This window comes from Bacillus sp. FSL R9-9492 (assembly GCF_038007365.1).
GTDB classification, from domain to species: Bacteria; Bacillota; Bacilli; order Bacillales; family Bacillaceae_G; genus Bacillus_A; species Bacillus_A mycoides.
The window spans coordinates 4,855,798-4,971,140 of record NZ_JBBOXC010000001.1 but is presented as its reverse complement, the minus strand read 5'-3'; the positions used below and the strand labels follow the sequence as shown (position 1 = coordinate 4,971,140).

General features: G+C 37.1%; 108 protein-coding genes, 22 tRNA genes, 3 rRNA genes, 4 pseudogenes and 1 riboswitch (1 of these 138 running past the window's edge). Of the genes and pseudogenes, 98 read left to right on the top strand and 39 right to left on the bottom strand.

Going from position 1 to position 115,343, the window contains the following annotated elements; all coding sequences use genetic code 11:
- The first annotated feature begins 196 nt into the window (after positions 1–196).
- The 7 genes and pseudogenes from MKY70_RS25670 (at position 197) to MKY70_RS25640 (ending at position 4,081) form a co-directional block, all read left to right on the top strand.
- A complete protein-coding gene (locus MKY70_RS25670; RefSeq protein WP_002015892.1) occupies positions 197–436 on the top strand; it encodes a YuzB family protein in 240 nt (79 codons plus the stop codon).
- A 327-nt stretch (positions 437–763) separates the two neighbouring features.
- On the top strand, positions 764–1,630 hold the full coding sequence (gene dapF, locus MKY70_RS25665; protein ID WP_002015893.1) for a diaminopimelate epimerase: 867 nt from the start codon (positions 764–766) through the stop codon (positions 1,628–1,630).
- Between the two features lie 41 nt (positions 1,631–1,671).
- On the top strand, positions 1,672–2,025 hold the full coding sequence (locus MKY70_RS25660) for a HesB/IscA family protein (protein ID WP_002034566.1): 354 nt from the start codon (positions 1,672–1,674) through the stop codon (positions 2,023–2,025).
- A 268-nt stretch (positions 2,026–2,293) separates the two neighbouring features.
- Positions 2,294–3,052 (top strand): hypothetical protein, encoded by a 759-nt coding sequence (locus tag MKY70_RS25655; RefSeq protein WP_341026016.1) that lies wholly within the window; start codon positions 2,294–2,296, stop codon positions 3,050–3,052.
- Positions 3,053–3,139: 87 nt separating this feature from the next.
- Positions 3,140–3,328: pseudogene (locus MKY70_RS25650) on the top strand (hypothetical protein); the annotation flags it as partial.
- 35 nt (positions 3,329–3,363) lie between these two features.
- On the top strand, positions 3,364–3,549 hold the full coding sequence (locus MKY70_RS25645) for a hypothetical protein (protein ID WP_080118317.1): 186 nt from the start codon (positions 3,364–3,366) through the stop codon (positions 3,547–3,549).
- A gap of 169 nt (positions 3,550–3,718) precedes the next feature.
- The gene (locus tag MKY70_RS25640; RefSeq protein WP_341026015.1) at positions 3,719–4,081 is read left to right on the top strand and encodes a YxeA family protein; all 363 of its coding nucleotides are present in this window, start codon (positions 3,719–3,721) and stop codon (positions 4,079–4,081) included.
- A 30-nt stretch (positions 4,082–4,111) separates the two neighbouring features.
- On the opposite strand, the gene MKY70_RS25635 is transcribed toward MKY70_RS25640, so the two are convergent.
- Complete coding sequence (locus MKY70_RS25635; RefSeq protein WP_341026013.1) at positions 4,112–4,573, bottom strand: DUF523 domain-containing protein; 462 nt, start codon at positions 4,571–4,573, stop codon at positions 4,112–4,114.
- 232 nt (positions 4,574–4,805) lie between these two features.
- Here MKY70_RS25635 and MKY70_RS25630 point away from each other — a divergent pair, with 232 nt between their 5' ends.
- A complete protein-coding gene (locus MKY70_RS25630; RefSeq protein WP_088033135.1) occupies positions 4,806–5,687 on the top strand; it encodes a helix-turn-helix domain-containing protein in 882 nt (293 codons plus the stop codon).
- A 17-nt stretch (positions 5,688–5,704) separates the two neighbouring features.
- On the opposite strand, the gene MKY70_RS25625 is transcribed toward MKY70_RS25630, so the two are convergent.
- The 3 genes from MKY70_RS25625 to MKY70_RS25615 form a co-directional block, all read right to left on the bottom strand.
- Complete coding sequence (locus MKY70_RS25625) at positions 5,705–6,952, bottom strand: MFS transporter (protein ID WP_002034542.1); 1,248 nt, start codon at positions 6,950–6,952, stop codon at positions 5,705–5,707.
- A gap of 175 nt (positions 6,953–7,127) precedes the next feature.
- Positions 7,128–7,604: a GyrI-like domain-containing protein gene (locus MKY70_RS25620; protein ID WP_002191058.1), complete on the bottom strand. Its 477-nt coding sequence runs from the start codon at positions 7,602–7,604 to the stop codon at positions 7,128–7,130.
- A 178-nt stretch (positions 7,605–7,782) separates the two neighbouring features.
- On the bottom strand, positions 7,783–8,772 hold the full coding sequence (locus MKY70_RS25615; protein ID WP_341026012.1) for an NAD(P)/FAD-dependent oxidoreductase: 990 nt from the start codon (positions 8,770–8,772) through the stop codon (positions 7,783–7,785).
- A gap of 461 nt (positions 8,773–9,233) precedes the next feature.
- Here MKY70_RS25615 and MKY70_RS25610 point away from each other — a divergent pair, with 461 nt between their 5' ends.
- From MKY70_RS25610 to pepA, 9 genes are all read left to right on the top strand, one after another.
- On the top strand, positions 9,234–10,442 hold the full coding sequence (locus MKY70_RS25610) for an NAD(P)/FAD-dependent oxidoreductase (protein ID WP_341026010.1): 1,209 nt from the start codon (positions 9,234–9,236) through the stop codon (positions 10,440–10,442).
- A 120-nt stretch (positions 10,443–10,562) separates the two neighbouring features.
- Positions 10,563–11,069, top strand: coding sequence for an NUDIX hydrolase (locus tag MKY70_RS25605; RefSeq protein WP_002015875.1), 507 nt, complete (start codon positions 10,563–10,565; stop codon positions 11,067–11,069).
- Positions 11,066–11,383 (top strand): YuiB family protein, encoded by a 318-nt coding sequence (locus MKY70_RS25600; protein ID WP_002089308.1) that lies wholly within the window; start codon positions 11,066–11,068, stop codon positions 11,381–11,383. The genes MKY70_RS25605 and MKY70_RS25600 overlap by 4 nt, the downstream gene beginning before the upstream one ends.
- An 86-nt stretch (positions 11,384–11,469) precedes the next feature.
- On the top strand, positions 11,470–12,090 hold the full coding sequence (locus MKY70_RS25595; RefSeq protein ID WP_078185144.1) for a 3D domain-containing protein: 621 nt from the start codon (positions 11,470–11,472) through the stop codon (positions 12,088–12,090).
- Positions 12,091–12,286: 196 nt separating this feature from the next.
- Complete coding sequence (locus tag MKY70_RS25590; protein ID WP_341026008.1) at positions 12,287–13,174, top strand: decaprenyl-phosphate phosphoribosyltransferase; 888 nt, start codon at positions 12,287–12,289, stop codon at positions 13,172–13,174.
- An 86-nt stretch (positions 13,175–13,260) separates the two neighbouring features.
- On the top strand, positions 13,261–13,605 hold the full coding sequence (locus tag MKY70_RS25585) for an EamA family transporter (RefSeq protein WP_088033125.1): 345 nt from the start codon (positions 13,261–13,263) through the stop codon (positions 13,603–13,605).
- Positions 13,606–13,616: 11 nt separating this feature from the next.
- A complete protein-coding gene (locus MKY70_RS25580; protein WP_033714045.1) occupies positions 13,617–14,039 on the top strand; it encodes a divergent PAP2 family protein in 423 nt (140 codons plus the stop codon).
- A 15-nt stretch (positions 14,040–14,054) separates the two neighbouring features.
- Positions 14,055–15,308 (top strand): DUF6080 domain-containing protein, encoded by a 1,254-nt coding sequence (locus MKY70_RS25575; RefSeq protein WP_341026007.1) that lies wholly within the window; start codon positions 14,055–14,057, stop codon positions 15,306–15,308.
- A 171-nt stretch (positions 15,309–15,479) separates the two neighbouring features.
- Positions 15,480–16,964, top strand: coding sequence for a cytosol aminopeptidase (pepA, locus tag MKY70_RS25570; RefSeq protein ID WP_341026005.1), 1,485 nt, complete (start codon positions 15,480–15,482; stop codon positions 16,962–16,964).
- A gap of 209 nt (positions 16,965–17,173) precedes the next feature.
- Here the strand turns inward: pepA and cdaS are convergent, their stop codons facing one another.
- Positions 17,174–17,779 carry a sporulation-specific diadenylate cyclase CdaS gene (gene cdaS / locus MKY70_RS25565; RefSeq protein ID WP_341026003.1) on the bottom strand — a complete coding sequence of 202 codons (606 nt, stop codon included), beginning with the start codon at positions 17,777–17,779 and terminating at the stop codon, positions 17,174–17,176.
- Positions 17,780–17,922: 143 nt separating this feature from the next.
- Here cdaS and MKY70_RS25560 point away from each other — a divergent pair, with 143 nt between their 5' ends.
- Both MKY70_RS25560 and galU read left to right on the top strand, forming a co-directional pair.
- Positions 17,923–19,647: a phospho-sugar mutase gene (locus MKY70_RS25560; protein ID WP_341074619.1), complete on the top strand. Its 1,725-nt coding sequence runs from the start codon at positions 17,923–17,925 to the stop codon at positions 19,645–19,647.
- 152 nt (positions 19,648–19,799) lie between these two features.
- Positions 19,800–20,687: a UTP--glucose-1-phosphate uridylyltransferase GalU gene (gene galU / locus MKY70_RS25555; RefSeq protein ID WP_002015869.1), complete on the top strand. Its 888-nt coding sequence runs from the start codon at positions 19,800–19,802 to the stop codon at positions 20,685–20,687.
- A 105-nt stretch (positions 20,688–20,792) separates the two neighbouring features.
- On the opposite strand, the gene MKY70_RS25550 is transcribed toward galU, so the two are convergent.
- From MKY70_RS25550 to MKY70_RS25540, 3 genes are all read right to left on the bottom strand, one after another.
- Positions 20,793–21,641 carry a hypothetical protein gene (locus tag MKY70_RS25550; protein ID WP_002166534.1) on the bottom strand — a complete coding sequence of 283 codons (849 nt, stop codon included), beginning with the start codon at positions 21,639–21,641 and terminating at the stop codon, positions 20,793–20,795.
- A 149-nt stretch (positions 21,642–21,790) separates the two neighbouring features.
- Positions 21,791–22,384, bottom strand: coding sequence for a biotin transporter BioY (locus tag MKY70_RS25545; protein ID WP_078185138.1), 594 nt, complete (start codon positions 22,382–22,384; stop codon positions 21,791–21,793).
- Positions 22,385–22,434: 50 nt separating this feature from the next.
- Positions 22,435–23,178, bottom strand: a complete 744-nt coding sequence (locus MKY70_RS25540) for a DUF3298 and DUF4163 domain-containing protein (protein ID WP_002129698.1) — start codon at positions 23,176–23,178, stop codon at positions 22,435–22,437.
- A gap of 96 nt (positions 23,179–23,274) precedes the next feature.
- On the opposite strand from MKY70_RS25540, the gene MKY70_RS25535 reads away from it, so the two are divergent.
- The gene (locus MKY70_RS25535) at positions 23,275–23,658 is read left to right on the top strand and encodes a hotdog fold thioesterase (RefSeq protein ID WP_002034550.1); all 384 of its coding nucleotides are present in this window, start codon (positions 23,275–23,277) and stop codon (positions 23,656–23,658) included.
- Between the two features lie 190 nt (positions 23,659–23,848).
- Here the strand turns inward: MKY70_RS25535 and MKY70_RS25530 are convergent, their stop codons facing one another.
- Together MKY70_RS25530 and MKY70_RS25525 are read right to left on the bottom strand one after the other, a co-directional pair.
- On the bottom strand, positions 23,849–25,225 hold the full coding sequence (locus tag MKY70_RS25530; protein ID WP_002034552.1) for a glycine--tRNA ligase: 1,377 nt from the start codon (positions 25,223–25,225) through the stop codon (positions 23,849–23,851).
- 345 nt (positions 25,226–25,570) lie between these two features.
- Positions 25,571–26,284: a DNA alkylation repair protein gene (locus tag MKY70_RS25525; RefSeq protein WP_341025998.1), complete on the bottom strand. Its 714-nt coding sequence runs from the start codon at positions 26,282–26,284 to the stop codon at positions 25,571–25,573.
- A gap of 118 nt (positions 26,285–26,402) precedes the next feature.
- Here MKY70_RS25525 and MKY70_RS25520 point away from each other — a divergent pair, with 118 nt between their 5' ends.
- Entirely contained in the window at positions 26,403–26,870 is a 468-nt protein-coding gene (locus MKY70_RS25520; protein ID WP_002034556.1) for a hypothetical protein, read from the top strand.
- 103 nt (positions 26,871–26,973) lie between these two features.
- Here the strand turns inward: MKY70_RS25520 and MKY70_RS25515 are convergent, their stop codons facing one another.
- Entirely contained in the window at positions 26,974–28,299 is a 1,326-nt protein-coding gene (locus MKY70_RS25515) for an ArsB/NhaD family transporter (RefSeq protein WP_002139350.1), read from the bottom strand.
- Between the two features lie 290 nt (positions 28,300–28,589).
- Between MKY70_RS25515 and kapD the strand changes: the two genes are divergently transcribed.
- Positions 28,590–29,213 carry a 3'-5' exonuclease KapD gene (kapD, locus tag MKY70_RS25510; RefSeq protein ID WP_341025997.1) on the top strand — a complete coding sequence of 208 codons (624 nt, stop codon included), beginning with the start codon at positions 28,590–28,592 and terminating at the stop codon, positions 29,211–29,213.
- A gap of 41 nt (positions 29,214–29,254) precedes the next feature.
- On the opposite strand, the gene MKY70_RS25505 is transcribed toward kapD, so the two are convergent.
- Positions 29,255–29,638 (bottom strand): kinase-associated lipoprotein B, encoded by a 384-nt coding sequence (locus MKY70_RS25505; protein ID WP_088033106.1) that lies wholly within the window; start codon positions 29,636–29,638, stop codon positions 29,255–29,257.
- 173 nt (positions 29,639–29,811) lie between these two features.
- On the opposite strand from MKY70_RS25505, the gene MKY70_RS25500 reads away from it, so the two are divergent.
- Positions 29,812–29,988: a hypothetical protein gene (locus MKY70_RS25500; protein ID WP_000982763.1), complete on the top strand. Its 177-nt coding sequence runs from the start codon at positions 29,812–29,814 to the stop codon at positions 29,986–29,988.
- 68 nt (positions 29,989–30,056) lie between these two features.
- Positions 30,057–30,596 (top strand): superoxide dismutase family protein, encoded by a 540-nt coding sequence (locus MKY70_RS25495; protein WP_341025995.1) that lies wholly within the window; start codon positions 30,057–30,059, stop codon positions 30,594–30,596.
- Positions 30,597–30,714: 118 nt separating this feature from the next.
- Here the strand turns inward: MKY70_RS25495 and MKY70_RS25490 are convergent, their stop codons facing one another.
- Entirely contained in the window at positions 30,715–31,866 is a 1,152-nt protein-coding gene (locus MKY70_RS25490; RefSeq protein ID WP_341025994.1) for a MalY/PatB family protein, read from the bottom strand.
- 117 nt (positions 31,867–31,983) lie between these two features.
- On the opposite strand from MKY70_RS25490, the gene MKY70_RS25485 reads away from it, so the two are divergent.
- A complete protein-coding gene (locus MKY70_RS25485) occupies positions 31,984–32,235 on the top strand; it encodes a YugE family protein (RefSeq protein ID WP_002015854.1) in 252 nt (83 codons plus the stop codon).
- Between the two features lie 178 nt (positions 32,236–32,413).
- Here MKY70_RS25485 and MKY70_RS25480 read toward each other — a convergent pair whose 3' ends face one another.
- Together MKY70_RS25480 and MKY70_RS25475 are read right to left on the bottom strand one after the other, a co-directional pair.
- Entirely contained in the window at positions 32,414–33,253 is an 840-nt protein-coding gene (locus MKY70_RS25480) for an alpha/beta fold hydrolase (protein WP_002034539.1), read from the bottom strand.
- A 263-nt stretch (positions 33,254–33,516) separates the two neighbouring features.
- Positions 33,517–34,497, bottom strand: coding sequence for a 2-hydroxyacid dehydrogenase (locus tag MKY70_RS25475; RefSeq protein WP_341025993.1), 981 nt, complete (start codon positions 34,495–34,497; stop codon positions 33,517–33,519).
- A gap of 277 nt (positions 34,498–34,774) precedes the next feature.
- Here MKY70_RS25475 and MKY70_RS25470 point away from each other — a divergent pair, with 277 nt between their 5' ends.
- The 3 genes from MKY70_RS25470 (at position 34,775) to yugI (ending at position 37,056) form a co-directional block, all read left to right on the top strand.
- Complete coding sequence (locus MKY70_RS25470; RefSeq protein WP_002067952.1) at positions 34,775–35,272, top strand: Lrp/AsnC family transcriptional regulator; 498 nt, start codon at positions 34,775–34,777, stop codon at positions 35,270–35,272.
- On the top strand, positions 35,269–36,459 hold the full coding sequence (locus MKY70_RS25465; protein ID WP_002129685.1) for an aminotransferase: 1,191 nt from the start codon (positions 35,269–35,271) through the stop codon (positions 36,457–36,459). The genes MKY70_RS25470 and MKY70_RS25465 overlap by 4 nt, the downstream gene beginning before the upstream one ends.
- Before the next feature lie 252 nt (positions 36,460–36,711).
- The gene (yugI, locus tag MKY70_RS25460; protein ID WP_002015848.1) at positions 36,712–37,056 is read left to right on the top strand and encodes a S1 domain-containing post-transcriptional regulator GSP13; all 345 of its coding nucleotides are present in this window, start codon (positions 36,712–36,714) and stop codon (positions 37,054–37,056) included.
- Positions 37,057–37,168: 112 nt separating this feature from the next.
- Here the strand turns inward: yugI and MKY70_RS25455 are convergent, their stop codons facing one another.
- Positions 37,169–37,402 (bottom strand): DUF378 domain-containing protein, encoded by a 234-nt coding sequence (locus MKY70_RS25455; RefSeq protein ID WP_002034535.1) that lies wholly within the window; start codon positions 37,400–37,402, stop codon positions 37,169–37,171.
- A gap of 282 nt (positions 37,403–37,684) precedes the next feature.
- Here MKY70_RS25455 and MKY70_RS25450 point away from each other — a divergent pair, with 282 nt between their 5' ends.
- Positions 37,685–39,037, top strand: a complete 1,353-nt coding sequence (locus MKY70_RS25450; protein WP_002015845.1) for a glucose-6-phosphate isomerase — start codon at positions 37,685–37,687, stop codon at positions 39,035–39,037.
- 108 nt (positions 39,038–39,145) lie between these two features.
- On the top strand, positions 39,146–39,559 hold the full coding sequence (locus tag MKY70_RS25445; RefSeq protein WP_002131278.1) for a YugN-like family protein: 414 nt from the start codon (positions 39,146–39,148) through the stop codon (positions 39,557–39,559).
- Here MKY70_RS25445 and MKY70_RS25440 read toward each other — a convergent pair.
- Together MKY70_RS25440 and MKY70_RS25435 are read right to left on the bottom strand one after the other, a co-directional pair.
- Positions 39,546–40,541: a potassium channel family protein gene (locus MKY70_RS25440; RefSeq protein ID WP_002191049.1), complete on the bottom strand. Its 996-nt coding sequence runs from the start codon at positions 40,539–40,541 to the stop codon at positions 39,546–39,548. The genes MKY70_RS25445 and MKY70_RS25440 overlap by 14 nt on opposite strands.
- Positions 40,542–40,636: 95 nt before the next feature.
- Complete coding sequence (locus tag MKY70_RS25435; protein WP_002143579.1) at positions 40,637–41,320, bottom strand: MgtC/SapB family protein; 684 nt, start codon at positions 41,318–41,320, stop codon at positions 40,637–40,639.
- Positions 41,321–41,872: 552 nt separating this feature from the next.
- Between MKY70_RS25435 and MKY70_RS25430 the strand changes: the two genes are divergently transcribed.
- The 28 genes from MKY70_RS25430 to MKY70_RS25295 all read left to right on the top strand — a co-directional run bounded on the left by MKY70_RS25430 (position 41,873) and on the right by MKY70_RS25295 (position 51,680).
- A 16S ribosomal RNA gene (locus MKY70_RS25430) occupies positions 41,873–43,424 on the top strand.
- A gap of 146 nt (positions 43,425–43,570) precedes the next feature.
- Positions 43,571–46,492, top strand: a 23S ribosomal RNA gene (locus MKY70_RS25425).
- 101 nt (positions 46,493–46,593) lie between these two features.
- A 5S ribosomal RNA gene (rrf, locus tag MKY70_RS25420) occupies positions 46,594–46,709 on the top strand.
- The 16S, 23S and 5S rRNA genes sit together here with 22 tRNA genes alongside, the layout of an rRNA operon.
- Positions 46,710–46,714: 5 nt before the next feature.
- A tRNA-Val gene (locus tag MKY70_RS25415) sits at positions 46,715–46,790 on the top strand.
- A gap of 4 nt (positions 46,791–46,794) precedes the next feature.
- Positions 46,795–46,870: transfer RNA gene (locus MKY70_RS25410), tRNA-Thr, on the top strand.
- Between the two features lie 10 nt (positions 46,871–46,880).
- Positions 46,881–46,956 (top strand) — tRNA-His (locus MKY70_RS25405).
- 24 nt (positions 46,957–46,980) lie between these two features.
- Positions 46,981–47,061: transfer RNA gene (locus MKY70_RS25400), tRNA-Leu, on the top strand.
- Between the two features lie 29 nt (positions 47,062–47,090).
- Positions 47,091–47,165, top strand: a tRNA-Gly gene (locus tag MKY70_RS25395).
- 16 nt (positions 47,166–47,181) lie between these two features.
- Positions 47,182–47,270: transfer RNA gene (locus tag MKY70_RS25390), tRNA-Leu, on the top strand.
- Between the two features lie 3 nt (positions 47,271–47,273).
- Positions 47,274–47,347: transfer RNA gene (locus MKY70_RS25385), tRNA-Arg, on the top strand.
- 11 nt (positions 47,348–47,358) lie between these two features.
- A tRNA-Pro gene (locus tag MKY70_RS25380) sits at positions 47,359–47,432 on the top strand.
- 14 nt (positions 47,433–47,446) lie between these two features.
- Positions 47,447–47,519: transfer RNA gene (locus MKY70_RS25375), tRNA-Ala, on the top strand.
- Between the two features lie 20 nt (positions 47,520–47,539).
- Positions 47,540–47,616, top strand: a tRNA-Met gene (locus tag MKY70_RS25370).
- A gap of 4 nt (positions 47,617–47,620) precedes the next feature.
- Positions 47,621–47,697, top strand: a tRNA-Ile gene (locus MKY70_RS25365).
- 17 nt (positions 47,698–47,714) lie between these two features.
- Positions 47,715–47,807: transfer RNA gene (locus tag MKY70_RS25360), tRNA-Ser, on the top strand.
- A 27-nt stretch (positions 47,808–47,834) separates the two neighbouring features.
- A tRNA-Met gene (locus tag MKY70_RS25355) sits at positions 47,835–47,911 on the top strand.
- Between the two features lie 3 nt (positions 47,912–47,914).
- Positions 47,915–47,990: transfer RNA gene (locus MKY70_RS25350), tRNA-Asp, on the top strand.
- A 14-nt stretch (positions 47,991–48,004) separates the two neighbouring features.
- Positions 48,005–48,080 (top strand) — tRNA-Phe (locus MKY70_RS25345).
- A gap of 14 nt (positions 48,081–48,094) precedes the next feature.
- Positions 48,095–48,170 (top strand) — tRNA-Thr (locus tag MKY70_RS25340).
- Positions 48,171–48,180: 10 nt separating this feature from the next.
- Positions 48,181–48,256: transfer RNA gene (locus MKY70_RS25335), tRNA-Lys, on the top strand.
- A 13-nt stretch (positions 48,257–48,269) separates the two neighbouring features.
- A tRNA-Gly gene (locus MKY70_RS25330) sits at positions 48,270–48,340 on the top strand.
- Between the two features lie 6 nt (positions 48,341–48,346).
- Positions 48,347–48,423 (top strand) — tRNA-Ile (locus tag MKY70_RS25325).
- 7 nt (positions 48,424–48,430) lie between these two features.
- Positions 48,431–48,505: transfer RNA gene (locus MKY70_RS25320), tRNA-Asn, on the top strand.
- 6 nt (positions 48,506–48,511) lie between these two features.
- Positions 48,512–48,602 (top strand) — tRNA-Ser (locus MKY70_RS25315).
- 6 nt (positions 48,603–48,608) lie between these two features.
- Positions 48,609–48,680, top strand: a tRNA-Glu gene (locus tag MKY70_RS25310).
- 135 nt (positions 48,681–48,815) lie between these two features.
- On the top strand, positions 48,816–49,310 hold the full coding sequence (locus MKY70_RS25305) for an RNA polymerase sigma factor (RefSeq protein ID WP_341025991.1): 495 nt from the start codon (positions 48,816–48,818) through the stop codon (positions 49,308–49,310).
- Positions 49,297–50,277, top strand: coding sequence for an anti-sigma factor (locus tag MKY70_RS25300; RefSeq protein ID WP_341025989.1), 981 nt, complete (start codon positions 49,297–49,299; stop codon positions 50,275–50,277). Before MKY70_RS25305 ends, MKY70_RS25300 begins: the two co-directional genes overlap by 14 nt.
- A gap of 458 nt (positions 50,278–50,735) precedes the next feature.
- Positions 50,736–51,680 carry an L-lactate dehydrogenase gene (locus MKY70_RS25295; RefSeq protein WP_002089250.1) on the top strand — a complete coding sequence of 315 codons (945 nt, stop codon included), beginning with the start codon at positions 50,736–50,738 and terminating at the stop codon, positions 51,678–51,680.
- A 173-nt stretch (positions 51,681–51,853) separates the two neighbouring features.
- Here the strand turns inward: MKY70_RS25295 and MKY70_RS25290 are convergent.
- Together MKY70_RS25290 and MKY70_RS25285 are read right to left on the bottom strand one after the other, a co-directional pair.
- Positions 51,854–52,206 (bottom strand): annotated as a pseudogene (locus MKY70_RS25290) (dockerin type I domain-containing protein); the annotation flags it as partial.
- A pseudogene (locus MKY70_RS25285) lies at positions 52,197–52,319 on the bottom strand (TasA family protein); the annotation flags it as partial. The pseudogenes MKY70_RS25290 and MKY70_RS25285, both read right to left, overlap by 10 nt.
- Before the next feature lie 470 nt (positions 52,320–52,789).
- Here MKY70_RS25285 and glgB point away from each other — a divergent pair.
- The 5 genes from glgB to glgP all read left to right on the top strand — a co-directional run bounded on the left by glgB (position 52,790) and on the right by glgP (position 60,854).
- Complete coding sequence (gene glgB, locus MKY70_RS25280) at positions 52,790–54,727, top strand: 1,4-alpha-glucan branching protein GlgB (protein ID WP_088031432.1); 1,938 nt, start codon at positions 52,790–52,792, stop codon at positions 54,725–54,727.
- Positions 54,675–55,805, top strand: coding sequence for a glucose-1-phosphate adenylyltransferase (glgC, locus tag MKY70_RS25275; RefSeq protein WP_002089246.1), 1,131 nt, complete (start codon positions 54,675–54,677; stop codon positions 55,803–55,805). The genes glgB and glgC overlap by 53 nt, the downstream gene beginning before the upstream one ends.
- Before the next feature lie 18 nt (positions 55,806–55,823).
- Positions 55,824–56,858 (top strand): glucose-1-phosphate adenylyltransferase subunit GlgD, encoded by a 1,035-nt coding sequence (gene glgD, locus MKY70_RS25270; RefSeq protein WP_002067855.1) that lies wholly within the window; start codon positions 55,824–55,826, stop codon positions 56,856–56,858.
- Between the two features lie 138 nt (positions 56,859–56,996).
- Entirely contained in the window at positions 56,997–58,427 is a 1,431-nt protein-coding gene (gene glgA / locus MKY70_RS25265) for a glycogen synthase GlgA (protein ID WP_341025988.1), read from the top strand.
- Between the two features lie 18 nt (positions 58,428–58,445).
- Complete coding sequence (gene glgP / locus MKY70_RS25260) at positions 58,446–60,854, top strand: glycogen phosphorylase (RefSeq protein ID WP_341025987.1); 2,409 nt, start codon at positions 58,446–58,448, stop codon at positions 60,852–60,854.
- Positions 60,855–61,177: 323 nt separating this feature from the next.
- Here glgP and MKY70_RS25255 read toward each other — a convergent pair whose 3' ends face one another.
- Positions 61,178–61,900, bottom strand: coding sequence for a lipase family protein (locus tag MKY70_RS25255; protein ID WP_002089241.1), 723 nt, complete (start codon positions 61,898–61,900; stop codon positions 61,178–61,180).
- Between the two features lie 141 nt (positions 61,901–62,041).
- Here MKY70_RS25255 and MKY70_RS25250 point away from each other — a divergent pair, with 141 nt between their 5' ends.
- On the top strand, positions 62,042–62,827 hold the full coding sequence (locus tag MKY70_RS25250) for a MerR family transcriptional regulator (protein ID WP_131247985.1): 786 nt from the start codon (positions 62,042–62,044) through the stop codon (positions 62,825–62,827).
- 22 nt (positions 62,828–62,849) lie between these two features.
- Here MKY70_RS25250 and MKY70_RS25245 read toward each other — a convergent pair whose 3' ends face one another.
- On the bottom strand, positions 62,850–63,632 hold the full coding sequence (locus MKY70_RS25245) for a TIGR00266 family protein (protein WP_088031436.1): 783 nt from the start codon (positions 63,630–63,632) through the stop codon (positions 62,850–62,852).
- Between the two features lie 325 nt (positions 63,633–63,957).
- On the opposite strand from MKY70_RS25245, the gene cspD reads away from it, so the two are divergent.
- Entirely contained in the window at positions 63,958–64,158 is a 201-nt protein-coding gene (gene cspD, locus MKY70_RS25240; protein ID WP_001193051.1) for a cold-shock protein CspD, read from the top strand.
- Between the two features lie 43 nt (positions 64,159–64,201).
- Here cspD and MKY70_RS25235 read toward each other — a convergent pair whose 3' ends face one another.
- Both MKY70_RS25235 and MKY70_RS25230 read right to left on the bottom strand, forming a co-directional pair.
- Positions 64,202–64,933 (bottom strand): yteA family sporulation protein, encoded by a 732-nt coding sequence (locus MKY70_RS25235; protein ID WP_341025983.1) that lies wholly within the window; start codon positions 64,931–64,933, stop codon positions 64,202–64,204.
- Positions 64,934–65,057: 124 nt separating this feature from the next.
- On the bottom strand, positions 65,058–66,011 hold the full coding sequence (locus MKY70_RS25230) for a 1,4-dihydroxy-2-naphthoate polyprenyltransferase (RefSeq protein ID WP_341025981.1): 954 nt from the start codon (positions 66,009–66,011) through the stop codon (positions 65,058–65,060).
- A gap of 193 nt (positions 66,012–66,204) precedes the next feature.
- Between MKY70_RS25230 and MKY70_RS25225 the strand changes: the two genes are divergently transcribed.
- The 9 genes from MKY70_RS25225 to MKY70_RS25185 all read left to right on the top strand — a co-directional run bounded on the left by MKY70_RS25225 (position 66,205) and on the right by MKY70_RS25185 (position 76,956).
- Positions 66,205–67,599, top strand: a complete 1,395-nt coding sequence (locus MKY70_RS25225; RefSeq protein ID WP_341025980.1) for an isochorismate synthase — start codon at positions 66,205–66,207, stop codon at positions 67,597–67,599.
- Positions 67,596–69,350: a 2-succinyl-5-enolpyruvyl-6-hydroxy-3-cyclohexene-1-carboxylic-acid synthase gene (menD, locus tag MKY70_RS25220; RefSeq protein ID WP_341074618.1), complete on the top strand. Its 1,755-nt coding sequence runs from the start codon at positions 67,596–67,598 to the stop codon at positions 69,348–69,350. The genes MKY70_RS25225 and menD overlap by 4 nt, the downstream gene beginning before the upstream one ends.
- Positions 69,347–70,159: a 2-succinyl-6-hydroxy-2,4-cyclohexadiene-1-carboxylate synthase gene (gene menH / locus MKY70_RS25215; RefSeq protein WP_088031440.1), complete on the top strand. Its 813-nt coding sequence runs from the start codon at positions 69,347–69,349 to the stop codon at positions 70,157–70,159. Before menD ends, menH begins: the two co-directional genes overlap by 4 nt.
- A 68-nt stretch (positions 70,160–70,227) precedes the next feature.
- Entirely contained in the window at positions 70,228–71,046 is an 819-nt protein-coding gene (menB, locus tag MKY70_RS25210) for a 1,4-dihydroxy-2-naphthoyl-CoA synthase (protein WP_016102878.1), read from the top strand.
- Between the two features lie 370 nt (positions 71,047–71,416).
- Positions 71,417–72,862 (top strand): o-succinylbenzoate--CoA ligase, encoded by a 1,446-nt coding sequence (locus MKY70_RS25205; RefSeq protein WP_088031441.1) that lies wholly within the window; start codon positions 71,417–71,419, stop codon positions 72,860–72,862.
- Positions 72,863–73,969 carry an o-succinylbenzoate synthase gene (gene menC / locus MKY70_RS25200; RefSeq protein ID WP_341025978.1) on the top strand — a complete coding sequence of 369 codons (1,107 nt, stop codon included), beginning with the start codon at positions 72,863–72,865 and terminating at the stop codon, positions 73,967–73,969.
- Positions 73,970–74,215: 246 nt separating this feature from the next.
- Positions 74,216–74,914: a response regulator transcription factor gene (locus MKY70_RS25195; RefSeq protein ID WP_044443814.1), complete on the top strand. Its 699-nt coding sequence runs from the start codon at positions 74,216–74,218 to the stop codon at positions 74,912–74,914.
- Positions 74,907–76,013, top strand: a complete 1,107-nt coding sequence (locus MKY70_RS25190; RefSeq protein ID WP_088031443.1) for a HAMP domain-containing sensor histidine kinase — start codon at positions 74,907–74,909, stop codon at positions 76,011–76,013. Before MKY70_RS25195 ends, MKY70_RS25190 begins: the two co-directional genes overlap by 8 nt.
- A gap of 82 nt (positions 76,014–76,095) precedes the next feature.
- On the top strand, positions 76,096–76,956 hold the full coding sequence (locus MKY70_RS25185) for a M15 family metallopeptidase (protein ID WP_088031444.1): 861 nt from the start codon (positions 76,096–76,098) through the stop codon (positions 76,954–76,956).
- Positions 76,957–77,105: 149 nt separating this feature from the next.
- On the opposite strand, the gene MKY70_RS25180 is transcribed toward MKY70_RS25185, so the two are convergent.
- On the bottom strand, positions 77,106–78,335 hold the full coding sequence (locus tag MKY70_RS25180) for a translocation protein TolB (protein WP_341025976.1): 1,230 nt from the start codon (positions 78,333–78,335) through the stop codon (positions 77,106–77,108).
- A 333-nt stretch (positions 78,336–78,668) separates the two neighbouring features.
- On the opposite strand from MKY70_RS25180, the gene MKY70_RS25175 reads away from it, so the two are divergent.
- The 7 genes from MKY70_RS25175 (at position 78,669) to MKY70_RS25145 (ending at position 85,103) form a co-directional block, all read left to right on the top strand.
- Positions 78,669–79,769: an amidohydrolase/deacetylase family metallohydrolase gene (locus tag MKY70_RS25175; RefSeq protein ID WP_341025975.1), complete on the top strand. Its 1,101-nt coding sequence runs from the start codon at positions 78,669–78,671 to the stop codon at positions 79,767–79,769.
- Positions 79,747–80,850: a DgaE family pyridoxal phosphate-dependent ammonia lyase gene (locus MKY70_RS25170; RefSeq protein WP_002089223.1), complete on the top strand. Its 1,104-nt coding sequence runs from the start codon at positions 79,747–79,749 to the stop codon at positions 80,848–80,850. Before MKY70_RS25175 ends, MKY70_RS25170 begins: the two co-directional genes overlap by 23 nt.
- 1 nt (position 80,851) lies before the next feature.
- Positions 80,852–81,607 (top strand): 2-dehydro-3-deoxy-phosphogluconate aldolase, encoded by a 756-nt coding sequence (gene dagF / locus MKY70_RS25165; RefSeq protein WP_088031447.1) that lies wholly within the window; start codon positions 80,852–80,854, stop codon positions 81,605–81,607.
- A complete protein-coding gene (locus MKY70_RS25160; protein ID WP_088031448.1) occupies positions 81,600–82,616 on the top strand; it encodes a sugar kinase in 1,017 nt (338 codons plus the stop codon). The genes dagF and MKY70_RS25160 overlap by 8 nt, the downstream gene beginning before the upstream one ends.
- Complete coding sequence (locus MKY70_RS25155) at positions 82,616–83,341, top strand: GntR family transcriptional regulator (RefSeq protein WP_002015828.1); 726 nt, start codon at positions 82,616–82,618, stop codon at positions 83,339–83,341. The genes MKY70_RS25160 and MKY70_RS25155 overlap by 1 nt, the downstream gene beginning before the upstream one ends.
- 65 nt (positions 83,342–83,406) lie before the next feature.
- Complete coding sequence (gene gntP / locus MKY70_RS25150; RefSeq protein ID WP_341025974.1) at positions 83,407–84,732, top strand: gluconate permease GntP; 1,326 nt, start codon at positions 83,407–83,409, stop codon at positions 84,730–84,732.
- A 179-nt stretch (positions 84,733–84,911) separates the two neighbouring features.
- Complete coding sequence (locus MKY70_RS25145) at positions 84,912–85,103, top strand: YjcZ family sporulation protein (RefSeq protein WP_002069940.1); 192 nt, start codon at positions 84,912–84,914, stop codon at positions 85,101–85,103.
- Positions 85,104–85,160: 57 nt separating this feature from the next.
- On the opposite strand, the gene MKY70_RS25140 is transcribed toward MKY70_RS25145, so the two are convergent.
- The 6 genes from MKY70_RS25140 to MKY70_RS25115 form a co-directional block, all read right to left on the bottom strand.
- Positions 85,161–87,140 carry an ABC transporter permease gene (locus MKY70_RS25140; protein WP_341025972.1) on the bottom strand — a complete coding sequence of 660 codons (1,980 nt, stop codon included), beginning with the start codon at positions 87,138–87,140 and terminating at the stop codon, positions 85,161–85,163.
- On the bottom strand, positions 87,137–87,889 hold the full coding sequence (locus MKY70_RS25135) for an ABC transporter ATP-binding protein (RefSeq protein ID WP_000393251.1): 753 nt from the start codon (positions 87,887–87,889) through the stop codon (positions 87,137–87,139). Before MKY70_RS25135 ends, MKY70_RS25140 begins: the two co-directional genes overlap by 4 nt.
- A gap of 19 nt (positions 87,890–87,908) precedes the next feature.
- Positions 87,909–89,867 carry an FtsX-like permease family protein gene (locus MKY70_RS25130; RefSeq protein WP_341025971.1) on the bottom strand — a complete coding sequence of 653 codons (1,959 nt, stop codon included), beginning with the start codon at positions 89,865–89,867 and terminating at the stop codon, positions 87,909–87,911.
- 85 nt (positions 89,868–89,952) lie between these two features.
- Positions 89,953–91,923 (bottom strand): FtsX-like permease family protein, encoded by a 1,971-nt coding sequence (locus tag MKY70_RS25125; RefSeq protein ID WP_061688375.1) that lies wholly within the window; start codon positions 91,921–91,923, stop codon positions 89,953–89,955.
- Between the two features lie 94 nt (positions 91,924–92,017).
- Entirely contained in the window at positions 92,018–93,040 is a 1,023-nt protein-coding gene (locus MKY70_RS25120) for a sensor histidine kinase (RefSeq protein WP_002015836.1), read from the bottom strand.
- Between the two features lie 2 nt (positions 93,041–93,042).
- A complete protein-coding gene (locus MKY70_RS25115) occupies positions 93,043–93,738 on the bottom strand; it encodes a response regulator transcription factor (RefSeq protein WP_000276730.1) in 696 nt (231 codons plus the stop codon).
- A gap of 207 nt (positions 93,739–93,945) precedes the next feature.
- On the opposite strand from MKY70_RS25115, the gene MKY70_RS25110 reads away from it, so the two are divergent.
- The 4 genes from MKY70_RS25110 (at position 93,946) to MKY70_RS25095 (ending at position 97,290) form a co-directional block, all read left to right on the top strand.
- Positions 93,946–94,218, top strand: coding sequence for an autorepressor SdpR family transcription factor (locus tag MKY70_RS25110; protein WP_002089211.1), 273 nt, complete (start codon positions 93,946–93,948; stop codon positions 94,216–94,218).
- Entirely contained in the window at positions 94,215–94,850 is a 636-nt protein-coding gene (locus MKY70_RS25105; protein ID WP_341025970.1) for an SdpI family protein, read from the top strand. Before MKY70_RS25110 ends, MKY70_RS25105 begins: the two co-directional genes overlap by 4 nt.
- Positions 94,851–95,009: 159 nt before the next feature.
- Complete coding sequence (locus MKY70_RS25100) at positions 95,010–95,726, top strand: ABC transporter ATP-binding protein (RefSeq protein WP_341025969.1); 717 nt, start codon at positions 95,010–95,012, stop codon at positions 95,724–95,726.
- Positions 95,716–97,290 (top strand): putative ABC transporter permease subunit, encoded by a 1,575-nt coding sequence (locus MKY70_RS25095; protein WP_341025968.1) that lies wholly within the window; start codon positions 95,716–95,718, stop codon positions 97,288–97,290. Before MKY70_RS25100 ends, MKY70_RS25095 begins: the two co-directional genes overlap by 11 nt.
- Positions 97,291–97,497: 207 nt before the next feature.
- Here the strand turns inward: MKY70_RS25095 and MKY70_RS25090 are convergent, their stop codons facing one another.
- Positions 97,498–98,370 (bottom strand): AraC family transcriptional regulator, encoded by an 873-nt coding sequence (locus MKY70_RS25090; protein ID WP_341025966.1) that lies wholly within the window; start codon positions 98,368–98,370, stop codon positions 97,498–97,500.
- A 305-nt stretch (positions 98,371–98,675) separates the two neighbouring features.
- Here MKY70_RS25090 and MKY70_RS25085 point away from each other — a divergent pair, with 305 nt between their 5' ends.
- Both MKY70_RS25085 and MKY70_RS25080 read left to right on the top strand, forming a co-directional pair.
- Positions 98,676–99,446, top strand: coding sequence for an ABC transporter ATP-binding protein (locus MKY70_RS25085; protein WP_000859659.1), 771 nt, complete (start codon positions 98,676–98,678; stop codon positions 99,444–99,446).
- Positions 99,433–101,382, top strand: coding sequence for an ABC transporter permease (locus tag MKY70_RS25080; protein WP_341025964.1), 1,950 nt, complete (start codon positions 99,433–99,435; stop codon positions 101,380–101,382). Before MKY70_RS25085 ends, MKY70_RS25080 begins: the two co-directional genes overlap by 14 nt.
- Positions 101,383–102,012: 630 nt before the next feature.
- Here the strand turns inward: MKY70_RS25080 and MKY70_RS25075 are convergent.
- From MKY70_RS25075 to MKY70_RS25065, 3 genes are read right to left on the bottom strand one after another with little or no spacing between them, the layout of a single operon-like run.
- Positions 102,013–102,396: a hypothetical protein gene (locus MKY70_RS25075; protein ID WP_341025963.1), complete on the bottom strand. Its 384-nt coding sequence runs from the start codon at positions 102,394–102,396 to the stop codon at positions 102,013–102,015.
- Positions 102,397–102,445: 49 nt separating this feature from the next.
- Positions 102,446–102,916: a hypothetical protein gene (locus tag MKY70_RS25070; RefSeq protein WP_341025962.1), complete on the bottom strand. Its 471-nt coding sequence runs from the start codon at positions 102,914–102,916 to the stop codon at positions 102,446–102,448.
- A 52-nt stretch (positions 102,917–102,968) separates the two neighbouring features.
- Positions 102,969–103,427 (bottom strand): helix-turn-helix transcriptional regulator, encoded by a 459-nt coding sequence (locus tag MKY70_RS25065; protein WP_060750113.1) that lies wholly within the window; start codon positions 103,425–103,427, stop codon positions 102,969–102,971.
- A gap of 295 nt (positions 103,428–103,722) precedes the next feature.
- On the opposite strand from MKY70_RS25065, the gene MKY70_RS25060 reads away from it, so the two are divergent.
- Complete coding sequence (locus tag MKY70_RS25060) at positions 103,723–103,977, top strand: hypothetical protein (RefSeq protein ID WP_060750120.1); 255 nt, start codon at positions 103,723–103,725, stop codon at positions 103,975–103,977.
- A gap of 90 nt (positions 103,978–104,067) precedes the next feature.
- Complete coding sequence (locus MKY70_RS25055; RefSeq protein ID WP_060750112.1) at positions 104,068–104,832, top strand: hypothetical protein; 765 nt, start codon at positions 104,068–104,070, stop codon at positions 104,830–104,832.
- Positions 104,833–104,871: 39 nt separating this feature from the next.
- On the opposite strand, the pseudogene MKY70_RS25050 reads toward MKY70_RS25055, so the two are convergent.
- Positions 104,872–105,831, bottom strand: a pseudogene (locus MKY70_RS25050) (Rpn family recombination-promoting nuclease/putative transposase).
- Between the two features lie 202 nt (positions 105,832–106,033).
- Here MKY70_RS25050 and MKY70_RS25045 point away from each other — a divergent pair.
- Positions 106,034–106,543, top strand: a complete 510-nt coding sequence (locus MKY70_RS25045; RefSeq protein ID WP_341025959.1) for a DUF2199 domain-containing protein — start codon at positions 106,034–106,036, stop codon at positions 106,541–106,543.
- 40 nt (positions 106,544–106,583) lie between these two features.
- Here MKY70_RS25045 and MKY70_RS25040 read toward each other — a convergent pair whose 3' ends face one another.
- Positions 106,584–107,486, bottom strand: a complete 903-nt coding sequence (locus MKY70_RS25040) for a diacylglycerol/lipid kinase family protein (protein WP_002089189.1) — start codon at positions 107,484–107,486, stop codon at positions 106,584–106,586.
- A 150-nt stretch (positions 107,487–107,636) separates the two neighbouring features.
- The gene (gene hpt, locus MKY70_RS25035) at positions 107,637–108,164 is read right to left on the bottom strand and encodes a hypoxanthine phosphoribosyltransferase (protein ID WP_341025957.1); all 528 of its coding nucleotides are present in this window, start codon (positions 108,162–108,164) and stop codon (positions 107,637–107,639) included.
- 161 nt (positions 108,165–108,325) lie between these two features.
- On the opposite strand from hpt, the gene MKY70_RS25030 reads away from it, so the two are divergent.
- From MKY70_RS25030 to MKY70_RS25005, 6 genes are all read left to right on the top strand, one after another.
- Positions 108,326–108,541, top strand: a complete 216-nt coding sequence (locus MKY70_RS25030; RefSeq protein ID WP_000976189.1) for a hypothetical protein — start codon at positions 108,326–108,328, stop codon at positions 108,539–108,541.
- Between the two features lie 185 nt (positions 108,542–108,726).
- Complete coding sequence (locus MKY70_RS25025) at positions 108,727–109,059, top strand: hypothetical protein (protein WP_088031457.1); 333 nt, start codon at positions 108,727–108,729, stop codon at positions 109,057–109,059.
- Positions 109,060–109,236: 177 nt separating this feature from the next.
- A complete protein-coding gene (locus MKY70_RS25020; protein WP_088031458.1) occupies positions 109,237–109,731 on the top strand; it encodes an LPXTG cell wall anchor domain-containing protein in 495 nt (164 codons plus the stop codon).
- 95 nt (positions 109,732–109,826) lie between these two features.
- The gene (locus tag MKY70_RS25015; protein ID WP_341025956.1) at positions 109,827–110,447 is read left to right on the top strand and encodes a class D sortase; all 621 of its coding nucleotides are present in this window, start codon (positions 109,827–109,829) and stop codon (positions 110,445–110,447) included.
- Positions 110,448–110,640: 193 nt separating this feature from the next.
- Positions 110,641–111,330, top strand: coding sequence for a response regulator transcription factor (locus tag MKY70_RS25010; protein ID WP_088031460.1), 690 nt, complete (start codon positions 110,641–110,643; stop codon positions 111,328–111,330).
- On the top strand, positions 111,327–113,201 hold the full coding sequence (locus MKY70_RS25005; RefSeq protein ID WP_341025955.1) for a sensor histidine kinase: 1,875 nt from the start codon (positions 111,327–111,329) through the stop codon (positions 113,199–113,201). Before MKY70_RS25010 ends, MKY70_RS25005 begins: the two co-directional genes overlap by 4 nt.
- Positions 113,202–113,407: 206 nt before the next feature.
- Here the strand turns inward: MKY70_RS25005 and thiT are convergent, their stop codons facing one another.
- On the bottom strand, positions 113,408–114,067 hold the full coding sequence (gene thiT / locus MKY70_RS25000; protein ID WP_131246916.1) for an energy-coupled thiamine transporter ThiT: 660 nt from the start codon (positions 114,065–114,067) through the stop codon (positions 113,408–113,410).
- A gap of 86 nt (positions 114,068–114,153) precedes the next feature.
- Positions 114,154–114,255: riboswitch (TPP riboswitch) on the bottom strand.
- 194 nt (positions 114,256–114,449) lie between these two features.
- Here thiT and MKY70_RS24995 point away from each other — a divergent pair.
- Entirely contained in the window at positions 114,450–114,677 is a 228-nt protein-coding gene (locus MKY70_RS24995) for a FeoA family protein (protein WP_000060510.1), read from the top strand.
- Positions 114,674–115,343, top strand: the 5' portion of a protein-coding gene (gene feoB, locus MKY70_RS24990; RefSeq protein WP_341025953.1) for a ferrous iron transport protein B. The gene runs 1,319 nt beyond the window's last position; only the first 670 of its 1,989 coding nucleotides appear in the window; it begins with the start codon at positions 114,674–114,676; its stop codon lies beyond the right edge, outside the window. The genes MKY70_RS24995 and feoB overlap by 4 nt, the downstream gene beginning before the upstream one ends.

Sequence of the window (115,343 nt, the reverse complement as noted above, 5' to 3'; positions counted from 1 at the left end):
TGAAGTGAAATAGTGAAGTAACCAAATAGTTTAGAATATATAACGAAAACAACAAGAAACAGCTTAGTTTCCTTCTTATAAATAAAGTGGAATGGTAACAAGTAGAGAGGGTTACTTATCCGTTTCGCAAATTAGGTATGCACATACCATATAAAGTAAATGGTAATTTGTTTAGAGATACAGGGGGGAGAGAGTTTTGATTAAACCATTAATCGAATTTTGTGTAGGTAACCTTGCAAGCGGTTCGCAAGCAGCTTTAGAAAAATTAGAAAAAGATCCTAATTTAGACGTAATGGAATATGGTTGTTTAGGATATTGTGGCATCTGTTTTGAAGGTCCATTTGCACTTGTAAATGGTGAAGTGGTACAAGGTGCAACAGTAGAAGAACTTGTAAATAATGTATATGATTATATGGATGAAAATCCAATGTTTTAAAGCGTTGCAAACAGGCAACGTTTTTCTTTTTTCATTTATCCCGCTATTTGCGGGCAGTAAGACTCCCACCTCAAAATTCAGCTGAAGCAAAGAAGTTAGGTTGAAGCCCTGTTGCCCGTCCCCCACTGATTAAAGTTTCACTTTATTAGGAGTGTTTATTTCGAAAAAAAAAGCCCTTTTAGAAGGGCTTTTTTCTTACACGATTTGTGTAAGAACGGCTTATTGCCAAAACACTGTCAAATATGAGAAACGGGGGACATTCATATTGTGTTCTAAAAGCATGCATTTTATACTTGAAATAATAAATTATTTTTGGAGTGAATAAAAATGAGCCAATTTTCTTTTACAAAAATGCATGGTCTTGGAAATAGTTATATATATGTAAATATGTTTGAGGAACAAATTAGAGAAGAAGATTTAGCAATTGTAGCGGAAAAGGTTTCAAATATTAATACTGGTATTGGTGCAGATGGAATGATTTTAATTTGTCCTTCTGACGTGGCACCAGTAAAAATGCGCATGTTTAATAACGATGGCTCAGAAGGAAAGAGCTGTGGAAATGGTTTACGCTGCGTAGCGAAATATGCGTATGAGCATAAACTAGTAGAAGGTAAAGTTTTCACAATTGAAACGTTAGCTGGTATTGTTACGGCAGAAGTAACGGTAGAAGATGACAAAGTTACATTAGCGAAAATCGACATGGGAGCACCTCGTTTAACACGTGAAGAGATACCGATGCTTGGTGAAGGAGAAACACCATTTATTCGTGAAAACTTCTTATACAATAATCACCGTTATGCATTTACAGCTGTTTCAATGGGGAATCCACATGCGGTTATTTTTGTTGATGATGTAGAAAAAGCGCCTCTTACAACGTTAGGACCGGTTCTTGAGACGCATGAAATGTTCCCAGAGCGAGTGAATGTTGAATTCATCGAGATTTTGAATGATGAGGAGATGAATTTCCGCGTTTGGGAACGAGGATCTGGTGTAACACAAGCTTGCGGGACAGGAGCATGCGCAGCTGTCGTTGCGGCAATTTTAAATGGGAAAATGGAACACGGTAAAGAAATTACGGTTCACTTAGCTGGCGGTGACTTAATGATCGCATGGACAGAAGAAGGAAATGTATTAATGAAAGGACCTGCGGAAATAATTTGCCGCGGAGTGTATGAGTACAAGATAGAAGCGTAAAGATGTATAATAGAATGAGAACAGAAAGGATGGTGTATTTCATGATTGAAGTAACAGAACAAGCAGCTTTTCAAATTAAAGATATGTTAAAAGATGCTGAAGATGGAGAGAAGTACGTGCGCCTTGCTGTACATGGCGGCGGATGTAGTGGTCTTTCTTACGGCTTAGGATTTGAAGTAGAACCAAAAGAAGACGACACAGTTCTTGAGTTTTTCGGTGTTGAATTTGTTATCGATAAAGAAAGTGCTCCGATTGTAAAGGGAGTGAAAGTTGACTATAAGCAATCTATGCTTGGCGGCGGATTCACAATCGACAATCCAAACGCGATCGCATCATGTGGATGCGGATCATCTTTCCGTACAGCGTCGAATGCTGGTAAGCCAGAAGATTGCTAAGTTTTTTCATCCCTTTATTCTAAGTGGAAATTGAATGGGTAGGTTGCATATAAAGACCTTCTTAGCGATGAAACCAAATCGTTAGGAAGGTCTTTTCTTTTGCGCTAAAAAGAAAAAGAGCATGACAAAGATAACGAATATATGCAAGAAGAAGGCTAAAGAGGATGCATGAAGGTGCAGGCCATATCAAATTGTATAGAACTGACTCGTTCCATATTAATTAAAATACGCTGATTACTAGAAATTAAAAACTACCGGAGGAATTACAATGAAGTCATTTAAGAAAGTACTGGTATTAGGGATGACGTTGGTTACAGCATCAATATTTGGAGCTTGTTCTAACGATACCGACGTGTTAACAAAAGCGGGAGCAAAGCAACAGGTGAAATCGGAAGCGGAAGTACTAAAAGAACAGAAGGAAACCCCTATGACTACGAGCGAACGTGACAGCATTAAATATGAGGACGCTCCGTCATCACAGAAGCATTATATTTCTCGCGACGAAGCCGAAAAGATTGAGGAAGGCATGACATATACGGATATTCTTAATACGATTGACTACGGCGGTGAGAACATAAAAAATTATAATAACAAGGAAAAACGCGTGTTTTATACTGAAAAGGATACGGATGGTACATATGAAATTATGGTTGAATTAAATACATATGGTTACGTTGTTAATATTGAACGCACTGCTATAAAGGATGCGGATAAAGAGAGTCAGGTATCTACGAAAAGCAGTGAAGAGCCTGTAAAGGAATATGAAGAAAAAAACGACCGCGTACCGTGGTATAAAGATGTAAATAACGATTCGGCGGAAGTAGACTATAATCACTATTTGAAAATCAAAAAAGGTATGCCTGCGAATCAAGTAAAAGCTGCGATTGGACAGCCACGTATGATTGAGAAATATAAATCGTATTCAGTATACGGCTATACCGGTTATGGCGGCAAAGGAACATTACGTGTAATATTCGAACCGAATGGAACTGTTACGCAGGTAGTAGAAGATGGATTACCACGATAATAAATTAATTACGGGAACAATTGCAGTAAAGTTGTCGGTGGCTTTATAAAGTCTTGGAGAGAGAACCGTGAGTAATCGGAGAGGACAATGATGAACGAAGATAAGATAACGATAATTATGCTAGCAGTATTAACGATAGCGTTAGTATTTGTTGGGGTTTCATCCAAATTCAATAGCCTCATTGTGGACGCTATCGCCGTACTATTTTTGTTGATAGCTACTGCAGTAGGCGCCGCGGTTGTAACAGAACGTAGATTGCGCAAAAAGAATGGGAAGTGGCAGTTTTTTGTACGAGCGGGAGGGGACGCAAGATTGACGATATTTTTGAATTCGTAAGGAGATATGTGATTAAACCTATAATTAGATTCGTAAGTTACCTTGTAATTGATATCATAATAGAGTGCGTAATAGAAGGTGTAATAAGCGGTATAAGGAAATTACGTGATAAGATTCGTGACAAGTGGAAAAATTGGCGTGGAAGACGTTATTGGCGTTAATAGATTGTCATGACTAGGCTAGATGAGTGTCAATAACGTTTTCAATGAAAAAAAACTGATTAAAGTTTTAATTTACTATCTTACAAAAGTGTAATGTTCATGTCATGTTTTTGAATTTCTTCTTTAAGGCTTGGGCTGTAAGATAAGAATATAAGAAAAAACATATGAGGTGAAGGAAATGAAAAGATATATTGCACTTTTTAGTATTTTATTTGTATTTGCAAGTCTTTTAGTTGGCTGTGATATTAACCGTATGGGGAAAGATGAGTACTACGTTCAAATTACAACTGATGGAATCGAAAAAAATGAGAAATCTGATGACGGTAAGCCATTCAAATATTTTGAGTACAAGTTAACTGGATTTGATAAAGAAGGTAAAGAGAAAGAATTAGAATTTACTGCTCAAAAAAATCTTCGTAAAGAAGCATTCCTACGCGTATACCACTCAGATAAAAAAGGTGTATCAGCTTGGGAAGAAGTGAAAAAGGACGAGCTTCCTGCGAAAGTGAAAGAAAAATCAGGTGTGAAATAAGTAGTGAAAAAAAGGAATTGGCGATCATGGTCAATTCCTTTTTTCGTTCTCAAAAACCTCTTCTGAAATGACTTTAAATCCATGCCTTTTGAATAAAGCAGTTGTCACTCCGTAACCAGTTTGTTTATTGCCGTTAAATTCCCCTGTGTAAATAGTAGAACTACCACAAGATGGACTGCGTTCTTTTAAAATTATATATTCTGGGTTTAAATCTTTTATTTGTTCTAATGCTTTATAAGCACCACGCACGAAAGCCTCCGTGACATCTTGTCCTTCTTTCGTCATTACTTTTGCTTTTCCATCTAAAACATCATCGCCATTACCGCCGATAATTTCAGCAGAAGGGCGTGGTGTTGGTAAACCGCCTAATACTTCGGGACAAACGAGGATGGTATCTTCCCTCTGTAATAACTCTTCTATTTGTGAAACGAGATTATCGTTACCGTCATACCGACAAGCAATACCACCTAAACAAGCACTAATTACAATCATATTTTCATCTCCAATAAAGTGAAATTTTAATCAGTGGGGGTTTTGTCCATCCCCCACTGATTATTAGCCTTTACCAATCGGGCTTTTACGGGCAGTTGATCTCCCACCTAACCTCCTCGGATTCGCCGAATCTGGAGGTGGGAGTCTTACTGCCCGTTAATGCGGGATAAAAAATATTAAATATCACGCCAATTTCTCTTCCTATTTCTTACCTATAAGTGAGGTGATAAAAATGGGAAGCTTATATAATTTAATGAAACCATATAGTCAATTTCGAAGTAAAGAAGAGTTTAATACATATCAAAAACAAGTTTTGAAGTGCTATCGATTTCACTTGAATAAAACGGATGCTATCATTATTCATTTTTTAGGAAAGTATGCAGTGAATGAGAAACAGAAAACAGTGGGAGTTGCTTGTCCGTTAATGGAGACGATTGCTACAAATGTTGGAAAGAGTATTCGTACGGTACGCCGATCGATTGCAAAGTTAGAGGAACTAGGGATTATAAAACGTGTTGCGACAAAAGAAAGATATAAGCGCGGGGGATATAGTGCAAACTTATATGTATTTCTTAAATCTGCAATTGACCGCATGGATGACCGTATGAAAATGTCCGCATGTGAAAGTGATGATCGTACAGATGGCTGTAGTGGAAACGAGCAAAAAAATGAGGAGGAAACAATTCTTTCTAAAAACATTCCACAAATAAAAGATAAAAGAAAAGTAACGTACGAGCTTGATGAAACGTATTGTCGTCACGATATACCGAAGCCTTTCATATACGCACTGGTGCCGATGACGAGTAATCCGAAGAAGATTAATATATTTTGGAGTAAGGTGGAACTTGCTTATAAAAAGAGCGGATTACTAGAGCAAGGTGCTTTATTAGAGGGAATATTAGCTGATGAAGAAGTGCGTGGAAATTTAATTTGGAGGGTGAAAAGTGTTGTGAGAGCGTATAAGTACGGAGAAATTCGTAAAGATGTTGGAGCACTATTGTATAGTACGATGCGAGATTTATTTTTAGAAATTGGATTAGAGTGGGGAGCGGCATTAAGGAGAAGTAAGGGAATACCGTTATTCGATCCATTTAAAAAAGAGCCATGCGTATAATACATGACTCCAAGTAGCTAATCGAACTTTCTTACAACTGGAACACGAATTGCTACAAATAGTACAAAGACGATAACAGCGATTGCACCGCTTTTCATAACCGTTACAATGGGAATGCCTATCCCAAGTGCAAGCGATGTAAATGCGTAAGAGAGCGGAATGAATCCCATCGATGAAAGCATAAGTAAGCTCATAACGCGTCCCATCATCTCTTCTTTTACTGTTGATTGAATCATTGCCATAAGTGGAACGATAGCCATCGCAATTGTAATACCGTAAAACATTCCAGCTAATAACGCTTGCCAAAGTACGGTGCTAAAGTTGATGGCTAGGAAGAATACACCAGACAGTAGCATCATGATAATACAAAATAGACCACGTCTGCGGTTAATGTTTTTTAATCCGACAATGACAGCTCCTATCGCCATCCCGCCGCCAACAGACGCTTCTAAGTAACTAAACTGAAGTGAATCACCGTGCAGAACGTTTTTGACGAAGAGCGGGAAGCCTACTTGCATTGGGCCGATTAAAAATAAATTTAAAAAGGCGCTACATATAAGGAAAGTTGAAAGAAATGGTGATTCTTTTACATATGAAATTCCCTCTTTAATAGAAGTAAACATGCCTTTATCTGTTTCATTTTTTTCGGGTACTGTAAATTGTATTTTTTGAACGAGTATCGCAGCGATAATGAGTAGCAGGATTGTAATTGAAAAGATTGTTTCATAGTTCGTAAATTTAATGAGAATACCGCCAAGTACAGGGCCCAAGATGACCGATCCTTGGTTTGTCATTTGAGTAAGTGAATTTGCTTGTGTTAAACGGCTTTTTTCTACAAGTTCAGGCAGAATAGATCCATCTGCTGACCAGAAGAAAGCGTCAGCAAGTCCGAAGAACAAAGCGAACAAAGCAAATGTATATAGTGTTACATCACCGACGATGAACCAGGTGAGAATGGTTGCGACAAGAATAGCGCGAATAATATTAGAGTAAAACATAATATTTTTTTTCGGGAATTTATCAGCTAATGCTCCGCCGATAATCATAAAGATGAGTCTTGGAACACTAAGAGCCACGAAAACAATACCGAGTGAAGCCTCAAGGTTTAATGTTTTTGCTATGTACCATGTTTGTGAAAAAGTAAAAAAGGCTAAAGCAAAACTTGAAAAGAGAGTAGCTGCCCAAAGAAAAAGGAAGTTCGTATTTTTTAATAACGGTTTTCCGCTTCCTTCTAAAGCAGATTTATTTTGTTGTAGTTCCTCCATATTGCTTCCTTTCTACGTACCAAATTTAGACTGAAAAACCTATTAACAATCGTTTTATACAGTTTCTAATATTTCTATACTGCACTTTCTCATTGTAGACAATAATAATGAATTTGCACAGTGGCTATTTAACGACAAAAAAGAAGATACCAAAGGGTATCTTCTTTTTTGTCATTCACGCTAAAGCGATATAAATATCCACTTGTACGTTATTTGGATCTACTGCATTTTCGTCATAAAGCTCAAAGTCTGTTGTAAAAGCACGTTTGTTTTCTTTCGACCATTGCCAAATATATTCCCAAGTTTCACAAATGACTTCAGACACAGGACCTTTTCTCGTTGTAAATACCGCATACGTTGCGGCAGGTATTGTTAAGGCTGTCATATTTTCAGGAACGTCTTCTAATGAAGAAACAGGCATGCCAATAGTAAATTGATATGTACCAGTTTCATCTGATTCGTAGTTTGAGTAGAAAGCGAATGTTTCTTTTGTTTGTTGATTTGGGATGTGATGCATGATTTGTTCTTGGAAGTATTGGTTCCAAAGTTGTGGGATTTTTCCTTCAGTAGATGCCTCTTTTTCATTTGTCGTCGTAATAGAAACGCCGATTGCTTGGAAAGCTTCTTTCTTAATGATAATAGGTTCTTTCATTATAAAATTCCCCTCCATTGAATGAAACGTATGTTCTGTTTTATTGTAACATATTTTAGGAGTATGTGGTATTTTTTTCTAAAGTACATAGCTGTGAAGAAAGAGAGGTAATTTGGATTAGGGATCTTTATAACAAAAGAACTCCTTTCATGTAAAAGGAGTTCTTTTCATTTCTATATTAAAACATACTTGAGCTATGCATTGGTTGAAGTTTTGCGTTTGGATCGAAGTAAGCTTTTGCATTGTTTACTGCTGTCGGTGCTTCACCAAAGCCGCAAGCAATGAGTTTTACTTTTCCTTCATATGTACAAATGTCACCAGCAGCGTAAATGCCAGGAATATTTGTTTCCATTTTTGAGTTCACGAGGATGCTGTTTTTTTGAATATCTAAGCCCCAATTTTTAATTGGACCAAGTGAAGAAACGAAGCCGTAGTTTACGATTACGTCATCAACATCGATGATAATTTTTTCTTCTGTTTTTACGTGCTGAAGAACAACTTGTTCAATAGTATCATCACCGATAAGTTCAACTGGAACGTAAGGTGTGCTTACTTCTGCACGGGAATTCATTAAGCTTTCTACGCTATGTTCATGTGCACGGAATTTGTCGCGGCGATGAGCAATTGTAACTTTGTCCGCAAGCGGTTCTAACATCATTGTCCAATCTACTGCTGAGTCACCACCGCCGAATACAACGACGCGTTTTCCAGCAAATTTATTCATATCATCAACGAAATAATGTAAGTTTTTCTTTTCGTATTTTGCCCCGCCTTCTAATTCTAAGCGGCGTGGTTGGAAAGCACCATTACCAGCAGTAATAATGACAGATTTGGAGTAGTGAGTTTGTTTATTTGTAACAAGCTTAAATATACCGTCAGCTTGTTTTTCAAGCGTATCAACAGCTTCCTCTAAGCAAACAGTTGGATCAAATTTCTTCATTTGCTCTTTTAAGTTATCAACTAACTCTTGTGCGCGTACTTTCGGGAATCCAGCTACATCATAAATATATTTTTCAGGATATAGCGCGGATAATTGCCCCCCAAGTTGAGGTAAGCTTTCAATAATTTTTACACTTGCTTGTCTCATTCCGCCATAAAATGCAGTGAATAGTCCTGTTGGGCCACCACCAATAATCGTTATGTCGTAAACTTTTTGATTTTCTGTCACTTTCATTCCCCCTATAGATGGAATTTTAATATTGATTTCATATATTGTTCATATGTACACGAAAATCCTGCAAATGATGACACTTTCAAATAAATGATAGCATATTTCAGTTAATAATACTTCTGAAAACGACTGAATAATAAGTAAGTTTTCGAATAGATGTTTTAGAATCGTATAAAATATAATGGAAGGAAAATACATGAAAAAAAGGCTAAAAAACCCTTGAAAACGCTATGTTATTTTAAAATATCGATAATTCTCTAGGTGCTTGAATTATGGAATGAAACCGACTAATATAGGGAAGTATTATGTTAAATTTCTATGACAAATTTCGTACGATTTTTTGACTGCGTTTTGTTATGATATAGAATGTGATAAATTCCACATTCTTGACAAATAGAGTTTTTAGTACTTGGTATTATTTTTTATTACTATTATATAAAGAAAAGGGTTGTGATTTAGTGAAGACTCCAAAAATCGTAGTTTTAGGTGCAGGTTATGGCGGGATGATTACGACTGTTCGTCTGCAAAAAACATTATCTGTAAGTGAAGCTGAAATTACGTTAGTAAACAACAACAGCTATCACTACCAAGCAACTTGGTTACATGAGAGTGCAGCTGGTACATTACAAGATGATAAAATCTGTCTAGATATTCAAGACGTTATCGATACAAATAAAGTGAACTTTGTACAAGATACAGTAGTAGAGATTAAAGCTGCTGAAAAACGTATTATCTTAAAAGATGGTGAATTAGAGTATGATTACTTAGTAATCGGTCTTGGTTTCGAATCAGAAACGTTCGGAATTAAAGGATTAAAAGAGCATGCATTCTCAATCACTAACATTAATGCAACTCGTCAAATTCGTGAGCATATGGAAGAAAAATTCGCTCAATATGCGACTGAAAAACGTGATGAGTTAGTAACAATCGTTGTTGGTGGCGCTGGATTTACTGGTATCGAGTACGTAGGTGAGCTTGCAAACCGTATTCCTGAACTTTGCAAAGAGTACGATGTTCCACGTGAAAAAGCACGTATCATCTGTGTAGAAGCTGCTCCAACAGCACTTCCAGGTTTCGATCCAACATTAGTAGAATATGCTGTGAAACAACTTGAGAAAAAAGGCGTAGAATTCCGCATCGGGACAGCAATTAAGGAAGCAACTGAAGAAGGTATTATCGTTGCAAACGGTGATGATGCTGAACTTCTTAAATCTGAAACTGTAGTTTGGGCTGCAGGTGTTCGTGGTAACGGTATTGTGGAAGAGTCTGGATTTGAAGCAATGCGCGGACGTATTAAAGTGGATGAGTACATGCACGCTCCGGGTCATGAAGATGTATTCATGGTTGGTGATGCAGCGTTAATCATCAACGAAGAGATTAACCGTCCATACCCACCAACAGCACAGATTGCAATTCAAGAAGGTTATAATATTGCACACAATTTAACTGTGTTAGTTCGCGGCAAAGGTGAAATGAAAAAGTTCGCATTTGATAATAAAGGATCTGTATGTTCATTAGGTCATGACGATGCAATGGGCGTTGTTATGGGTAAAAAGTTAACAGGTTGGAAAGCTTCATTCATGAAGAAAGTAATCGACAACCGTTACTTATTCTTACTAGGCGGACCTTTATTAGTTCTTAAAAAAGGTAAATTGAAGTTCTTTTAATATATAGTAGAAAAAGCAGAAACGGCTATGAGCTGTTTCTGCTTTTTTCGTATTGAAAATATAGTATAATATATAAAAAAGAAAGAATATTCTGTTCGTTTTGATGGAGGAGGTTATATCATGGGGAAGCGAGGGAAAGTGTGGTTAGCTGTCAGTGGCTTAGTAGCTACAGAAGATGGGAGATGGCTATTCGTTAAGAAAAAATACGGTGGATTGAAAGGGCAATGGTCTTTACCTGCTGGTTTTGTTAATGAAGGCGAGACTGTTGATGAAGCTGTGAAACGTGAAATTTTGGAAGAGACAGGCATTGTTGCTCATGTAAAGGGGATTATTGGTATTCGCTCAGGTGTTATTCATAATGAAATTAGTGATAATATGATTATTTTTCTTCTAGAGCCAGAGGGAGAAGACGTTATCGTACAGGAGAAAGAATTGTCGGAAGTAGCTTTTTTACATCCGGAAAATATTGCAGATGATCAAAATACTTCTGTACTCATCAAATATTTATTAGAAGGAAGAGCAGAGTCGCATTTTGAAATGGACAAAACATTAAATCCAGGAGAGCAATTTGGTTATACGGCTTATCATGTGTTTACGGCGTATGCGAAGGAGAGGGAGAAGAAGTGAGTATACCGGTACTACTTATTTCAATGATGTTGTTCTTTATTTTATTTTTTGGAATTGGATTTTTACTCAACATGATTTTGCGAGCTACGTGGGTAATGGTTATTGTATATCCGATTATTTGTATGCTTATTATTAATAAAGCGAGTGTATGGGACTATTTTTCAAAGCCAAAAGAAACATTTTCTTCATTTGGGACAAGTGTATCGCATTTAGGACACGCAGATGTGTTTATTCTATCTACTGGATTAGTAGGTGCTGCTTTAGCAGGAATTATAATTAAAAAACTTCGGAAAAGTGGATATCAAATGTTTTAATCTCCAATCAATTTGGAGATTATTTTTTTGCATATTCCTTCATCGTATAGGGAATGATTAACGATGAAGGAGTGTGGAATATAAAAATGTTAAAACGATATTGTATTCGCATTATGATGACTTGTTTACTTGCATTCGCATTATGCGTAACATGGCAGGCTTTCACAGGAGTTTCTTTATTAGAGATTATAAAATCATATGAAGGAACAAGTGTAAAAGAAGTACATGCAGCAGAAATTGAGAAAAAAGTTGCTCCGAGTAAAGAAGTGATAAATGCTTTAGAGCAGGCAAATGACTGGTCTAAATATCGTGTTATAGAAATGACTGCAACTGGTTATACATCAGGTATAGAGTCAACTGGAAAGAGGCCGGGGCATCCAGAGTATGGCATTACATATTCAGGTGTTAAAGCAAAAAGGGATTTATATTCCACAATCGCTGCCGATTTACGCGTATTCCCGCTTGGGACAATTCTATTCGTGCCAGGTTACGGATATGGTGTTGTAGCTGATAAGGGCGGTGCTATAAAAGGAAATCGTCTCGATTTATATTATGATACGGTGAAAGATGTTTATAGCCAATGGGGTAAGAAAAAAGTAAATGTGTATATAGTGAAAATAGGAAATGGCAAGTTTTCGGAAGAAGAGTTAACGATGTTAAATCAAGACGAAACGATGCAAGTGTTTCGAGGACAATATTTGAAATAGGATGTATAGTCGATGGGGCTCTCTCCTGTATTTTTTAGAAAGACCAATACAGGAGAGAGCCCTTTATTATTGGTCTTTAATAGCTGATTTTCAATGTTAAATTTATATGTTATAATCTTTCCTGTACTAGAAGGAAATAACAATTGAATGGGGAGGGACGGAAGAGAGTGAAAGAAATAGAAGCTCTCTTATTATTATGAGAGAAGGAACTTTATCTCAACAGAATATAGTTGTATTGTTTTTTAAACAGTTACGCCCGAAGCAATGGACTAAAAACTTGCTTGTATTTGCAGCGCTAGTCTTTTCTATAAAACAAGTGTCTTTAACTATGGTGGCACAAGCTACAATTTGTTTTGCGCTATTTTGTACGATATCTGGTTGTGTGTATATTTTAAATGATTTTATGGATATTGAAGCGGATCGACAGCACCCTGTTAAACGATACCGACCGATGGCATCTGGCGCATTAAATCCGTATTTTGCAATTACGGCAGGTTGTGTGATTTTAGTAGCATCTTTAGTAGTTTCATATGTATTAAACCCATTATTGTGTTTAGTGTTAGCTGTATATTTCACTTTAAATGTAGCGTATTCAATTCGTCTAAAGCATGTTGTAATAATTGATATTTTAATTATTGCAGCTGGATTTGTTTTACGAGCATTAGCCGGGGGATTAGTCATTCAAGTGCCATTTACACCATGGTTTTTATTATGCACATTATTACTGTCACTATTCTTGGCTATTAATAAAAGAAGACATGAATTAGTGTTGTTACAGGCTAATAAAGGTTCTCATAGAAAAGTATTAGAAAGTTACTCTCCCGCTTTATTAGATCAATTAAGTACAATTGTTACATCAGCAACAATCGTTACTTATGCTATTTTTACTTTTAATGCAGGGAAAAGTATCTATTTAATGTGGACAATCCCATTTGTAATTTACGGGATCTTTCGTTATTTATATTTAGTTCACATGGAAGATAAAGGTGGAGAACCTGATAAAGTTTTATTAGAGGATCAGCATATTTTAATAACAGTGTTGTTATACGCGATAACAGTTATTATTATACTATTGAACTTTTAATTACTCTATTCGGGTTTGTTAAAACGTTTAAGAAGAGTGTCTTAAACGTTTTTTATTTGGAATAAAAACAGTTAAGGAGTATAGAGATGCAACAATTTTTAATGATTATCTTATCAGTTGGTATGGGAGTTGTAGGACAAATTTTATTAAAGTTTGGTGCAATGAAATCGCAAAGTTCAGCGGCTTTAGGTATTATGAATTTTGTTAATTTACCAAACTTTTTTGGATTAGCTTTTTACGGTTTAAGTGCATTATTATGGATGATTGTACTGAGAAAGGTTGATCTAAGTTATGCATATCCAATGGTGAGCTTCGGATATGTATTTGTTATTATTGCGTCAGCACTATTATTTGGTGAAACTATCAATTCCATGAAAATTGCTGGAATGGTATGTATAGTGGTTGGAATTTTATTTATTGCGAAATCATAGGAGGTAAAGCAATGGGAACATATTTATATTGTGTACTTCCATTTATCGCTTGGGTAGCTTCGGGAGTATTGAAATTTTTGGTGAATTATCTTCGTTCTGGAAAAGATGCTTTTCGTTTAGTTGGAAACGGTGGGTTTCCTAGTACGCATACAACGATTTTATCAAGTATGGTCATGACAATAGGGTTTCACGAAGGTTTTAATACACCGATGTTTGGGATAGGAATGGCAATTTTAACAATTGTTATCATTGATGCCACAGGACTCCGACGTACGGTTGGTAAACATGCAAAAATGTTGAATAAACATATTAGTTCGGAAGAAGAGAAATTAAGAGAGCGCCAAGGACATCATTGGCATGAGATTTTTGGTGGATTGATGTTAGGAACAGTTATTGGGTATGTAGCACATTTAATTATGGTATTTTTACCTTAGAGAGGAGAAGCAGTATTGAATATTTGGAATGGTTATAAAGGAAAGGGGATATTAGCCCTGGTCCTTTTCGTTTTTTATTGTTCATTTTATTTTTTTATTGGCTGGAAAATGGATACTCACTCTAAGCTTTTGAGTGAAGCGTGGGTGGTTGATACCTATTTTTCTTTAGATCAAGGATATTATATTATCTCCTTTTTCCTTGAAAAAGTAGATATAGCAGCGGCGACCTGGTTCCGACATCCTTTCCTTTATTATTTTGTTCAAGGGTTTATGTGGATATTGGAGACAGTGAAAGTAGGGAATATAATACATGGTATTATATTCATTCAAGCGTTCTTAAGTGCGATAAGTGTAGTTATGATTTATATGTTATGCTGTAAAATTTGTAAGAACGCAATTGTTTCTTTCCTACTAGCGGTCATGTATGGATTTTCAGCTACTATGTTAGTTATTACGTGGACACCCGAATCTTTTATCTATGCAAATTTCACATTAGTACTTATGTGCTTTGTATGCTATCCATTTATTACAGGAGAAAAAGAAGCGAAAACGGGATTCAGCATTGCGAATGTATTGTTGGCAATAGGAATAACAGGGGTTACATTAACCAATTCGTTTATCTGGTTTTTAGGTAGTGTGATGAGTTATAAGAAACTGCAGAAAAAAATTATTTGGACTGGTATTTCAATTGTTATTGTCGTGGTCCTGTTTGTATTAGTAATGAACGCAAATAATGTAGTTCTTATCGAAGCATTAAAGGGTAGTATGGACTTTACTACGCAAGAACAGATTTTTTCACCAGAATACGTTAAGCCATCAGGTATATTAATATTTCATCTATTATTAGGATCTTCTTTCATCTTTGGTAATTTCTCAGAAGTACCTTTACGAGCAGCAGATCAATTTGCGCAATTGAACCTTCTTCCATCGCATACTATGATCGGATGGATTGTGATTGTATCTGTGTATGCTTTTATATTGGTAGTTGTGTGGAAAAACTTTACAAAAGAACCTTTCGTGAAGTTTTTAAGCTTATGTTTATTATTTAATATCGTTTTACACGGAATTGTTGGTTTTGGAAAATCTGAAGCATTTATATATGGTGCACATATGCTGTTTACAATACCGTTATTATTGGCATATGGTTTTAAAGTGATGAGACGTGTAAAAGTAGTTACTTTATGTTTAATATTAATATTAATAATTATAAATAATTTTGAAAGTATGCTATATTTTTATCATTTTGCAGTCTCGAACTATTCTTTATAATAAAACGTATTTTTAATAAAAGGGTACTTTAGATAGGGTTTCTAAAGTACCCTTTTTACTATTTTTAAAAAATAGTATTCATAGAATTAAATACAAAACAGAAGTCCGAATTATCGCATTTTAGAAAAAATATAGTTATAATGAAAATAGAGAAATTTAGGGGGGCTGAACATGTTTCAAGTACAAAAAGAATTAGCAAGTCATGAGGCGGTAATTGTTGCCTTATTTGAAGAAGATAAAACGAGTAGCTTTGTACAAGAACTGGATAAAGCGTTTGAAGGACAATTACAAGTTTTATTAGAAGAAAAAGAACTTTCAACTAAGAAGAAAGCCATTTCAAAAGTACATAGCTTAGGAAAAACAAATGTTAAACGTTATTATTTTGTTGGTTTAGGTAAGAAAGAGTCATATACAACAGAAACGTTACGTGCGGCTCTTAGTAAAGCTTTTAAATCGTTACAATCAGCAAAAGTAAAAGACGCAGCAATCTTACTTGATTCTTTCGTAACAGAGAAATTAGATGCGATTGATGTAGCTCATATTGCAACAGAAGTATATTGTCTTGGTACATACGGATTACAAACATATAAAACGGATGAAAAAGAAAGAGTAGAGTTAGAAAAACTGATTGCTATTACAGCGGAAGATGCACAAGAAATTGAAGCAGCATTAACGGTAGGGTACGTACATGGACGTGCAACGAATTCAGCTCGTACGCTTGTAAATATGCCGCCAAACGTATTAACAGCGACAAAGCTTGCTGAGTATGCAGTTGAATTAGCGGAAAAATACGATATGGATTATAAGGTTCTTGAGAAAGAAGAGATGGAAGAGCTTGGTATGGGTGCATTACTTGCAGTAAACCAAGGATCTACTGAACCGCCAAAAATGATCGCTCTTATTTATAAAGGAAAAGAAGAGTGGAAAGATGTAATTGGATTTGTTGGAAAAGGGATTACATATGATACTGGTGGCTATTCTTTAAAACCACGTGAAGGCATGGTTGGTATGAAAGGTGATATGGGCGGCGCTGCAGCTGTTCTTGGCGCGATGGAGATCATCGGTGAACTTCGCCCTGAGCAAAATGTAATTGCTGTTATTCCATCAACTGACAACGTTGTAAGTGGTACAGCATTTAAGCCAGACGATGTAATCACATCTATGAGCGGAAAAACAATTGAAGTATTAAATACAGATGCAGAGGGTCGCCTAGCGTTAGCTGACGGTATTACGTATGCGAAAAAACTAGGTGCAAACTATCTTATTGATGTTGCGACATTAACAGGTGGTGTAATTGTTGCACTTGGAAATCATACGACAGGCGCAATGACAAATAATGAAGAATTGTTTGAACAAGTGTTAGAGGCTTCTATGGAAACGGATGAGCCAATTTGGCAATTGCCGATTTTTGAACGTGATAAAGAACGTGTCAAAAACAGTAAATTTGCTGATTTAAATAACTCACCAGGCCGTGAAGGACATGCGGTTATGGCTGGGACATTCATTGGTGAATTTGCAGAAGAAACACCATGGGTACACTTAGACATCGCTGGAACATCTGAAACATCCGGAGCACATGATTTAGGACCATCTGGAGCAACAGGTGCAATGGTGCGTACACTTGCAACACTTGTTGAGCGTTTCGGAGAAGAATAATTTTTGAAGAAAAGGCTGTCTCAAATTTTTGGGATAGCCTTTTCTTATTGATATGGTATGACTATTGTCAGTTTTTGTCGGTAAGTTGATATGTCTTGTAGAAACGTCGATATATTTCAATTTGCGTCGATATACTTGGAGTTACGGTTAATATAATTTCATTTACTATTTTACCGTTCCCAAAAGTGCTACATAGTGAAAGATTCGTCCTATAAAGAAATCGTATATAACGTCCCGCTTAAAGCGAATGAAGTACGCCCTGTTTCCTCAGAGACAACTAATATAAGTGCATCAATTTTCTCGGATAAGCCAATTGCAGCCCTGTGACGTGTTCCTAGCTCAGGATTGATTTCTGTACTTTTTGTTAATGGAAGAATATTAGCCGCTGAGACAATATGATTATTTTTAATGAGAACGGCTCCGTCATGAAGAGGGTTTCCTGGATAAAAAATTGATTCAAGTAGTGGAGCGGTTAAGTGTGCGTTTAATGTCGTTCCAGTTTGAATGAAAGAATCAAGAGCGTCACTTCGTTCCACGATAATAAGAGCACCGTGTTTTCGAGCGCTTAAATGTTGGACAGCTGTAGTGATGAAATGTGAACTTTCCGTATAAGGTGATAAATATGCTTGAATATAATATGTAGCTGCTAACGTCTGTACATTTGTTAACATATGATGAATATCTTCCATTTTACATAAAATACATTCATCTTCTTTATCGATTGCATGCTTCATGTTTGATAATTCTTTTTCAGCAATTTCAATCATCTGCTTTGTTTTTATTTTGAGCTCTTCTGACAAGCCCCATTCTTGCATAATCCTCATTCCCTTTGGTGGAGTATTTAACCATAGTGTATACAAATATTTATAGTAAAATCCTGCTAGATTTTAAAAAATATTGAGATTCAGGTTGTTTTTTTCATATAATGAAGGTACGACAGGCGAGAGGAGATGGAAGTATGAATTGGAAACAAGAATTTAGTCGCTGGCTTTCATATGCAGAATTAGACGCAGAATTAAAAGAACAGCTAGAAAACATGAAGCAAGATGAGAAGAAAATCGAGGATAGCTTTTATAAAAATCTAGAGTTCGGTACAGGTGGTATGCGTGGTGAACTTGGTGCTGGTACGAACCGTTTAAATGTATATACAGTTCGTAAAGCAACAAAAGGATTAGCTATGTTTATTGAAAAATTAGGTGAAGAAGCGAAAAAACGCGGTGTTGTTGTCGCGTATGATTCTCGTCATAAATCACCTGAATTCGCAATGGAAGTAGCTGCTACTCTTGGTGCACACGGTATTACAACATATGTATTTGAAAGCCTACGTCCAACACCAGTGCTTTCTTTCGCAGTTCGTCATTTACATACAGCAAGTGGAATCGTTCTTACGGCAAGCCATAATCCGCCCGAATATAACGGTTATAAAGTATATGGTGAAGATGGTGGCCAGTTGCCTCCAAAGGAAGCTGATGAGTTAATTAGCTACGTAAATGCAGTAGAGAATGAATTAACAGTTGAAGTTGCTGATGTTGAGCAATTAAAAGCTGACGGTTTATTACATATAATTGGACAAGAAGTAGATGATGCATATGCAGCAGAATTGAACAATGTCATTATTAATAAAGAGATGGTGAAAGAAGTAGGAAAAGATTTAAAAATTGTCTTTACACCATTACACGGAACATCAAATATTTCTGTACGCCGTGGCTTAGAAGAAGTTGGATTTACAGATGTAACAGTTGTAAAAGAGCAAGAGTTACCAGATCCAAACTTCTCTACAGTAAAATCACCAAATCCAGAAGAGCACGCAGCGTTTGAGTATGCAATTCGCGACGGTGAAAAAGTAGGCGCTGATGTGTTAATCGCAACAGATCCTGATGCAGACCGTCTAGGTGTAGCAGTTCGCAATCATGATGGTGAGTTCCAAGTGTTAACTGGTAACCAAACAGGTGCGTTAATGCTTGATTACTTATTATCACAAAAGAAGGAAAACGGAACGCTTCCAGAAAACGGTGTTGTTTTAAAAACAATCGTAACGTCTGAAATTGGCCGTACAATCGCAAAAGCATACGGTTTAGATACAGTTGATACGTTAACTGGATTTAAATTTATCGGTGAAAAAATTAAACAGTATGAAGAAAGTGGACAATATGACTTCCAATTCGGTTATGAGGAAAGCTACGGTTATTTAATCCGTCCATTCTGCCGTGATAAAGATGCGGTGCAATCCGTCCTATTTGCATGTGAAGTAGCTGCATACTACAAATCACAAGGTAAAACGTTATACGATGGTCTGCTAGAAGTATTTAAGAAGTATGGGTTCTTCCGTGAGGACCTTGTATCGTTAACGTTAAAAGGAAAAGATGGTGCCGAACAGATTCAAAAGATGATGGCAACATTCCGTGAGAATCCTCCGAAAGAAGTAGCTGGTTTAACAGTCGTTGCAGTTGAGGATTATAAGGAAAGTATCATTACAACGTTACAAGATGGAAATAAGGAAGAGATTCACTTACCGAAATCAAATGTGTTAAAATATCAATTAGAAGATGGTTCTTGGTTCTGTTTACGTCCATCGGGCACAGAGCCGAAAATTAAATTCTACTTTGGTGTACAAGATGATTCCTTACAAAATAGTGAACAAAAGTTACTTACTATTAAAGAAGATATTATGAATCGTTTATAATAGAATAGAGTGCTACTGATAGGAAAAGGGGAGAACGGAGAACGGCCTCCTCTTTTCTTATAGTTTTGTATGATGTAGAGGATTATTAAGAGATAATGTTATAAATTTGCACCTTACTAAGAGAATTAAAAGGAAAAGCGAGGGTATTTGTCATGAAAAAAGTGAGAAAAGCAATTATCCCGGCAGCGGGATTAGGAACACGCTTTTTACCAGCAACGAAAGCAATGCCAAAAGAAATGCTTCCAATTGTAGATAAACCAACAATTCAATACATCGTAGAAGAAGCAGTAAAATCAGGCATCGAAGATATTATTATCGTTACTGGTAAAGGAAAGCGCTCTATCGAAGATCATTTCGATAATGCATTTGAATTAGAGCAAAACTTATTAGAGAAGAAAAAGTATGAGTTACTTGAAAAAGTACAAGCTTCTTCTAAAATGGTAGATATCCATTACATTCGTCAAAAAGAACCAAAAGGATTAGGACATGCTGTTTGGTGTGCACGTAAATTCATTGGTGATGAGCCGTTTGCAGTATTATTAGGCGATGATATCGTTCAAGCTGAAAAACCATGTTTACGTCAATTAATGGACGAGTATGACAAAACACTTTCTTCTGTTATTGGTGTACAAACTGTTCCTGAAGCAGAAACACATCGCTATGGAATTATTGATCCGTTAGAGCAAGAGGGACGTCGTTATCAAGTTCGTAAATTCGTTGAAAAACCAGCGCAAGGTACTGCGCCTTCAAACTTAGCGATTATGGGACGTTACATTTTAACTCCTGAAATCTTTATGTTCTTGGAACAGCAACAAGTTGGAGCGGGTGGCGAAATTCAGTTAACGGATGCAATTCAAAGCTTAAATGAAATTCAACGTGTATTTGCATATGATTTTGAAGGAAAGCGTTATGACGTTGGTGAAAAATTAGGATTCGTTCAAACGACAATTGAAATGGCATTGCAGCACCCAGAATTACGTGATGATATGCTAGTGATGATGAAGAAAGTTTTAGACGAGCAAATGAAGCAAGAGTCTTAATATAGTGATATAATCCCCTGTTGGATGAGCGGTAAAGGAACGTATTTACTGCTTAATCTAAAGGGGATTTTTTTGAGAAAAAAAGACACTCTGGAAAGAGTGTCTTTAATTAGAACTTAAATTTTTATCGGTAGGATTCAATTCATTAGCTTTTGATTTAATTTCATCAGTAATAGCGATATTAATATTTCCAGCTGCTTTTTTGTATTCCTGAATTAATGTATTAACGTTTTGGTTGAATGTGATTAAACTGCCACTTGGAGATTGAGCTTGTTCATTGAGAGCGGTAATAATACCATATATTTTTTTATATTCTTCATAGGTTTCTTTATACTTATTTGGCTGTTCTTTTGCAGCTTCAGAGACTAACTTTAAATCCGTTCCCATATTGCTGTAAAACGTATCTACAGTTGCAACCGTCCCATCAATTTCTGTTCTCTTAGATCTAAGCGCATTATTGAAGTCATTTCTTTGATCAATCGCTTTTGACCATGTAGTTGAATACTCGGATAATACATAAGAAGCTGAATATCTAAAGGTTTCTATATCATTATAAAAAGATGCCGCAGCAATTAAGTAATCAGCTTCTTTTTTCTTTTGGGCTTGAATAGCTTGATATTCTTCCTCCATATTCGTTACTTTTGTTATCGTAAAGAGAAGGATGATGATTGATATAACTGATGTAAGAAAGAGTATTATAGATGTTAATAAAGATTTTTTTGCTGGTAATTTTCGTACTTTCTTAATTAACCCAATAACAATAAAGATTAAAGCTGCGCATAAACTAATTATAGTAAGTATTAAAAAGAAAAATGCTAGACCGTTTCCAAAGGTATATTGCATTCCTAACTCGCTATTTCCATATAATTTGTAACTGATGCTCATACCTAGTATAAAAAATAAAGATAGTACTCCGACACTTATTTTAATAAGTGTATTTTTTGATAGCTTCACTGATTTTCCTCCAAAATATTGTTTTAATTAGATGTGCAAAATGTAAGATTTGCTGAACTATCATAACAAAATTTATTTCTAATATGTGTCGTATATTGTCGAAAATAAAAAATGAGTTATTTCAGTATACTGAAATAACTCATTTTTTATTATGAAATCGTCGAATGAGAATGCTGATAAGCGGAACGACGTACAGCATAGTATATGCGAGGTGCGATAATAGCGCCGATAATTGTAAACGCAATATCCTTTACTGCGAACCACATCATAATCATCCAGGCAGCTTTATAACTCATATTACCACCCATGAAAATATTGACTGCCCCGTACATATAAGTAGTACCGATAATATACGTTAAAATGATTCCGACGAAAGAAGCAATTGCAAAGGTGCTGAATGTTGGTCGTTCTTTTTGTTCTACTAGTTTTCCTGATACGTAAGCAACGATAATAAATGCGATAATAAAACCACCAGTAGGATCTAAAAGTGCTCCAAATCCAGCTTTGAAGTTAGCGAAGATTGGCGCACCTGCTACTCCAACAAGCATGTAAACAGTCATTGATAATGCCCCAAGTCTACTCCCAAGAAGAAGACCTGCTAAAATTGCGAAAAATGGTTGCATAGATAATGGAATGCCCGCTATTTGTAAGAATGGTGCCCACGATACAATATTTGCACCAATAGCCATAAGAGCGACGAACATGGCAGCTAATGCTAAATCTAAAACATGAAGCTTCTTCATAATGTTAACCTCCAGTTGTATTTAGGTTAACATTATCGTAGCGAAAATATTTACTTGTTGTCAATCAAAATATTTTGATAAGAAGGCTTTAAATAGTCTCTAAGCAATGTGTATGGAATACGAAACTGCGGAATTCCGCTTGAATAAGGAGCAATTTCATATAAAGAGAAATAAATTACAAGATTATCCGGTTCTAAAAAGTAGTGAAACTTTTTAGTACTCGTTACTTTTTCGACTGCATCAGGAAAATAAATGCTTTCATTTTGTTTAATTTGTCTTACAATCTCTGTGCGAATTATTTCTTTATATTTATCCTCTTGTTGAAATAAATCGTCTAAGTGTAATAATTTTTTTTCGTTTAAATCAAATGTATTTGCCTTCCATGTATACAGTCCGTGCGCTCCGCCTGTATATTGATAGTAATTCACATATAGGCTGAGGAAAGGTGGTTTGTTTAAAGCTACTTTATAGTCAACATTTGCAACGTATGGATGAAAAGGTGTGCTAGATCCTTCTGTTTCCTCATAATATTTCTTCGCTTCTTTTTCTAATTTACTTTTAAATTTAGTAGTAGAGTTTTTGTAATAGGAATTCAGCTTATTTTGAAATTTCGAATCAGAAAAGTTGTGAAAGGAAGGCCTATTAATTTGATATTCTATATAAGGTTTCTTACCTTTTTGCGTTACAGTCTTAACATTGATTGTCAGGTTGGATGCTTTGGCTGCTATTGCACAATTTGGTACAATAGTCAGCAAGGAGAACATAAGCAATAGTATACAAAATTTCTGTTTCATTTAGGTGAAACCTCCTTATATAAGTGTTATAGGTAGTTTGAAATTAAATAGGTAAAATTATACATTTGATCTAAAGTGAGAGAGGTTGAAAACGATATGTCAAAAACTTTAATGGATTCGCTTGGAATTGAGTTGTTAGAAATGACAGAGGATAAAGTAGTTGCTACAATGCCTGTTGATGAACGTACGCATCAGCCGTTTGGATTTTTACACGGTGGTGCATCTGTTGCATTAGCAGAAACTGTGGCAAGTGTTGGTTCATACAATTTAATTGATCAAGAAAAATGTATTTGTTTCGGTTTAGAAATTAATGCAAATCATATTCGCTCAAAGCAAGATGGAATTGTAACAGCAATCGGAACACCAATACATAGAGGACAATCGACAATGGTTTGGGATATTCGCATCATTGATGAAAATGATGAGTTACTATGCATATCAAGATGTACAGTAGCAATTAAAGAAAAACGTGAAAAATAGAAAAGAGGCGGCTCTTATGAGCTGCCTCTTTTTTATCCCGCATTAACGGGCAGTAAAACTCCACCTCAAAATTCAGGTGGAGCAAAGAAGTTAGGTGGGAGATCAACTGCCCGTAAACGCCCGATTGGTGAAGGCTAATAATCAGTGGGGGATGAACAAAACCCCCACTGATTAAAGTTTCACTTTATAATTAGAACTGGATTTTTTTCTCTAAGAAACCTTTTAGTTCGCTAATTGGCATACGAACTTGTTCCATTGTGTCACGGTCACGTACTGTAACAGCTTTGTCTTCAACAGAGTCGAAGTCGTATGTGATACAGAATGGAGTACCGATTTCGTCTTGACGACGGTAACGTTTACCGATAGAACCAGTTTCATCAAAGTCTACCATGAAGTCTTTAGCTAGTTCTGCGAATACTTCAGTAGCACCTTCAGATAGCTTTTTAGATAATGGTAAGATAGCTGCTTTATATGGTGCTAAAGCAGGGTGGAAACGAAGAACTGTACGAGAATCGTTTTCTAATTGCTCTTCTTCATATGCATCACATAAGAATGCTAATGTTACACGGTCTGCACCTAGAGATGGCTCGATGCAGTAAGGCACGTAACGCTCATTCGTTTGTGGATCGATATAGTTAAAGTCTTCGTTAGAGTGTTCCATATGACGTTTTAAATCGAAGTCTGTACGAGATGCAACGCCCCATAGTTCGCCCCAACCGAATGGGAATCTGAATTCAATATCAGTTGTTGCGTTACTGTAGTGAGATAATTCGTCTTCACCGTGGTCACGAAGACGCATGCTTTCTTCAGTCATACCAAGTGAAAGTAACCAGTTTTTACAAGTTTCACGCCAGAATGCGAACCACTCTAAATCTTCACCAGGCTTACAGAAGAATTCAAGTTCCATTTGTTCGAATTCACGTGTACGGAATGTGAAGTTACCAGGTGTGATTTCGTTACGGAAACTTTTACCGATTTGGCCGATACCAAATGGAAGTTTTTTACGCATAGAGCGTTGTACGTTTTTAAAGTTTACGAAAATACCTTGTGCTGTTTCAGGACGAAGGAAGATTTCGTTTGTGCTAGACTCTGTAACACCTTGGAATGTTTTGAACATTAAGTTGAACTGACGGATTTCCGTGAATTCTTGGCTACCGCAATCTGGGCATTTTACTTCATGTTCTTTCATTAAGTCAGCCATTTGGTCGAAAGTAAGACCGTCAACGACCATTTCGATACCTTTTACGTCTAATGCATCTTCAATTAATTTGTCAGCACGGTGACGAGCTTTACATTTTTTACAGTCGATCATTGGATCATTAAAGTTACCAACGTGACCAGAAGCGATCCAAGTTTTTGGGTTCATTAAAATAGCAGCATCTAAACCAACGTTGTGTGGAGATTCTTGAATGAATTTTTTCCACCAAGCTTTTTTGACGTTATTTTTTAATTCGATTCCAAGTGGACCGTAATCCCATGTGTTTGCAAGACCACCGTAAATTTCAGAACCAGGGAAAACGAAACCGCGATGTTTCGCTAAGTTTACAACTTGTTCCATTGAATACATAATAAAATCCTCCTTTTGAAAGTTAACGTATTTGCGATGACGTGATGGGTACTTTGGAAACGAGCAATATATGCTTTAAAAAACATAAAAAAACGCTCATCCCAAGGCTTAATCGCCTAGGGACGAGCGTTTGCCCGCGGTTCCACCCTAGTTGATACACAAAATGTGCATCCACTTTATCACGTATTGCTCGAGACTGCCGTTTCCTCGCAGCTTCAGGCTTTCACTATCCCTGAATCGCTTTTTATGCAAGTACTTATAAGTCCGTCATCGCTACTTATATTAATAATAATGAACATATTTTAACACGTTCTTTTTTAAATCTCAATAGAGGAACGTGCCCATCTAGGATAGAGTCTCGCCTATTTTTTCGTTATTTATTCCGTAATTTTGCTTAATATGCTTAATTGCTTCGCGTTTACTAAGCGAGGCAAGTTCGTTATTTTGAACGTATTCCCATACTACATCTGGTTTTGTTTTTGCATATTCGCGAAGGATCCAGCCGATTGCTTTTTGAATGAAAAATTCTTTTGAGGAATGTAGTTGTCCGATAATCCAGAAAAGGAGTTCTTCATCCATTTTTTGTTTGTATTTCAGCTGGAATAAAATAGCGGCACGTTGTAACCATATGTTTTCTGATGCAATCCACTTTGGAATATATGCGGAAATTAATTCTGGATGTTTTAAAAAGATAGCACCTAAAAATGTAGGGACGATGCTATCAACAGAATCCCACCAAGATTTTGTGACAATAAGTTCTTCTAAAAATGGGATGTGAGTTTCATTTATGTGTTTTTTATATTTTTGTATGATATCGAGTGTGGCAGCTTGAAATTCACGTTCTGGTAGGTCCCAAAGTTCACGCACGATAATTTGGAAGTCCTTTTTATCTGGGAGAGTATGTATTTGAATTACGTCTTTCAATAACTGTCTTCTCTCAGGAGTTTGAATACCGAGAAACGGGAAGTGATTTTTCATATAACGTGCCATCGGTTCTGCTTTTTCGGGATTTTGATGAGCTGTAAAATGCTCTTGTAATGCCTTTACAAATGGATGCATAGGTATGTGCTCCTCTCTCATTATCTTTCTCTTCTTATTATACAAAGAGTTTGGTTAAATTTTAAAACATAACTTGCACTGTAATGAAATATGTTGAGAAGAGAGAGGAGAGGATAAGATGGAAGATCAAGGCGTACTAGCAGGTTTCTTTGCTCTTAGTTTTGCGTTTATGCTTGTTATAATAATTTGGGCAATTATTTCGTATTTGTTAACGGCTTTTGCACTTTATACGATGGCAAAAAATGATGGTGCAACTGATGGTGTTCTTGCTTTTATTCCGTTTATAAATAGTAAGATATGGGGTGATTTAGCGAAAGATAAATTACCAGATTTCTTGAAAGAAGAAGCAGGGTGGAAAGTATTTGGCATATATGTTGGATGCTTCATCTTTAATTTCGTACCAATTCTATATATATTAGCAACAGCTGTATCACTTGTACTGTCTATTTATCTTATCTATGCTATTTTGGATAGATACGGAACGAATTCCATACTATTTACGATCATTCATACAATCACATTTTCGGTTTTCTTGCCGATTCATTTGTTCATTATTCGGAATGAGCCGGTGAGGTATAACGAGTAGGCGTATCAAAGTTGCCCTGCGGTCGATATATTTGGTTCTATAATAATTCGGATATGCTGAAAAAAGAACGAAAGCGCCCTGCTGAGCAGGGCGCTTTTTTCTACTACATAAGATAGCGTAAGTAAATGTAAATATGAGAAATGATTAATGAAACGATCATAATTGGGAAGCCGACTTTAAGGAATTCCATGTAGCTGAATTTATGTCCTTCACGACTTGCGATACCAGCTACGATTACGTTAGCAGAAGCCCCGATTAATGTTCCGTTTCCACCTAAGCAAGCACCTAATGCTAATGCCCACCATAGTACGTCGACTTGTGCGTCAGAAGGTGATAAACCTAGCCCAACTGCCATATCGTTAATAAGTGGAATCATTGTTGCAACGAATGGAATGTTATCGATTGTTGCAGAGGCGATACCAGATACCCATAGAATAAGGATAGATGCCTGAGAAATATCTCCGCCTGTTATTCCAATTACTTTTTGAGCTAACATTTTGATAAGCCCGATATCAATAAGTCCTCCAACGAGTACGAATAGTCCCGCGAAGAAGAAGATTGTTACCCACTCTACACTTGCGAATACCTCTTCAATTTCATGCTCTTTCACACCGATTAGCATAAGTACAGTAGCGCCAGTTAAGGCGATGATAGCTGCATCAATATGGAAAATGGAATGAGTCATGAAACCTAAAATAGTAAGGCCAAGTACTGTTAAAGATTTCTTCATTAATACTGGGTCTTTAATGTATTGTTTTTCATCTAAGCTCATTAATTTTTTAATTTGTACAGGATCAGCAATTAATTGCTTACGGTACATGAAGTAAAGAATTGTTGCCGTAACAGCAATAATGATGATTACGATAGGTGCTAAGTTGAATAAGAAAGCATTGAAATCTAAATGCTTATTTGCAGAACCAATCATAATATTTGGCGGATCACCAATTAATGTTGCTGTTCCTCCGATATTTGAAAAAATAATTTCAGAAAGTAAATATGGAACAGGATTTACTTGCAAGATGCGCGTAATAGATAAAGTAACTGGAACAACAAGAAGTACTGTTGTAACGTTATCTAAAAATGCGGAACCGAGCGCGGTAAGTAAGGAAAGTGAAATTAAAATTTTAATTGGATTTCCTTGTGCTCCTTTTGCGGCTTTAATGGCAACGTATTGGAAGACACCTGACTTACTTGTAATGTTTACGAGTATCATCATACCGATGAGTAATGTAATTGTTCCCCATTCAATATGTTTCGTAAAGGCATTGTGTAAGTCAACGACCCCTGCAATTACCATGAATGCTGCACCAAGAAGTGCGATGACAGCACGGTTAATTTTTTCAGAAATAATAATGGCATATGTAATTAAAAAGACTGCGATAGCGAAATAATACTGCCAGTTTGCGAGTTCTTGCGTTGTTTCGTGCAAAACTCTCATCTCCTTTCATTCACTTTTCTTAGTGTGTCAAAAAATTAACTAGATGAAACACACATAACGTCATTATAAAGTAGAAAAATGGCGGATGTAAATGGAAGGGTTTATTTTGTCATATTTTCTGCATAGGTCATTTTTTCTTATTTTTAAAAATATTTGTGGGCATCTGACATATATATAAGATACATCCAATCTGAATATTTAAAATCGAATCAGCATTCGAGCTTGTTCGTGTAGGAGTGTCAAATAGAAAGGAATGACAAATATGATAAGGAAGGGATCGTATGGATGAACAACGATTTTTGTTTTTAGACTTTGAGTTTACGATGCCCCAGCATAGAAAAAAGCCAAAAGGTTTTTTCCCAGAAATTATTGAGGTCGGACTCGTTTCAGTTGTTGGTTGTAAGGTGGAAGATACGTATTCATCGCATGTTAGACCGAAAACATTTCCGTCTTTAACAGATCGATGTAAAAAATTTTTAGGAATTAAACAGGAAGTAGTGGACAAAGGAATTTCTTTTCATGAACTTGTTGGGAAACTTGGAGAATATGAAAAGAGTTGTAAACCGACAATTGTAACGTGGGGAAATATGGATATGAAAGTCTTAAAGCAAAATTGCGAAATGGCGGGAGTGGAATTTCCATTCTTTGGACAGTTTCGTGATTTATCGCTTGAGTATAAGAAGTTTTTTGGAGAGAGAAATCAAACAGGGCTGTGGAAAGCAATTGAGGCGTATGGAAAAGCAGGAACAGGAAAGCATCATTGTGCGCTTGATGATGCGATGACGACATATAATATTTTTAAGTTAGTAGAAAAAGATAAAGAGTATTTAGTCAAACCAGCACCTCCGACATTAGGGGAACTTGTTGATTTTTCGAAAGTGTTAAAGAAAGTGAGTACACAGTAACGACCAAATTGCAAAATATGTAATTTGGTCGTTTTGTTTTTTTAAAGTTTGTAATCTTGCTTCAATTGCTGAAGTGTTTCTAGACTACGCCCCGCAAAAGGTGAATCATCTTCAGAAAATGAATTCATTTGAGTTTCTAATGCTAATTTTAGTGACTCTGTATAGTCCGGAACTTCTCCTTCATATTTCTTCACCATTTGCTCTGGAATGTTCGTCTGTTCACGAAAAGCTAAAGCGCGTCTTTCATGGAAGAATGGTACGTCAGCTTGTTTTACATTATGTAAATCACCTTGCACTGGATGTTTTAAAACAGCTAATACTTTTACGACGTAACTGCCAGGACGGCTATTTGTAATTTCGCCGATGTATTTTCCAGTTTTATAAATACCAGTAACGATTTCGCCAATTTCAAATGTTTCTCTCATATTTTTCACCTCAAGTTAATAGTAAGGAAAGTGCGGAAAGGAGTCAAAGAAATCATTCGCTTAAGGAATGTCCTTGAGAATATGAATGGGTTCCACTATAATTTAAAATAATATAACAGAAAATTCTGATGTTAGATATTTTCATAAATCCCCTAACGAGGAGTGTTTACCATATGATGCCTTTATATTTTCCTGAAGATAAAACGGAGTATATTATTCCGGGTATTGTTTGCGTTCTATTTATCATCGGTGCGGTTGCTACGTGGCGTATGTTTATTCGTGTATCAAAACGAGAAGCAGAGCGATTACAGAAAGTAGAAGAAAAGCTTTTAGCTGAAAAGAAACAGTAGTTCATTTTTGTATGTTTCCTTCTATGCTCGGACAATCTAAGGGCAGAAAGTATTTTGGAGGGAATTGAATGAAAAGACAGCTTTTTTTCAGTTGTTGTTTATTATTTCTAATGGCGGGTTGTGACCAAGGGAAGCCGAAAGAAATTGATGTGAAATTACATAATGCTTCAGGTGATGAAGTTGGGACTGCAAAAGTAGTTCAGCAAACAAGTGGAGTGAAAATTACCATTAAAGCGGAAGGCTTTACACCAGGACCACACGGGATACATGTACATGAAATCGGAGAATGTAAAGCGCCACGTTTTGAATCATCTGGGAATCATTTTAATCCGGATAATAAAGAACATGGGCTCCTCAACCCGAAAGGTGCGGAAAATGGTGATTTACCGAACGTAGTTGCAGACGGTTCGGGAAAGATTAAAGCAGAAATCGATGCTCCGCATATAACGCTTGAAGAAGGAAAAACGACGATTCATAGAAAAGATGGAGCGTCTATTATTATTACAGAAAACGCTGATGATGGTATGACGCAACCAACTGGTAAATCTGGTGGCCGAATTGCTTGCGGTGTTATCGTAAAAAAAGTGTCGGATATGAAGAAAAAATAGAAGCTACCGTGAATGGTAGCTTTTGTTGTGAAACCGCCTGATAGTAAGTGGAATTATATCGATTTACCGAAAAAAGGAGGTTATCCCAAAATCATTTTGGGATAGCCTCCTTTTTTTGTTATGAGAATGTATGGTGTAGTCTGTTTAAAATTTCTTCTAAAACAGATCTAGGACAGCCAATGTTAATTCGGATATAGGCTTCTCCACCTGTTCCGTATTTCTCACCAGGCTCAATGATGATTTTACCTTTCTCTTCAAGCAATGCTGTTCGTTCATCTTGAGAAAGATCCAAGTGGGAACAATCAATCCACAGTAAAAAACTACCTTCTGGTTTAATTACAGAAAGAGCTGGTATGTGATTTTGAATATACTCACAAGCAAATTGAGCGTTATCTTCAACATACAATCGAATTTCATTTAGCCAATCATTACATTCTGTATAGGCACTTTGCATTGCTGTATAAGCAAATGTATTTAATCCGTGGAATCCTTGTCTATATTGGATAGACATAAAGGCATTACGGAGATTTTCATTCGGAATAATAATGATCGATGCTTGTAATCCAGCGATATTAAATGTTTTGCTCGGAGCCATACAAGTAATAGTGCGTGCTGCTAATTCTTCAGATAAAGAAGCAAACGGTGTATGAGTATGGCCTCTATAAATAATATCGGCGTGAATTTCATCCGCGACAACGGTTACATTATATTGCGTACATAACGTACCGAGTTTTGTTAGCTCCTCTTTCGTCCAAACGCGCCCGATAGGATTGTGAGGGCTGCAAAGAAGCATTAGTTTTACACCTTGTTTAAATTGAGTTTCTAGATGCTCGAAGTCTATCTTATATATGCCATTTTGTTTAAATAAGGGACTCTCACATAATTGTCTATTATTTGTTTTGACCATTTCAAAAAATGGTGGATAAATAGGAGGTTGTACTAGTACGGCTTCTCCTTCTTTCGTTATAGCTTGTATGCTCGTACTAAGAGCTGGAACGATACCTGCGCTAAATACAATCCATTCTTTTTGTATTTCCCAATTGTATTGGCTTTTCGTCCAATTACAAATGATATCCCCAATATTTTCAGGAGGAAGTGTATAGCCGAAAATAGGATGTTCTGTGCGTTTTTGTAATGCAGTTTGAATTGGTTTTGGTACTTCAAAATCCATATCGGCAATCCAAGCGTGGATGAGCTCTTCATTTTTATATGTATCCCATTTTGTACTATGCGTTCCGCGACGATTTACCGTTTTATGAAATAGTTGCATATGTTTGCTCCTTTCTTCTGTCAAACTGTTAAGTTATGAAAATTCTCACTCTTCTTATAGAATAGCTGATGTGATACGATAAAGAAAAGCATTAAAAAGTGAAAAGGCGGGAAGCAGATGGGTGCATATGACAAAATGATTGAGGTTGTGAAAAATTGGGATCCGTTTCAAATGGGACCGGAGTTTTATGAAACAGAAGCGAGCGATGTTGTAAACGTCGTAAGTGTGTTTGATGATCCGAAATACATCGCAAAGAAGATTCAACATATATACTTTATGTCTTTTGAAGAAGTACCTGCACTTGAAAAATGCGAAAAATTAGCAGTAGAGTTACTCGTACTAAAAGAAGGCGGAAGTTGTTCGTTATAGGCTGTCGGAATTTACGACAGCCTTTTTGTTTATTTTCATTTGTGCTGATTGATTAAAGCTTCACCTTATCCCGTTTTAACGGGCAGTAAGGCTCCCGCCTCAAAATTCGGTTGAAGCAAAGAGGTTAGGCGAGAAATCAAACTGCCCGTAAAGACCCCCCACGGATTAAAGCTTCACTTTATTGCGTCGCAAACGTAATAATTTCTTCATAAACATGATCGGGCTTTTCTTCAGGTAGTAAGTGCCCTGTATTTTCGTAAGAAATGAAAGTTGAATTAGGTAGGTCCTTATGGAGACGGTGTCCTACATGTACAGGGACGACGCGATCTTTTTCACCCCAAATGAGTAATACTGGGGTTTCGATTTTTTGTAATTCAGTTGAAGATAAGTCACCTTCACGGTCTCTTATCATTCGAGTTAAAGCAGGGAATATACGATCATCATAAAAAGGAGCAGCATAGCCTTCCATCATTTCATTGTCAATTAATGAATGGTCATGAACGACATTCATTAAGTTATGGACGATGCCCCTTCGAATAATCCAGTTCTTCACGTATAAGTGGAAGAACGGTAAATAAGAGGAGTACAGTAAAGGTAAGTTTGCGCGTGCTAAATAACTAGAGCTACATAGTAAAATCGTCTTTGAAATTAATTCAGGGCGTAGTCGGTTTACAAAGAGTGAAATTTGTCCGCCCATAGAATGGCCAACTAATACAATATTCGAGAGAGATAAATGTTCGATTAAATCGATAATAATAGCTGCTAAATTGTGATAAGAATATTTAAAGAGATGAGATTTATCACTTTTTCCGAATGGTGGTAAATCAAGGGCAATTACTGTACCTTCCTTTGTTAGTAAAGGAATGAGTCGTCGATAGCTAAATGAGGAAGAGAGGAAGCCGTGAACGAGTACGAAAGTAGGTCGTTCTTTTTTAGTATTATGTTCATACAATTCGTAATGAATAGTAGTCCCGCGAGTGGAAAAAGTGAAGTAAGGGCATTTGCATTCATGGTTCATTTTTTGTCACTCCATTGATTTTTGTTCATATCATCTCCCGGCAAGAAACAAAATATGTTAACAAAAAAAGGCAAGATGACATCGTCATCTTGCCTTTCGCTTATTTATCCCGCTATTTACCGGGCAGTAGACTCCCACCTCAAAATTCGGCGAATGCGAGGAAGTTAGGTGGGAGATAACTGCCCGTAAAAGCCCGATTGGTGAAGGCTAATAATCAGTGGGGGATGGACAAACCCCCCACTGATTAAAGTTTCACTTTATAATTACCCACGCACAATATTAGGTGGTGTTTTTCCTTGTAATCCTGCTACTAAATTTTCCGCAGCTGTCATTGCCATCTGCTGCCGAGTTTTTAATGTTGCAGATCCGATGTGCGGTAAAGTTACAACATTTTGTAATGATAAGAGCGGATTCTCTTTTTGAATCGGCTCTTGTGTAAATGTGTCGATGCCGGCTGCGAATATTTTCTTTTCTGTTAACGCATGAATTAATGCAGTTTCATCTACTGTTTTCCCGCGAGAAGCATTAATGAAAATTGCTGTTTCTTTCATTAGTGAAAATTCCTTTTCACCGATAAGATGATACGTTTCATCTGTTAATGGAGTAAGAAGAATAATAAAATCAGATTGTTTGATTAAAGTTTGTAAATCACAATATGTAGCATCAAATTTTTGCTCAGCTTCTTCTTTACGGCGACGGTTATAGTAAAGGACATTCATATCAAAGCCGAATTTCGCTCGTTTTGCGACAGCTTCTCCAATTCGTCCCATTCCGATAATACCAATCGTACTATGATGTACATCTAGTCCGAAGTGTTCTTTTCCAATTTCAGCGTTCCATTCACCATTTTTCACATAGGAATTGAGTTCGCAAACACGGCGACCAGCAGATAACATAAGAGCGAAAACAAGATCGGCTACTGTATCATCTAACACATATGGAGTATTCGTTCCGATAACATTTTGTTTCTCCATCGCTTTTAAATCAAAGTTATCATGGCCAACAGAAATGTTACTTACTACTTTTAAATTAGGAGCAACCTGCAATAACTCTGCATTTATAGTAGATCCGAAATTTAATAACCCATCTTTATCTTTTATTTTTTCTAATAGAACATCACGAGGTACTTTCTCGTTTTGATCCCATTTTTCAAAATCACAGTGTTCTGATAAATAGTTTTCTACAAATGTTGGAACTGGTTCGGCAATATATACTTTTGGTTTCACGGTTCCATCCCCTTTCACTTTATCCTGCGTTTTTTCACTGATTAAAGTTTCACTTTACCCCGATTTAACGGACAGTAAGCCTCCCGCCTCAAAAAGCAGCTTAAGCAAAGAGGTTAGGTGGGAAAGCAACGGTCCGTAAAAGCTCGATTGGTTCAAATAATAATCAGCGGGGTGAGTCTTTCCACTGATTAAAGTTTCACTTTATTTTGACATAATTCACTAAAAAAATCTTCTTTTCAAATTGGAAAGAGTATTTGTATAATTTAGACAGAAACTAAAAGGAAGGATGATTTATATGGTGACAGAGAAAGAATTGGAATTATTAGCTTGTCTTGAAAAGAATAGTCGTTTATCTGTAGATACATTAGCGAAGTTGTTAAATATAGAAGTAGAAGAAGTGAAAAAAATGGTTACGAAATTAGAAAGTGAAAAGATTATCGTGGACTATGTAACACATATCGATTGGACAAAAGTGAAAGAACATACTGGTTTAACGGCGATGATTGATGTGAAAGTTACACCGAAGCGTGGTGTCGGTTTTGATGCAGTAGCTGAACAAATTTATCGCTATTCAGAAGTGAAATCCGTTTATTTAATGTCTGGGACATATGACCTTTCTATTACATTAGAAGGAAAGACGATGGGAGAAGTAGCGATGTTTGTTTCTGAGAAATTAGCAACAATTGAATCTGTCGTTTCAACGACAACTCATTTTATTTTGAAGAAGTATAAACATGAGGGGATTATTTATGAAAAGACAGATGATGATAAGAGAATTGTGGTGACACCGTGAAGCAATTTGACCTATCTAGAGTAGCAGAATCTTTACAACCGTCCGGTATACGAAAGTTTTTTGATTTAGCGGCAAGTATGAAAGGTGTTATTTCACTTGGAGTGGGAGAGCCGGACTTTGTTACACCTTGGAATGTAAGGCAAGCATGTATTCGTTCTTTAGAACAAGGATATACGTCATATACAGCAAATGCAGGATTATTGGAGCTCCGTCAAGAAATAGCAAAGTATCTAAAAAAACAATTTGCAGTATCTTATGATCCGAATGATGAAATCATTGTTACAGTTGGAGCGAGTCAAGCGCTAGATGTAGCGATGCGTGCTATTGTAAACCCTGATGATGAAATACTTATTATTGAACCAAGTTTCGTTTCGTATGCACCGCTTGTTACGTTAGCGGGCGGGGTCCCAGTTCCAGTGGCGACTTCATTAGAAGATGAATTTAAAGTACAGCCAGATCAAATTGAAGCAGCTATTACAACGAAAACAAAGGCAATATTACTTTGTTCTCCCAATAACCCAACAGGCGCAATGTTAAATAAATCCGAATTAGAAAAGCTAGCTGTTATTGTTGAGAAGTATAATTTAATCGTGTTATCGGATGAAATTTATGCAGAGCTCGTATACGACGAAGCATATACGAGTTTCGCGAGTATTAAAAATATGCGTGACCATACGATTTTAATTTCAGGGTTTTCAAAAGGGTTTGCCATGACGGGATGGCGTCTTGGGATGATTGCAGCCCCTGTTCAATTTTCAGAATTAATGCTCAAAATCCACCAGTATTCAATGATGTGTGCACCGACGATGTCTCAATTTGCAGCACTTGAAGCATTACGCGGGGGAAATGATGAAGTAATTCGAATGAGAGATAGCTATAAAAAACGTCGTAACTTTATGACGACATCTTTCAATGAAATGGGCTTAACATGTCATGTGCCAGGCGGGGCATTTTATGTCTTCCCTTCTATAGCTTCAACCGGACTATCTTCAGCAGAATTTGCAGAACAATTATTATTAGAAGAAAAAGTGGCTGTTGTTCCTGGAAATGTGTTTGGCGGGAGTGGTGAAGGATTTATTCGTTGTTCGTATGCAACATCGCTTGAGCAACTTATGGAAGCAATGAAGAGAATGGAACGGTTCATAGAGAATAAAAAAAGGACAAAACACAATACGTTTTGTCCATAAAAGGGGGGGAATACTAGAAAGCCATGTGTTAGTATTCTATCCTAATATTGGAGAATTATACGTATTACAGGAAATTTTTTCGTGAATTTTGAATGAGTTCTATCAAAGTGGTATAATTTACTAATATAAGGTGGGAGTAACCTCGGTGTTTTACTTAGGATACTTACCACTAATCGGATATTTAAAAATAAATACATCTGCTTTGCTATTTACAATTGTAGAGAAAATGGTAAACGTATGGGAGTGTTTCACATGTCAGAACAATATACAACGGGAGTGGTTGTAACAGGGAAAGTAACTGGAATTCAAGATTACGGTGCATTTGTAGCTTTGGATGCAGAAACACAAGGACTTGTGCATATATCTGAAATCACAAATGGGTATGTAAAAGACATTCATGACTTTTTAAAGGTCGGAGATACAGTAGAAGTAAAAGTACTTTCAATTGATGAAGAACACAGAAAAATGAGTTTATCGTTAAAAGCGGCGAAAAGAAAGCAAGGACGAATTCTTATACCGAATCCATCAGAGAACGGATTTAATACACTGCGAGAAAAGCTAGCAGAATGGATTGAAGAGTCGGAGGTAATAAAGTAAAAGAGGAACGCATATGAGCGTTCCTCTTTTACTGTGACTTATGATATATATATTTGCAAATATGATTGCATGCAATCATATTCGTATGTCGGAGGCGAAAAAGACATACTGACTATTGAATTTCATGTGTTTCTGGGTGAGTACCAAGATTCTCGGATGGTTTAAATAGTAAGCCGAGATTGATAAGCCCAGAAATACCAACGATGCCGTAAATAATACGTGCAAGAGCTGAGTTCTGTCCCCCGAAAATAGCCGCTACTAAGTCAAACTGGAAGAACCCGATCAGTCCCCAGTTAACAGCGCCGATTACAGTGAAGACTAATGCGATACGTTGCAAGGTACTCATGAAAAGCCCCCCCTTAATGTGAAGCGTGAGCAAGCAAGGAGTTAATAAGAAAATTTAACTCCTTTATAGAATGGTATAGTTTTGTTGTTTTTATACATGAAAAATGTACGAAAAACGATGTATATACATCTATACCGAAAAATTCGAATTTTTATGCAAAAAATGAACTTTTTCTAAAAAATAAATAATGGTTACGTTTACAATTGTTGAATCGCTTGATTTACAACTTTAGTTTCGCTAAAGTGAATACAGAAATACATATACATAATTGGAGGGAAAAAGATGAGTACACATGTAACGTTCGACTATTCTAAAGCGTTATCCTTCATCGGTGAAAATGAACTAACTTATTTACGTGATGCAGTAAAAGTAACACATCATGCAATCCACGAAAAAACTGGAGCTGGGAACGATTTCCTTGGGTGGGTAGAGCTTCCGCTTCAATATGACAAAGAAGAATTCGCTCGCATTCAAAAATGCGCAGAAAAAATTAAAAATGACTCTGACATTTTACTTGTTGTAGGTATTGGTGGTTCTTACCTAGGAGCACGCGCAGCAATTGAAATGTTAAACCATTCTTTCTATAACACGCTTTCTAAAGAACAACGTAAAACTCCACAAGTGCTATTTGTTGGACAAAACATTAGCTCCACTTACATGAAAGATTTAATGGACGTACTAGAAGGTAAAGACTTTTCTATTAACGTTATTTCCAAATCAGGTACAACAACAGAGCCTGCAATCGCATTCCGTATTTTCCGTAAATTATTAGAAGAAAAGTATGGAAAAGAAGAAGCACGCAAACGTATTTATGCGACTACAGATAAAGCGCGCGGTGCTTTAAAAACATTATCTGATAATGAAGGCTACGAAACGTTCGTTATTCCAGATGATGTTGGCGGTCGTTTCTCTGTATTAACACCAGTAGGTTTATTGCCAATCGCTGTAAGTGGCCTAAACATTGAAGAGATGATGAAAGGTGCAGCTGCTGGTCATAATGATTTCGCGAAATCAGAACTTGAAGAAAACCCAGCTTACCAATACGCAGTAGTTCGTAATGCTCTATATAATAAAGGGAAAACAATTGAAATGCTTGTTAACTATGAGCCAGCACTTCACTACTTCTCTGAGTGGTGGAAACAGTTATTTGGTGAAAGTGAAGGAAAAGATCAAAAAGGTATTTTCCCATCTTCAGCAAACTTCTCAACTGACTTACACTCATTAGGTCAATACATTCAAGAAGGTCGTCGTGACCTATTCGAAACAGTTCTTAAAGTAGGTAAATCTACACACGAACTAAAAATCGAATTAGACGACAACGATTTAGATGGATTAAACTACCTTGCTGGTGAAACGATAGACTTCGTAAACACAAAAGCATACGAAGGTACATTACTTGCACATAGCGATGGCGGAGTACCAAACTTAATCGTAAACATCCCTGAATTAAATGAGTACACATTCGGTTACCTTGTATACTTCTTCGAAAAAGCATGTGCGATGAGCGGCTACCTATTAGGCGTAAATCCATTTGACCAACCAGGAGTAGAAGCATACAAGAAAAACATGTTTGCTTTACTTGGTAAACCAGGATTTGAAGAATTAAAAGCAGAATTAGAAGAGCGTTTAAAATAATAAAAAGCGATCGGGTCTCCGGTCGCTTTTTATTATTTTATTGAAAGGTACATCGGTATATTCAAACTAGAATGGGTATGCTAAAGGAAAAGTCTAGGAGGGATGGGCTTGATTCCGATTCAATCAAAATTAGAAGGATGTACATATGCGTTATATAAGTTAGAAGAGGTTATGAAACCACTTGGATATAGTATTGGCGGCAATTGGGATTATGATAAAGGATGCTTTGATTATAAAATCGACGAAGAAGAAGGGTATCAATTTTTACGCGTACCATTTACAGCGGTGGATGGGGAACTAGATGTGCCTGGTGTAATAGTCCGTCTTGAAACACCGTATATTCTTTCGCACGTATATCAAGACGAACTAGATGATAATGTTAATGCTTTAACAGCTGGAACGAGTGGATTGGATCAATTTGCGGAGCCGCAAGATCCAGATGGAGATGTGAAAAGAAAGTATGTCAATATTGGTAAAGTATTGGTACAAGAACTAGAAAATCATTTTTTTAATGGTGAATAACGATGAGTATGTCGCTTTCGATGAGAATGAAAGAATGAACTGGATTGATCATATATTGTTCGTCGCGCTTTACACCTAGTAAGAGAATGTTTTGCTTTAAAAGAGTATAGCTACAATTTGCAAAGGACTGTCCGGTGCAGGACGGGGGAATCTCCATCAGTTGTAATTTGTTATCAGAGATTTCATCGTAAAGTGAGAATAGTACACCTGAAATGGAAGGGAATAAAAGAGAAGCGGTAAATACATAGCTCGTTAATTTATTTCCTTCTATAATTTCTGATACGCCAGCTCTCGTTGCATTTTGGATTTGTTCAGAAGTAAGAAGTTCAGCGATGCAGTGAATGTTTGGATTAAGTCCTTTTGCAGTTAAAATATTTAAAATGGACTGTGTATCTGCTAAGCTTTCGTTCTTCTCTTTATCCGCTGTTATTAATATAGTGTGAGCTGTTGTAATGTTAGCTTTTAATAAAGTTTGATCGTGATGCGGACAACCTTTTATAAATTCTAAATGATGAAATGGCTTTGGAAGTAAAGAAAGTGTTTCATCAATTAAAACGATATCAAGGTTCGGTTGTAATATGTGCATTTGTTTTACAACATGTTTTGCACGCTCATTCCAGCCAACGATAATCATATGACCATTAGAGGTAGCAGCTGCTTCACCTTTAATTCTCATATATTGTTTATTAATCATGTCGGTAGCGAATAGAACCATATAATAAGAACAAAATCCCGTTCCTAATAAAATAATACATATACCAATAAGTTTTCCTATCGTTGTATGGGGGGCGAAATCGCCGTATCCAACGGTGAAAATGGTAACGATTGACCACCAAACCCCGTCGAACCATGTGGTGAAGTGAGATGGCTCTAATATATGTATAAGAAAGCCGGAGAAGGCAGTAAGTACAATAATAAAACAAATTAAACGAAAAATAATGGAATCACGAAATGTATCTACTAAATTCGGACGGGATTTCAAGTTCCTATTCCTCCTTACTTTTCAGGACTACATTCATTGTTACCATTATAGAAAAAAGAAAAACTCTCTAATTAAAAAGAGAGTTCATTTCATAATTAATACATACTTTCAACTTCAGTTTGTTGAACACTTTCAAGATGCTGAAGAGCATAATAAACATCAGCAGTATGTCTTTTTTGATCGATAGACAATTTTAAATGTAAATAGTGCGAACCATTTTCCAATGTTTTGAGCTTCATGTTCTTAACTTTTATATCCATTTCTTTTATTTCTTCAATTACGGTCGGGATATTGTCCATATTTCGTACAACGAGTCTCACTGCGATATCACGTTGGCGAAATGATCTAGGACCGACGTATTTCATCGCTAATGGTATAAGTTCTACACTAATCATAAGGAAACACATTCCGAAAATAGCCTCGATATAGAAACCAGCTCCAACGGCAATGCCGATGCCAGAAGCACCCCAAATCATAGCGGCGGTCGTTAACCCCGCAATACTATCGTTTCCTCTGCGTAAAATTACACCGGCACCTAAAAAACCAATTCCTGATACAATTTGAGCGGCAAGTCGAAGTGGATCCATATTCATATGATCGGTATGTGGTAAGTTGTAAGCTGCTTTAATAGAAACAATAGTTAGGAGGCAACTAATAATAGAAATAACTAAACACGTTTTTAAGCCGAGTGGTTTACGTTTTAATTCGCGCTCTAAACCGATAGCGAATCCTAAAATAGCCGAGAGACCTAGTTTTATTAATAAGTCGGTGTAGTCCATGTATATTCCTCCTTGTATGATATGGTATATGAATAAAACGTTTATCCCACTATTTGCGGGCAGTCAGCCCCGCCTCAAAATTCGCCGAATGCGAGAAAGTTAGGTGGGAGACGACTGCCCGTAAATGCCCGATTGGTGAAGGCTAATAATCAGTGGGGGATGAACACCCCACACTGATTAAAGTTTCACTTTATATAGAAAGAAACGTTTTTTGACAGAGTGACTTTCTATAGAATATATGTAGGAATTACTTAGAAATGAAAGAGATGTTTCGTTTAAGTATATGATATTAAAAAAGAAATGTAGTTGGTTTCAAAAAAGTTTTCAAAAGGTGTTGCATTTCATTTTTTCACATGATATATTAATAAACGTCGCTGATGCAGAAACGCAGAAAACGACAAAAAAGAAATTGAAAAACATAGTTGACATCGAAAAATGAAGATGTTAATATGATGAAGTCGCTTCTGAAGCGGCAGATAAGTTCTTTGAAAACTGAACGAAACAAACAACGTGAACGTCAATTTTTATTTTTAGATGCTAGACAAACTAACTTTATTGGAGAGTTTGATCCTGGCTCAGGATGAACGCTGGCGGCGTGCCTAATACATGCAAGTCGAGCGAATGGATTAAGAGCTTGCTCTTATGAAGTTAGCGGCGGACGGGTGAGTAACACGTGGGTAACCTACCCATAAGACTGGGATAACTCCGGGAAACCGGGGCTAATACCGGATAATATTTTGAACTGCATAGTTCGAAATTGAAAGGCGGCTTCGGCTGTCACTTATGGATGGACCCGCGTCGCATTAGCTAGTTGGTGAGGTAACGGCTCACCAAGGCGACGATGCGTAGCCGACCTGAGAGGGTGATCGGCCACACTGGGACTGAGACACGGCCCAGACTCCTACGGGAGGCAGCAGTAGGGAATCTTCCGCAATGGACGAAAGTCTGACGGAGCAACGCCGCGTGAGTGATGAAGGCTTTCGGGTCGTAAAACTCTGTTGTTAGGGAAGAACAAGTGCTAGTTGAATAAGCTGGCACCTTGACGGTACCTAACCAGAAAGCCACGGCTAACTACGTGCCAGCAGCCGCGGTAATACGTAGGTGGCAAGCGTTATCCGGAATTATTGGGCGTAAAGCGCGCGCAGGTGGTTTCTTAAGTCTGATGTGAAAGCCCACGGCTCAACCGTGGAGGGTCATTGGAAACTGGGAGACTTGAGTGCAGAAGAGGAAAGTGGAATTCCATGTGTAGCGGTGAAATGCGTAGAGATATGGAGGAACACCAGTGGCGAAGGCGACTTTCTGGTCTGTAACTGACACTGAGGCGCGAAAGCGTGGGGAGCAAACAGGATTAGATACCCTGGTAGTCCACGCCGTAAACGATGAGTGCTAAGTGTTAGAGGGTTTCCGCCCTTTAGTGCTGAAGTTAACGCATTAAGCACTCCGCCTGGGGAGTACGGCCGCAAGGCTGAAACTCAAAGGAATTGACGGGGGCCCGCACAAGCGGTGGAGCATGTGGTTTAATTCGAAGCAACGCGAAGAACCTTACCAGGTCTTGACATCCTCTGAAAACTCTAGAGATAGAGCTTCTCCTTCGGGAGCAGAGTGACAGGTGGTGCATGGTTGTCGTCAGCTCGTGTCGTGAGATGTTGGGTTAAGTCCCGCAACGAGCGCAACCCTTGATCTTAGTTGCCATCATTAAGTTGGGCACTCTAAGGTGACTGCCGGTGACAAACCGGAGGAAGGTGGGGATGACGTCAAATCATCATGCCCCTTATGACCTGGGCTACACACGTGCTACAATGGACGGTACAAAGAGCTGCAAGACCGCGAGGTGGAGCTAATCTCATAAAACCGTTCTCAGTTCGGATTGTAGGCTGCAACTCGCCTACATGAAGCTGGAATCGCTAGTAATCGCGGATCAGCATGCCGCGGTGAATACGTTCCCGGGCCTTGTACACACCGCCCGTCACACCACGAGAGTTTGTAACACCCGAAGTCGGTGGGGTAACCTTTATGGAGCCAGCCGCCTAAGGTGGGACAGATGATTGGGGTGAAGTCGTAACAAGGTAGCCGTATCGGAAGGTGCGGCTGGATCACCTCCTTTCTATGGAGAATTGATGAACGCAGTTCATCAATAAACGTTGACTTGTTTTGTTTCGTTCAGTTTTGAGAGAACTATCTCTCAAGTTTAAATGTATGTTCTTTGAAAACTAGATAACAGTGTAGCTCATATTTTTTTAATTTTAGTTTGGTTAAGTTAGAAAGGGCGCACGGTGGATGCCTTGACACTAGGAGTCGATGAAGGACGGGACTAACGCCGATATGCTTCGGGGAGCTGTAAGTAAGCTTTGATCCGAAGATTTCCGAATGGGGAAACCCACTATACGTAATGGTATGGTATCCTTACCTGAATACATAGGGTATGGAAGACAGACCCAGGGAACTGAAACATCTAAGTACCTGGAGGAAGAGAAAGCAAATGCGATTTCCTGAGTAGCGGCGAGCGAAACGGAATCTAGCCCAAACCAAGAGGCTTGCCTCTTGGGGTTGTAGGACATTCTATACGGAGTTACAAAGGAACGAGGTAGACGAAGCGACCTGGAAAGGTCCGTCACAGAGGGTAATAACCCCGTAGTCGAAACTTCGTTCTCTCTTGAATGTATCCTGAGTACGGCGGAACACGTGAAATTCCGTCGGAATCTGGGAGGACCATCTCCCAAGGCTAAATACTCCCTAGTGATCGATAGTGAACCAGTACCGTGAGGGAAAGGTGAAAAGCACCCCGGAAGGGGAGTGAAAGAGATCCTGAAACCGTGTGCCTACAAATAGTCAGAGCCCGTTAATGGGTGATGGCGTGCCTTTTGTAGAATGAACCGGCGAGTTACGATCCCGTGCGAGGTTAAGCTGAAGAGGCGGAGCCGCAGCGAAAGCGAGTCTGAATAGGGCGTTTAGTACGTGGTCGTAGACCCGAAACCAGGTGATCTACCCATGTCCAGGGTGAAGTTCAGGTAACACTGAATGGAGGCCCGAACCCACGCACGTTGAAAAGTGCGGGGATGAGGTGTGGGTAGCGGAGAAATTCCAATCGAACCTGGAGATAGCTGGTTCTCCCCGAAATAGCTTTAGGGCTAGCCTTAAGTGTAAGAGTCTTGGAGGTAGAGCACTGATTGAACTAGGGGTCCTCATCGGATTACCGAATTCAGTCAAACTCCGAATGCCAATGACTTATCCTTAGGAGTCAGACTGCGAGTGATAAGATCCGTAGTCAAGAGGGAAACAGCCCAGATCGCCAGCTAAGGTCCCAAAGTGTGTATTAAGTGGAAAAGGATGTGGAGTTGCTTAGACAACTAGGATGTTGGCTCAGAAGCAGCCACCATTTAAAGAGTGCGTAATAGCTCACTAGTCGAGTGACTCTGCGCCGAAAATGTACCGGGGCTAAATACACCACCGAAGCTGCGAATTGATACCAATGGTATCAGTGGTAGGGGAGCGTTCTAAGTGCAGTGAAGTCAGACCGGAAGGACTGGTGGAGCGCTTAGAAGTGAGAATGCCGGTATGAGTAGCGAAAGACGGGTGAGAATCCCGTCCACCGAATGCCTAAGGTTTCCTGAGGAAGGCTCGTCCGCTCAGGGTTAGTCAGGACCTAAGCCGAGGCCGACAGGCGTAGGCGATGGACAACAGGTTGATATTCCTGTACCACCTCTTTATCGTTTGAGCAATGGAGGGACGCAGAAGGATAGAAGAAGCGTGCGATTGGTTGTGCACGTCCAAGCAGTTAGGCTGATAAGTAGGCAAATCCGCTTATCGTGAAGGCTGAGCTGTGATGGGGAAGCTCCTTATGGAGCGAAGTCTTTGATTCCCCGCTGCCAAGAAAAGCTTCTAGCGAGATAAAAGGTGCCTGTACCGCAAACCGACACAGGTAGGCGAGGAGAGAATCCTAAGGTGTGCGAGAGAACTCTGGTTAAGGAACTCGGCAAAATGACCCCGTAACTTCGGGAGAAGGGGTGCTTTCTTAACGGAAAGCCGCAGTGAATAGGCCCAAGCGACTGTTTAGCAAAAACACAGGTCTCTGCGAAGCCGTAAGGCGAAGTATAGGGGCTGACACCTGCCCGGTGCTGGAAGGTTAAGGAGAGGGGTTAGCGTAAGCGAAGCTCTGAACTGAAGCCCCAGTAAACGGCGGCCGTAACTATAACGGTCCTAAGGTAGCGAAATTCCTTGTCGGGTAAGTTCCGACCCGCACGAAAGGTGTAACGATTTGGGCACTGTCTCAACCAGAGACTCGGTGAAATTATAGTACCTGTGAAGATGCAGGTTACCCGCGACAGGACGGAAAGACCCCGTGGAGCTTTACTGTAGCCTGATATTGAATTTTGGTACAGTTTGTACAGGATAGGCGGGAGCCATTGAAACCGGAGCGCTAGCTTCGGTGGAGGCGCTGGTGGGATACCGCCCTGACTGTATTGAAATTCTAACCTACGGGTCTTATCGACCCGGGAGACAGTGTCAGGTGGGCAGTTTGACTGGGGCGGTCGCCTCCTAAAGTGTAACGGAGGCGCCCAAAGGTTCCCTCAGAATGGTTGGAAATCATTCGTAGAGTGCAAAGGCATAAGGGAGCTTGACTGCGAGACCTACAAGTCGAGCAGGGACGAAAGTCGGGCTTAGTGATCCGGTGGTTCCGCATGGAAGGGCCATCGCTCAACGGATAAAAGCTACCCCGGGGATAACAGGCTTATCTCCCCCAAGAGTCCACATCGACGGGGAGGTTTGGCACCTCGATGTCGGCTCATCGCATCCTGGGGCTGTAGTCGGTCCCAAGGGTTGGGCTGTTCGCCCATTAAAGCGGTACGCGAGCTGGGTTCAGAACGTCGTGAGACAGTTCGGTCCCTATCCGTCGTGGGCGCAGGAAATTTGAGAGGAGCTGTCCTTAGTACGAGAGGACCGGGATGGACGCACCGCTGGTGTACCAGTTGTTCTGCCAAGGGCATAGCTGGGTAGCTATGTGCGGAAGGGATAAGTGCTGAAAGCATCTAAGCATGAAGCCCCCCTCAAGATGAGATTTCCCATAGCGTAAGCTAGTAAGATCCCTGAAAGATGATCAGGTTGATAGGTTCGAGGTGGAAGCATGGTGACATGTGGAGCTGACGAATACTAATAGATCGAGGACTTAACCATATAATATGAAGCAATGTTATCTAGTTTTGAAAGAATATAAAAAACTTGTTGACTTTAAATGTCGAATAAGTTATGATAATTCTTGTCTTAAATGAATACAGTCTGGTAATGATGGCAGAGAGGTCACACCCGTTCCCATACCGAACACGGAAGTTAAGCTCTCTAGCGCCGATGGTAGTTGGGACCTTGTCCCTGTGAGAGTAGGACGTTGCCAGGCAATTCGGAGGATTAGCTCAGCTGGGAGAGCACCTGCCTTACAAGCAGGGGGTCGGCGGTTCGATCCCGTCATCCTCCACCATTTAGCCGACTTAGCTCAATTGGTAGAGCAACTGACTTGTAATCAGTAGGTTGGGGGTTCAAGTCCTCTAGTCGGCACCAGAAAATCATGGCGGTTGTGGCGAAGTGGTTAACGCACCGGATTGTGGCTCCGGCATTCGTGGGTTCAATTCCCATCAGTCGCCCCATTTTTTCTTTTTAAATTATAATATGCGGGTGTGGCGGAATTGGCAGACGCACTAGACTTAGGATCTAGCGCCTTTGGCGTGGGGGTTCGACTCCCTTCACCCGCACTTTTAATAAAATAACTCAAACATGTCTTGCGGAAGTAGTTCAGTGGTAGAATACAACCTTGCCAAGGTTGGGGTCGCGGGTTCGAATCCCGTCTTCCGCTCCAATTTTCAGTATGACATGCCGGGGTGGCGGAACAGGCAGACGCACAGGACTTAAAATCCTGCGGTGGGTGACCACCGTGCGGGTTCGACCCCCGCCCTCGGCACCATATGCGCCCGTAGCTCAATTGGATAGAGCGTTTGACTACGGATCAAGAGGTTAGGGGTTCGACTCCTCTCGGGCGCGTTTTTTATTAACGGGAAGTGGCTCAGCTTGGTAGAGCACCTGGTTTGGGACCAGGGGGTCGCAGGTTCAAATCCTGTCTTCCCGATATTTTCAAAATATGGGGCCTTAGCTCAGCTGGGAGAGCGCCTGCCTTGCACGCAGGAGGTCAGCGGTTCGATCCCGCTAGGCTCCACTTATTTGAATATAACTTATGGCGGTGTAGCTCAGCTGGCTAGAGCGTACGGTTCATACCCGTGAGGTCGGGGGTTCGATCCCCTCCGCCGCTACCATAAAGGACCTTTAGCTCAGCTGGTTAGAGCAGACGGCTCATAACCGTCCGGTCGTAGGTTCGAGTCCTACAAGGTCCACCACTCAAGGTTCATATCTCGGAGGTATACCCAAGTTCGGCTGAAGGGATCGGTCTTGAAAACCGACAGGCGGCGAGAGTCGCGCGGGGGTTCGAATCCCTCTACCTCCTCCATTTTTTCTAAATTAAATATTATATCATCGCGGGGTGGAGCAGTACGGTAGCTCGTCGGGCTCATAACCCGAAGGTCGCAGGTTCAAATCCTGTCCCCGCAACCAAATGGTCCCGTGGTGTAGTGGTTAACATGCCTGCCTGTCACGCAGGAGATCGCCGGTTCGACCCCGGTCGGGACCGCCATTTTTTTACATAAAGGCTCGGTAGCTCAGTCGGTAGAGCAGAGGACTGAAAATCCTCGTGTCGGCGGTTCGATTCCGTCCCGAGCCACCATTTTGAAATCGCAAGCCGGCTTAGCTCAATTGGTAGAGCAACTGACTTGTAATCAGTAGGTTGGGGGTTCAAGTCCTCTAGCCGGCACCACTTTCAAAATGAGCCATTAGCTCAGTTGGTAGAGCATCTGACTTTTAATCAGAGGGTCGAAGGTTCGAATCCTTCATGGCTCACCATTTTTAATTTAATGCGGGTGTAGTTTAGTGGTAAAACAAGAGCCTTCCAAGCTCTGGTCGAGAGTTCGATTCTCTTCACCCGCTTTTTATGGGCCTATAGCTCAGCTGGTTAGAGCGCACGCCTGATAAGCGTGAGGTCGATGGTTCGAGTCCATTTAGGCCCACCATAATTATTCCGCAGTAGCTCAGTGGTAGAGCTATCGGCTGTTAACCGATCGGTCGTAGGTTCGAGTCCTACCTGCGGAGCCATATTATAGAGAAGTACCCAAGTGGCTCAAGGGGCTCCCCTGCTAAGGGAGTAGATCGCGAACGCGGTGCGAGGGTTCGAATCCCTTCTTCTCTGCCAGATTTTGGCCCGTTGGTCAAGTGGTTAAGACACCGCCCTTTCACGGCGGTAACACGGGTTCGAATCCCGTACGGGTCATACTAAAAGAGATAGCATAATCTGCTATCTCTTTTTTGTTGTATAAAAGTGGACTTTTGATAGTCTGCTTTTTTTTATAGATTTTTGTATACTTTTTTCTATTTGAACCGTCTAACTAATAGAAAGGAGAGAGCGATGGGGTATGAAAAGGTCATTATAGAAACATCAAAAAGTATTTATAGATATTTGCTTAAAATTGGAGTAACACCAGCAGAAGCAGAGGATATCGTTCAAGATACGATACATAAAGCATTATTATCTATACCGAACATGAAAATTACTTATATAAAAACATGGTTATTTCAAGTTGCGATTAATAGGCACCGTGATTTAGCAAGAAGACAAAAGCGTATTGAAGAGATCCCGATTGAATCTGTTCAATTAATTGGATCAAAAGGATTAGATGAACCGATTTTAAGAAAAGAGCTTCAAGTAGAAATACAAAGCATACTTGGAAAGATGAATCCAGCATATAAACACATTCTTTTATTAAAGTATGACTATGAACTCTCATATAAGGAAATAGCAACCGTATTAGAGATGAAAGAAGAGACAGTGCGTGTTTCATTGTATAGGGCTCGCAATGAGTTTAAAAAGCTTTATAGGAGGTTTGAAGATGGGCAGAGATGAATTTGATTTTGATATAGAATCGAGTAAAGTCTCAATGATGTTGAAAAAGGCGAAGAGAAGACAATTATTCAAAATAATATTAATTTCTACTTTACTTTTTATTGTTTTATTCATTGGTTTTATAATAGGAATTTCACAATTGAACAATAGAGCTTACTTAGCGATGGATCGTGATTTAAATATGATTAGACAAATTACAAGGCCTAATACGGAAAGAGGTGTAGCAATTACTTCTAACGGTTTATTTAAAAGCACAGTAGAGTATAAAACGTATAAAGTTATTGAAGGGAAACCTGTTAAGTGGGAGGATGAAGTGTACGAGTATAAAGTTTGGAATACATTTCGTCGATTATCGAATGTAAACCCGTTAACAATATCAGATAATGTTGTAATGGGTAATGAGCGTATTAATAGGGCAAGTGAATTGTATAACAATCAAACGATGGAAAGAGAAATGCAGTTTTATCTGTCATTTGCTTCATATAATAGTTATATAAATGATATAGAGAAAGTTAATGGTGAAAATAAGGTAGCTGAAATGGCTATATCTTTTGATAAACCATATAAAGTGTCTGAAATAAAAAAGATGTTGCCAGAAGGAGTGCATCCTGTTTGGTATTGGGTGGACACATATTATGATAAAAAATCATATCATTTAGATGACGTCACTGAAAGTGCTTATGAGGTGTACGGTTTTAAAGCAAAGTCAGGTGATATTGAATTTGGTAATGGAAAGGAAAAAGATTTTCTTTTAGCAATTCAAAACGGTTTAGATCAAAAGGGAAAGTATTATGAGGAATATAAACGTATATATGACTACCTGAAAGGGAAGAAAACAAAACCAAGTGAGGAAGATGTAAAAGTTATTGGTGTTGTTGTGACAGGAACGGGTGCGGATTTACAAAAATTAAAAAATCAAAATTACGTAAAAGCTGCTGTATTAGGGGCTACTGCGGAAAATAGATAATATAGAAGAAGCTGTCTTTCAATAGGGGATCTATTGGAGGCAGCTTTTTTATGGTGTTATCGTTGTCGAGTTTTGTCGGTAAGTCGATATATTGCAAAAATCGCTGATATAATTTGAGTTACGGTCGATATATTTAAATAATCGCTGATATATTTGGAGTTACGGTCGATATATTCAGAAAATCGCCTATATAATTTCATTTATCGGGATACTTCTAAGAAAAAACCTTTCACAATCTAAAGAAAACGCCTCCATTGAGATGGATTTCACCCGCACTCTAATAACTTTACACTCTATGTGAAAAAGTTCACAAATAGGTCATAATTTGTGAAGGAATTCACAATAATCCGTGCTACAATATGTATGTAAAGAAGTTAAACAACATTAAATTAGTATTTTAATTAATTACTTAAACAATAATAAAAAATAGATGTAAACAATTGAAAGGGGAAATTAACATGAAAAAAGGTATCAATCGCGTAGTATTAGTAGGAACAGGAGCTGTAGGTTGTAGTTACGCTTACTCAATGATCAACCAAGGTGTAGCTGAAGAATTCGTACTAGTAGATGTTAATGAAGCAAAAGCAGAAGGAGAAGCAATGGACTTAAGCCATGCGGTACCATTCTCTCCAGCACCAACAAAAGTTTGGAGCGGTAGCTATGCAGATTGTAAAGATGCAGATTTAGTAGTTATCACTGCTGGATTACCACAAAAGCCAGGCGAAACTCGTTTAGACTTAGTTGAGAAAAATACAAAAATCTTTAAACAAATCGTTCGCGGTATTATGGATAGCGGATTCGATGGAATCTTCTTAATTGCAACTAACCCAGTTGATATTTTAACTTACGTAACTTGGAAAGAATCTGGTTTACCGAAAGAGCGCGTAATCGGTTCTGGTACTACTTTAGACTCTGCTCGTTTCCGTTACATGTTAGGTGACTACTTAGATGTAGATCCACGTAACGTTCATGCTTACATCGTTGGTGAGCACGGTGACACTGAACTTCCAGTATGGAGCCACGCTACTGTAGGTGTACAAAAACTAGAAACAATCTTAGCGAACAACGAACAGTATAACCAAGAAGATTTAGATAAAATCTTTGAAAATGTACGCGATGCAGCTTACCACATTATTGAACGTAAAGGCGCAACTTACTACGGAATCGGTATGTCACTACTTCGTGTAACTAAAGCGATCTTAAGCAACGAGAACAGCGTATTAACTGTATCTGCATACCTTGAAGGTCAATATGGTGAGAAAGATGCTTACGTAGGTGTTCCAGCTGTTATTAACCGCGAAGGTGTACGTGAAATCGTAGAACTTGAATTAAACGAAGAAGAAAAAGTGAAGTTCGCTCATTCTGTAAAAGTATTAAAAGAAACAATGGCACCAGTACTATAATAACTGCTAATAATTCAGGGGCGGGAAACTGCTTCCTACCTCTGAGTTTTTATATAATCTAATATAAATTCCTTTTCCGGTTTCCCTTGTATATCCCCAATATACCCCTTTTGCTGGATAAGGGTCATTTATAGAAAAAAGCACTCTATTTTCGAATAGAGTGCTTTTATGTGTTATTTTTTCGGTGTTAATCCTAATTTCTTTAAAATATCTGCAAGTGTACCGCTTTTGATTTTTCAACAGGCGTTTGTGATTTAGCTGCATCTGGCCCTTTTTTCAAGAAGTTCTTTTCAACGAAACGAATATCTTTTTCGTCGACAATACCATCTTTGTTAAGATCGCCGTCTTTTACAGATACTCCTTTTTTACCATAGTTGCTAGCGATAATTTCAGCATCTTTAATATCAATGACTTTATCTCCATTTACATCACCTGCAAGGTTTTCATCAGGTCGTGCGTAATAATACTGGCCAAGCAGCTTACCATCTTTTTCAGTACCTAGTTTTGTAGTTAGACGGCTTGAAATGAATTACCCGATGTTTCGGAGTCGCTGAAATAGGCGAATACACCGCCAAATGTAAGTGATAAGCCTAGTGATGCAGTGACAACTCCCATTCCTACTTTTTGTTTCAATGACATAAGAAAGCCCCCTAGTTTGATTTTTATAGCAAACATTCGCAACGAGTATGAAATAAGTAAACATAGTATTTCAGTATGAATTATAGTTGCGAAGTATGCTGTTCGTTATTGAGAACAAGTGTATGCTTATGAATTTTACATTTCAATAAATTTTGTGACAAAAAATGTTGAGAAACATTTTTTTATGAAAGATTATTTTGTTTGTATTTTACGTGGAAAGAGCGTGAAATACAGAGAAAAACCAATAAAATAAATATTGAGCAACAATGAAAGGTGAGAAATAGTAAGGGGAATAAAGCGTTTGCAATGAATATTCGTCAAAATTCGATAATTTACACGGAAAATGTGAATATTTTAAGTGAAATTTAAGAAAAAAACGAATATTTTTTAAAAAATAACAAGGATATCTCAGTTTTTCGCAGAAATGATAAAGAGTAAAAAAATTCTGTCATCTTAGTGAGGTGAACATATTGGATGTAATAAATTGTGAAGAAGTGAAACGAGATGAGTTTCATACAGAAAAGTACTATGACAGTTATAACATCTTTGGCGCACATATTGTGACGGAAGATGGGATGCGAGGTGTACGATTCACAGTATGGGCTCCTCATGCGAAAGCAATGAGTGTTGTTGGAGATTTTAATGAATGGGATTATGAGCAACATAAGATGCTACAAGTGACAGAAGAGGGGATTTGGTCCTTGTTTGTACCGCATATTGAAGAGAATGAGATATATAAGTATGCGATTGAAACGATGGATGGTGACGTTATTTTAAAAGCAGATCCTTACGCAGTATATGCAGAAGTAAGACCAAATACGGCATCTGTAGTTTTTGATATAGAGGGATATGAATGGAATGATAAAAACTGGATTCGTAAGAGAAAGAAAAAATCGATTTATAAAGAAGCGATGACAGTTTATGAATTACATTTCGGTTCTTGGAAAAAGAAAGAAGATGGCGCTCTGTATTCTTACAGAGAAATGGCCGAGGAGCTCATTCCGTATGTGGTGGAACATCAATTTACACATATTGAAATTATGCCGCTTGTTGAGCATCCATATGATCGTTCTTGGGGATATCAGGGAACAGGATATTATGCAGCGACAAGTAGATTCGGCACGCCACATGATTTGATGTATTTTGTCGATGAATGTCATAAATATGGAATCGGTGTCATTTTAGATTGGGTACCGGGGCATTTTTGTAAAGATGCTCACGGTTTATATTTGTTTGATGGGACACCGACTTATGAATATAAAGATAGAGACGTACAAGAAAACCTTGTATGGGGAACTGTTAATTTTGATTTAGGGAAGAGAGAAGTACGTAATTTCTTAATTTCAAATGCGTTATTTTGGATGAAGTATTTCCATATTGATGGTTTCAGGGTAGATGCAGTTGCGAATATGCTGTACTGGAATAAAGAAGGAAAAGAGCAAAGCAATGAACATGCTGTTTCTTTCTTACGAGAGTTAAATGAAGCCGTGTTTGCAGAAGATGAAGAGTTTCTTATGACAGCGGAAGATTCAACAGCTTGGCCACTTGTAACAGCTCCAACATACGAGGGTGGACTTGGATTCAATTATAAATGGAATATGGGTTGGATGAATGATGTGCTGAAATATATGGAATGTGCGCCAGAGTACCGGAAATACATTCATGAGAAAATGACATTCTCTTTAATATATGCTCACTCTGAAAACTTCATATTGCCGCTTTCTCATGATGAAGTCGTTCATGGGAAAAAGTCGTTATTAAATAAAATGCCGGGAGATTACTGGGATAAGTTTGCTCAGCTTCGTTTATTATATGGATATTTCTTTACTCATCCAGGTAAGAAATTACTCTTTATGGGTGGAGAATTCGGGCAATTTGATGAGTGGAAAGACCTTGAAGATTTAGATTGGAATTTACATGATTTTGAAATGCATCGTAATATGCATGATTACTTTAAAGAGCTCATAGCATTGTATAAGCGCTCAAAACCACTTTGGCAGTTAGATCACTCGCCTGAAGGATTTCAGTGGATTGATGCTAATAATAATGAGCAAAGTATTTTCTCGTTTATCCGCCAAGGGGATAAGCAGGAAGATGCGTTAGTTGTCGTATGTAATTTTACGAAAGCTACATATGAAAACTATAAAGTAGGTGTACCAGATTTCGAGTACTATAACGAAATTTTAAACAGTGACTCGGCGCAATATGGCGGATCGGGGCAAGTTAATAAGAAGCGTCTCAAGACGATTCTAGAGCCATATCATAATCAAGCGGCACATGTAGAAATTACAATTCCACCATTTGGCGTATCCATATTACGACCAGTGAAGACGAGAAAGGGGAGCAAAAAACAAGATGGCTCAAAAACAAAAGTGCGTAGCAATGTTACTAGCAGGGGGAAAAGGTAGTCGTTTAAGTGCATTAACAAAAAATTTAGCCAAGCCAGCTGTTCCATTTGGTGGTAAATATCGCATTATTGATTTTACGTTAAGTAACTGTGCAAACTCCGGTATTGAAACGGTGGGGATTTTAACACAATATCAACCGTTAGAACTTCATAATTATATTGGAATCGGAAATGCTTGGGATCTTGATCGTGTAAACGGTGGAGTCACTGTGTTACCTCCTTATGCGGAGTCTTCAGGTGTGAAGTGGTATACAGGTACGGCAAGTGCTATTTATCAAAACTTAAACTATTTAAGTCAGTATGAACCAGAATATGTCCTTATTTTATCAGGCGATCATATTTATAAAATGGATTACAGCAAAATGCTAGATTACCATATTGAGAAAGAAGCGGACGTTTCGATTTCTGTTATTGAAGTGCCGTGGGATGAAGCAAGTCGCTTTGGCATCATGAATACAAATGAAGAGATGGAAGTTGTTGAATTTGAGGAGAAACCGCAATTTCCAAGAAGTAATCTTGCATCAATGGGAATTTATATTTTTAACTGGGCTATTTTAAAAGAATATTTAGAGATGGATGCAAGAAACCCTGAATCTAGTAATGACTTCGGAAAAGATGTACTTCCGCTCTTGTTAGATGAAGGGAAGAAGTTGATGGCGTATCCATTTGAAGGATATTGGAAAGATGTTGGAACGGTGAAAAGCTTATGGGAAGCGAATATGGATTTACTTCGCGATGAAACATCGTTGAACTTGAACGATCGTAATTGGCGCATTTATTCTGTAAATCCAAACGAGCCGCCTCAATATATTGCACAGCAGGCAAAAGTAGAAGAGTCACTTATTAATGAAGGGTGCGTCATTGAAGGGGACGTGAAGCATTCTGTTTTATTCCAAGGAGTGACGGTGGAAGAAGGTAGTATGGTAATCGATTCTGTCGTTATGCCGGGGGCAAAGATTGGTAAAAACGTTGTGATTGAAAGAGCGATTGTTGGATCGGAAATGGTTATTGAAGATGGGACAATAATTCGTCCAGAAAAAAATGTTGATGATGTAGTACTAATTGCTGAAGGAAAATAGAAAAGGGGGATGAAATGAATGGGAGAAAAAATGTTAGGAATTATTAATGCAACGGGAAGTTTTCCTTCCTTAAAGAAAGTAACAGGGCATCGTTCATTAGCGGCGTTACCGTTTGGAGGCCGTTATCGCCTCATTGATTTCATGCTTTCAAATATGGTGAATTCTAATATTCATAGCGTGGCGGTTTTTACAAGTCATAAAAATCGTTCTTTAATGGATCATGTCGGTTCAGGAAAACAGTGGGATTTAGATAGAAAGCGTGATGGACTGTTTTTATTCCCACCGAACTGCCAATGTGATCATGACGAATTTGGATCTTTTGCACATTTTAGAAGACATATTGATTATTTTCTAAGAAGCAGAGAAGAATATGTTGTTATTACGAATAGCCATCTTGTAACAGCGTTAAACTTTCAAGCGGTGTTAGAGCGACATATACACACGTCTGCAGATATTACTGAAGTTTGTCATGAAGGGGTTTCGCTTCAAACATATGTGTTAAAGAAACAATTATTGCTAGACTTATTTGAGACATATAAAGATGTGGAGCAATACAGTTTATTTGATGTAGTGAGAGAAAAGAGCGGGAAATCACTGCATATTACTACGTACGAACATACAGGATATGTAGCTATTATTGATTCTATTGAAAGTTACTATAAACATAGCCTAGAAATTTTGCAGCCTTCTATTTGGAAGCAATTATTTAAGAAAGAAGCACCAATCTTTACGAAAGTAAAAGATGAGCCACCAACTCGTTATATGAAGGGTGCAGTAGTGAAAAATACGATGATTGCAAACGGCAGTATTATTGAGGGTGAAGTAGAAAATAGTGTTGTCTCCCGTTCTGTTAAAATTGGAAAAGGTTCAATTGTTCGTAATAGTATTATTATGCAAAAGAGCCAAATTGGAGATAATTGCATAATAGACGGTGTTATTATTGATAAAGACGTGAAAATTGGTGACGGTGTTGTACTAAAAGGAAACGCCGATGAGCCATATGTTGTAGAAAAAGGTAGTGTGCAAAATAGTACAATCAACAGTTATTCGTAAATAGCAGGTGCATAATTAGTGGGGGATTTAGAAAACCCCCCACTAATTAAGGTTTTACTCTATATGAAAACTTGAAGGGAGGAAGCTGTAAGAAGAGCGATTTATGATGTATACGCTTTTCGTGCAGTGGAACAACAGGTGAATATTTTATTTGCAGTATCAGAATGTGTACCGTTTATTAAATCCGGAGGTCTAGCTGATGTAGCAGGAGCGCTCCCAAAAGAATTAAAAAAATTAGGAGTGAATGTTCGCATTATACTTCCAAACTACAGTCTTATCCCGAAAGAGCTAAGAGAAGGATGTACGCTTCATAAAGTAATTAACGTTCCTCTTGGATGGAGAAACCAATATTGCGGGATTTTAAAAGGTGAGCAGGACGGGATTACGTATTACTTAATAGATAATGAATATTATTTTAAGAGAGATTCTCTATATGGCCATTATGATGATGGGGAGCGTTTTTCTTATTTTTCAAAAGCAGTTTTAGAGTGTATCCCGCATCTTGATTTCGAAGTAGATGTTCTTCATAGTCATGATTGGCATACAGCTATGGTTAATTTCTTACTTCGTGAAAAGTATCAAGATAACCCGTTATATGAGCATATTAAAACGGTATATACGATTCATAATTTGCAGTTCCAAGGTGTATTTCCTCCTGAAGTGATGTACGACTTACTGGAGCTTGGTCATGAATATTTTCATAATGAACAGCTTGAGTTTTATGGAAACGTGAACTTTATGAAAGGCGGTATTATCGCATCTGACCAAATTACAGCGGTTAGCCCAACATATAAAGAAGAGATTCAATATGAGTTTTTCGGTGAGAAGTTAGATGGATTGCTACGAAAGCATAACGATAAGCTTAGTGGTATCGTAAATGGAATTGATACGAGCGTATATAACCCAGAAATAGATCCATATATTACGGCTCAGTATAGTGCAGAGTCGCTAGATGAAAAGAATGAAAATAAACGCGCATTGCAGCGTTATTTTGGTTTACCAGAAAAAGAAGATACACCAGTTATTTCGATGGTAACACGATTAACGAAGCAAAAGGGGCTTGATCTAGTACGTACTGTATTCCGTGAAATAATGGAAGAAGATGTACAATGTATTATTTTAGGATCAGGCGATTCTGAATACGAGCAGTTCTTTGAATGGATGGCATACGAGTATCCAGAAAAGGTAAAAGTATATATCGGATTTAATGAAGCGTTAGCGCACCAAGTGTACGCGGGAAGCGATTTGTTTTTAATGCCATCGCTGTTTGAACCGTGTGGACTTGGACAACTTATTGCGCTAGCATATGGCACGATTCCAATTGTAAGAGAAACAGGCGGATTAAATGATACTGTACATTCTTACGATGAGGACACTGGAATTGGGAATGGCTTTAGCTTTACGAATTTTAATGCGCATGACATGTTACATACGATTCTTCGTGCAATTGAGTTTTATCAAGATAAACCGGTATGGGATAAGCTTGTAAAGCAAGCGATGACTGAAGATTATAGCTGGGGGAAATCTGCTCTTGCATACAAGAAATTGTATAAAAGTCTCATGGAATAACATTGAGGTGGTGAAAAAATGTTTACTCATGTTGAAAGCTTCAAATCCGCTTTTCTAGAAAAATTAGAAACGATGTATGGGAAAAGTTTCAAAGATTCTACAACTCGTGATCAGTATAATACGCTCGGTCATATGGTACGTGAGTATATGAATAGTCAATGGATTGCAACGAATGAAAGTTATCGTTCTGGAGATCAAAAACAAATGTATTATTTATCCATTGAATTTTTACTTGGGCGTTTACTAGGCAGTAATATATTAAATTTAGGCATTCGAGATGTATGTGAAAAAGGACTTTTTGAACTTGGAATTTCTTTGCACGAGTTAGAAGAAATTGAAGCAGATGCTGGCCTTGGTAACGGTGGACTTGGACGTTTAGCAGCCTGTTTTCTCGATTCACTCGCTTCTTTAAACTTACCAGGACATGGCTGTGGTATTCGTTATAAGCATGGTCTGTTTGATCAAAAAATTGTTGATGGCTATCAAGTAGAATTTCCAGAACAGTGGCTTCTTCATGAAAACGTTTGGGAAGTAAGAAGGTATGACCAAGCGGTAGAAGTAAGTTATTTTGGAAACGTTGAACCACTAGAAATTGATGGACGTTTAGAGTTCAGGCATACAAATGCAGAAGTTATTATGGCAGTACCATATGACGTTCCAGTTGTAGGGTATGAAACGAGTACTGTAAATACGCTTCGGCTTTGGAATGCGGAGCCAGTTCCTTTCCCGCAAAATTGTAAAGATATTTTGAAATATAAGCGTGAAACAGAGGCCGTATCGGAGTTTTTATATCCGGATGATACGCATGATGAGGGGAAAATACTTCGTTTAAAACAACAGTATTTCCTCGTATCAGCAAGTTTGCAAAATATCGTTCGTATGCATAGGGAGAGACACGGTAGTCTTCGTCAGTTACATGAAAAAATCGCGATTCATATAAACGATACACATCCGGTTCTAGCAATTCCAGAACTTATGCGTATTTTATTAGACGAAGAAAAATTGACATGGGAAGAAGCTTGGCACATAACAACGCAGACGATTTCCTATACGAATCATACGACGTTATCAGAAGCGCTTGAGAAATGGCCAATTCGCATTTTTAAACCGTTATTACCGAGAATTTATATGATTATTGAAGAAATTAATGAACGTTTCTGTCATGAGCTTTGGGACCGTTATTCGTACGATTGGAAGCGTATTGAGGACATGGCCATTATTGCGCATGACCTTGTGAAAATGGCTCATTTAGCGATTGTTGGTAGCCATAGCGTTAACGGTGTGGCGAAAATTCATACAGAAATTTTAAAGCAGCGTGAAATGCGATTGTTCTATGAATTTTATCCAGATAAGTTTAATAATAAAACGAATGGAATTGCTCATAGGCGCTGGCTAATGAAGGCGAATCCACAGCTGACGAATCTTATTTCAGAAGCGATTGGAGAAGAATGGAAGAAAGAGCCAATTAAGCTGCAAGCACTGCAAAACTTCATACATGATACTAGTTTTCAAGAAAAGCTTGCAGGGGTAAAACAAGAGCGTAAGATTATTTTAGCGGAGAACATTCATAATAAAATGGGGATCACTATTGATCCAAATTCTATTTTTGATGTGCAAGTGAAAAGGTTACATGCTTATAAACGACAGTTATTAAATGTTCTTCATATTTTGTACTTGTATAACCGTTTAAAAGAGGATACTAGTTTTTCATTTTACCCGCGTACTTTTATTTTTGGAGCGAAAGCATCACCTGGCTATTATTATGCGAAGAAAATTATTAAATTAATAAATGAGCTTGCAAGAAAAGTGAATACCGATCCGTACGTAAGTCAATTTATGAAAGTTATCTTTCTAGAAAACTACCGAGTTTCTTTAGCTGAAGATATATTCCCGGCGGCAGATGTAAGTGAACAAATTTCAACTGCGAGTAAAGAAGCATCGGGAACAGGTAACATGAAATTCATGATGAATGGTGCAATTACACTCGGAACGTTAGATGGAGCTAATATTGAAATAAAAGACCGGGTCGGTGATGATGCCTGCTTCATTTTCGGCTTAACAGCGGATGAGGTTCTTCATTACTACCAAAACGGTGGATATCGTGCAAGTGACTATTATCACCACAATATGCACATTAAAAAAGTAGTAGATCAGTTAACGAATGGTTTCTTTGCACAGTCGGGAGCTGAATTTGAAGCGATTTATGATTCTCTCGTTATTCAAAATGATGAATACTTCGTTCTTCGAGATTTTAGCCCATATGCTGAAAGACAAGAAGCTGTCGGAAGGGCCTACGAAAATAGGGAGAAATGGCTGGAAATGTCGATTTTGAACATTGCACAATCGGGGCATTTTGCGAGTGATCGAACAATTTTGCAGTACAGTAATGAAATTTGGGGTATTGGTAATACTGTTAAACTATTTTAGATGAAAGCCCCTTTTGAAGGGGCTTTTATTTATTCACTCTTAAAGCAGGGGTACGCTTGCTTAGAAAAATAAAATGAGCTTAATGAGATTAAGCTCGTTTTATTTATTTTGCTTAAGAAAGGTAAGGCATGAACGTATATATTATACCTGTTCCGCCATATTCGCCTGTCGCAAAGTATGAAAATGTAAAGAAACCTGTAAACGAAAAAATTATTATAAGAAAAAGTGCAAAGAAAAATTTTAGCATGTAAGGTCCCCTCATCCGAAAGTAATTTCATAGATTATTATAGTATACAAATATTAAATTTCCAATTGTTTACTGGTTAAAAATGAGAGGTCAGACATGTTTTGTATGTTGTAATGGAATGATTATTCGTAATGGATTTTGTATTTTTCGTAAATGTCATGTTGTGATGGACGTGTGCATATTCCCAGTCTTTATCATTAAAATGGACATTTCTTGGAGGGAGAAGAGGAACGACATCGAATAAATTGACAAAACGAAAGCTACTAGCTACTTGCAGTTTATAATAATTTCGAAAGGCGATATCTCCAACTTTTGGAGAGGCAAAGGTATAAAGACCGTACTGTGCGAAGGCAGTATTTATACGTGCATCTAGTATGTGTAGTGTAGCGAGTGCACCGCCTAAGCTATGGCCTGTTGCAAGAAGTTTCTTATGGGCTGGTAATGACACGAGCATATCCATAATGGAATCCCGGCAAGATTCATAAATTGAAAGAAAGCCATTATGGACATTTCCACTATTTAAAGCATATGGGTATGGCTTTTGGTTAACGAGTGAATCGATAATCCAATCTGTATCTGTTTGTGTGCCCCTAAAAGCTACAATAATCGTATCCTCAGATTCTAATATGAATCCGAACCATTCTGTCTTTTGAATGGCCTTTCCTTGAAACCCTTGTACATATTGGAACCCATCGGGTATTTCGAAAATGCCATTTTGTTTATATTGTTCATACGTTAGATCGCAGCAAGATGCTAACAATATGGCAGTATCTTTATCAAAGGATAAAGGAGTACGCATCAAGAAAGCCCTCCTTAAGAAAAGGTATAGTTCAATATATGCAGTGAGGGACTTGATTCATTCTTTTTGAAAAAAGGCTTGAACCTACAGTTACGTGAGGGAGTATGATTTTTGTAAACATATTGTTAGGAGGAGTGTAGGATGAGCAAAAAGGAAGGCTATTCAATTGGTGAGTTTTCAAAGAGAACAGGCACATCAATACGCACATTGCAATATTATGATGAGATTGGATTACTTAATCCTGAAAAAAATATTAGCTCTGGCCACCGTGTATATAGTGGAGAAGATATTTTAACGTTACAAAAGATAGTGAGTTTGAAGCTTTTAGGATATAGTCTAGATGAAATACGTTTTATGTTTAGTGTGCCGAGTTTAAATATGAGCTTAAAGGAAACGTTGCAAAATCAGAAAAGAGCCTTCGAAGAGAAAAAGAGACAGATTGAGGTTTCCATGAAGGCAATTGAACGAACAATTTTATTGCTTGAGGAAGATGAACAGGTAGATAGTGACATATTAATGAGTTTAATTAGTAGCATCCAAAAAGAAAACGAACAACGATTATGGCTCGAGGAATCCATACCAAGGGAAATGATTGAGGAATTATATAATAAACCCGAGGAAGAGATGATAGAACTAGATAAAGAGTTTGTCCGCTTATCAAAAGAAGTAAAAAGGTTATTTGGAAAACAAATCGATGACCCAGAAGTACAAAATCTTGTGGACCAACATATGAAAGCAACCTTTAAGTATGTTGGTGAAGAGGCAATGTACTCTTTAAGTAAATTAGAGAGTGTAGAAGAACAATATAATAATATGATGCCGTCCCCTTATACGGAGGAAGAAGAGGCATGGCTCAATAAAGCGATGGAATATTATATGATTCAAAATGGTTTGTACAGTCCAAAAGAAAAAGATAGTTCCCTATGAAGGGGACTATCTTTTTCTTGCTTTACTCTTTCCCATCTAAAAGACGACCAAGGCCACCTAAAACGCTGCCTTCACCGCTGTTTTGAGCTGCTGGGCTTGTAAGGCGTGCTGCTAAGCGGCTAAGTGTTAAGGACTGAATCCAAACTGTTCCAGGACCTTCTAACGTTGCGAAGAATAAACCTTCACCGCCAAATAGAGCTGTTTTTACTTTTCCAACGAATTCAACATCATAGTTAACGTCTTTTGTCATTGCAACGAGACAACCTGTATCAATGCGAAGTTTCTCGCCAGGTTTTAATTCGCGCTTATATACAGTTCCGCCTGCATGCATGAAAGCTAGACCATCACCTTCAAGTTTCTGCATGATGAAACCTTCACCACCGAAGAAACCAGTTCCTATTTTTTTAGTAAACTCAATTCCGATAGAAACACCTTTTGCGGCACAAAGAAATGCATCTTTTTGGCAGACTACTTTTCCTTGATATTCTGTTAAATCAACAGGAATAATTTTTCCAGGATAAGGAGCGGCGAATGATACGTGTCGTTTGCCATGACCTGTATTTGTAAATACAGTCATAAACATACTTTCACCTGTAACGAGACGTTTACCTGCGCCCATTAATTTACCGAATAGACCACTAGATGGTCCAGAACCATCACCGAAGATTGTTTCCATTTCGATATGATCTTCCATCATCATCATTGCACCAGCTTCTGCGATAACGCTCTCTTCTGGGTCTAATTCAATTTCAACGAACTGCATGTCGTCGCCATATAATTTATACTCGATTTCATGTGCTTGCATTTTTTTCACCTCATAGTATGTAATAATCATATTGTACAGAAATTAAAAGGATTAGAGAACTGTAGTTTTGTTAATTTTCAAACAAAAAAGCGAAATAAGAATCCATTATTATATTAAAATTATAAAAAAGTGATGAGTTGAAAGTGTTCTCATTTGACGTTTTTGATATAGCATGATATAGTGAAAACACTATTGAGCTACATAATGTGGTACGGAAATAAAGCACGTTGTATTAAAGGCTGTAAGCTTGTTATACATTCATGTCCTTTATATCCACCTTTTCATGTGGATTCATAGTTTCATTTTTATTTAGGAGGTACATGACATGCAAACAGGTAAAGTAAAATGGTTTAACGGCGAAAAAGGTTTTGGCTTCATCGAAGTTGAAGGCGGAGAAGACGTATTCGTACATTTCTCAGCTATTCAAGGCGACGGCTTCAAAACTTTAGAAGAAGGTCAAGAAGTTTCTTTCGAAATCGTTGATGGAAACCGCGGACCACAAGCAGCTAACGTTACAAAAAACTAATTAGCTAGCGAAAAAAAGCATTCCGAATTTCGGAATGCTTTTTTTATGCTTTAGAACCAGACTCATCTGAATATAATTCACCTTTAAAGGTGCGTTCTTCAAAGTCATCAAGCAATTGTTCATATTCTTCATGTTCTTCTGTTGCAAAAACTTGCGGGTTTTTTCCATACATATCAGTTCCAATAAAATTTTCGAAATCCTCTACATACCCAACATTTTCTTCACTATTTACGTACATTCCATTATAGTTTTTTGAATCCTGTCTTTCTAAATCGGATGGTGTTTCTGATGTTCCATAATTTGCGACGTCTTGCCAAGCATCTTCAGCATCGTACTCTACAGAATGATCTTCGTCGTGCTTGTGAAAAGAAGGATTTAGCACTTCTTCCTCAACTGGGCGCGCCTTCATATCTAATTTATTTGTAGTGTGCTGAATACACGTTGTAGCAGTTGGCATTGCTTCTAATCTTTCAAATGGAATTTCCTCACCAGACACTTCGCAAATTCCGTACGTTCCAGCTTCAATTTTTTGCAGGGCATGTTTCGTATCTTCTAGCTGTTTATGCCAAAATTCGATGAGCCCGAAATCTTTCTCACGTTCGTATAATTCTGTTGCCATATCACCTGGATGGTTGTCATAGCTAGATAATTCTCCTACTGAATCACGTTCAGATGCACGGTCTTCATTTTCATGAGTTTGTATCGTTTGTTCAATTTCTTGCTGTTGTTTTTCTAAACTCGATTTAAATTGATTTATTTGTTGTGGAGTTAACATAGTCGTCCACCTTCCTACAATTCAGTTTCTTTACATAGTATGAGCGTTGAGAGTAGGAATTATGAGATGAATTTCAGCCGGGAAGTCGGTATATGAAAAAAGGAGCCGCATAAGCAGCTCCTTTCTATAGGAAGTATCCAAGCAATAATCCGATTCCCATTAGGAAACCGAAAATTGTATTTGTTTTTGCTGTTGAAATCATCGCAGGTACCATTTCCATTGGAATACTTTTGCCGATAAAGCCTTTCGTCGCTTTAAATGCTTTCGGTGCACTTAAGAATACGATAAGCATCCATGGTGATACGATGTTAACGATGATTAAAGCGATTGTCCAAATGTAGGCAACGATAAACATAGAAGCAAGTACACCAACGGCTCTTTCGCGTCCAACGAGAATCGCTAACGTTTTACGACCATTTTCTTTATCACCATCTAAATCACGAATATTGTTAGATAGTAAAATTGCACCAATTAAAATGGCGCTTGGAATAGATAATAAAATCACTTCTGATGTTACTGCCCCTGTTTGGATAAAGAATGAAATACCAATAATAATGACACCCATAAATAATCCTGCTGTCAGCTCTCCAAATGGTGTGTACGCAATTGGAATGGGGCCACCAGTGTAAAGGTAAGCAACGGCCATACAAACAAGACCGATTGCAGCAAGCCACCAGCTAGAGTTCATACAAATATAAACACCTAATAGCGTTGCGATGCCTAAAAATCCGAATGCTAAGTTAAGCACGGTTTTTGGTTTAATGCCATCGCGGACGATAGCACCTCCGATTCCAACTGAACCTTCATGATCGAGTCCTCTTTTATAATCAAAGTATTCATTAAACATGTTCGTTGCTGCTTGAATGAGAAGGCAAGCAAGAAGCATCATAAAGAAAAGAGGAAGATGTATTTGATTTATACCTCCGACCTGCATTGCAAAAGCTGTTCCGATGAAAACAGGAACGAAAGCTGCTGTTAATGTATGGGGACGTAATAAACTCCACCAAATTCGCCAGCCTGTTTGTTTACTTGGCTTTGCCGCCGTAGGAGAGGAATTCGTTTCGACGTTCATTTCCATGTTGAATCCTCCTTGGTCACATATTGTACACAATTAAGTGTAGAAAAAGCATCATTTAGTGTCAACGTTTATTTTCTAGGAAGAGAAGGTGAATTTCTCAGAAATGCTAAACGTTGACAGGCCTTTCCTTTGAGGTGTATCTTAAAATCAAGCGTAATTATGACTATTTTTCGCCCATAGGGGGGAGACAATTGTGATTCAAACGAAACGAAAAGGCTTACAAGAAGTTCTTGTTACAGCTATTAAGCGTGCGACTGATGAAAAAACATTAGTTAGTTTTGTAAAACAAATAGATTGGGTGGATCCACTTCTGTTTTATGCAGCAGGAAAAAGGATCGCATTCGAAAATAGATGTTATTTTGCAGACCCAGCTCAGCATGTAATATTTGCTGGAATTGGCTCTGTTTTCACTATAGCAAATTCTTCTCACAAACGCTTTCAAACTGCTCGTGACGAGTGGGATAAAGTAAAAGAGAAAGCATTCGTACAAAGAGAAGGATACGAATTTGGAACAGGTCCTCTTTTATTTGGTGGATTTTCATTTGACCAAGAAAAAGAAAAAACGAATCTTTGGAAAGAATTTGATGATACCACATTTTCACTACCAGCATTTTTATTAACTGTAAAAAATGAAAAGGCGTGGTTAACGATTAATCAGTTCGTTTCAGTTGAAGATTGTGCAGAAACTCTTTATAACGAAATTATTTCTGTAGAAGAGAGAATTTTACAAGAGAGTAAATGTGCACTAGTAGGATCAAAATTAACAGTTACTTCTAAAGTAGAAGTTGATCCGAATGGCTGGATGAACGCGATTGGAAAAGTGCAAGATGAAATGAAGCAAGGGAACGTGCAGAAGGTTGTATTAGCAAGGGAGCTAAAATTAACGATGGATCAGCATATTGAATCCGTTCTTGTTTTAGAAGCGCTTCGCATTGGGCAACCGGATTGTTACGTATTTTCTTTTGATTATAAAGGAGCATGCTTCTTAGGGGCGACACCTGAGCGATTGATTCGAAAAGAAGGCGAGAAGTTCACATCGATGTGCCTTGCTGGTTCAATTGGTCATGGCAATTCTATAGAAGAAAGTAAACGAAATGGTGAGACGCTTCTTCATGATGAAAAGAATTTGGCTGAACACGGTTATGTAGTTAACATGATTCGAGGTGTGCTAAGTGAGCATTGCGAATCTGTTAATATTCCGGAGAGCCCAGGCTTATTAACGACGAAAAATTTAATCCATTTATATACGCCAGTAGAAGCAAAAGGTGATGCAAGTCTTTTAACGATGGTAGAAGAATTACATCCAACACCAGCTCTTGGTGGTACACCTCGTCATGAGGCGTTGAAATTAATTCGTGATGTAGAGCTTTTAGATAGAGGATTATATGGTGCACCAATTGGCTTTATAGATGATGAAGGAAATGGTGAATTTGCGGTTGCACTTCGCTGCGGATTATTAAATGGCGAGAAGGCATCCTTGTTTGCCGGCTGTGGTATCGTAATTGATTCAGTAGCGCAGCTTGAATATGAAGAAACAAGTTTGAAGTTTAGACCGATGCTTGGTGCTTTGGAGGAATTAATGAAATGAACAATCATATAGAAGCATTATCATATTATTTAGGCGCGTTCGTGGACGAACTGACGCGTCTAAATGTATGTGATGTTGTCATTAGTCCTGGCTCACGGTCAACGCCGATTGCCTTACTAATGGAACAACATGAAGGAATGAAAACATATTTACATGTAGACGAAAGATCAGCAGGATTTTTTGCGCTCGGTATTGCGAAAGCAAAAAAACGTCCTGTTGCGCTATTATGTACGTCAGGGACGGCAGCAGCGAACTATTATCCAGCTGTATGTGAAGCGTTTCATTCACGAGTGCCGCTTATCGTATTAACAGCGGATAGACCGCATGAATTAAGAGATGTGGGTGCACCACAGGCGATGAATCAATTTAATTTATACGGTACTTTTGTGAAGCAATTTACAGAGATGGCACTTCCTGAAGCGAGTGAAGCAATGTATCATTACGCTCGAATGACAACGCAGCGTACGATAGCAAGCGCACTTCTAGCGCCGCAAGGACCTGTTCATCTTAATTTTCCAGTTCGCGAGCCGCTTATACCGGATTTCTCATTAGAAAGTTTATGGGATAAAGGGCGTGGTGAATATACAGGAGTAGTTCAGCAAGGGAACGTGACGATGCCGAGTGAATATGTAGATTCTCTTGTAGGGCGCCTTTCACATATGGAAAAGGGGCTTATTATTTGTGGAGACGGCAGTCATCCAGAAATAACAGAAGTTGTTATGAAGGTAGCTGAGAAAACAGGGTATCCAATTTTAGCAGATCCACTTTCTAACCTCCGTAGTGGTAATCATGATAAAACGATGGTTATAGATTGTTACGATACATTTTTACGAAATGAATTGTTAAAAGAAACGTGGAAGCCGAATGTTTTAATTCGTTTCGGAGGAATGCCTGTCTCTAAAGCATTAACGCAGTTCATCAAAAAACAAACGAAAGCTGTTCATATCGTTGTCGATGAATCTGGACAATGGAGAGATCCAGCTCTAGTTGCGACAGAAGTTGTACAAGCTAGTGACAGTGAATTTTGCAGAGCATTACTAGAGAAAATGCCAGTTATGAAAAAGAATGATTGGTTCGGAATGTGGAAACATATAAACGAGAAAACGAGAGAAACGCTTCGTGAGATGGAAACATATGAAACGGCATTTGAAGGAAAAGTAATTACGGATATTGTAAGTGTATTACCAGAAGGGGCAACGTTATTTGCGAGTAATAGTATGCCAATTCGCGATACCGATTCATTTTTCTTCACATCGGATAAAAACATTCAAGTAATGGCGAACCGCGGTGTAAATGGTATTGATGGAATCATTTCAACAGCTTTAGGAGCGAGTATTATTTGTGATCCGCTCGTATTAGTAATCGGTGATTTATCATTTTATCACGATTTAAACGGACTATTAGCCGCGAAACTACAAGAGTTAAATATAACGATTGTTGTTGTAAATAATGATGGTGGAGGTATTTTCTCATTCTTACCACAATACGAGAAAAAGGAACATTTCGAATCATTATTTGGAACACCAATTGGGCTTGATTATGAACATGTTGTCAAAATGTATGGTGGTTCATTTAGCCGTGTAAATGGTTGGGAAAACTTCCGAGAAGAAGTACAAACTGGAACGAAAACGAATGGATTACACGTTGTGGAAATTTGTACGAATCGCGAAGGAAACTTGAAATTACATCGTGAACTATGGGCAAAAACAATGGACGTTATTACTACATCTTTGCAAGGTGAATCAAAATGAAAGTAACATTGCAAGGTGTATCGTATGAATATGAAGTAGCCGGAAGCGGGGAACCACTTCTACTTCTTCATGGTTTTACGGGAAGCATGGAAACGTGGGGTTCCTTTATTCCTTCTTGGAGCGAGCAGTTTCAAGTCATTCTAGTAGACATTGTTGGACACGGGAAAACGGAAAGTCCTGAAGATGTGACGCATTATGATATTCAAAATGTGGCACTGCAAATGAAAGAACTACTGGATCATCTTCATATTGAAAATGCGCACATACTTGGCTATTCAATGGGTGGTAGACTTGCGATTACGATGGCATGCTTATATCCAGAATATGTGCGTTCGCTTCTTTTAGAAAACTGTACAGCTGGACTTGAGAGTGCAAAGGAGCGAAAAGAACGCAAGGAAAAAGATGAACGACTTGCCGATAAAATTGAGCAAGAAGGCATCCGAAGTTTTGTATCGATGTGGGAAAATATTCCGCTATTTGAAACGCAAAAACGTTTAGTGCAAAACGTAAAAGAAGCGGTGCGAAAAGAACGACTTGCTAATAATCCAAAAGGACTTGCAAATAGTCTTCGCGGCATGGGAACAGGGGCTCAGCCTTCATGGTGGAACGAATTGCAAAACCTAAAAATGCCTGTCCTTTTACTGAATGGAGAAAGCGATGAAAAGTTCTTTCGCCTATTAAAAAACATCGAAAAATGCATCCCTCATGCGAAATTTGTCAAAATTGATGGGGCTGGCCATGCAATTCATGTGGAACAACCGGAAAAGTTTGATACAATAGTAAAGGGATTTCTAAAAACTATGCAGTGATACTTTTTTCAGCAAGAAGGAAGTTGCACTTATAGCGGAGATCAGAAATATAAAAGGAGGTAATAGTAATGACTATTGAATGGGTAAAAGAAGGCAATTACGAAGATATTATTTATTCAACATACAATGGCATCGCAAAGATTTCGATTAACCGCCCTGAAGTACATAATGCATTCCGTCCTAAAACGGTAATGGAGTTAATCAATGCTTTTGCACACGCTCGTGATGATGCAAATGTTGGCGTTATCATTTTAACAGGTGAAGGTGGACGTGCATTCTGTTCTGGCGGCGACCAAAAAGTTCGCGGTCATGGTGGCTATGTAGGTGACGACCAAATCCCACGTTTAAACGTATTAGACTTACAACGTCTAATTCGCGCAATCCCTAAACCAGTTATCGCAATGGTAGCAGGTTATGCAATCGGTGGTGGACACGTACTTCATATCGTATGTGACTTAACAATCGCTGCAGACAACGCTGTATTCGGACAAACAGGTCCTAAAGTAGGAAGCTTTGACGGTGGATACGGAGCTGGTTATTTAGCTCGTATGGTAGGCCATAAGAAAGCTCGTGAAATTTGGTACCTATGCCGTCAGTACAGCGCACAGGAAGCGGTTGATATGGGCTTAGTAAACACAGTAGTACCATTAGAAGAACTTGAAGCAGAAACAGTACAATGGGCACAAGAAATTTTAGCAAACAGCCCAATGGCACTTCGTTTCCTAAAAGCTGCATTCAACGCAGACACAGACGGTTTAGCTGGTATTCAACAACTAGCTGGAGACGCAACGTTATTGTACTACACAACTGACGAAGCAAAAGAAGGCCGCGACGCGTTCAAAGAAAAACGCACTCCGGACTTCGGTCAATTCCCTCGTTTCCCGTGATCAAACCAAAAGCGGAAGCGGCTCGCTTAGAATGTGAGGGGGATGCAACTTCTGACAAAGAGGCGCTTTTTGCCTCGTAGGAAGAAGTGAAGCCACCGAACATTCTAGCCGCTGTAGCTGGATGTTTTAAAAGCGGAGCCGACTGTTTAGCCCCGTAGGCTAAGGTTCTTTCGCACAGAAAGTGTTTTTTACTTTCTGGTGCGGAAGGTTCTTAGACGGAAGGGGCTAGGAGGCGCAGCTGGATGTGATGAAAAGCGGAAGCGGCTCGCACACAATGTGAGACGCTCCCAAAAGATCACACCGGAAACAAAACAACTAAGAGACTTGATGTCATATCAGGTCTCTTTCTTTCATGAAAGGAGAATGAGTGATGGAGACGATGCCGAATTGGTTAATGCAACGTGCATTTTTAACACCTGATCGCACTGCAATTGAAATTGAAGAGGAGAAGGTTACTTTCGTGCAGCTGCATGAAAAAGTAGTATCTGTTTGTGAACACCTCACGCATGTAGGAGTGAAGCGGGCGCAAAAGGTGGCTGTTCTGATGAAAAATGGTATGGAGATGATTACAGTTATTCACGCCCTATCTTACATAGGTGCAGTAGCTGTGCTTTTAAATACGCGTCTTTCAAGAGAAGAGCTACTTTGGCAAATGGGTGATGCGGAAGTTGTTTGTTTAGTGACGGATCAAGAGTTTGAGACGGAAAATGTTCCAGTATGTTCATTTGCTGAAGTGATGCAAGGACCGAAGGCGGAAGCATTTATACAAGAAGAATTCTCTTTAGAAGAAGCGATGACAATTATTTATACGTCAGGGACGACAGGGAAACCGAAAGGTGTTGTTTTAACGTACGGTAACCACTGGGCAAGTGCAGTCGGTTCTTCGCTTAATTTAGGGCTTCGTGATGATGATTGTTGGTTAGCTTGTATGCCAATGTTCCACGTTGGCGGGTTATCTCTTTTAATGAAAAATATTATGTACGGTATGCGCATTTTACTCGTTCCAAAATATGATGCTAATTTTATTCATAAAGCACTTCAAACGAGAGGTGTTACGATTATTTCTGTCGTTTCTAAAATGCTAACAGATTTATTAGAACGACTTGGAGAAGAGATATATCCATCTTCTTTACGATGCATGTTACTTGGGGGAGGACCAGCACCGAAGCCGTTATTAGAAACATGTGTGGAAAAAGGAATTCCTGTGTATCAAACGTACGGTATGACAGAAACATCATCGCAAATTTGTACGTTAACAGCAGATTACATGTTAACGAAAGTAGGATCAGCCGGAAAACCACTATTTCAGTGTCAGCTTCGTATTGAAAAAGACGGCGTAGTTGTGCCGCCCCGTGCTGAAGGAGAAATTGTAGTAAAAGGACCGAACGTAACAGGTGGCTACTTTAACCGTGAAGATGCGACGAGTGAGACAATTAAAAACGGATGGCTTCATACTGGTGACCTCGGTTATTTAGATGAAGAAGGATTTTTATACGTATTAGATCGCCGCAGTGATTTAATTATTTCTGGCGGGGAAAATATATATCCAGCTCAAATTGAAGAAGTATTGCTCTCTCATCCGGCGGTAGCAGAAGCGGGTGTTGTCGGTATGGCTGACGAAAGTTGGGGACAAGTACCAGCTGCTTTTGTTGTAAAAAGTGGAGACGTAACAGAAGAAGAAATTCTTCGTTTTTGCGAAGAGAAATTAGCGAAATATAAAGTGCCGAAGAAAGCATGTTTCTTAGAGGAATTACCACGAAATGCTTCGAAGAAATTGTTAAGACGAGAGTTAAGACAATTAGTGGAGGAGATGTAGGTGGAAATAAAAAAAGCGACACTTTATATAACGGAAATGCCGCTCATTATCCCGTTTGCGGCAAGTTACGGGACTTATGAAAAGCGTGAAAGTATCGTCATTGAATTAGAAGATACAGATGGATACATTGGTTTTGGTGAAGTCGTTGCATTTTCTGAACCGTGGTATACGGAAGAAACGGTGAAGACAGCGCTGCATGTACTTCAGGATTTTTTATTACCAGATTTATTGAAAGCTGAAATCTCTCATCCGAATGAAGTACCGTCTTTGTTCCAACATATAAAGAGAAACCGAATGGCAAAGGCCGGAATTGAAGGTGCTGTCTGGGATTTATATGCGAAGCGTCAAAAGCAGTCGTTAGCGATATTGCTTGGCGGAAATAGGTCTGAAATTGAAGTCGGCGTTGTGATTGGGATCAATACAATTCCCACTATGTTAAAACAAATCGAGAAATACGCGGAAGAAGGATACGAGCGCTTTAAAGTGAAAATAAAGCCAGAACATGATTACGAATTACTGAAAGAAATTCGCAAAGAGTTTCCGAACATCCCGTTAATGGCTGATGCAAATTCAGCTTATACATTAGCGGATACGGAGAAGTTGAAACGACTAGATGAATTTAGGCTTATGATGATTGAACAACCGTTAGCGGATTACGATTTTCTGGATCATGCACAGTTGCAAAAGAAAATTGAAACACCGATTTGTTTAGATGAAAGCATCCATAGTTTAGAAGGCGCACGTGTTGCGATTACGCTTGGCAGTTGCCGCGTCGTTAATATTAAACCAGGGCGAGTGGGCGGATTAACAGAGTCCGTTCAAATCCATAATTATTGTATGGAGCATAACATACCAGTTTGGTGCGGTGGCATGGTAGAAATGGGGATTTCACGAGCTCAAAATGTTGCACTCGCTTCATTGCCAAACTTTACGATTCCTGGAGATATATCTGCTTCTAGTAGACATTGGGAGAAGGATATCATTTCACCGGAAGTGATGCTTGAAGGCGGAAAAGTAAGGGTACCGCAAAGTATTGAACGTGAGTATGAAGTAGATCGAGGTAGGTTGGAAGAAATAACAAAGCAGCGGATTATTTTTGAGCGATGAATGGGAGCTTTTATTAGTACTGACTACCTGCAAATAGCGGGATGATTTTGTCGTTAATTGTCGGTAAGTCGATATATTTAAAAAATCGCTGATATAATTTAAATTACAGTTGATATATTTTGAAAATTGCCGATATAATTTCATTTATCAAGGTTACTCTTATGAGTAGCCTTTTCTTATTGTACAAATTGGATAGACTAGTTTAAAATCGAGCGTATGAAAACAGAATAAAGTAGGGGGACTAAAATGAAGCACATTTCAATTTTAATAGCTGATGATGAAGCGGAAATTGCTGATTTAATTGAGATACATTTAGAAAAAGAGGGTTACCACGTCGTTAAAGCAGCTGATGGAGAAGAAGCCATGCATATTATTCAAACGCAGCCAATTGACTTAGTGGTTTTAGATATTATGATGCCGAAAATGGATGGGTATGAAGTGACGAGGCAGATTCGCGGCAAGCACCACATGCCAATCATTTTCTTAAGTGCGAAAACATCTGATTTTGATAAGGTGACAGGTCTTGTATTAGGTGCAGATGATTATATGACAAAGCCTTTCACACCGATTGAATTAGTCGCACGTGTAAATGCACAACTGCGTAGATTTCTTACGTTAAATCAGCCGAAAGTAGCGGAGAATAAATCTGCTTTAGAAATAGGCGGAGTCGCTATTGATCCTGAGCGAAGAACAGTAAATGTGTACGGAGAGCCGATTGAATTAACACCAAAAGAATTTGATATTTTATATGTATTAGCAAGTCATCCGAAGAAAGTGTACAGTGTGGAAAATATTTTTCAGCAAGTATGGGCTGAAGGGTATTACGAAAGTGGAAATACAGTTATGGTACATATCCGTACTTTGCGAAAAAAGCTTGGGGAAGATAAAAGAAAGGATAAGTTAATAAAAACAGTGTGGGGGGTAGGTTATACTTTCAATGGCTAAAACGATGAGAAGCTTTCGCTCGAAGATGATTATGCTATTTGCGTTAAGTATGATATTAGCTGGTGGCGTAACGTATTTGATTTATGAGGGGCTACGTCTCTATTATAAATTAGCAGTTCGTTATGAGGATCCTTTAGCCCAATTTCGTTCAATGGTAAGACAAATTGGGGACATTAATTTCTTTTTAATTGTATTTATTCCTCTGTCCATTATGTTTTTCTTCTTCCTTACTAGACCGTATTTAAAATATTTTGATGAGATTTCGAACGGGATTCATCATCTTGCGAACGGAGATTTTTCAAATCAAGTTCGTGTTTCATCAAATGATGAGTTTGGATATATCGCACGCGAAATTAATGTAGCGAGTGAAAAATTAAAAGAAGCGGTTGAACGAGGAGACTTTGCGGAAAGTAGTAAAGATCAGCTCATTGTCAACTTAGCTCATGATTTAAGAACGCCGCTAACATCTGTTTTAGGGTATTTAGATTTAATTCTTAAAGATGAGAATTTGACGAAGGAACAAATTAAACATTTTTCCACAATTGCTTTTACGAAATCCGAAAGGCTTGAAATCTTAATTGATGAATTATTTGAAATAACGAGAATGAATTATGGCATGTTGCAAATTGAAAAAAGACCAATTGATATAAGTGAATTACTTATACAGTTAGATGAAGAATTATATCCGTTATTAGAAAAAAAAGGTTTAGAAGCGAGATTGAATATGGATTCGCATTTACCTATTAACGGTGACGGGAAATTGTTAGCTCGAGTATTTGAAAATCTTTTAACGAATGCGATTCGCTATGGATACGATGGAAAGTTTGTTGATGTGAACGGATATATTGAGAGTGAAGAGATAGTAGTACAAATTATAAATTACGGAGATAGTATCCCAGAAGAAGATTTACCGTATCTTTTTGATATGTTTTATACAGGTGATAAGGCAAGATCGGAGCAGCAAGGTGGTACAGGCCTTGGGTTATTTATTGCGAAAAATATTGTCGAGCAGCATGATGGGACAATCTCTGCTGAAAGTAACGTAATTAGAACGATATTTGAAGTGAGATTACCAAAAGAAGAGAGCAAAGCAATTTAATAAAAATTTAAACTTTACCCCACTTTTTATTTTAATAGTTTTTTCTATTCTATACGTAAGTTACGTTAAGGAGGAACTAGAAATGAAAAAGTGGGTATTTATTTCTCTTTTTATAGTATGTACAGCATGTGTAGGCTTTTATATATCACCAGTATTTCAAAAGGAGATCGATGTTAAAATTGCAGAAAAAGATTACAAAGTAAAAGCCGCGAACACTGAAAAGATAGAGGTTACAGAGGAACAAATTTATAAAGGTGATCTATTATTAGTTAATAAAGATTACCCGGTTAAAAAAGATAGTGTTAGGTCCGATATTATAAATGTAAATCACAATAGTGAATTAGTAAGAGGCTATGTAATATTTGATAGAAATCTTCGCTTATCAAAGGGTGTTGTAAAAAAGTTTTTGAACGTTGTCGATGCAGCTGGGAAAGATGGAGTACAGCATTTCTTAATGAGTAGCGGTTACCGAGATTTTCAAGAACAAAGTAAATTATATAAAGAAATGGGATCTGATTATGCACTTCCAGCAGGATATAGTGAACATAATTTAGGGTTATCACTCGACGTTGGGTCTACTCAAAAGAAAATGGAGAAAGCTCCTGAAGGAAAATGGATTGAAGAGAACGTATGGAAGCACGGATTTGTTTTACGTTATCCGAAAAATAAAAGTGATATTACAGGTATTCAATACGAGCCGTGGCACATACGTTACGTAGGTTTACCTCATAGTGCGATTATGCAAAAAAAGAGAATTACATTAGAGGAATATTTGGACTTCTTAAAAGAGGAAAAAGAAGTTTCAACTGAGGTTGAAGGTAAGAAATATACGGTTTCTTATTATAAAGTTTCAGATCGTATGAACGTGAATGTTCCGGTGAATAAGCAGTATGAAATTTCGGGGAACAATATGGACGGGGTTATTGTGACGGTTCAGGAATAGGTGTTTCTTCACCAATCGGGATTTTGCGGGATGAAATTTGATTCTCCCATAATAGCGCTCTATAGTGGGAGAATCAAAATAGAGGAACAGGTACAATTCTTAATAATAGAAACGATGTTCATATGAAGAAGATTATAATTAAAACATTCTCAACGGCTTTCATTCAGAGTAAAAAAGATTGGAGTTTCATCGACATTCTTAAGCCACATATACTCTTGACCATTTAAACTCCCCTTCACCCAGACATCACCTTTATATACATTTGTTTTCTTACGAAACCAAGTAAGATAAGATCCAACAACTTGAGGATCTTCATCAAGTTCATTCTTTTTTGGGAAGGAAATTTGTTTCTGTTCTTCTGTTTTTATATTAATAATATAAAGTGTTGTGATCATCGGCGGAACAGGTCCTTCCTTCCATTCCATGTTCTCTTTTGCACGAGCCACAATCACTTTGTCTGGTGAGAACCATTCCAAATCAAGGTCTACATAACCTACAGGTGTGTATTCCTTTTGTTGTTTAGATGTTATCATGTCTGCAACTGTGAATTTTTTATTTGCTACCAAAAACCTTCCTTCTCCTGAAATATAGGCCAGTTGATTAGCTGATGGAGCCCACTTCATCCAGTCTTTGAACCCTAGTAGTTTACCTATCGCTTGAAAGTGTTCCCCTTTTGATGAGATAACACATAACGTATTGCTATCCATTGACAGGGAAGCAGTAGGAGTGGCTAAAAAACTAACCCATTTTCCATCAGAACTCCACTTAAAATAGTTAGTACTAATCGCAAATAAATCAGTTTCATTTGTTCGAATCGTATAAAAAGGCTGTATTTTATCTTTAGCAAGATTTGCATCTACTGGAATTTTATAAAGTGGGATTGGGCCCCATCCAATAGGACGCAAGCAGGAGTGTGAGGAAACGATAAATTCCTTTCCGTTCGGGAACCATTCGAAATCACTAACCCCAAGTGATACATTTTCAAAACCTTGCGGGCGACCATTTTTTATTTTTGTAACGTTTAATAAACCTTGATCAGTGTATGCCAATTGATTTTTGTTTGGTGACCACTTAAAGTCAGATGTTACGACTCTTATATAAGGCTGATAGTTTATTTTCTCCTTAGTATCATAAATGAATAGGTTAGATTTTTTACCCGTTTCATCACTATCAATATAGCCAATAAACCTACCATCATAAGACCATTTTGGAGAATACACATATCGATTCTTTGTGATTTGTATTTCTTGATTACCCTTTTTTATCCATAGCTGATGGTCGCGGAGAAATGCAGCTGTGAGTGGTGGGGTCTCTGCGCTAACCATCGTTGATAGATAAAAGCTGATTAAGATTGTACATAATAAAATCCGAAATTCCAAGAACATCCCTCCTACTTATAGGCTGTCCTAATATTTAATGGAAACTCGCATCCAAATGTGCATTTTCATTCATAATCTTCTTTGGCTATTTTGCTCTGTCACCTAAAAAATATCTGATTTTTTTATTAAGTATTTTCCATAAAATGACGCTTTAGCAGAACGACTTTATTTCAAATTTACATTAGAGGAGGAAATAATGTGGAATTAAACATTATAACGTTATATTTACTTTTCTTTTTTTTCGTGATACTCTAAATATGTGAAAGAGATATAAAATGAAACTTTAATGTAAGCGTATTCTTATGGCTTCTTATAGAAAAGGGTGGAAATACAATGACAGAACGATTCGTGCTACGTAATGTGAAGCGTGTGAACGGGGAAGAGATTGACATTGTAGTTGAAAATAATAAAATCGCACAGGTGACGAAAGCTGGTGCTGGCGAGGGTGGAAAGGTTCTTGATTACTCAGGTACTTACGTATCGAGTGGCTGGATTGATTTGCACGTTCATGCTTTTCCAGAGTTTGATCCGTATGGCGATGAGGTAGATGAAATTGGCGTTAAGCAAGGGGTAACGACAATTGTTGATGCGGGAAGCTGCGGAGCTGATCGCATTGCAGATTTAGTACAAAGTAGAGAGCAGGCAAAAACGAATTTATTTGCCTTTTTAAATATTTCTCGCATCGGTTTGAAACGAATTGATGAATTATCCAATATGGAATGGATAGATAAAGAGAAAGTAATAGAAGCAGTAGAAAAGTATAAAGATGTAATCGTTGGGTTAAAGGCGAGAATGAGTAAAAGTGTCGTTTGTGATAGCGGAATTGAACCGCTGCACGTAGCGCGCTCTTTATCTCGTGAAACATCATTACCGATTATGGTACATATCGGTTCAGCTCCTCCACGTATAGAGGAAGTTGTACCTCTTTTAGAAAAAGATGATGTCATTACACATTACTTAAACGGGAAAGAAAATAATTTATTTGATGAAGAAGGAAAACCGATATCTGTGTTATTAGATGCAGTGAATCGCGGTGTGCATTTAGATGTTGGTCACGGTAATGCTAGTTTTTCTTTTAAAGTAGCAGAGGCAGCGAAGCGTTACGGCATTGCCCTTAATACGATTAGTACAGATATTTACCGGAAGAATCGTATACACGGTCCAGTTTACAGTATGGCTCACGTTCTTTCGAAATTCCTTTACTTAGGTTATCCGCTAGAAGAAGTAATTGATGCGGTTACGAAAAATGCAGCAGAGTGGCTTAAGAAACCAGAGCTTGGCCGCATTCAAGAAGGGGATATTGCAAACTTAACTTTATTTACGGTTAAAGATGAACCGATTACGTTAATTGATTCAGAAGGGGATCAGCGCATTGCTGAAAGAAGAATTGATACGAAAGGGGTTGTAATCAATGGGTCATTCATTGAATGCTAAGTACGGATTAAAAAGAGTTATTAATGCGAGCGGTAGAATGAGTATTTTAGGTGTATCCGCTCCGACAAATACAGTGATGGATGCGATGAAGCATGGTGGACAAAATTATGTGGAAATTGCCGATTTAGTAGATAAAGCGGGAGACCATATTGCGAGAATTTTAGATTCAGAGGCAGCGGTCGTTGTGAACTCAGCATCGAGTGGAATTGCGCTTTCTATCGCTGGTATCGTTACAGAAGGAAATCGCCGTAAAAGTGAAAGACTTCATCAAGAAGTAATCCTGAAAAACGAAGTGATTATGTTAAAAGGTCATAACGTTCAATACGGTGCTCCTGTTGAAACGATGATTTATTTAGGCGGAGGTAAGCTTGTTGAAGTAGGTTACGCAAATGAAGGGAAAGCGGAGCATATTGAAGATGCAATTGGCGAAAATACAGCAGCTATTCTTTATGTGAAATCGCATCATGCAGTGCAAAAAAATATGATTTCTGTTGAAGAAGCGTGGGAAGTAGCACAGCGAAATAATGTACCACTTATCGTTGATGCGGCAGCTGAAGAAGACATTCAAAAATACGTGAAGTATTCAGACCTAGCCATTTATAGCGGTTCAAAGGCGATTGAAGGACCTACTTCTGGTATTGTCGGCGGTAAACGAAAATATATTGAATGGCTAAAAGTGCAATTACATTGCAGCGGTAGAAGTATGAAAGTTGGGAAAGAAACAACTTTCGGTTTACTTCAAGCGCTTGATGAGTACGGAGTGAAAGAAGATAAGAGTGAACAAGAAAAAGAGTTGTTACAAGTACTGATGCCGCTGAAAGAGTTAAACGGTGTAAATGTAACAATCGTTCAAGATGAAGCTGGAAGAGCAATTTTTAGAGCGCGTATTCATATTAACGAGAACGAATTAAATAAAACTGCAAAAGATGTTGTGACGGCATTACGCGAAGGGGAAATCGCAATTTACACACGTGATTACGGAGTAAGACAAGGGTTCTTTGATATCGATCCACGTCCACTTCAAGGCGATGACATACATGTGATTGAAGAAAAAATGAGAGAAATTGTAGGGGGAAACTAAGATGACAAACATTCAAAAACGTTTTTATAGAGGCCGCGTAGCATTAAATGTATTAGCGAACAATACCCGAAATGCGAAAGACATTTTTGAAGCAGCAGAAGGTTATGTAGTAGTCGGTGTGTTATCAAAAGATTATCCAACAGTAGAAGAAGCAGTTACAGCGATGAAAGCATACGGAAAAGAAATTGATGACGCTGTATCAATCGGACTAGGAGCAGGAGATAATCGCCAAGCGGCAGTTGTAGCTGAAATTGCGAAGCATTATCCTGGTAGTCATATTAACCAAGTGTTCCCTTCAGTAGGAGCAACGCGCGCAAATCTTGGCGGCAAAGATAGCTGGATTAATAGTTTAGTATCACCAACAGGAAAAGTAGGTTACGTAAATATTTCTACTGGCCCAATTAGTGCGGCTGGGGAAGAAAAAGCAATCGTTCCAATTAAAACAGCAATCGCACTTGTACGTGATATGGGTGGGAATTCATTGAAATACTTCCCAATGAAAGGCTTAGCTCATGAAGAAGAATATCGCGCTGTTGCGAAAGCATGTGCGGAAGAAGGATTTGCATTAGAGCCAACGGGCGGAATTGATAAAGAAAACTTTGAAACAATTGTACGTATTGCATTAGAAGCAAACGTAGAGCAAGTTATCCCGCATGTGTACTCTTCTATTATTGATAAAGAAACTGGCAATACGAAAGTAGAAGATGTACGTGAATTATTAGCAGTAGTGAAGAAGCTAGTTGATCAATATGCGTAAGAAAATTGCAGCGTTCGGTGAAGTAATGATGCGCCTGCAAGTGCCAGGATATGAATTGCTATCGCAAGCAAACACGCTAAATTACTCATTTTCTGGTACAGGTGTGAACGTCGCAGCAGCACTTTCTCATCTAGGGCATGAAGGGCTTCTTATTTCAACTTTACCGGAAAATTCGGTTGGAGATGCGGCGGTATCGCACATTCAAAAACTAGGGATTCAAGCACCGTTTATTTCAAGAGGCGGTAAATATGTTGGTATGTACTTTTTAGAAAATGGATTTGGAGCACGCACAAGCCGCGTTACGTATTCTAACCGATTAGAAAGTAGTTTCAATACGGCGTCTGAAGAGATGTACCAATTTGAAAAAATCGCAAAAGAAATTGATATCGTTCATTTTTGTGGAATTACCCTTGCGATGAATAATACTGTGCGCCATCATATGAAATCTTTGGCGAAGGCAGTTAAAGAAAATGGAGGCACTGTCGTTTTCGATTGCAACTATCGTCCATCGCTTTGGGGAGAAGATGGGTATGAACAGGCGAAACCTCATTATGAAGAAATGCTAGGCTTTGCCGATATTGTAATGATGAATGAAAAAGATGCGATGTTTGTTCTCGGAATGAAAACGGAAGAGACGGAGCGAGAAGCACAGCTTGTTGATCTTATTCCAAAAGTCGCTGAAATATATAATATCGCTACAATTGCTGGTACACATCGTTCTATTAATAGCGATAATACACACTCACTTCGCGGATTCATATGTAAAGATGGAACGTTCACTTTTGCCAAAACACTTACGTTTTCTGTATATGATAGAATAGGTGCTGGAGATGCTTATACGAGCGGAATTATTCATGGCGAGATAGAAGAGTTTGCACCAGAGAAAGCTGTTTCATTTGCGTCAGCAGCTGGAATGCTTGCACATACAATCGTCGGTGATACGCCAATGTCATCAGAGAAAGATATACTTCGGGCAATGACGGCATCAGTAGGTGATGTAGAAAGGTAGTGGGTGTAACGGTGAACGTAACGAGAAAAAGAGGTCCATTATATTTACAAATTAAAAATATTATTCGTGATCGAATATTACATGGTGTTTATGCCATTCATACAAATATTCCTTCTGAACCACAATTAGAAGAAGAGTTCAAAGTGAGTAAAATTACAGTGCGAAACGCAATTAAAGAACTCGTTCAAGAAGGATATTTAGAAAAGAAAAGTGGTAAAGGAACGAAAGTCATTCGAAATACTTCTGCGACAAAGCTTTCAAAGGGAAAGAAATTTACAGAAGTGTTAGTGGAAGAAGGCTATAAAGTACAAAAGAAATTGCTAAAGGCAGAAGTGGTTCATAATGAAGAAGGAACAGTACCATTTCGTTTGTTTGGTAAAGAGAGTTTTCGTATTGAGCGTCTATATGCTTTAAATGATACTCCGTACATTCATTATACGCACTATTTCTCAGCACAAATGGCAAGTACAGACTTAGCGGACTTTGACTTACAATCGCTTTATGATCTAGTCGAGGACCGTGGTATACATTTAGAAAACTTCAGAGATGAATTCGCTGTTGGATTTGCGCCTAATTTCGTTGCAGAAGCGTTAGGAGAAAAAGAGGGAACAGCGTTATTAAAACGTATGCGCTATTCTTACGATGAAGTTGGCGAAGTAATTGAATATAGTGAAGGCTACTACAATACGGAAATGCAGCATTACGTTGTAAATTATGATGTGTAAAAAATGAAGAGGGACCAATTCCCTCTTTTTCTGTAAAAAATTTTCATATCGAAGGGGAATGGGATATGGATATATACTTATTAATCGTCACGTTAATTGCGATCGCAATTGTTATTTTAGGGGTATCGTGGTGGAAGTGGCATGCATTTATTAGTTTAACAGTTGCTAGTCTATTTTTAGCTATTATGTCTGGGTTGAACTTGACCAAAATTGTTACTGCCTATGAAACTGGTGTTGGTAGTGTACTAGGGCATTTAGTTGGTATTTTGGCTCTCGGAACAATTTTAGGGAAAATGATGTCTGATTCAGGGGCTGGCATGCAAGTAGCAGATTTCTTCATTCGATTCTTCGGGGTGAAAAAATTACCTTGGGCTATGTTATTCGCCGGATTTGTTATAGGGATTCCAGTATTTTTTGAAGTAGGGATTGTCATCTTATTACCACTCGTTATTTCAATTCGAAAAACAACGAAACAAAATATATTGTTAATTGCGTTACCTGTTATTGCTGGATTATCGATTGTACATGGGCTAGTGCCGCCGCATCCAGGTGCGATGACAGCAATCGGTATTTATAATGCGAATTTAGGGAAGGTACTATTGTATTCATTAATTATCGCGTTACCAACAGCAATTATCGCAGGACCGGTATTTGCAAAGTGGGTACATAAGAGGGTTATACCTGAAAATGAACCGGAGCTTGTTCGAGTTACGACAGTATCTACTGATTTGCCAAGTCGTAAAGCTTCATTCTTTATCATTTTATTACCAGTAGTTTTAATGATTTTATCAGTAGTCGCACCATATATTTCATTACCGAAAAAAATAACTGAATTTTTAGTATTTGTAGGAAGTCCGGTAATCGCTTTACTTATTTCATGTTTCGCAGCGTTTTATTTGCTTGGTATAAAACAAGGAATTAATAAAAAGATGATTAAAAAATTAACAGATGAAAGTTTACTACCTGTCGGTTCCATTATTTTAATAATTGGTGCAGGCGGTGGATTTAAACAAATATTAATTGAAAGCGGCGTTGGAACAGCCATCGCTCAAATGGCAGAACATATTTCATTATCACCAATCGTCTTAGCGTTCATGGTAGCGGGATTAATCAGAATTGCAACAGGTTCAGCTACTGTAGCATTAACGACAGCAGCTGGAATTGTTTCACCGGTTATTCAGCACATGTCTGGTGTAAATTTAGAATTCCTCGTTATTGCAACCGGTGCAGGTTCATTAATGTTTTCTCACGTAAATGATGCAGGATTCTGGCTTGTAAAAGAGTATTTAGGTTTGACAGTAAAAGAAACGTTTAAAACGTGGACGGTGCTGGAGACATTGTTATCATTTATTGCATTCGGCTTTGCGCTTTTACTTAATATGTTTGTTTAGAAGAAGGGGGTGCCTATTTAAAGGTATCCTCTTTTTGTGTTGGGGCTCTTTTCATGAAACAAGCCCGTTTTTAGGAGTGCCAAGCTTCCGATTTGCCCTGAAAACATAATATAAATGGAATCCCCTCATTTAGAGCAAGACGATCTTGTTATGAATGATACTAAAGGAGGAATAGAGTAATGAGCGAAAAGTGTGAACACAGACATGATGATTGCGACCGCAGACGTGGGTGCGGAGGCGGTTTTGCGCTTCTAATCGTATTGTTTATTTTATTAATTATTATCGGTGCTAGCTGCTTCGGCGGAGGCGGAGGTTCTTGTGGTTACGGCGGTTATGGTGGCTATGGCGGCGGCTATGGTGGATATTGCTGATAATTATTTAAAAACTATTGAAAATGGCCTTGTGCAATATGCACAAGGCCATTTTATTCATATTTTTATATGCTGTGATAATTTATTAATGTACAGAGAGCGGATTAAGAAAAAGAAAATAATCTCGATAATCCCGAAAAAGGTGAGTACAATCAGTAACTCTTTTAGTAACGAGAAAGAAAACATGCTTTGTAAAAACTTAACCGCAAATAACGTGTGAACACCAGCAACGATGTAAGGAACGAAAAATAAAATTCCTAATTGAATCGTTGCGGAGCGAAACATTTCTGATTCAGTTAAGCCCAGTTTTGTAATCGTAATGTACTTTTGTTTTTCATTCGTTAAGTCGTTATACATACGGAAGTATAAAACGCTAGCCGCACCGATAAAGAAGATAAAGCCAAGAAATGCCCAAATAAAGAATTGAGCAACTGCATTTCCTTTATTATGGAGTAACTCATCAGTAGCTGTATAAATATTAAAAGGGACGGGAGATGCATGCTTATCGTCTTTATGTGCCTCATAATATTTTTCGGTGTCATTACTAATACTTTTTAATATATTTTTCGTTGGAATAATTGCATTTTCCCAATTATCCACGAAGTAATTATAAACTGTAATGGTTTCAATATGAGGAATCATAGTATCGATTGCATAATCTTGCATAATAACTAAATTTGCTAATGCAAATGGTGGTGCTATTCCTTTGTTAATAAATCCCTTTATATAAAACTCCTTTTTATTGGATTCAAGCGTAATTGTATTTTGTTTTACAAATGGATTTGATACAAGGTTTAATAGCTCTGGTGAATAACCAGAAATAATGTAAACTTCTTTTGAATCAAGGGTGATTGTAGGTCTCTTTAACTGCTTAGCAATTTCGTTATAATCACTCATTTTCATAATTACAATCTCTTCTTTTGAAGCATTATCTTTTAAAAGCGTAAATTTATATTTTTTATATTGAAAATGAGCATTGGAAAGTTCGGATTCAATAGTATTAACGTGCTTTCGTTCAAGGGAATGATCCCCTTCTAATTTGTATGTGAAGGGAATAGGATATCGCTCTAGTATCGACGCTTTTGTATTATTATTCGCAGCAAATAGTCCGATAATAATCGTAAATGCAAGCGCAGATAGCATAGAAACGATAAAGAGTACATTAATATTACTACGGGTACGAGCAACTAAGTCTGAAATCCATAACATGTTTATTTGTTTCAAATAAAACTTTCTACGCTTCTTTAAAATATAGATAAAAAGAAGAAATGTTTGTGAAAAGAAAAAATATGTTCCGATTACTACGAGTGGCAAAATAGATAATATAATAAAGAAGACAGATCCGTTTTGCACATTTTTTTCGGTTACGTAGCCTTGTGGATAACCAGCAATATAATAACATAAGCCTAAACAAGTTAAAGCAAATATCGAAATGAGTATAGACGGCCTTTTTTCGGCTGTCACTTGCTTGTTCCCTTTAATAAGATGGACTGTTTTACGAGTCCGAATAAACATAGGTGTAAATGTAGAAACGATTAAAAATAAAATGATAAACGTTACGGTTGTCACGATAATCGCTTCTGTTGGCCAATATAAATAGAGACCTTTCGCACTTGTTAATTTTGAAGTGACTAATAAGAAAAAATTAGAGAACACTAGGCCACCTTGTATACCGATAAAGATGGACAATATCCCGATTATCATGTTTTCAGTAAATAACAGTCTTTTTAATTGTTTCTGTGAGATACCGAGAATCGTGAGTATCCCGAATTGCTGCTTCCGTACATTTAAAAATGTTCCAATTGAATATAAGAGAAAGAAGAACGAGAACATAACAATCACAAGCTGTGCTGTACTAGCTAAGTTCATTAGAGGATCTCGATCTTGAAAGCTTTGTACATTTTGTAAGCGTGGATGATACGCGTATACAGTAAATGAAAAGAAAACCATGATAGAAAAAGCACTACTTACAAAATAAGCAAAATATGCTTTAGAATTACGCGAGACATTTTTAAATGCAAATTGCCAAAACGTCATCCACGCCTTCCTCCTAATAATGCTAAAACATCTAATATTTCTTGATAAAATTTCTCGCGATATAGTCCGCGGTGTAATTCATTGTAAAGCCCACCATCTTTAATGAAAATAACGCGGTTACAATAACTTGCTGCAAACGGATCATGAGTAACCATTAAAATTGTGGCATCCTCTTCTTTATTTAATTTCGTAAATAGCTCCATTACATCAATTGCTGCTTTAGAATCTAAGTTTCCTGTCGGTTCATCCGCAAGTAGAAGTGACGGATGATGAATAACAGCGCGTGCTACCGCGGTACGCTGTGCTTGTCCTCCAGAAACTTCAAAAATACGCTTGTCCAAAATATGATCAATTCCAAGTTTCTTTGAAATGTTATCGAGTTTTTCGTCCATCTCTTTTAAAGGAACATTATCTAAAGTTAAAGGCAGTACGATATTTTCACCGATTGTTAGTGTATCTAATAGGTTAAAGTTTTGGAAAACAAACCCTAACTCTTGGCGGCGGAAAATAGCTAGTTTCTCTCTACGAAATGTGTGCGGTTTTTTTCCATTAATCACGACATCACCAGAAGTAGGGGAGTCAATTGTAGAGATAACGTTTAAAAATGTAGATTTACCGCTACCAGATGGTCCCATGATAGCAACAAATTCTCCTTTATCTACATGTAAATTTATATTTTTTAAAGCAGTATGAGGGACCTTTCCTTCATACACTTTTGAGACGTTTTTTATGTGTAATACTTCTTCCATAATAATCACCTTTCTATTTTTAAAACTTAATATGTTGTGATAATTTTTGCATATAAAAGGAACGAATTAAAAGGAAAAAGATAATTTCAACCGTTCCAAAGATTACAAGTACAACTGTAATCTCAGCGAATAATGATAGATGTAATATCTCTTGTAACATCTTTGTCGCAAACATCGTATGGATCGATGCCATAATGTAAGGAACAAAGAAAAGAATCGCAAGTTGAATTGTAGCGGATTGCTTCATTTCGACTTCTGTTAAACCGATTTTTGTAATCGTTATATACTTTTCTTGCTCATTTGTTAAATCTGTATACATACGGAAGTAAAGAACACTGCCAGCTCCGATAAAGAAAATAACACCTAGGAAAGTACCAATTAAGAAAAACGAAGCAACATTTAATTTTGTTTTGTATAGAGAATCGCTTGCTTCACTTGCATGAAACGGTGGATGTTCTGCCTGAATAGCTGCATTGTCATTATCAATTTTTGTTATAAATGCTGAACCGATATTATGTGCCTTTTCCCAATCTGGAACTTTGAAGCTATATACACTCATCTGTTTTGAAGCGGTTGATAAGGCTTCTACATTTTCATCAGATAATACGAGAAGTTGTGATATTAAGCTATTCGGGAAAGGGTTATAACTTTTATATTCTTTCACTTGTAGATGTAAAGAGTTTTGAGTAAGTGTCAGAGTATTTCTCTTTTTTTGATCAAAAACTGTTCCAATGAATTGATCATCTATGTCTTTAATAAGGATATAAGACTCATTATTACTTACGGTGAGCGTTTCCAAATTTAATGCTTTAGCAAGTATATTATAGTCACTTTGTTTAATGGCATAATAGAGCTGCGCGTTATCTTCTGCTGAAGATACTTCATATATGTCTGTTTTAAATTTTGTATAAGTAAAGTGCTCTTCATTAAATTTTTGCTCTAACCAGTTTAAATGTTCATCAGCTAACGTATTTTCAGTATGTGATAAATAAGTAAACGGGAAAGGGTTTTGCCTTATTTCATCAAACTTTGTGAATTTCCCAAACCCATATAAGAATGTAATCATTGTAAAAGCGAGTGTCGATAACATCGTCACGATAAAGAGCATGTTAATATTTGTCCGAATCCGAGTTGCTAAATCAGAAACCCAAAGCATATTAATACGTTTCATATAAAATTTTCTTCTCGTCTTTAATATGCGAATGAGTAAGAAGCTAATTTGTGAGAAGAAAAAATATGTCCCAGCTGCAGCAAGTGATGGGATGACAAATATACAGGAGGCAGCGTACAAAAGCCCAGCGATATCTCCTAGTGACATAAAATATAGTGGGTTTGCTGCTAAAACATATCCAGATATTAAACATATCGCACCAAAGAGAGAGATGAGTACAGATGCTTTTCTTTCTTTTTGTTTTGTTCCTTCTTTTAAAAGACGTACAGCTTTTCTTGTACGGATTAGCATCGGTGTAAAAGATGATACGAGAATGAAGAGTCCAAGAAAGATAATTATAGTTAAAATGATAGCAGCTGTAGGCCACCAATATAAATATAAACCAGGCACATGAGTAATTTTGGCGGTAACTAATAAAAAGAACTGTGAAAAGACAAGGCCAAATTGAATGCCGAAAAATATGGATAGGCCACCAATTAGCATGTTTTCTAGAAATACGAGCCTCTTTAATTGCTTTGGAGATATGCCAAGTACTGTTAAAATCCCGAACTGTTTTTTTCGTACTTTTAAGAAAGTACCGATTGAATATAGTAAAAAGAAAAATGAAAAGAATACAATGACAACTTCTGAGATTGTCATTAATATGTTCAGAGCAGCATTCACGCCTGTCATATGCAATTTAGGATGAAATAAATAAACTGCAAACGAGAAGAAAATTGCAATGGAAAACGCACTACTTACAAAATAGGCGAAATAAGCTCTGGCGTTCCGCGTCACGTTTTTAAATGCAAACTGCCAAAATGTCATGCGCCTAAACCTCCTAATAGAGTTAATGTGAAAGGAGTATGAGGGGGTCCGCATACTCTTTTCATAAAGCTCACCTTTTGCTTATTTAAAACTTAATATGTTGCGATAATTTTTGCATATAAAGTGAACGAATTAATAGGAAAAAGATAATCTCAACTGTTCCAAAAATCACAAGTACAACCGTAATTTCAGCGAACAATGATAAGTTAATAATATCTTGCAACATCTTTGTCGCAAACATCGTATGAATAGAAGCCATAATGTATGGAACGAAAAATAAGATTCCAAGTTGAATGGTCGCTGAACGCTTCATTTCTGATTCTGTTAAGCCAATCTTCGTAATCGTTACATATTTTTCTTGCTCGTTTGTTAAATCTGTATACATACGGAAGTACAGTACACTACCAGCTCCAATAAAGAAAATGATCCCAAGGAATGTACCAATAAGGAAGTAGGAAGCACTTCCGGATTTGATTCTGTATAAAGAGTTACCTGATTCAAAAATACGAACGAGAGATCCTTCGTGCTTGATACTCGCGCGGTCTTTATCTGCTCGTTTTACAAACTCATCAGCAATAGCATATGTATTCTCCCAGTTTTCTACGTTGTAATTATAGACTGTCACATGTTTAGTGTTAGTTGGTAAATTATTAACGGCAGAATCAGATAATACTAATGTTTCATAAGCAAAAGTAGACGGGAGGGTATTATCTATTTTGATCCCTTTTATTTGTAGCTTATAATTTGTATTAGCGAGTGTAATATGTGTTCTATTGTAATTTGGATCGAATGAAGTAAATAATGGGACATATGCTGCTCCAGATAATATATATGTTTCATTCTCATTTATAAATAGTTTTTGTAATTGTAATGACGTAGCGAGTTTATTATAGTCACTTTGCTTTATGGCATATGTGTCATAATAAATTTCTGTATTATTTTTCGCTTCTACAGGCGTAGCGTATAAATCTACTTTAATTTTGTCGTAAGAGAATTGCCCATCTTCTAATTGTTTTTCTAGCCAATTTAAGTGCTGGGAAGTAAATGGATTCTCATCAAATGAGAAATATGAAAATGCGAATGGCGAATTTCGTTCAACATCAAGCTTCATAAATTTCCCGAACCCATATAAAAATGTAATCATCGTAAAAGCAATTGTAGATAGCATTGCCACAACGAAAAGCATATTAATATTTGAGCGAATGCGGCTAGCTAAATCAGAAATCCAGAGCATATTAATACGCTTCATATAAAAATTCCGTCTCTTTTTCAACAGGTGAATGAGCAAGAAACTAATTTGCGAAAAGAAGAAATATGTTCCGATTGAAACGAGTGCCGGAATGACGAAAATACTTGAAAGCATATAAACCATTCCTATTTGTGGGCTTATTGATACGAAATATATTGGTTTGCTCGCTAAAGCGTAGCCACCTATTAAACAGATAGCGCCAAATAGAGAGATAAATATGGATGGTTTTCTTTCCTTTTGTTTCCCAGCATTAGTTTTTAAAAGGTTTACCGTCTTTTTCGTACGAATTAGCAGGGGTGTAAATGAAGATACAGCGATAAAGAGACCAAGAAACACAATCGTCGTTAAAATGAAAGCATTCGTAGGGATATATAAATATATCCCTGGTAGATGTGTAATTTTCGCTGTTACTAATAAGAAAAACTGCGAAAAGACAAGTCCAAACTGCATACCGAAAAAGATAGATAAAATACCAATTAACATATTTTCAGTGAAAACGAGACGGTGTAATTGTTTTCTTGATATTCCTAAAACGGTCAAAACGCCGAATTGTTTTTTACGTACTTTTAAAAACGATCCGATTGAATATAGTAAAAAGAAAAAAGAGAACAAGACAATGACAACTTCTGAAAAAATCATTAATCCTGAAACTTCAGAGATCATATTGGAGTTTTGTAATTTCGGATGAAATAAATAAACAGCAAACGAAAAGAAAACAGCAATGGAAAAGGAACTGCTTAAAAAATAGGCAAAATAAGCTCTTGAGTTGCGCGTTACATTTTTAAATGCAAACTGCCAAAATGTCATAATATATGCCTCCCGTTAGAAGGCCGATATGTAGTCTTATTGCAAAAAATGTATGAGAGTAAATTCTCATACATTTTGCTAGCATATGTTATGGTCATGCTTCGGTCACCTTCTCTGTATTTTCTGCTTGATTGTTTGCAGCGTTGTGGAAGATGATTTTAATCGTCGTTCCTTTACCAACTTCAGAGTCTAGTTTCACAGAGTGACCTAAATAATCACAAATTTTACTTACAATATAAAGCCCCATACCAGTAGATTCTCCGAATGCACGACCGTTTTTTCCAGTGTAAAAAGGTTCAAATACTCTTCGAATATCTTCTTGCGGAATACCAACGCCTTCGTCACGAACTTCCAAAATAATATCTTTACCATTGCGATAAGCTGATAAGAAAACTTTCTTTCCGCGCTCACCAGAGTAGCGAACTGCATTTGTCATTAACTGATAAATGATGAACTTTAGCCACTTCGCATCAGAAGCAACCTTTAAATCTGAATGAACTTCTAAAACGGGGAAGACTCCGTTTCGAATGAATAATTCTTTCAATCCGTTAATATTTTTTGTCACAGCATCTTTTAATGAAATCGTCTCAACATGGAAGTCTTCATGGAAGTTATTTAGCCTTGCCATATATAAAGCCATATCGAGTCCTTGATTTAATCGTTCTAATTCTTTTTTGAATTTCGGGATTAAATGTTCATCTTCCATTTCAAGCACCATAAGCTGCATAACAGAAACAGGCGTTTTCATTTGATGCACCCAATGGTTAATAAATAATTGGTGTTCTTGCTGTTTTACTTCGAATGTTTGTAGGTCTTTTTGGAATAGACGATATTGCGTACGAACGAGCTCGTTTACACCGTGTGGCATAGGAGCAGTCGCTCTTTCAATAAACGCATCTTCCAGTTTCTCTGGTGGTTCACTTAATCTGTGATACATTCTACGGTTACGAACGTAACGATAAGCGAGGAAACAGATGAATAAGTATAAACTTAAAACGATGAAGTAAAACTTATTATTTTGAAATCCGTCTACTGCATCATAAAGAACGAAAATGATTCCGAAGTTTAATACATATAGTAGGAAAAATGCAAAATGATCACGTAAAAATAGTTTCATGCTTATTCACTCCAAGTTGCGTTAAAACGATACCCAAGTCCACGTACTGTTTCAATAGCATTTTCAATACCAAGCTCATTGAACTTTTTACGAAGACGCGTAATGTTTACGTTTAATGTATTTTCCTCAACGAAGCTCTCATCATCCCAAAGTGCAGCTAATAAATCTTCACGACTCGCTGTACGTGGGAATTTGGATAATAGCATTTCTGCTAAAATTGCCTCTTTCTTCGTTAAAAGAACTTGCTCAGCTCCAAAATGAATTTCTGGACGCTCAGGGAATAGTTTTAGTCCTTCAACTTCAACGATACGCTCAGAAATATTTGGTGCATAATCACCGTAAATACGGCGTAATTGACCTTTAATTTTTGCCATTACAACGTCGTAGTGGAACGGTTTCGTAATGTAATCATCCGCACCGCTTTCAATCGCCATAATTTGCTCCATTTCACCAGCACGCGCTGAAATGAAAATAATTGGACAAGTAGATTCATGACGAATTTGACGGCACCAGTAGAATCCATCAAATTTCGGTAAGTTTACATCAAGTAAAACAAGATGTGGTTTCACAGCGTTAAACGATTCCATAATATCATCGAAATTCTCCGCAACAACAGCATCATAGCCATATTTTTGAATGTGAGATTGTAGTAATGATGAAATATTTGGATCGTCTTCAACGATTAAAATTTTATACATATGTATATTCCTCCTAAAAAAACAATTGTAGCTATAGTGTACCATGTGTTTCCCGTCTTTTCATTATGTTGAAATATAAGCTAGTAACAGTATAGGTCAAAAGTGGAAAAAGTAAAAAAGGTCATGGATACAATTGACAATTACTGGTTTTCAATTTAATATTTAGATAAATATCTAAATGTCTAATTATCGAAAGGAAGAAAGACATTGAATCAAGCATTCAAGGCATTAGCAGATCCAACAAGGCGAAAAATTTTAGATTTATTAAAAGAAGGCGATTTAACAGCTGGCGAAATTGCTGAACAGTTCAATATGACAAAGCCAAGTATTTCTCATCACCTAAATGCGCTCAAAAATGCTGAACTTATCCAAGATGAAAAAAGAGGGCAATTCGTTATGTACTCTTTAAACACAACTGTATTTCAGGATTTATTGACTTGGGTGTTTACGTTTACGAATAAGGGGGAAGAGGGGAAATGAAAAAACATCTTTTTGCAATTATATTAATTTTTATAACCTGTATCGCATGGGCGTTTGCTTGGCCACATTTGCCGGATACAATCGCGACACATTGGAGTGGTGGTAAGGTAGATGGCTATTCTTCTAAACTTTACGGAATGATTTCTATGGTTGGAATTATGGTTGCGTTATATGTATTTCTAAATGTGATACCAAAGATTGATCCAAAGAAAGCAAATTACGAGAAATTTTCTAAAGCTTTTATGATGATGAATAACGGGATACTATTGCTACTATTTGTAGGAAATATAGATATTATTACAAGTGGATTAGGATATAATTTATTCATTAATCGGGTCCCAGAATTATTAGTCGGTGTTTTATTTTTAGTGATGGGTAATTATTTACCGCAGTGTAAGCCTAACTTTTTCGTTGGGATGCGTAATCCTTGGACGTTAAGTAATGAAGAAGTATGGCGGAAAACACATCGATTTAGTGGAAAAGTATTTGTAGCTTTAGGACTCATTATGATTATAAGTGTTTTCGCTCCAGCTGATTGGAGATCTTATATGATGCTAGGGATTATAGTAGTTGCTGTCCTCATAACAAATTTATATTCTTATGTTTTGTATAAAAAAGAAATGCAATTGTGAGCAATAAGGGATTGAACTGTACTAGTCAAATTTTATATTTATAGTTTTTATGTGTTAAGAAATTGTAATACTCAGTGGGGAGAATGAAAAGCTTACTGAGTAAATTTTTTGTTTATGAGTCTGAAAATTCAGTTATGTAGATAGTCTGGGGGAAATCACATGTTAGAAATTATAAATTTTAGTAAGACATACAAAGGTGGCAAAAAAGCAGTAGATCATTTAAATATTACTGTTCAAGCAGGAGATATCTTTGGGTTTATTGGACATAACGGTGCGGGGAAAAGTACAACAATTAAGTCGTTAGTAGGAGTTATAGATTTTGAAGAGGGCGAAATTTTTGTTGATGGACATTCAGTAAAAAAGGATCCGATTGCTTGTAAGAGAGTAATGGCGTATATTCCCGATAATCCAGATTTATATGAGCAATTAACAGGAATTCAATATTTAAATTTTGTTGCGGATGTGTTTAAAGTGTCTGCGAAGGATCGGGAAGAACAGATACAGAAGTATGGGGATGCTTTTGAGATTACACCTTACTTGGGAGATTTAATATCTTCTTATTCACATGGTATGAAACAAAAAGTGGCGATTATATCAGCGGTTTTGCATAAACCGAAATTATTAGTTTTAGATGAACCTTTCGTTGGTCTTGATCCAAAGGCTGCTGTAGTATTGAAAGGTATTATGAAGGAGCTTTGTGAAAAGGGAAGTGCGATTTTCTTTTCTACGCACGTTTTAGATGTGGCGGAGAAGTTATGTAATAAAATAGCGATGATTAATAGAGGGAAATTAGCACTTTCAGGGGAAGTGAATTCTTTAATAAAGGAAGGCTCATTGGAAGAGCTCTTTATGAAGGAGCTTGCTAATGAATACTAATAGTCTAGGGCTTTTAAAAATCAGGTTGATAACGCAGCTCGGTTTAAATACTTTTAAATACGAAAAAGATAAGAAAAAGAAGCAGAATAAGATTTTACTGTCAGCATCTATTGCCTTAGTTGGTGTCCTGTTAATGCTATATTGCGGAGCCTCGGCATATGGGTTGGTGAAACTAGGAATGAGTGAAATTATTCCAGTCTATGCCCTAGTTATTAGCAGTGTATTAACGCTGTTTTTCACTATATTTAAGGCAAATGGAGAAATTTTTGCTTTTAAGGACTACGATCTTTTAATGTCATTACCGATTCGTGTAAGTACTATTATTACAAGTAGATTTTTGTATTTATATTTGCTGAATACGATCTTTTCAATCATAATCATGCTACCAATGGGAGTTGTTTATGGCATACATGAGAATCCATCAGTTTCTTTTTACTTTATGTGGTTCATCAGTATGTTTATAGCATCTTTAATTCCAACAACAATAGCAGCGATCTTTGGAGCTGCGATTACGGCAATCGCTTCTAGATTTAAAAATACGAATAAAATAACTACGATTTTAAGTTTTATAGTAATTATTACATTTAGTTTCTTTATGATGAAAAATGGGAATTCTCAACATAGCCTCAATGATATGAACGGGATTGGTGCAATTGTTTCAGAGCAATTAACTAAAGTGTATCCTTTAGCTAACATGTTTCAAAAAGCAATTGTTAATGCTGATATTGTAGCGTTCATCCTGTTTGTTGGGATATCAGTTATTTGGTATTATCTTTTTGTAAAAATACTTTCGCTAAAATATAAGCAAATAAACACAGGGATTTCCACTTATCATATGCTTTCAAATTATGAGATTCATAGTATGAGAAAAGAAAGTGTATTGGTTGCATTGTATAAAAAAGAGGTGAAGCGTTTCTTTTCTTCTACAGTGTATGTAATAAATAGTGGAATGGGAGTCGTGATGGCGATCGCTTTCGCGCTAGCTATAGTTGTAGTAGGACCAAGTCAATTAATAGATTATCCTGGAATCGAGACGCTTTTGCAAAAGATTGCTCCATTTGCTATTTCAGCAGCGATTTCGATGACGTGTACAACATGTGTGTCATTGTCTTTAGAAGGAAAAAATGTATGGATTATTAAGTCGTTACCTATTACGCCAAAGATGATTTATGACAGTAAAATTCTTGTGAATCTTTCATTAAGTATACCTGCATCACTTATTAGTGCCGTATTACTGATAATAGGGTTAAAACTAGATGTTTGGAGTTCTATTTTAATCGTAATAACACCGATAGCATATTCATTCTTTTCGGCAGTATGGGGGATTTTTATTAATAATCGATTTGGTTATTATGATTGGGTATCAGAAACTCAAATAGTAAAGCAAAGTGTAGGATCGTTTGTCGGTATGTTTGGTGGTTTAATTACGGCTGTTATACCTGCCTTTTTAATCGGTACTGCTACGATTTCGAGCTACAGAGTATTTACTTTTGTAGTTGTTATAGTGCTTGCGATTATTACTATTTTCTTGTATAAGAACGAGTCGAGAAGAAGTATAAAGTGAAACTTTAATCAGTGGGGGTTTTGTTCATCCCCCACTGATTATTAGCCTTCACCAATCGGGCGTTTACGAGCAGCCCGACTCCCACCTAACTTCTTTGCTCCACCTGAATTTTGAGGTGGGAGTTTTACTAGGGATAAAATAAAAAGCTGCTTTTCCTTTAAAGAGGAAGAGCAGCTTCTTTATTTTGAAAAAGTTTAGACCTTTATATTACTTTTTTAAAACAGGTACCCATATCTCGCTTCTGAAATTCGGCGAGGATACGTCTTTACTTTCATTCCACAATATTTCCGGCCCTTCCGCTAGTTCATAGTTTGAAGAAGGGAACCATTCGGAATAAATACGTCCCCATACATTTTGTAATGCATCAGGAAATGGACCGACAGCTTCAAATATAGCCCATGTTGAAGCTAATACTTCAAGTTGTGTGAATTGCTCTAGACAAGCTTTCGTTGTGGCAACTCCAATGTAGTGATCGAGTTCGCCTTTTTCCTCCATTCTTCCTTCAGAAAAATTCGTAGAAGCACTAATAATTCCGGTAGGTTCAATATTTGAAAGGGACTTTAATATGTCGATTGATTGGCTGTCTAAACTTTTCCACATAGAAGCGATTTCTTCGTTTACACCATTAAAAACAATCGGCACTCGTTTTTGTATACCAATGATTTGAAATGGCTCTTTTTCTTCAATTCGATAGTTCATTTCAGTTCCTCCTTGAATGGATAGTTGGAAGGTCATTGGTGAATAAGCTTTCAAAGAACGAATTGTACTTCGAGCTTCTGAAGGCGTTATTCCGTGCAAATTTTGAAATGCACGTGTAAATGAATCTGGTGAGTTGTATCCATATTTTATAGCGACATCAATGACTTTTGCATTGCTATCTTTTAGTTCAAAGGCAGCAAGGGTAAGACGTCTACAGCGAATATATTCTGATAGTGATATGCCAGCTAGAAAAGAAAACATTCTTTTGAAATGATATTCGGAGCAGAAAGCTATTTTTGCGACTTCTTTAAAATCAATTTCGTGTGTAAGGTTGTCTTCAATATACTGCATTGCCGCATTCATATTTTTAAGTGAATCCATTATATGACCTCCTTTGTATATAGAATATCAGGAACGAAATAGCTCCATCCGACATTTCATGCACAACTTTGTGGGGGCATTTTTAACCTTACAAAATTGTAATGTTCCTGTAAGGAGAATGAATGGATGGCATGATATCCCAATGTTATAGTAACAAAGTACTTTAGTACATTAGGTTAAATTCTGATGTCTTTACTTATGTGCCTTACATAACTGTCATGTTTGTGTAAGAAACATCGATAGTGGCAAGAGTAGAGAGTGTATATAGTTGAAAATAGAGAATAGAAGAAATGAGGGATGTCGAGATGAAAACAGTGTTAGAAGCAAAAAATATTGAAAAAGTATATGACACAGGTGGGAATAAATTTGCAGCTTTAAAAGGTATTAACTTACAAGTAAAAGAAGGTGAGTTCGTTGGAATTATGGGACCTTCTGGTTCGGGTAAGACGACTCTTTTAAATGTTCTTTCTACAATTGATAATGCGACGAACGGTGAGATTTTAATTGATGGAAAAGACATCGTGAAGATGAACGATGATAAGCTAGCGTTATTCCGCCGTGATCATTTAGGGTTCATTTTCCAAGATTATAACTTATTAGATACGTTAACGGTGAAAGAGAATATTGCGTTACCTCTTGCGTTATCGAAGGTGAAAGCGAGTGAGATTGATCGCCGCGTTCTTGAAATCTCAAAGAAATTCGGTATTGATCATATTTTAAGTCAGTTCCCATATCAAGTATCCGGTGGACAGAAGCAGCGCTGCGCAGCATCGCGCGCGATTGTTACAAGTCCTAGTATGATATTTGGGGACGAGCCGACTGGAGCACTTGATTCTAAATCAGCGACAGATTTATTAGAAAGTATGAAGTCGTTAAATGAATATGATAACTCTACAATTTTAATGGTAACGCACGATGCATTTGCGGCGAGTTATTGTAAACGAGTTATTTTCATTAAAGATGGTGAGTTATATAAAGAATTACACCGTGGTGAATCAACACGTAAACAGTTCTTCCAAAAAGTCGTTGACGTAATGTCTTCTATTTCTGGAGGTATGGCTGATGACCTTATCTAGTATTGCCCTCCGCAACATACAGCGGAACTTTAAAGACTACTTTGTATATTTTGCATCTATGATATTTAGCATCGTCATCTATTTTACATTTAAGGCGTTGCAGTATAATTCACAAATGGAAAAAGCTGCGGAAGGTTCTAAAAAAATTAGCGGTGCATTTCAAGTTTCAAGTGTCATGCTAATCATCTTCGTAGCGGTGTTCATTATATATTCGAACGGTTTCTTTACACGAAAACGTAAAAAAGAAGTTGGGCTATATTCGTTACTCGGTATTCGTAAAAAACAAATCGGTAAAATGCTCTTTTATGAAAATATGTTAATGGGATTAATGTCTTTAATTATAGGGATTGCGATTGGTAGCATCCTTTCGAAACTATTCCTTGAATTATTAGTAAGCATGATGGGATTAAACTTAAATGTTCATTTTGAAGTACCGATGGCTGCAATTGTGGATACAGCAATTATTTTCTTTGTGATTATATTGTATACATCACTTCAAGGGTATCGTTTAATTTATCGATTTAAGCTAATTGAACTTTTCCGCGCAGAACGTGAAGGAGAAGAAATGCCAAAAGGATCAGTAATTATGGCATTCATTTCAGTTTTCTTAATCGGTTCAGGTTATTTCTTAGCATTAATGTATGTGAAAGCACTTAAGTATGCCGACTTTATGGTAGTCGCACTTTACATTTTACTGGCGACAGTAGTAGGTACGTACTTACTATTTATGTTCTTTACAGTATTCGTATTGAAACGTGCAAGAAATAATAAATCATCGTTTTATAACGGTATGAATATGGTAACGACGTCACAGTTACTATATCGTATTAAAGGAAATGCAAAGTCACTTGCGACAATCTCTATTTTAAGTGCAGTGACATTAACAGCGGTTGGTACGTCAGTTACGATGTATTACAACACATTTACACAATCAAAAGTAGCTGCGCCGTACAGTTATTCTTATGAGAAAAAAGATGAAGAGCTTGATAAGAAAGTAAATGCGATTTTTGCTGAAGAGAAGGCGAATCACCCTGTCAAAGATCAATTTGAAATTGAGACGGTTCCTGTAAAAGGGAAGTTTGAAGGGGATAAAGTGGACTTCATTCTTAATCTAAACTACACGATTTCAGAGAAATATCAGTTTATGTCTCAGTCCGAATTTAATAAACTTGCAAAAAAAATCGATGCAGAAACAGTGAATATAGCTACTGGTGAAGCATTTATATATGATAGCTCTTATATTGAAGGGTATGAGTTTAGCCCTGGGTATAAAGGAAGTGAAGCAGTATTCCAAATTGGCAATGAAACGAAGACATTAACGATTCAAGGTGCAAATAATACAGCAATTACGAACTTAGGTGAATTAGTGATTGTCGTTTCAGATGAAATGTATGAACAGGCGAAGCAAGCATTTGGAACACGTACTGTAAAAAATATTGATGTAAAAGATGAAAGAAACAGTAAAGTATTAACAGAAAAGTTAGCAAAAGTGATGCCAGCTGGTGAATCAGAAATGTTACCACTATTTAGAGATTTCTATACTGGTTTCCAGACGGGGCTTGAAGGAACGGGGCTCATGATGTTCATCGGAATGTTCTTAGGACTTGTATTCTTACTAGCAACAGGCTCTATTATTTACTTTAAGCAATTAACTGAAGCAAATGCAGATCGTGAGCGTTACGTTGTACTTCGTAAAGTTGGTGTAACGAAACAAGAAATGAAAAAAGCTATCGCAAAACAAGTAAGCTTTATCTTTGCGATTCCGTTAGTAATCGGAATTCTGCATAGCTTATTTGCACTAAAAGGTTTAGCAAACTTATTACCATTCGAAATTATGATTCCGCTCCTAATTAGTATCGGAGTATATGGCGTCATTTATATCGGATATTACTTCTTAACAGTTCGATCTTATTATAAGATTGTGAGCGCGAAGTAATAGACGGTATCTGTAAGGAAATAAGAACAAGAAAAATAGTCATTCACCTAATTTTTTATTCAGGTGAATGGCTATTTTTGTTTTGATAAGCGCTAGTGAGGGCGTTTACGGGCAGCAGGGCTATCCATAAGTTTGATAGCCATTTCATCTGATACTTTTGGATAGGTAGTGGGTCCGATTATAATTGTTCTTTAAATGATTTATGTATTATTTCACATTAGACGTAGCCATGGTGTTTCTTCTTTTAAAAACTAAATTCATTAATGTACTATTAGTTAAAAGTTTATCTAGCAAAAAACGATTGGTAAGGGCCAATAATTAGTAAGGGATGAGGAAAATCCTCACTAATTAAAGTTTTAACTTATTTAATATCCAATATATCAAATGAATAGATTTATTAAGGATAGATATTTATAAAATTAGGAACACAAAATATTTCATGTATAAGAAAAAGCACACATTGAAAGTATTGTAGCAGTGGCGATAAAGTAGGGCATGTATTTGTATAGGCAAAAAAGGAGTACAGTGATGAGTAAATATCCAGAATAAAGGCTTAAGTTTATTGAGGGTAGTGTAAAAGATTAGAACAAAAAGAAGGAGGGTTATTCTGTAGGATAACTCTCCTTCTTTTTAATGTAATGGTTTTTTCGTAGATAAATCAGGCTTTGTTTGAAAAACGATTATATAAATAGTTAATATAATTGTAGTGATCAGATTGGCTAATATAGTCATTAAATCACTTGTTGGAATGATGAGAACAAAGATTGAAAGTACGGCAGAAGCAAGTGGAATAAACTTTTGTAGAGTAGTTAACTCTCCATCTTTATGAAGCTTCGAAGACTTAAAGAAGCTAATTAAGAAAATAAGGGATGTAAATAATAATCCTAAATACCCCCAACCATCTTCAATATACCAAGGTAAAAAGCTCATTCGTGATGTAAAAATAAAAAGATTTAATATTAACATGCTAATCATTAACATATTTAATATAGTGATATTTGTCTGTTTTTTCACTTGAATTACACTCCGATATTTATTTGTTTTTTATAGATTATAGTATCAATTAGCGCTTAGTTAATTGATTTAATTCTTGTAATTCCTTTTCTTTAAAGGAATTAAAGTTTCTCTTTTCAACTGTATAAATCTCTTCTTTTATAAGACTAGCTTTAAATTGAGCATCTAAAAATTGAATCTCTTTATCCAAAACTTTGATACTTAGCTGAATGCATTTCTCTCGCTGAGCCGTTGGTAAATCATCACGGTGTTTCGGTTCTTTATGTGGATTTTTTGTATTATCGACACGAACTCCATAACTTAGTTCTAATTCATCTAATTGATTATATAATTCATCTAATTCTTCTCTTTGCTTCATTATTGAATTGACTTCTGAGCTTGTGATAGTAGGATTAGTTAATTTGAAATGAGCTAGTTCCGCTGCATAAGCCTCATTTTTTGTACCTGTATTTGCAAACACAACAGTGGATACTCCCATTAGTAGGCCAAGGGATAACGTTGTAATAATTATTTTTTTCATATCATTTTATTCCTTCCATTGTTTAGTATAAATAAAATATTTTTCGATCTCTTTATTGAGACGTTTTTGTCATTTCCATAAACCTTTCTTCAATTTCATCCAATTCGAATGAATGACATATTCTACGGTCTTCTTTATCTAAAATTCTATAGTGTTGAGATAGAACATTTTGTTGTATTTTATAACCGTTTACTTCTTTTATTTGTCGCCACCACAGCTTTCCTCCTAAAGTCTTCGGGAAGTTAGTATTGTAATGTGTAAAAGCAATCGTTTTTATAATTTCATTCACATCATCTCCGAATGTCATCTGGACTGTATCACTCTGTTCAAAGAGTGTTACGACACAAACTGCGCCTGTCCATGTTAGAGTGCGTCTTCCTTTTTCGATTTCCACTAATGTTTTCTTCGATAAACCGATAATTTCTGACATTTTATCCTGTGATAAATCGCTCTCAACACGAATGAGTTTTAATTTTGAATTGACGAGTTCAATAAATTCTTGCTTATCCATAATGTATCTCCTTCTTTCTTGTAGTGTAAATTTACACTAAAGGTGTAAATTTGTCAATAATAGTGTAAAGAGTTACTTTTTGCTTTTTTGATCATGCTAATTAATATTTCATTTTTAGTTTAAGAAAATGTTAAGAAACCATACGAGTTTTTATTTTCGAATCGTGAGTAAATGAAAATAGTGATGAAGTTTTTCGGGAAACGAAAGAGAACATAGTGAAAATTATGTTCTCTTTCGCTTTTTTTAGTTAAAATGGGGTGTACATAACAAGGATATTTTAAGTGGAGTGTTATATTTGGGAATTCTTATCATAGTAGGATGTCTATTAATAGGCATCTTTTTTATTGGTCTAAGTATTTATAGGTTTGTAAAAGAATTAAAAGAAAAAGATTCAAAAAAAGATAAATGGACGGTATTGGCACAAAATATTTTAGAGCTATTTTGTGATCCGCTGCACGGAGCACCGTTCTACTTTTTAATTGGTGCGCTCTTTTTTGTAGTTGGGCTTTTATTTCTCTCTATGGGAATGGGCTGGGTTGAAATTGATTAGTTGGCGCTAGAGCATTAATTATATACAAGTATGTAAGAGGTATATTAGTAAAAGTATTTCATAGTGGTAGTGTTAAGAAGGAGAGAGTAAATGCCAATTATAAGAGATATCCGATTAAGTTTTCTAAAAAGAAAAGAGCATATAAGTAGTTTAGAGACATTAAAATTAACATCCTCAAGCAACTATGATGAGGAGCTATCTTTTTTTAAAGAAACGAGCTGTATTACTTCTTTATACGAGCGACATATGTCAAAGTTAAGAACAGACTATGAAAAAGTTATTTTGATTTACTGTGTGGATGATATTTCATTATTAAATCAGTGGGAGAAGAAATATCGAATTTTTCCTGGATATATGAATGTGTTTGTAGAGTATGGGAGTGTAAATGATTTTCCATATTTATCAGATAGAGAGAAAAAAGAATTAGCCCTTCAAATCGTTCATACTGAAATGAAGAGTTTAGCTGTGGAATGTGATTGGGATATAGAGATGTTAGAAAAAGCATACAATAAGGTACTGGATTTGGATTATAAAAATGAACTTGTATATATAAAGAAGAGTAGTCCGAATAAAAAATATGTATGTAGTATAATTTGGCAGTATGAAGTGGCTTATGCTGATATGTACTTAGAAATAAGGGAGTATAGAACGAGACGGTTAATCAAAAAGGAAAAGCTTATTAGAGAAGAAGATATGTATAAAATGTTTAATCATATTAGTGACGTGGCTTGGAAGTTAAACCATAAAGTGATGTTGATGAACGACAAAGGAAAAACTATGTGGATATTAACCTTTTTAGAGAAAAACAATCCAGCTAGTTTAGTTTGGAAGATTGAAAGAATTGAGGAAAGTTGATAAAAAAGAGCTTGAAACCATTCAAGCTCTTTTTTATTACTATTTATATCCTAAAATATGCTCAACCTCATGCACACTTAATTTACTTGCCTTAGCAATCGTTTCAAGTGGTATACCAAGATCATACATATTTTTAATCATTTGAATTTTTCCCTGCTGAACCCCTTCTTTTCGACCCTTTTTAATGCCTTGTTCAATGCCTTGTTCAATCCCTTTTTTTATTCCTTGTTCCATTCCTCTTTTTATTCCTTCTGTCTCTGCGTGGGCGAATTTTGCTGCTTCATCCATTAAAACTTTCTCCCTTGCGTCATAGGCTTGTCGGAAAGAAGAATCTTGACTCATACGTTCCCATTTATTTATCGCTTTTTGTAAAATAGGATCTTGGTTCATAGCAATATCCTCCAATGTTTTAGTTAAGTGCTCATCCTCATTTGCTGAAAGTAATAAAAGCCAACGAGCAAATGGATCTTTCCACGGATTTACTTTTTCTTCATGCTATTGTTCTGTTAACTTTGGAATTTCTACAATGTGAATTTCTATGTCATCACTCAAGAGTTTCTGTTGTTGTGTATTCCATAATGTGCCCGTTGTATGAAATTCTTTGTGATCTGAAAACATTATGAAGTTCAATAAATTAATGGTGATGGTTTTATGAAGCGAACTGTAAGGCATACCTTTTTGTAATCGGGATGTGTATAATTTTCCCCAATAATATAAACTACGTTTTATCATATCGTGATTATTATTGAGCTGTATTTCTACATTTACTTTTGTTCCTGTGTTTAATGTCGCTGAAATGTCTAAAATAGATAACTTATCCTCTTCATATTCCCGATGTAAATGTGGATCTTCTAGTTGTAGAGAAGCAATGGGCGACTCTAAAGACTCTTGTAACATAGCGTTTAAAAATGCAATTAGAATATCTTCACTACCATTCGTACCAAACAATTGTTTAAATGCAAAATCAATGCGTAAATTAACTAACTGTTGGTTGAACACAGCTTTTCCTCTCCCTTGTATCAGGTTGTTTCTTTCTTTCATTGTACCTAAAAAGAAATAGGCCATGCAAACAGGCCCTTCTGCTATTTTGTTAGTAGTATTATTAGAAATTGAAAGGCAAGTATGTCTATGTTATACTCTAGTGAAATTGGATGGATTTTGAGTGTGAATGAAATTTAAAGGATAGGAGAACTCATAATAGATGAAAAGAAGAAGAAAGTCCGGAGAAAAGATACAAATGAACCGATTTACATTCCCTTTATGTTACGGAAGTGAAGCACCATCTTATTACTACGAGGTAGCGGCTCATGAAAGAGAGGGACGCTTCTATTTAACATCAGATCTTTGTGTAATGGACGATGAACATTATTTTATTAGAGGCTGTTTAGAGATTCCTATAATTGATTACCACGAAAATTTCATCTGGACTGTGTGGGTATCACTTAGTAAAGAAAGTTATGATAAAGTACTAGAAGAGTGGGATGAGAGAGGACGAGAGAATAGTGATCCTCATTTTGGCTGGTTATCTGTAGAAATACCAGTTTATCCAGAAACACTAAATTTAAAGACAAATGTACATATAAGAGAAGTTGGAATGGCACCGTATGTTGAATTAGAGCCAACCGATCACCTTTTAGCGATAGAACAAAGAAATGGAATTACTTTAGAGAGAGTTAAAGAAATACAAGAAATTATACAACGACATAATTAGATTAGAAGAAAAAAACGAGTGATATCACTCGTTTTTTTCATTACACAACATTAGGATTATAAATCATCGTAAAGTGCGCTTGTAACAACTCAATATGACACGGTGTATGTAGAGAGCTTTCACCATCTGTATCTACTTCTTTTTCTTCTTCTGTTTCAATATGAATGGATTTAGCTTTGACGTGGAAGATGTCATTTTCATTTGAGTCTTCAAATAGTTTCTTTCCGATATAATCTTTAAACGCTTGAATGCCTGTTGATTTGACTACGAAAATATCAAGTGTTCCGTCATCACATTTTACGTTCGGAATAAAGGATGGGATACCCCCGAGATATTCACCGTTTCCAACCATAACAAGGACAGCTTCATCTTCATACACTTGTCCGTCGTAAGTAATTTTTACTGGGAATGGTTCAGCATTTTTTACAGTTCGAATGGTGCTTAAATAGTAACCAATTTTACCAAGCTTTGCTTTCTCTTCTGCATCAATATTGTTTGATACTTCAGATACGAGTCCAATGCCCCAGAAGTTTAAGAAGTGTTGTCCGTTTGCTTTTGCGACATCAATTGGTTTTACATGTCCTTTTGTAATGAGTTTCGCTGCTTCTGCAATATTTTGCGGAACACCAAGTGTGCGAGAGAAGTCGTTGCAAGTTCCACCTGGAATGATTGCAAGTGTAGGTCTAGTTTCAAGAGAGGCTAAGCCGTTTGTGCATTCAAATACAGTTCCATCACCACCAAAGACGATAATTAAATCTACTTTACTAGCAAACTCCTGACAATATTTTGTTGCATCACCTTGCTTTTTCGTATGAAGGATATGTAGGTCAGGAAAAGCTGTGGCAAGTGGTGGTACGATTTTTGTTAAGTTCGTATGTAAATCGCCTTGTCCTGCTTTCGGATTTACGATGAGGAGTACTTTTTCAAATTTTGTTTTTGTCATTCTTCATCTCTCCCTTTGTTTTTATAAATTACGGTAGAAATAAAACTTCCACCAATAATGCATGGAAGCTTATTTGATCCCGCTATTTGCGGGCCAATAATCATTGGGAATGGAAAAAAACCCCACTGATTAAGGTTTCACTTTATTATATTATTCCGTTACAACTGAAGCGATAAATGGTAAGTTACGATATTTTTCTGCGCAGTCGATTCCGTAGCCAACGATAAATTCGTCTGGAATTTGGAAGCCAACATACTCAGCTTTTAAGTCCACTTTACGGCGTTCAGGTTTATCAAGTAACGTACAGAATTTCATTGCTTTTGGTTTATGCATGAAGAAGTGATCTTTTAAGAAGTGAAGTGTTAAACCAGAATCGATAATGTCTTCTACGACAATTACGTTTTTTCCAGTAATGTTTACATCGATATCTTTTAATAGTTTTACTTTTCCAGTTGTTTCTGTTTGATTTCCGTAGCTAGATGCAGAGATAAAGTCGATAGTTACTTCGTTTTTAATATGACGAATTAAATCAGCAGCGAATACGAAAGATCCTTTTAATACAGCGATTACAACGATTTCTTCTCCTTCAAAATCACGTTCGATTTGAAGCGCTAGTTCTTTTACTTTTTCTTGTAATTGTTCTTCAGAAATTAAAGTGTCTTTTATTTCAATTTTCATTTGAATCCTCCTACAGTGTAAAACTTGTGAACATTTCGACTGTAAAGGATAGAAAGAAAAAAGTCAAAGAAGATATAAGGTTTTTACAGAAATCCCCACAAAATAGTCAGGTGATATGATATACTGATAATATTAAGAAAACGCTTCCAAAAAGGGTGATTATGATGAAAAAGAAACAGTATACAAGTGTAACATTTATAAAAGCATTGCTTTTAACAATTGTTCTTGGTATGTTGGCTTACATAATTGATGTACCTGCAATTCGCATTTCACTAATTGGAATGACTTTAGTATTAGGCGCAATTTCCCATGGTATGATGTCGCAGCTGCAAGAGGCTGGACTTGATGATATGAAAGATTCTATAGATAAGAAATGAGAAACCTTCACGTATATAGAGTGAAGGTTTTTTCGTTTCTTACAAAAATGTAAGGTGATTTGTAAGACAAATCGATAGTTGCATAGTAGTGTTTTGGATAAACTATAAGTGTAAGGTAAGAGGCAAGCATATTTTAGGTAAATTAAGTTTTAGGCACTCTATATGTGAAAAAGGAGTAGGAGGGCATGGAGAAACATTGGACGACCTTTTCTTTTTTAGCAACTAGTAACACCGTAATGCTAGCTGGAGAAATGGATTTTTTGCAGATGTTTGATCGAGAAGACGATCATTCTTCTTCTAAATTTACAATGAAATGGAGTAAGTGGAGCGATAGTTGTAAATTGGAAGAAGAGGCCCCTAACGAAAGGCAAAAAATTATTTTAACAAATCCTATTAAAGCATGGGTCGTTCAATGTCGTAAGTGTAACGTCAAAAATCACTTCAAGAAAACTGAGCCGAGACAATTAGTTATCACTCCGGCCTTTTCTACTTCTCACTCACGCGAAAGTAACAAATAAATATCGAGACACACACCCGAAAAAACATCGTATATATTACGGTGTTTTTTTATTTTTCTAAAATGAAATCTTTAAATGAAATATATTTCATCTGCATCTTATATTTACATCTGTTGTTTATTCTAGTAATACATCCGATGCGACGTGATGTAAAACGTATAAGAGGAGAGAATGAAAATGAAAAAAAAACTATTACCAATTTGTGCAATGGCACTTTTAACAGTAGGATATTCTTCAGTAGCGAGTGCTTCTACTGGAACGTTAACAAAAGAAGAAGCGGCGCAAGTGCAGCAAGATGCAGCTAAAAAAGAAGAAGCAATTAAGGTACAGCAAAAAAATGATGTAGAGAAAAAGGAAGCGGCACAAGTACAAGAAAAAAGTGATATGGCTAAAAAGGAGGAAGCAATAAAAGCCGGGCAAAAGAATGATACGGCTAAAAAAGAAGTAGCGCCACAAGTGCAAGAAAAGGAAGCTATTGCAAAAAAAGAAGCAGCAATTCAGGCCGGGCAAAAGAATGATGTAGCGAAAAAGGAAATAGCAAAACCAGCTGTAAAGGGAGAGAAATTACCAAATACAGCATCAAATAATGTAGCAATGATGGCATTAAGTGCATGTCTTGTAGCAATAGGCACATTATTTGGATTGAATCGTCGTAATAAAGTGAAGGCATAAAAATAAAATCTTTATTAGCCTATAAAGAATGGGATAATTTCATATATTAAAAATGGTAGGATGTCCCTACCATTTTTTGCATGGAGGGATTAACAGTGACGATTCTAAATCGTATTGGGTTTACGTTAATGATAGTAGGTCTATTAATGGGAGCTTTTTATTCTTTTGAATGGTATAAAGGAAAAAGTTCTGCACAAGATTTGACGACGGAAGAGATTGAAAATTTTGAACAGCAAACAGCCAAGCAGCATTCTAGCGAAGTACCAGTAAACGCGCAAATACCTTCTTCTCAAATACAACATAAAGAAGGAGAAAAGGTAGCAATGTTAAATATACCGAAAATAAAGAAGAAGTTTTCTATATATTGGGGAGCGAATGATGCAACTTTGAAAAAAGGAGTTGGTATGTTCGTTAGTGATTTAACGACAACGCCATCTGGAGGAGGACATACTGTACTGAGTGGGCATCGAGATACTGTATTTACAGAGTTAGGGGAGTTAAAAGAAAAGGATAACCTTATTTTGGAGTATGATAATAAAACTTACACATACGAAATTCAAAAGAAATGGATTACACATGCGGATGATCGCACTGTTATTGTTAAAAAAGAAGAACCGACATTAACATTGACGACTTGCTATCCATTTGATTATATAGGGGATGCACCGGATCGATATATTATCGAGGCGAAGTTAACTGGTAGTTATTCAAAATAAAGTGAAACTTTAATCAGAGGGGGTCTTGTCCATCCCCCCTCTGATTATTAGCCCTCACCAATGGGCTTTTACGGGAAGTTAATCTCCCACTTAAGTTCCTCGCATGTGCCGAATTTTGAGGTGGGAGTCTTACCGCCCGCAAATAGCGGGATAAAATTGTAGTTTCTGAAAGCGGGAGGGGGATACATAAGTTATGTCAAAGAACATTTTAATTGTTGAAGATGAAGATATATTACGTGAAATATTAAAGGATTACTTTTTGAGTGAACAATATAAAGTGCTTGAAGCGAGAGACGGAAAAGAAGCTTTAGTCTTATTTGAAGAAGAAGAGGTCGATTTAGTTATACTTGATATTATGTTGCCAGAACTTGATGGATGGTCCGTTTGCCGAAGGATTCGTAAGACGTCCGGGGTTCCAATTATTATGTTAACGGCACGTGTAGATGAAGATGATACGTTACTTGGGTTTGAGCTTGGGGCAGATGATTATGTTGCGAAACCATATAGTCCGCCTATTTTATTAGCGAGAGCGAAGCGATTATTAGAAAGTAGAAAAGTTATGCAAAAATCTACAGAGAATGAAGATGACACATTAGTTATTCGTGGAATTTGTGTCCACTTCCCATCGCGTACTGTCACTGTTGATGGAGCGCATATTACTTTAACACATACCGAGTTTGAAATATTAGTGTATTTCATGAAAAACCAAGGAATTGTTCTAACAAGAGAGCAATTAATTTCAAGAATTTGGGGATATGAGTTTGCTGGGGATGATCGCACAGTAAATAGTCATATTCGTAATTTGCGAAATAAATTAGGAGAGAAAGCAAAGTACATTATAACTGTAGTGCGAACCGGTTATAAATTCGAGGGGAACATATGAGAAAAGGGATTGTACTTAAATTATTTACCCTTACAACAGCTCTATGTATGTTGATTTTAGCGACGATATTTATTGGACAAACGATATTTTTTAAGCAATATTATGCGAATCGAAAAGTGGAAGATATTAAAGTGAATTTAAATTCTTTTGAAAAGAACTATTTAAATTATGCAGGAAGTGCAGATGGAATTCAGAAGCTGGAGCAAGACTTTTTAAGAGAAAATAATACGTGGATTACAACATTAAATCAGAATGGGAATTTAAAACATGCGGATGATTTTTATGTGGAGATTACTTTAGAGCGTTTGGCAGAGAAACAATTTGGACAAAAAACAATCACTATTCCTCTGTATAACCTCATGAATATAGATGAGATTGAAAGTAGGATACTACCTAGTTTGGTAGGAAAAAAGGTTTATTTTAGTGGTTTGCTAAGAAATGACAGTTTCATCACATCATATTTACAGTCAGCAGAGGGGAGTTTGAGTTGGGCTAATAAACCACTAAGTAAGAAGTTAGCTGAAAGAGAACTTAAGGCAAGTGAGGAAAAGCCAAAAGTAGCACAAGATTTAATCGGTGAGGAAAGAAAAAAAGTTGCTGGGAATTTGAGTGATTTGGAGAAGAAGAGGGTTGCTCAAAATTCCGATTTCAATATAAATGGGACAATTACGAAAGTGCAGCCTTCTGATGGAACAGTTCCCGTAAATCCAATTTATAAAAACAATTTATTTTTGGATAATATAAAAGAATTTCAAGCTGATTTATTACTAAAAGAAAGCAATCAAATAAAATATGCAACACAAACAATGGACTATGAAAAAAATGATATAAAATATAAATTATTAATCAAACCAATAAAAGAAAAAGATGGATCGGTGACATACATATACGCGATGGCTTCTTTACAGCCTGTCGATGAGGCTGTGCAAATGGTGCAAGATTATTACATTTACATTGTTGCGTTTGTAGTCGTTCTTATATTTCTAGCTTCGTTCTATTACTCAAAACAAATCGCAAAACCGTTATTAAAAATAAATGATACAACGAAGAAAATAGCGCATTTAGATTTTACAGAAAAAATTCCGATTACTTCAAAAGATGAAATTGGTGATTTATCGCAAAATATTAATACATTATCTAATAAACTACATTCACATATTGGACAGTTAGAACAAGATATTGAAAAAGAAAGAAAGTTAGAAAACACAAGGAAAGAATTTATTGCGGGTGTATCGCATGAACTAAAAACGCCGCTGAGTATTATGAAAAGCTGTATTTCTATTTTAAAAGATGGGGTAGCTGAACATAAAAAAGATTACTATTTTCAGGCGATGGAAAAAGAAGTAGACAAGATGGATATACTAATTTTGGATATGCTTGAATTAGCTAAATTTGAGTCTGGCACATACAACATGAAGATGGATTCTTTCTATATCGATGGAGTGATTGAAGAAATATGTGAACAGCTTTCATCAGAGATAGAGAAAAAAGAACTGAGTGTGCACAAGCATATATGTCCAGCTGAAGTGGTTGGGAATCAAAATAGAATTGAACAAGTCATCGTGAACTTCATTACGAATGCAATACGTTATACACCACATAAAGAAGATATTATTATTTCCGTAATAGATGAGAAGAATCATATAAAAGTGTGTATTGAAAATAAAGGTGCTCACATTGAAGAAGAACAATTAGATAAAATTTGGGATCGTTTTTATCGTGTGGATGCGGCACGGAAACGTTCACAAGGTGGAACAGGGCTTGGCCTTGCAATTTCAAAAAATATTTTAGAACTACACAATGCTGAATATGGGGTGAAGAATACCGAAGATGGTGTGTTATTTTACTTCTATTTACCGAAAAAAGCGTAGACAATCATGTTACGCTTTTTTAATTTGTTTTCATATTATCTTTACCTAATCTTTATTTTGGAGCAGTATAATTTGGATAGAAAATGAGGTTATGTAAGGAGTAGATTAGCCGTGAATAGCAATTTACTAGGTGTGATGGTATTTATTTTCTTGTGTGCATTTATTGTATTTATTATTGATATTACGATATGAAAAAAGAGCGCTAATTAAGCGCCCTTTTTTTGTGTATTCATTTGATAAGCACCGATGCTTTTGAATAAGCGTGGTGAAGTTGTAAATAAAAGAATTAGTAATACAGTACATAGTATGAAAGAACCGATCATGGTACTGCCGTTTACAATTAATGAATATAGCACAGCTGATTGTCCTTTCGGTGCATATTGTCCCCAGAAAATAATACCAGCGATAAAATGACAGAAATAGCGTGCAAAGCTACCGACAAATGTTGCAATGATAATGTAAACAAGTGCTTTTTTTCCTTTGTTTTGTTTTGGTTTATCTTTGCGACTACCAAAACTTGAATGCTCTGCATTACTGATGTCTGAGGCAAGTGCTTTTTGAATTGGACGATAGAATAAACCAGCAAAGCCGATAAAGGCAAAGGCAATGAAGTACTCAATGAATGCTTGAACTGGTGTTAGAATGTAAGCATCGCCTACGACAATTTGTAAAAGCCCCCAAATTAAGCCTCCTAAGAAAGCCCTTTTGAAGCCCCAGCGGTATGCGATAATAAAAATAGGAATCATAGCAAATGAGATGGAACCGCCTGTTGGAAGTTTAATTGATAATGGTAGAATGTCGATAATCAAGGCGAAGGCTGCAAGAATAGCAGATTCGATCATCGCTTGTAAATTGGTGTTACGCATGTTGTCTCCCCCTAAATCCAAGTTGCACAAAAAAGAACATTATCATAGGAGGATACGAAATACGTAAATAAAAAAAGAGGTGTGTATTTCGGACGTTTGCACAATTCCTGCGTTAGCATTAACTAACAGGTTCGAAGGGTCGGAACGAAATGTTCCCTCTCAGCGGCAAGGCTCCCCCTGTGATAACGAGATTCTTTATTTGTTATTATTTATTGTAAGTGAAATGGATGAGAATGGCAAATATACTTTGTATGACAATTATTGAAATAGAATTGTATTGAAATGTTAATAAATATGAAGCAAAAAGATATAGTCCAAGTGAAATAGAGTATGATATAATTTCTTTGAAAATAATTATCATTCTCTTCTGAGGGGGAAGGTTATGAGCTTAGTAGATATTAAAATTGGTGAGAAAGTGTTAGTAAAAAGTATTCAGTCGTTAGATCAGTTATTAAAGCGTAGATTAGCTGCTTTTGGTCTGGCGGAAGGAAGCGAGCTTCGCATAAAACAGAAAGCGATGTTTAAAGGTCCTTGTACATTGGAGTGTCGTGGGCAGTTAATTAGTATTCGTCATTGTGACGCGAAAATGATAAAGGTGGAATTAGCGTGAATAAGGTTGCTTTGCTAGGGAATCCGAATACAGGGAAAACATCATTATTTAATGCACTTACTGGTTCTTATGAGTATGTAGGAAACTGGAGCGGTGTAACAGTAGAAAAGAAGGTTGGTAAATTAAAAGATAAGCAAGGAACATTAATTGATTTACCAGGCGTGTATGATTTGAATCCAGTTTCACGTGATGAAGGTGTCGTTACGAATTTTCTACTAACAGATGAATTTCATCATATGTTAAATATAGTGGATTCTTCTCAATTTGAGCGAAATATGCATTTAACATTGCAATTACTTGAATTTGGTAAGCCCGTTTCAATTGGTTTAAATATGGTTGATGTGGCAAAGCAAAGAGGAATTGTGATTAATGTAAAAAGGTTATCAGAAATATTAGGTGTAACAGTCGTTCCTGTCATCGCAAGGACCGGAAAAGGCTGTGAAGAATTACTTACTACTCTTCATGAAGAGAAACAAAAAGAGAAAAAGCCATTCATTATTTCATATGGTGTACAAATGGATGAAGGAATTGGAGAGGTAATCGCTCTTTTAGAGACAGCGAATTATGAGCATCCGAGATGGTTAGCCCTTCAATTTCTAAGCAATAACGAAGTAGTAGAAAAAGAAATGAAAGCATTACCAATTTATAAGGAACTTATGGCCATTC

Coding starts and splice junctions, on each gene's coding strand:
- yugI (WP_002015848.1), top strand. CDS start 36,712: ATGTCAGAACAATATACAACGGGAGTGGTTGTAACAGGGAAAGTAACT.
- MKY70_RS25040 (WP_002089189.1), bottom strand. CDS start 107,486: ATGACAAAAACAAAATTTGAAAAAGTACTCCTCATCGTAAATCCGAAA.
- MKY70_RS25545 (WP_078185138.1), bottom strand. CDS start 22,384: ATGAAGAAGCTTCATGTTTTAGATTTAGCATTAGCTGCCATGTTCGTC.
- MKY70_RS25190 (WP_088031443.1), top strand. CDS start 74,907: ATGGCTAAAACGATGAGAAGCTTTCGCTCGAAGATGATTATGCTATTT.
- MKY70_RS25620 (WP_002191058.1), bottom strand. CDS start 7,604: ATGAAAGAACCTATTATCATTAAGAAAGAAGCTTTCCAAGCAATCGGC.
- galU (WP_002015869.1), top strand. CDS start 19,800: ATGAAAAAAGTGAGAAAAGCAATTATCCCGGCAGCGGGATTAGGAACA.
- MKY70_RS25120 (WP_002015836.1), bottom strand. CDS start 93,040: ATGAAACTATTTTTACGTGATCATTTTGCATTTTTCCTACTATATGTA.
- MKY70_RS25020 (WP_088031458.1), top strand. CDS start 109,237: ATGAAAAAAAAACTATTACCAATTTGTGCAATGGCACTTTTAACAGTA.
- MKY70_RS25105 (WP_341025970.1), top strand. CDS start 94,215: ATGAAAAAACATCTTTTTGCAATTATATTAATTTTTATAACCTGTATC.
- thiT (WP_131246916.1), bottom strand. CDS start 114,067: ATGCGTAACACCAATTTACAAGCGATGATCGAATCTGCTATTCTTGCA.
- MKY70_RS25500 (WP_000982763.1), top strand. CDS start 29,812: ATGATGCCTTTATATTTTCCTGAAGATAAAACGGAGTATATTATTCCG.
- MKY70_RS25085 (WP_000859659.1), top strand. CDS start 98,676: ATGAAAACAGTGTTAGAAGCAAAAAATATTGAAAAAGTATATGACACA.
- MKY70_RS25080 (WP_341025964.1), top strand. CDS start 99,433: ATGACCTTATCTAGTATTGCCCTCCGCAACATACAGCGGAACTTTAAA.
- MKY70_RS25655 (WP_341026016.1), top strand. CDS start 2,294: ATGAAGTCATTTAAGAAAGTACTGGTATTAGGGATGACGTTGGTTACA.
- cspD (WP_001193051.1), top strand. CDS start 63,958: ATGCAAACAGGTAAAGTAAAATGGTTTAACGGCGAAAAAGGTTTTGGC.
- MKY70_RS25095 (WP_341025968.1), top strand. CDS start 95,716: ATGAATACTAATAGTCTAGGGCTTTTAAAAATCAGGTTGATAACGCAG.
- MKY70_RS25520 (WP_002034556.1), top strand. CDS start 26,403: ATGGAAGATCAAGGCGTACTAGCAGGTTTCTTTGCTCTTAGTTTTGCG.
- MKY70_RS25435 (WP_002143579.1), bottom strand. CDS start 41,320: ATGGACTACACCGACTTATTAATAAAACTAGGTCTCTCGGCTATTTTA.
- MKY70_RS25170 (WP_002089223.1), top strand. CDS start 79,747: ATGGGTCATTCATTGAATGCTAAGTACGGATTAAAAAGAGTTATTAAT.
- MKY70_RS25585 (WP_088033125.1), top strand. CDS start 13,261: ATGCAACAATTTTTAATGATTATCTTATCAGTTGGTATGGGAGTTGTA.
- cdaS (WP_341026003.1), bottom strand. CDS start 17,779: ATGCAAGAATGGGGCTTGTCAGAAGAGCTCAAAATAAAAACAAAGCAG.
- MKY70_RS25590 (WP_341026008.1), top strand. CDS start 12,287: ATGAGAGAAGGAACTTTATCTCAACAGAATATAGTTGTATTGTTTTTT.
- MKY70_RS25505 (WP_088033106.1), bottom strand. CDS start 29,638: ATGAGAGAAACATTTGAAATTGGCGAAATCGTTACTGGTATTTATAAA.
- MKY70_RS25245 (WP_088031436.1), bottom strand. CDS start 63,632: ATGCAAGCACATGAAATCGAGTATAAATTATATGGCGACGACATGCAG.
- MKY70_RS25125 (WP_061688375.1), bottom strand. CDS start 91,923: ATGACATTTTGGCAGTTTGCATTTAAAAATGTAACGCGCAACTCAAGA.
- MKY70_RS25525 (WP_341025998.1), bottom strand. CDS start 26,284: ATGCATCCATTTGTAAAGGCATTACAAGAGCATTTTACAGCTCATCAA.
- MKY70_RS25595 (WP_078185144.1), top strand. CDS start 11,470: ATGTTAAAACGATATTGTATTCGCATTATGATGACTTGTTTACTTGCA.
- MKY70_RS25580 (WP_033714045.1), top strand. CDS start 13,617: ATGGGAACATATTTATATTGTGTACTTCCATTTATCGCTTGGGTAGCT.
- MKY70_RS25630 (WP_088033135.1), top strand. CDS start 4,806: ATGGGAAGCTTATATAATTTAATGAAACCATATAGTCAATTTCGAAGT.
- MKY70_RS25490 (WP_341025994.1), bottom strand. CDS start 31,866: ATGCAACTATTTCATAAAACGGTAAATCGTCGCGGAACGCATAGTACA.
- MKY70_RS25160 (WP_088031448.1), top strand. CDS start 81,600: ATGCGTAAGAAAATTGCAGCGTTCGGTGAAGTAATGATGCGCCTGCAA.
- MKY70_RS25045 (WP_341025959.1), top strand. CDS start 106,034: ATGAAAAGAAGAAGAAAGTCCGGAGAAAAGATACAAATGAACCGATTT.
- MKY70_RS25485 (WP_002015854.1), top strand. CDS start 31,984: ATGGGTGCATATGACAAAATGATTGAGGTTGTGAAAAATTGGGATCCG.
- kapD (WP_341025997.1), top strand. CDS start 28,590: ATGGATGAACAACGATTTTTGTTTTTAGACTTTGAGTTTACGATGCCC.
- MKY70_RS25030 (WP_000976189.1), top strand. CDS start 108,326: ATGATGAAAAAGAAACAGTATACAAGTGTAACATTTATAAAAGCATTG.
- MKY70_RS25205 (WP_088031441.1), top strand. CDS start 71,417: ATGGAGACGATGCCGAATTGGTTAATGCAACGTGCATTTTTAACACCT.
- MKY70_RS25100 (WP_341025969.1), top strand. CDS start 95,010: ATGTTAGAAATTATAAATTTTAGTAAGACATACAAAGGTGGCAAAAAA.
- MKY70_RS25635 (WP_341026013.1), bottom strand. CDS start 4,573: ATGATTGTAATTAGTGCTTGTTTAGGTGGTATTGCTTGTCGGTATGAC.
- MKY70_RS25140 (WP_341025972.1), bottom strand. CDS start 87,140: ATGACGTTTTGGCAATTTGCATTTAAAAATGTCTCGCGTAATTCTAAA.
- MKY70_RS25235 (WP_341025983.1), bottom strand. CDS start 64,933: ATGTTAACTCCACAACAAATAAATCAATTTAAATCGAGTTTAGAAAAA.
- glgP (WP_341025987.1), top strand. CDS start 58,446: ATGTTTACTCATGTTGAAAGCTTCAAATCCGCTTTTCTAGAAAAATTA.
- MKY70_RS25055 (WP_060750112.1), top strand. CDS start 104,068: ATGCCAATTATAAGAGATATCCGATTAAGTTTTCTAAAAAGAAAAGAG.
- MKY70_RS25530 (WP_002034552.1), bottom strand. CDS start 25,225: ATGTATTCAATGGAACAAGTTGTAAACTTAGCGAAACATCGCGGTTTC.
- MKY70_RS25130 (WP_341025971.1), bottom strand. CDS start 89,867: ATGACATTTTGGCAGTTTGCATTTAAAAACGTGACGCGGAACGCCAGA.
- MKY70_RS24995 (WP_000060510.1), top strand. CDS start 114,450: ATGAGCTTAGTAGATATTAAAATTGGTGAGAAAGTGTTAGTAAAAAGT.
- MKY70_RS25195 (WP_044443814.1), top strand. CDS start 74,216: ATGAAGCACATTTCAATTTTAATAGCTGATGATGAAGCGGAAATTGCT.
- MKY70_RS25185 (WP_088031444.1), top strand. CDS start 76,096: ATGAAAAAGTGGGTATTTATTTCTCTTTTTATAGTATGTACAGCATGT.
- MKY70_RS25540 (WP_002129698.1), bottom strand. CDS start 23,178: ATGAAACAGAAATTTTGTATACTATTGCTTATGTTCTCCTTGCTGACT.
- MKY70_RS25560 (WP_341074619.1), top strand. CDS start 17,923: ATGAATTGGAAACAAGAATTTAGTCGCTGGCTTTCATATGCAGAATTA.
- MKY70_RS25065 (WP_060750113.1), bottom strand. CDS start 103,427: ATGGATAAGCAAGAATTTATTGAACTCGTCAATTCAAAATTAAAACTC.
- MKY70_RS25470 (WP_002067952.1), top strand. CDS start 34,775: ATGGTGACAGAGAAAGAATTGGAATTATTAGCTTGTCTTGAAAAGAAT.
- MKY70_RS25145 (WP_002069940.1), top strand. CDS start 84,912: ATGAGCGAAAAGTGTGAACACAGACATGATGATTGCGACCGCAGACGT.
- MKY70_RS25115 (WP_000276730.1), bottom strand. CDS start 93,738: ATGTATAAAATTTTAATCGTTGAAGACGATCCAAATATTTCATCATTA.
- MKY70_RS25625 (WP_002034542.1), bottom strand. CDS start 6,952: ATGGAGGAACTACAACAAAATAAATCTGCTTTAGAAGGAAGCGGAAAA.
- menB (WP_016102878.1), top strand. CDS start 70,228: ATGACTATTGAATGGGTAAAAGAAGGCAATTACGAAGATATTATTTAT.
- MKY70_RS25230 (WP_341025981.1), bottom strand. CDS start 66,011: ATGGAAATGAACGTCGAAACGAATTCCTCTCCTACGGCGGCAAAGCCA.
- MKY70_RS25660 (WP_002034566.1), top strand. CDS start 1,672: ATGATTGAAGTAACAGAACAAGCAGCTTTTCAAATTAAAGATATGTTA.
- menH (WP_088031440.1), top strand. CDS start 69,347: ATGAAAGTAACATTGCAAGGTGTATCGTATGAATATGAAGTAGCCGGA.
- MKY70_RS25010 (WP_088031460.1), top strand. CDS start 110,641: ATGTCAAAGAACATTTTAATTGTTGAAGATGAAGATATATTACGTGAA.
- MKY70_RS25300 (WP_341025989.1), top strand. CDS start 49,297: ATGGGCAGAGATGAATTTGATTTTGATATAGAATCGAGTAAAGTCTCA.
- MKY70_RS25450 (WP_002015845.1), top strand. CDS start 37,685: ATGAGTACACATGTAACGTTCGACTATTCTAAAGCGTTATCCTTCATC.
- MKY70_RS25535 (WP_002034550.1), top strand. CDS start 23,275: ATGTCAAAAACTTTAATGGATTCGCTTGGAATTGAGTTGTTAGAAATG.
- MKY70_RS25135 (WP_000393251.1), bottom strand. CDS start 87,889: ATGGAAGAAGTATTACACATAAAAAACGTCTCAAAAGTGTATGAAGGA.
- MKY70_RS25295 (WP_002089250.1), top strand. CDS start 50,736: ATGAAAAAAGGTATCAATCGCGTAGTATTAGTAGGAACAGGAGCTGTA.
- MKY70_RS25250 (WP_131247985.1), top strand. CDS start 62,042: ATGAGCAAAAAGGAAGGCTATTCAATTGGTGAGTTTTCAAAGAGAACA.
- dapF (WP_002015893.1), top strand. CDS start 764: ATGAGCCAATTTTCTTTTACAAAAATGCATGGTCTTGGAAATAGTTAT.
- glgD (WP_002067855.1), top strand. CDS start 55,824: ATGGGAGAAAAAATGTTAGGAATTATTAATGCAACGGGAAGTTTTCCT.
- glgC (WP_002089246.1), top strand. CDS start 54,675: ATGGCTCAAAAACAAAAGTGCGTAGCAATGTTACTAGCAGGGGGAAAA.
- MKY70_RS25025 (WP_088031457.1), top strand. CDS start 108,727: ATGGAGAAACATTGGACGACCTTTTCTTTTTTAGCAACTAGTAACACC.
- pepA (WP_341026005.1), top strand. CDS start 15,480: ATGTTTCAAGTACAAAAAGAATTAGCAAGTCATGAGGCGGTAATTGTT.
- MKY70_RS25090 (WP_341025966.1), bottom strand. CDS start 98,370: ATGGATTCACTTAAAAATATGAATGCGGCAATGCAGTATATTGAAGAC.
- MKY70_RS25480 (WP_002034539.1), bottom strand. CDS start 33,253: ATGAACCATGAATGCAAATGCCCTTACTTCACTTTTTCCACTCGCGGG.
- MKY70_RS25005 (WP_341025955.1), top strand. CDS start 111,327: ATGAGAAAAGGGATTGTACTTAAATTATTTACCCTTACAACAGCTCTA.
- MKY70_RS25605 (WP_002015875.1), top strand. CDS start 10,563: ATGGGGAAGCGAGGGAAAGTGTGGTTAGCTGTCAGTGGCTTAGTAGCT.
- dagF (WP_088031447.1), top strand. CDS start 80,852: ATGACAAACATTCAAAAACGTTTTTATAGAGGCCGCGTAGCATTAAAT.
- MKY70_RS25255 (WP_002089241.1), bottom strand. CDS start 61,900: ATGCGTACTCCTTTATCCTTTGATAAAGATACTGCCATATTGTTAGCA.
- gntP (WP_341025974.1), top strand. CDS start 83,407: ATGGATATATACTTATTAATCGTCACGTTAATTGCGATCGCAATTGTT.
- MKY70_RS25455 (WP_002034535.1), bottom strand. CDS start 37,402: ATGAGTACCTTGCAACGTATCGCATTAGTCTTCACTGTAATCGGCGCT.
- hpt (WP_341025957.1), bottom strand. CDS start 108,164: ATGAAAATTGAAATAAAAGACACTTTAATTTCTGAAGAACAATTACAA.
- menD (WP_341074618.1), top strand. CDS start 67,596: ATGAACAATCATATAGAAGCATTATCATATTATTTAGGCGCGTTCGTG.
- MKY70_RS25175 (WP_341025975.1), top strand. CDS start 78,669: ATGACAGAACGATTCGTGCTACGTAATGTGAAGCGTGTGAACGGGGAA.
- MKY70_RS25305 (WP_341025991.1), top strand. CDS start 48,816: ATGGGGTATGAAAAGGTCATTATAGAAACATCAAAAAGTATTTATAGA.
- MKY70_RS25495 (WP_341025995.1), top strand. CDS start 30,057: ATGAAAAGACAGCTTTTTTTCAGTTGTTGTTTATTATTTCTAATGGCG.
- MKY70_RS25070 (WP_341025962.1), bottom strand. CDS start 102,916: ATGAAAAAAATAATTATTACAACGTTATCCCTTGGCCTACTAATGGGA.